Raw genomic sequence first — 115,343 nt, 5'->3', positions numbered from 1 at the left:
GGCAAGAAAGTCCGTGGTTCGGGCCGTATGACCACCAAGTTCCTGGAAGCACTGGGTGCGACCGGCGTGAACGTTGCCTTCTCGGAAGTTCCGGGCGGTCTTGAGCGTGGTGTTATCGATTGTGCCGTTACCGGTGCCGGTTCGGGCTATAGCGCAGGCTGGTGGGAAGTTTCCGATCACCTGATGACCATTCCGCTTGGCGGTTGGGATCCGGTTGTGACCGCGATGAACATGGACAAATGGAACAGCCTGAGTGCCGAACAGCAGGCCTTCATCATGGATGAAGTCAAAACCAAGTTCGAAGCACCGGCCTGGGCGTCGGCAGCAGATGCACTTAAAAACGATGTTGCCTGCCTGACCGGCAATGGCACCTGCCCGGCAGGTGATGCGGCAAGCATGAAACTGGTTGAAGTTTCCGAAGCCGATGTTGCCAAGGCCAAGGAAATCCTGACCACCACGGTTCTGCCGGAATGGGCAGAGCGCGCAGGTAACGATTGGGTCAAACGCTGGAACGATAGCGTTGGTGCGACCGTCGGTGTTACCGTACCGCTGAACTAATCAATAGTGCATGGCGGAGACCGAGATCGTGACCCAGAAACTGATTGCGGCCATCCGCCGCACAAACCGCATTATCGCGCTGCTCGTCGGACTTGTTCTGATGGGCAGCGTGGCCCTGATCATCGCCGAGATTTTGCTGCGTGAAGTTGGCATATCGCTTGGCGGATCAGAAGAAATTTCAGGTTACGTCATGGCAGGCGTTGCAAGCTGGGGCCTTTCATTTGCCCTGACCGAGCTTGCCCATGTCAGGATTGACCTTATTCGTCTGAAATTGCAGCAGCGCGGCAAGGCGTTCCTTGATCTGCTGGCAATTGTTGCGCTGGCCGCCGTGGCATCGATTGTTGCCATTCAATGTTGGCCGGTGCTGTCCAAGACGATCGAACGCGGATCAACCGCAAACACGCCGCTTGAAACGCCACTTTGGATTCCGCAGGCCATCTGGTTTTCCGGCTGGTTGTGGTTTGCGGTCTGTTCCTGTGCGCTGGTGATCCTTACCCTTATTCTTTTGATGCGACGCGATCTTGAACAGGCCGATACGCTTGTTGGTGCCCGCTCTGAACTGGAGCTGGAATCATGATTTTCGCTGTTACCGCATCCTTGCTGGGTCTTTTGGCCCTGTCGATCCCGGTGGGGATTGTTCTTTTCCTGTTGGGGATTGGTGTTGATCAGTTCTTTACCCCGTTCCCGCTGTTGCGCGGGTTGGGGCAGGTTGTCTGGTCGTCGTCCAATTCTTCGACCCTGATTGCCATTCCGTTCTTTGTGCTGCTGGGTGAAATCCTGGTGCGTGGCGGGATTGCCGCAAAAACCTATGAGGCACTTGATAAGTGGTTCTCATGGCTGCCCGGTGGTCTGATCCATGCCAATATCGGTACGGCAACCATGTTTTCGGCAACCTCGGGGTCATCGGTTGCGACCGCTGCCACCGTTGCCACCGTCGCCATGCCGCAGGCCGAGAAGCTTGGTTATGATCCCAAACTGTTTTCCGGGGCGATTGCCGCGGGCGGTACATTGGGCATCATGATCCCGCCATCGATCAACCTGATTGTTTACGGGTTCCTGACCGAAACATCGATCCCGCGCCTGTTCCTTGCCGGTCTGGTGCCGGGCCTTGTGATGGCGGTGGCCTTCATGCTGGTGACAGCGGCCCTTTGCAAAATCAAACCGTCGCTTGGCGGGCAAAGCCGGTCCTTTACATGGTCGGAACGCATTGTCAGCCTGAAGCATTTGCTGCCTATCCTTGTGCTGTTCTTTGTGGTGATCGGATCGATCTATGCCGGTTGGGCGACCCCCACGGAATCAGCCGCGGTTGGTGTTGCGATTGCACTTGGGATTGCCGCCTTCAACAAGGGTGTATCCAACCAGATGGTCAAAATGTGCCTTTTGGGCACGGTGCGGATTACCGCGATGATCATGCTGGTGATTATCGGCGCCTATTTCCTGAACTTCACCCTGACAGCGGCGGGTATGGGCCGCGAGCTCAAGGAGCTTCTGGTCGGTCTTAACCTGAGTCCGATGGGAACCCTTTTGGTGGTGATCGCGCTTTATATCGTGCTGGGCTTCTTTATCGAGACCCTGTCGCTGATGGTGGCGACCATTCCGATCATTGTGCCGATCATGGTCGGCATGGGGTTTGACAAGGTCTGGTTTGGCATTCTTCTGATCGTTCTGATCGAGATGGCGCTGATTACCCCGCCGGTCGGATTGAACCTTTATGTCGTGCAAGGCGCACGCAAGACCGGACGATTGTCCGAGGTCATGCTGGGTACCATCCCGTTTGTTCTGGTGATGGTGGCCATGATTATCGGTCTGATCTTCCTGCCTGATCTTGCACTGTTCCTGCCGGAATATCTCTGAGCCGGGAACGCGCAGACCCCATTTCCCTGAACGGGCCAATAAAGAATGCGGATCCACAACCGATCCGCATTCGGGCCCCGCGTCCGCCTGTTGCATCGCGTATCCGCACCGCGCAACAGGCCGGACGCCCCAAAAAACAAATTGAACGGGACTATAAAAATGCAGATGAAATTCAGCCTTTCTGGCAAAGAGATCGCCTTTGACATCAGCCATTGCACCGTTGCCGGTTGGACCGGACGCGATGCCAAGGCCATTCAGCATCACATCGACGAGTTGGCCGCAATCGGTGTCAAACCGCCATCAAGCGTTCCGCTTTATTACCGGACGGCATCGGGCATGGTAACCCAGCAGGACGTGATTGAAGTGGTTGGCAAAGGCACATCGGGCGAGATCGAACCGTTCCTGATTGCAAGTGATGGCGTGCTTTATATCGGTCTGGCATCGGATCATACCGACCGTGAACTTGAAGCGCATTCGGTTGCCCTGTCCAAACAGATCTGTGAAAAGCCGGTGGCACGCGACATCTGGCGTTTTGACGAAGTGGCCGACCATATCGAACAGATCGAAATGCGGTCGTGGATTTCGGAAAAGGACGGCGATGACTGGGTTCTGTATCAGGAAGGCACGATTGCCTCGATCCGTCCGTTGACTGACCTGATTGATGGTTCGGGTCTGATGTCATCGGCCCCGGCCGGCAAGGCATCGGTGATGCTGTGCGGGACCCTTGGTGCCAAGGGTGGCGTGCGTCCGGCAAAACGTTTCAAAATGGCGTTGCATGATCCGGTACTTGGTCGCACGATCGAGCATTCTTATGCAATTAATGAACTGCCGGAAATTGCCTGAGCCAGTTTCCGTCTGAACCATAACGATAAAACAAGGATGAGGCAGCCAGATGGGTGCGATGATCGACAAGGCACAAGCAGCAATCGACAAGGTCAATGAACTTGGTGATCTGAAGGGTAAAATCTTTACCGAATTTGACCCGGACCGAATTCTGGCTGCTGCGGCAAAGGCCGAAGAAATGGCTGCTGCCAATCCCGACCTGCCATTGGCCGGGATGCTGGTGTCGATCAAGGACCTGTATGACGAGGCCGGCATTGCCACCACGGCGGCATCCAAGCTTTTGCTTGATCGCGCACCGGCCGATCAGGATTGCGATGTTGTGGCCCAGGTCAAAAAAGCCGGTGCGATCCCGTTCGGGCGCACCAGCCTGAGCGAATTTGCCTATTCCGGTGTCGGGCTTAACCCGCATTACGGCACACCTGGCAATGTGTTCGACCCTGAAGGTATTCCGGGCGGTTCAACATCGGGTGGCGGTTTGACCGTTGCCCATGGTCTGGTTGATTTTGCACTTGGCACCGATACCGGCGGATCGATCCGGATCCCGTCGGCAATTAACGGGCTTTATGGTTTCAAACCCAGCCGGTTGTGCGTTTCGGGCAAGGGCATCCATCCGTTGGCAAAAAGCTTTGATACGCCAGGGCCGCTTGCGCGTGATCTGGAAACCGCGATCACGGTTTTCGAAGTCATGATCGGCAAGACCGTTGCGCAGACTGCTGCGAAATCCATCCGGATCGGTGTGCCGACCAGCGGGTTTGTCGACGGGCTGGATGACCGGGTCAAAGCCGACTTTGCCGCGATTTGTGACAAGCTGAAATCGGCGGGCCATGAGTTGGTCGAGATCGAGCTTGGCTTTGTTGCCGAGAATGCGATCCTGAATAAGATGCTGGTGGCGTTTGAAGCCCACGCGATCTATTCGGGGGATTTGGAGGCACTGGAAACCGTCGGTGATCCACGTGTTCTGGCACGGATCAAATTTGCCGAAACCCTGTCCAAGGACGAAATGATCGCAGCCTATGCCAAGCGGGCCGACATTGTTTCGATGTTTAATGCCGCGATGGCCGATGTCGATGTCATGATTGCGCCGACCTTGCCGATGATGGCACCGAAAATTGCCGAGGTCGAAGCCGATTTCGACCATTTGAATGCGCAGATGTTGCGCAATACCAGTTATCTTAATCTGGTTGATGCCTGTGCCATTTCGATCCCGGTCCATGTTGAAGGCGAAACCGTTCCGGCGGCCTTGATGATCGCAGCACCGCACGGGGCGGATAAAGTAGTCCTGAATGCAGCCCGCCAGATCGATCCGCTGTTTGGCTAAGATCACCTGTCTGACAGATTAAAAAAACGGCCCGGGATTTCCGGGCCGTTTTCTGTTTGGGAAAGATTGATCTGGTGATCAGCTTTCAAGCAGGGAACGCAGCATCCAGGCGGTTTTTTCATGAACCTGAATGCGGGCGGTCAGAAGGTCGGCAGTCGCGTCATCGTCCGAGCTGTCGCAAATCGGATAAAGCGAACGCGCGGTCTTGATCACGGTTTCATGGCCCGATACCAGCTGACGGATCATGTCCTTGGCAGCGGGGACGCCTTTTTCTTCCTCGATCGAAGACAATTCGGCATAGGCCGAGAAACTGGCCGGTGCAAACGCACCCAGCGAACGGATACGTTCGGCGATTTCATCAATCGCGGTGGCCAGTTCGGTATATTGTTCTTCGAACATGGTGTGCAGGGTCTGGAACATCGGACCCGTCACGTTCCAGTGGAAGTTGTGAGTCTTGAGATACAGCGCATAGGAATCAGCCAGAACGCGGCCAAGGCCGTCGGCGATTGCAGTGCGGTTGGTTTCATTGATGCCAATATCAATCTGCATGGTCGATCTCCTTTCGTCGAGGGCGCAACCCACGAAGGTTCTTTGTGTTTCTGTCTTGAGAAGGAGTATGAAACACGCAGAAACGTTACGCCAATCAATAGTTTATTGATTTGCAATAGATCAATTCTATTACAAAAAGTGTGGTTATAGATTGTGTCATGCCAAGGGCTATTTCCCGGCTTTCTGTTGCTGGGTGACGATGGTGTCGGCCTGTTTCCCGGTCAGTTCCTGCATGTGGGAATAGCTGCGTGTGAAAAAGCCGGTTCCCTGTGTCAAAGAACGTAATTCCGTCACCATGTCGGCGGTTTCCGATGTCGGCATCTGAACGTCGATTTCGTCCCATCCCTGCCAGCCATCCTTGGCATTGAAGCCAAGAATTTGACCTCGCCGGGTGCTGACCAGCCGCTGGGCCTTGGATGTGAAATCTGACGGGATCGAAATGGTACAGCGATCAACCGGTTCAAGAAGCACCGGACCGGCATTGCCAAGTGCCTCCCCGATGGCGATGCGGCCAGCCATCTGAAAGGCTTGATCGGAACTGTCGACAGTGTGATAGGACCCGTCGACCAGCTTGACGGCGACATCAATCACCGGAAAACCAAGTGGCCCGCATCGCAAGCCGTCACGAATGCCTTTTTCGACTGCCGAGATATATTGCCGCGGGATGGCGCCACCAACGATATGGTCGCTGAACTCAAATCCTTCGCCGCGGCCAAGCGGGCGCAGTTCGATTGCCGCATCCCCGAATTGGCCATGTCCGCCGGTCTGTTTTTTATATCGTCCGCGGGCCGAGGACGGCTTGCGGATGGTTTCCTGATAACCGGTCAGAACCGCCGTCGTGGTGATTTCCAGATGATAGTGATCGCGCAGATGTGCCAGCGCGCATTGCAGATGAATGTCCCCCTGACCGGCCAGAACCAGTTGTCCGGTGCTGTCATTGTGGGTGAAGCTCAGGGAACGGTCCTGTTCGCATAAATGTCGCAAAGCTTCGGTCAGTTTGACATCATCACCCGGTTTGGTGACTTCAAGCCCGGTTTCATAAAGCGGGGGCAGGGGATCGGGCCATAAACTGTCGATCGGGCCATCGGTTGCAACCAGACTTCCGGTGCGCAAATGTTCAACGCGCGGCAGGCCGACAATTGCCCCGGTTCGGGCAGCATCAAGCTTTTCATGCTTGTCGGCAAAGATGGTGCAAAGTCCTGACGGTTTGTCCGCACCAAGCGCATCACCGTTTTTAAGAACCCCCGACAGAACGCGCCCAAAGCAGAACCGCCCGGCATGGGACAGATGCAGGGTTTTGAAAATCTGAACGATGGTTTTCTGATCATCGGGATCAACACCAAGACGATGGGCACAGACATCCGCCGCAGGGGCTTCGTGGCGCAATGCCTTAAGCAGCCGGATGATCCCGTGATCCTGTTCGGCCGATCCGAAAAACACCGGCACGATCAGATCGCGGCCAAGATCCTGTTTAAGATTGTCATAGATCGTGGCAGGGGCGGGTGTTTGATCTTCGAGAATCTGTTCAAGAAGATCATCATCAAAATCAGCCAGTGTTTCGAGCAGGCCTTCGCGTGCTTCGTCTTCGCGGCTTGCCAGCGTGGAGGGCATGGTAATCAGTTTGGAAGGCTGACCTTCGAGATACTGGTAAGCCCGTTCAGAGACGATATCGACAAAGCCGGTGATGGCATCGTCATGACCATCGCCATCGCGGATCGGTATTTCACGCAGGATCAGGGGGCGTTCGGAAATGGATTGCAAGGCGTCGATATTATCGCGCAATCGCACGCCGCCATGATCGGTCTTGTTGATGAAAATCAGATGGGGGATGCGGTTGCGATCAAGAAATTTCAGGATCGGGGCAACCGTCATCACCCGGGCGGGATCACAATCAACCACGACAATGGCGACATCGCAGATCATCGCGACTTCGCGGGCATCCTGGGCAAAGTCAACCGATCCCGGACAGTCGATAAAATGCCATTCCTCGTCGAGATAGGTGGTCTGGGCGCAGGTGAGTTCGGTGCTCATTTCGCGGGTGCGCGATTGGGGATTGTTGTCGCCGACGGTATTGTGGTCGCGGATGGTTCCCTTGCGGTGGATGCGCCCGGTTGCACACAGCAAACTTTCAAACAGGGAAGTCTTGCCGCTGGAATAGGGGCCGATCAGGGCCGCAACGCGCGGGGGATGTGTGCCGGGTGAAGTGGTCGAACGGGCGGTGCTGGGCATTGGCATCTCCTTGAACAGGAAGACCGATATCCCATGGTGCCGGGCGTGTGTTGCGATCTGTTCCACGCTGCAGCAATCCTGGCAGCCGGTCTGGACGTTTCGAATGCCCGGTTTTGTCCGGGGTGTCTTTTTAAGGCAGGGTGGGGACAATGGGCATCAGGCAAAAGCCGTTTGGTGAATATTGCAGTTCTGTTTGCATGTTTTGTGCTGTCCGATACACCCCCTTAAGTAGATCATGGCTTGGGGCAGTGGTATCAAGTGGTTGGTGGAAATGTGCCCAGATTTGAACATAATTCGCCCCGAAATGGCCCAATCAGGCCTGTTTTCCTGCCTTGTTCTTTGGTCAAATTCGTTCTTGTCAGTCGAGGACATGGCCAGCCAAATCTGTCCCCCCTCACAAGGCTGGGCCGGTTGTTTTCAGGTTAGTTCCCCCACCTGGAATGCCGCGACTGACAAGGTCTCCCCAAGACCGTAATGACCCCGAATATGTTGGGGCGGGTTTATCCCGCCCCATTTTTTTATGTCCTGATCCGGGGCGGGACCGGGTGCCGTATTTGCCCCATTTCGCCCGCAAATGGTCATCAAGCGTAGATTTTTAAGCCCCAATTACATGGCAAATTCCTAATTATCGGAAGCGCAAACACCGATGCAGTGCCCTCCCTCACGACGCATCGGGGCCCGAATGAACGTTTTCTCCCCCGAAACGTTCACACCCCACGGGCAAGGCAACGCTTCCGATCGGTCTCCCCAAGACCATCTGTCCCCAAAGCCCGGGCGAGCCCCAAGCTCCCCGGGCCTTTTTTTGTCTGTGGCATGGCGCGCAAACAGAGCCGCGATCAGGCCTGTTGCGGGGTTGTTTGTGTAGTGCCGGCGTGACGTAGCTGCGGCGGGGCAATCCCGAATATTCTTGTCGGGGTTTCACGCCCGCGCATGGTGACCTCACCGCGTGAAATCCAGTTCGGGATATCGGCATGATCGCCACAGGCCCTGACGGTGCTTTCTGTGGCCAGGATGTAGCTTCCATATTGTTTGTTCATGCCTTCAAGGCGGGCGGCGATATTGACGTTGTCACCATGGACGGTAAAGGTCAGGCGGTTTTCCGATCCGATGGCACCGATCACGATATCACCGGTATTGATCCCGCATCGTGTTTTCAGCTTTCCACCGAAACTGTAGACCCGGTTTTCGGACAGTTCCTGAATGGCAAGTGCGGTGCGCACCGCATTCAGCGCATGATCGGCATCCGGGGTGACCGCGTTAAAGGTGATCAGCATGGCATCGCCTTCGAACTGCGTGATCACACCCCCGAAACGCGAAATGATGGCATTGGTCTGGGTGAAATACTCATTGAGCATCGTCGCCAATGCCTGGGGGCTCAGTTTTTCAGAGATGGATGAAAACCCTTCGATATCGGTGAACATCACGGTTGCGCTAACCGCTTCGCCATCGCCGGGCTTGATCTGTTGGTCGGCATGGGTGATGCGATCGGCAATTTCGGGCGATACAAACCGTGACAGATCGCGGGCGGCAATTTCATCGGTGACCGCACGGATAAAGGACCGTTTGGCACGCATCACCGCAATTGTCAGAACAAGGGTGACCAGAACAATTGCGATGATCTTGTCAATTTCCGCACCGATCAGGATAGAGTTCGAGGTCAGATAGGTGACATAGTCACGGGTGATCATGCTTTGGCCGCCCTCGCTCCAGATCACGTAACCGGCAAGGATCAGCCAGCCCAGGGCGGCCGTGCCGCCGGCAATCAGGATATAGCGCGGATCAAAGCGCAGGCTGCGCAACGCGATAAAGATAAAGACATACATCACCGTCGGCGCTTTGAGATAGAAGCTGGCCGGTTGCATATACTGGATATGGAAGCTCCAGATCAGGACCATCAGAAGCCCGATATCGGCAATCACCGACAAGGTCAGAAAACCGTCGGTCAGGGCATTGCGATAGGCCAGCATCAACCGTTTCAGCGTGAACAGGTAATAAAGCCCCAGCGCCCATGGCACCGGCTGAATGCCATTGGACATGGTGGCACTTGGCGAGATCGCATACAGGCTGGCGAAAATGGTCACCAGCAACAATTGCACCCAGCCAATCAGCTTTTCGCTGTCATGTTGTTGCTTGTCGATCGCGGCCTGAACCCGTTCGGGCAGGTGGGACTGGGCTTTGTTGCCAAACAGGAATGCACCAAGTGTGCTTTTCATTGTGACCGGAAACCCGATTGCTGTGGCCGAAACCATCAGACAATAGCACAGGATTGCTTAACAGACCCGGCAATGGCGCACACGACCGGCGGGCATTGTTAATCATCGCCCATTTGCCAAACAGGCCGTGCCGGTGCCGGTTAAAGAAGCCAGCGTGCGGATGGGGAGGGGAGGATGCGGGCAAAAAAAAAGCCGGGCAACAAATGTGCCCGGCAAGTTTATCAGGGAGGCTTCACGTCTGGGAGACGTAGGACCCTTCGCAGGGCCCTGGGTAAGCCGGACAGGGCGTCCGGCTAAGACCGAAATTCGGTCAGGGAGAAAACTCTTTACCGCGGTGCGGTGTTTGCCGCTGCGGTTCGAGAGGGAAGATAGCGTTTTTGCCGGGAAACACCACTGCCAAATTGCTTTTTCAGCCATGCAAAATCTGCATAAATGTTGGGCTGCGAAGATTTGTGGTTTAACTATTTGAAATTGCGCGATTTTATTTGGGTGATCTGTGTCACTTGCTTGTGAAATGGGCATTTGACCGCGAAATCAATTGTGCAACAGCACAAAAAAAATGCCGGTAGCAGGGGGGCGCTACCGGCAAAGATCAACAGGGAGGCTTACGTCTGGGAGACGTAGGGAATCTTGGGGAAGATTCCGGTGCCGGATTTCGTTCCGACGGACGGATCATGCGGAGATCAGGGAAGCTGAAGCGATCACGATTTCGCGTCTGCTCACAACTTATGATGCAAATGTAAGTATGCTTACTTCCGATTTAAAGTAGAATAAGTTCAGACCAACCATGCAGGGAATGCATGGCAGAAAAATGTCAATAATTTTAAGAAATTATGACCAGCCCCGCGTCTGGAGCATTCCAAAACACTTATATTATCCCCTGATCTGGATGGCTTGTCCGCGCGATTTTGCATGTAACGGACCGTTCTGCGACCCAAAAAACAGCATATGGCGATTCTGTCGACCAGATATCGGCGGGGATCAACGCCGATCAGGTCGCCTTTTCAAGGGACAGGGATGAATTTGGATGCCGCATTTGGCGGGTTCGCAAAGCTTGGTCCGGCTGGTGTGTGTTCCGCGTGTATTCCCGTGGTCCGGGCATCCGGATCATCCCGTTGGTGGCAGGGGCATGCAGGCAGGGGGCAGGCAGGGGGCAGGCAGTGGGGCTGGCCGGGGCCATGATCACTGACCATGGGGATGAGGCGAAATTATCCATGTGTTGTGCGCAATGCAAAACGGCCCGGCGGAACTGCCGGGCCGTTTCAAACGGGATTTGGGTAAGCCTTGCGCTATTTGTCGGCGCTGGCACTGCTGGCGGCAGCCGCGGCCTTGGCTTTTACCTTGGAGATTTCTTCGATCAGGAAGTCGCGGAATACGGCAATGCGTTTTGAATGGCGCAATTCTTCCGGATAGACGAAATAGGCATCAAAGCTTGGCCCTTCGAGCTCGGGCAGGATGCGGACCAGATTGCTGTTGGTCGGCAGCAGATAATCAGGCAGGGCCGAAATCCCCAGACCGGATTCGGTCGCGCGGAAAATGCCGTAAATATTGTTCAGCTTCAGAATCGGGCGCATGTCCGGTTTGAACTGCTGGGCGGTGGCCATCATCCAGTTGACGTTCGAAACCGGCGGGCGGGCATCCGCACCGTAAATGATCAGCCGGTGATCTTTCAGATCTTCGGGTGTCTTGGGCATGCCGTACTGTTTGATATATTCCGGCGACGCAAAGACGTGATAGCGCAATGTCATCAACTGCCGCTGTACCAGATCGGCCTGACGCGGTGGCTGCATGCGGATGGCGACATCGGCCTCACGCATGGCAAGATCAAGTTCCTCGTCATTGAGGACCAGCGACAGTTCGATTTCCGGATAGCGTTCCAGGAATTCATTGATGCGCGGGGTCAGCCAGGTCGAGCCAAAGGCCACCGTGGTGGTGACTTTCAGCGGGCCGCTCGGGCGTTCCTTGGATTCACGAATGCGGGCTTCGGCCATGGAAAGCTTGGCAAAGACGTCATGGGCGGTGCGATACAGCAACTCGCCCTGTTCGGTCAAAATCAGGCCACGGGCATGGCGGTGAAAAAGCGGAACCTTGACGCTTTCTTCAAGCGCGCTGATCTGTCGGCTGACAGCCGACTGGCTCAGATTAAGGTTTTCCCCTGCGTGAGTGAAGCTTCCGGCTTCCGCAACAGCGTGAAATACACGCAGCTTGTCCCAGTCCATAGACCCGCTCCTAGATGTCACTGCCGCACGGCTCTGCGCCAGTCCCCTGATAATACTTCTCTTCTTTTATGGGTAATTTGGTTTCAACACTGTTAAGCGCGTCACACAAACGACCCAAGCCCGTAATTGGGTTCAGACCCTTTACCAATATGAGGCCTGTAGCATTTTCTGCAAGCAGGCATTTTCCGCAATGTTGATTTCGCAGATGCGTGATTCTTTTGAAATGTCAGACGATTGGCGGGATCTGGTAATTTGTAAGCATGAAAAAAGGGGATGCATGTTGCATCCCCTTACAGGTGTTTCTGACCACTTCGCGTGATCGGGCAATCATCCTGTTTGGCCCGGCGATTGACGTGTTGTCAAAGCACGGTCAATGCCCTGTCAGATCAGGCTTCGTGTTCGGCGATGAACTTTTCAGCCTCAAGCGCGGCCATGCAGCCCATGCCAGCCGCGGTCACGGCCTGACGGTAAATCTTGTCGGTGACATCGCCAGCCGCAAACACACCCGGGACATTGGTCACGGTGCTGCCCGGCTTGACCAGAACATAGTTCTCGTCATCCATATCGACCTGGCCCTTGAAGATGGCGGTCGCCGGATCATGGCCGATAGCAACAAAGAAGCCGTCAGCCGGAATGTCGGTGACTTCGTCGGTTTTGACATTGCGGACGCGAACCGCCTCGACGCCATCCATCGGGCCGTCACCGCCCAGAATGTCTTCGACAACGCTGTCCCAGACCACGTCGATTTTTTCATGCTTGAGAAGGCGTTCCTGAAGCATCTTTTCGGCACGCAATTCATCGCGACGATGGATCAGGGTAACTTTCGAGCAGATACCGGCAAGATACAGGGCTTCTTCAACGGCGGTATTGCCGCCACCAACAACCGTGACCGGTTTGTTGCGATAGAAGAATCCGTCACAGGTCGCGCATGCCGAAACGCCGCGGCCATTGAACTTTTCTTCGCCCGGAAGGCCAAGCCAGCGTGCCTGCGCACCGGTCGAAATGATCACGGTTTCAGCGATATAGGTATCGCCGGAGTCGCCTTTGCAGACGAACGGACGTTTAGAAAAATCGACCTCGGTGATCAGGTCATGCACCATTTTGGTGCCGACATGTTCAGCCTGTGCCTTCATCTGGTCCATCAGCCACGGGCCCTGAATGACATCGGCAAAGCCCGGGAAGTTTTCGACATCGGTGGTGATCGTCAACTGACCACCCGGCTGAAGGCCCATCACCATCATGGGTTCAAGGTTGGCGCGTGCCGCATAGATTGCCGCAGTGTAACCGGCAGGGCCGGAGCCGATGATGAGGACTTTGGTCTGATGTTCCTGGGCCATGTTCTTTGTATATGTCCGAGATTGATAAAAGCTGACGTCGAACATATGGGCAGTCCGGACAAGACGCAACCGCTTCACGCAAAGTTTGACCGGCGGATATCGCGTTTTTTGGATGGTGAAATTTTACGCAACAAACCGGTAGTTTCGCCAGACTGTTGAAGGCCGGGGACAATGCCGGAATTTTGCATCGTCAGCGATGCCAAAAAGCGGATTTTACTGCATTTTCAGTTACGGCATCCAAGCGCAAGATTGCATTCTTGTTCGGAATATATTATTGCCAGCAACTTGCCTCGCTGTAATATTGTTTCAATCGGGGTAACTTTCGCGCACAGAATCGAGGAATAAATGCAACGGGTCAAACTCGACAAGATCGACCGCAGAATCCTGCGCGATCTACAGGAAGATGGCCGCATGACCAATGTGGAACTTGCCAGACGTGCAGGTATCTCGGCCCCGCCCTGTTTGCGTCGTGTGCGCGCACTCGAAGAAACCGGATTTATCCAGGGCTATCATGCCGATGTCGATGCGCAGGCGCTTGGCTATAACGTGACGGTGTTTGCGATGGTCGGTCTTGCCAGCCAGGCCGAACATGATTTGCGTGCCTTTGAAGCCCGTGCGGCGCAATGGCCGGAAGTTCGCGAATGCCACATGGTGGCCGGTGAAATGGACTTCCTGCTGAAAATCGTTTCGCACAGCTGGGACGAATATCAGAAATTCCTGACCACCGAACTGACGGTTGCCGAAAACGTCAATCACGTCAAATCGGCATTGTCGATTCGAACCGCAAAGAACATGCCCGGCGTTCCGATTGATATCGACGCCGAAGACTGATCGCTTCGGACATTTGCTGCGTAATGTAAACCGGTGCCAATTTGGCGCCGGTTTTGTTTTTGCGTCCTGTTTCCGTGCAACCCGCCATGGGCATCGCATGCCGCCCGGGCTTGGGTGCCGTCGTGCGGCGATGTCGCGGGCTGGGTGTGGCTAGCGGACTGATATCATGATGGAAAAACGTGATCGAGCAATACGCTCAAATACACGTGCAGATGAATAACCTTACTAAACGTAGGGATGAAAATCCTTGTAAAGGATGTGGTTTAGGCATACATACCAAGTACCTATACCAATGGGATAAGTTTTATATCAAAGGTTAGTCATTGGAAGCGTTCAGATCACAGCAGCAAGTCCGCGAGAATGAACCGGTCGTCGATCAGGGATGGTCGGGGATCGTGCCGGCAGGTTTATTTGCCCTGTGCGGTGTGGTGTTGTTGGTGCTTTTGACCTATCGCCCGGCCGATGACATGACCGGTGTCGGTATGGTGTTTCCACTTTCACTGTCTGAAGATGACATTCTTGCGCAAGTCGGTGCGTCTGGCGGGCGCGTTGTGCGGTTTGGCGGCTTTGGCCATATGGCGGTCGTTGTTCGCGACGATGGTGCCGTCCCGCAGGCCGAAGATTTCGGCGCGATGTTTACCCTGTCTCCGCTGATTGCTTCAGCATGTTTTGAGTCCGGCGATACCAATAACGCCTTTTGACGTCTGGGTGTAAGTCCATGGAAAAGTTACTAGAAATTCGGGCCAACGCGATAAAGACACTGTTTGTGATCCTGGCGCTGCACATCCCGCTTAGCGGGATTGCCGGATATGTCGCCAGCAGTGATGCATGGTCGCCATTGATTGCCAGTGCAGTTTTTGCCGCAGTTGCCTTTGTGATTTATCGCCTGGCGGGAACGCAGGCACAGGTCACGCGGTTTGTTGTGGCCTCGGCGATGATTTTGCAGGTTGGTGTGCTGGTTTATGCGTTTCGCGGGCATCACTGGCAGATTGACGTGCATATGTATTTCTTTGCTGCCCTTGCGGTTCTTGGCGCACTGGTATGCTGGAAAACGATTGTCGTTGTGACCGGCGTGATCGCGCTGCATCACCTGATCCTGAATTTCGCGGTGCCTTACTGGGTGTTCCCCGAAGGCGGCCAGTTCTGGCGTGTGGTTTTGCATGCAGTGGTGGTGATTGTAGAAGCGGGCGTTCTGATCTGGTCGTGCAAAAGCCTTTATACCACGCTTGCCAATGCCGAAACCGCACGCAACGAAGCGGTCAAAGCCGCGACCGCGGCCGAAGATCTGTTGGCGCAGAATGAACAATTGCGCAAACAGCGTCAGGTCGAACGCGAACAGTTCAAACGTGAACTGGCCGACCAGATCAGTGCGATGATTGGTAAATCGGCCGGGGCGGTTGATGATGAATCTGTTCAGTTGCAGAAACGTGCACAGCATATGAATGACCGTGCACGGGTTGCAAAGGAAGCATCCAAAGGGGCGGTGCACGCGTCTGAAGAAACGTCGCAGAACGTGGAATCAGCGGCGTCGGCAGTCGATGAAATCAACGCATCGGCCGAAGAAATCGCCCGCCAGATCGGACGTGCCCGCGAGATTACCGACAATGCGGTGGAGCGGTCAAAAACCGCCAGTGATCGGATCGAATGGTTGTCAAATGCGGCCGAAAAGATTGGCGAAGTCGTCAATCTGATTACCGATATCGCATCCCAGACCAATCTTCTGGCGCTCAACGCGACGATCGAGGCCGCCCGTGCCGGAGAAGCCGGCAAGGGCTTTGCCGTTGTTGCCAACGAGGTCAAAAACCTGGCCAACCAGACGGCACGGGCAACGGACGAGATCGCCCAGCAGATTTCCGAAATCCAAGCCGCAACCGGGGATTCGGTGTCGGCGGTAAACGGGGTTTCCGAAACCATCGGCGACATGGTCGAAGTGGCGGCAACCATTTCGGCCACCATGGAACAGCAGCAAAGTGCAACCCGCGAGATCGCGCACAGTCTGGGCAGCACGGTTGAGGCAACCCGCGATCTGTCGGACCTGATCCATCAATTGTCACAGATTTCGGCCGAAACCGGCGAGATGGCAACCGAACTTCTGGGCAGTGCCGATCATCTGGGATCGGAGGCAACCGATCTTAATCGCAATGTGGAGGCCGTTCTCGAACGGTTGGCCAAAAGCGGTTAAAGCCAGCAGATCCGTTGCCAAAATGGCAGACAGCAGAAAGCCGGGCATACGCGCCCGGCTTTTTTGTTTGCTGTGACGGGGGCTGGAGCGGGGATATCTGGCACGCGGGCATAAAAAAACGGCCCGATAATCATCGGACCGTTTTGATCACTGGGACATTTCCCGATTTACGAGAAATCGACCTTCAGAATTTCATAGCTTTTGGTGCCGCCCGGGACGGTTACTTCGACGGAATCACCGACAGACTTGCCGATCAACGCACGCCCGATCGGCGAGGTGGTTGAAATGCGGCCAGCATTGATGTCAGCCTCGATCGGGCCGACAACCTGATAGGTGGTTTCCTCGTCGGTATCTTCGTCGACAAGATCAACCTTAGCACCGAACTTCACAACGTTGCCGGCCAGAGACGGCACGTCGATCACTTCGGAACGGCTCAGGACATCTTCGAGCTCGGCAATACGACCTTCGCAGAAACTTTGGCGTTCGCGTGCGGCATGGTATTCGGCGTTTTCCGAAAGATCACCATGTTCGCGTGCTTCCGCGATGGCCTTGATGATTTCAAGACGTTCGACGGACTTGCGATGCTTCAGTTCTTCTTCGAGGCGCTGATGCCCTTGCGGGGTCATTGGTACTTTTTCCATCGCGCTCACAGCCTATTCTTATTAGCGGTCGATACTACAAAATCAACCGCCCGGCATTTTACCGCCGGGCGGTCTGAATTCTTCCGTCAGGTTCGGTAAGGAACCTTAGTACTTGTCCCCAAGATATTCCTGAACCGGACGAACTGCAAGTGCGCCGCGTTTCAGGTTGTCGATGGCGCGCAATGTTGCGCGGGCACCGGCGACAGTGGTGTAGTACGGAATATCATCGGTAAGGGCAGTACGACGGATCGAGAAACTGTCGACCACGGCCTGTTTGCTTTCCGTGGTATTGAATACCAGGTTGATATCGCCGTTCTTCATCATGTCCACGATATGGGGACGTCCTTCCTGTACCTTATTGACCGGGGTGACGTCCAGCCCTTCTTTTTCAAGAGCTTCTGCCGTGCCGTGCGTCGCAACCACGCTAAAGCCAAGGGCAATTGCGTCGCGTGCGAGTTGAACAGCAGCCGGTTTGTCATGATTTTTGACCGAGATGAAGACCTTGCCACCTTGCGGCAGAGTGTGGCCTGCGGCCATCTGTGCCTTGGCAAAGGCGCGACCGAAATCGGTATCAAGGCCCATGACTTCGCCGGTTGAACGCATTTCCGGGCCAAGCAGGGTATCGACACCCGGGAAGCGGTTGAACGGAAGGACTGCTTCCTTGACGGCGATATGTTTGAACGGACCGTGATCAATGTCAAAGTCGCCCAGTTTTTCGCCGGCCATGATACGTGCGCCGATTTTTGCAATCGGGTTGCCGGTTGCCTTGGCAACAAACGGAACGGTACGCGAAGCGCGCGGGTTAACCTCGATCAGATAGATCGTGTCATCCTTGATCGCGAACTGAACGTTCATCAGACCAACAACGTTGAGTGCCTTGGCCAGCTGGACAGTCTGTGCCTTGAGGCGTTCAATCATGGCCTCGTCAAGCGAGTAGGGCGGCAGCGAGCAGGCAGAGTCACCGGAATGGATACCGGCTTCTTCGATATGCTGCATGATGCCCGCGACAAAGACGTTTTCACCATCGGAAACTGCATCGGCGTCGATTTCGATCGCATCCTGAAGGAAGCTGTCGATCAGAACCGGGCTTTTGCCGGAAACCTGAACGGCTTCGTGCATGTAGCGCAGCAGGTCTTCGGTGGTGTGCACGATTTCCATCGCACGACCGCCAAGCACGTAAGACGGGCGGATCACAATCGGGTAACCGATGCTTTCGGCAATCTTGACGGCTTCGTCAACCGAACGGGCAATGCCGTTGGCCGGCTGTTTGAGGCCGAGCTTGTTGATCAGCGCCTGGAAGCGGTCGCGGTCTTCGGCAAGGTCGATGCTGTCCGGGCTGGTACCAAGGATCGGAATGCCGGCCTTTTCAAGGGCAGCGGACAGTTTCAGCGGGGTTTGGCCACCATACTGAACAATCACGCCCATCAGTTCGCCCTTGGACTGTTCAAGCTGGCAAAGCTCGATCACGTCTTCGGCGGTCAGCGGCTCGAAATACAGGCGATCGGAGGTGTCATAGTCGGTTGAAACCGTTTCCGGGTTGCAGTTGACCATAATGGCTTCGATGCCGGCTTCGCGCAGCGCATAGGCCGCGTGCACACAGCAATAGTCAAACTCGATGCCCTGACCGATACGGTTCGGACCACCACCAAGAATGATGACTTTCTTGCGGTCGGTGACTTCGGCTTCGTTTTCCGGCTCGAAGAAACCATCACCTTCATACATGGAATACATATACGAGGTGCGCGACGGGAATTCGGCAGCACAGGTATCGATGCGTTTGTAAACCGGACGCAGGCCAAGGGCCTGACGGTCGGCGCGGACGGTGTCTTCGTCCTTGCCGGCCAGTTCGGCCAGACGGGCATCAGAGAAGCCGAGCTTTTTAAGGCGCAGCAATTCCTGCTTGTCGGTCGGAATGCCGTTGGCGCGGACTTTTTCTTCTTCGGCGACCAGCATTTCAAGCTGTTTGAGATACCAGCGGTCAAACTTGGTGGCCGACTGGATTTCTTCGAGCGTCATGCCATGGCGGAAGGCCTGGGCCGCGTAAAGAATACGGAACGGGATCGGCTGGGTCAGCTGGGCGCGGATTGCGGCCTTGTCCGGGGCGCCTTCGATTTTGACTTCGTTCAAACCGGTAAGGCCGGTTTCCATCGAACGCAGGCCTTTCTGAAGGCTTTCGGCAAAGCTTCCGCCAATCGACATGGCTTCGCCGACCGACTTCATGGCCGTACCCAGAAGCGGTTTGGCGCCCGGGAATTTTTCAAAGGTGAAGCGCGGGATCTTGGTGACGACATAGTCGATGGTCGGCTCGAACGAAGCCGGGGTCACACCGGTAATGTCGTTATCAAGTTCATCAAGGGTGTAACCAACCGCAAGCTTGGCAGCGATTTTGGCAATCGGGAAGCCGGTTGCCTTGGATGCCAGGGCAGAAGAACGCGACACGCGCGGGTTCATTTCAATAACGATCAGACGACCGTCGTCCGGGTTGACCGCGAACTGAACGTTGGAACCGCCGGTATCAACACCGATCTCGCGGAGCACGGCAAGCGATGCGTCGCGCATGATCTGGTATTCTTTGTCGGTCAGGGTCAGGGCCGGGGCAACCGTGATCGAATCCCCGGTATGGATGCCCATCGGATCGACGTTTTCAATCGAACAGATGATGATGCAGTTATCCGCGCTGTCGCGGACGACTTCCATTTCATATTCTTTCCAGCCGAGAATGGATTCTTCGATCAGGACCGTATGGGTCGGGGAGATCGCCAGACCGTTGCGCACGATCTGTTCGAATTCTTCACGGTTATAGGCAATGCCGCCGCCTTCGCCGCCAAGGGTGAAGCTCGGACGGATGATTGCCGGCAGACCGGTGATTTCAAGTGCCTTGACCGCATCTTCGAAGGTGCTGACCATCGCAGAACGCGCACTTTCCAGACCGATCTTGTCCATGGCGTCACGGAACAGCTGGCGGTCTTCGGCCTTTTCGATGACGTGCTTTTTCGCACCGATCATTTCCACGCCGTATTTTTCAAGGGTGCCGTCATTGAACAGGGCCAGTGCCGTGTTCAGCGCGGTCTGGCCACCCATGGTCGGCAGAAGCGCGTCCGGGCGTTCCTTTTCGATGATCTTGGCGACCATTGCCGGTTTGATCGGCTCGATATAGGTGGCATCGGCCAGGTTCGGGTCGGTCATGATGGTCGCCGGGTTCGAGTTGACCAGAATGACGCGGTAACCTTCTTCCTTGAGCGCCTTACAGGCCTGGGCGCCGGAATAGTCGAATTCGCAAGCCTGACCAATGACAATCGGGCCAGCACCGATGATGAGGATTGATTTGATATCTGTACGTTTCGGCATGTCGTTTTCCGCTTTTCGCAGGGCGGGCGCACGTGCTGCACCGCCTCGTTTAAGTCCGTTAATCGCGTATCTTCGGAGCGTGTCCTGATCGGGTGATCAGGATTTTGCTTCTTCGATCAGACCAACGAAACGTTTGAACAGGTAGTGGCTGTCATGCGGCCCCGGCGATGCTTCCGGGTGGTACTGAACCGCAAAGGCCGGTTTGTCTTTGGCGCGCAGCCCGGCAAGGGAGCCGTCAAACAGCGAGAAATGCGTTGCCTCGACATTGTCGGGCAGGCTGTCCTTGTCGACGACAAAGCCGTGGTTCTGCGAGGTGATCTCGACGACCCCGGTGGTGGCGTCCTTGACCGGGTGGTTTGCACCGCGATGGCCGACATCCATTTTCTTGGTCTTAGCACCAAGCGCCAGCGCCATCATCTGATGACCAAGGCAAATGCCAAAGACCGGCTTGCCGCTATCGATCAGTTTCTTGATGGTCGGAACGGCATATTCGCCGGTTGCCGCAGGGTCACCGGGACCGTTTGACAGGAAGATGCCATCGGGGTTCATCGCCAGGACTTCCTCGGCCGTGGTGGTGGCCGGGACGACCGAGACCTTGCAGTCGAGGCTTGCGAGGTTGCGCAGGATGTTGCGTTTCACGCCATAATCAATGGCAACCACATGGTGTTTTGCATTGCCAAGTTTGCCGTAGCCGCCTTCGCGTGACCACAGGGCTTCATCCCAGTCGTAACCGGTGGTGCAGCTGTTGTCCTTGGCAAGGTCCATGCCCTCAAGACCCGGCCATTCATTGGCCTTGGCGATCAGGGCGGGGATGTCAAAGGTGCCGTCGGGGTTATGGCAGATCACACCGTTCGGTGCGCCTTCGGTACGGATGCGTTTGGTCAGGCGGCGGGTGTCTACACCGGCGATCCCGATGCGGCCATGCTCGGCAAGCCAGTCATTGAAATGTTTGCGCGCACGGTAGTTGGAAGGTTCGGTAATGTCCTGGCGCAGGATGCAGCCAAGGGCGACCGGTTTGGCATTTTCGATATCTTCGTCATTGGTGCCGACGTTACCGATATGCGGGAAGGTAAAGGTGATCATCTGACCGGCATAGGACGGGTCGGTCATGATTTCCTGGTAGCCCGTAATGGAGGTGTTGAAGCAGACTTCACCGACGACCTCTCCTCGGGCCCCGACGCCGCGTCCCCAAAAAACTGAACCATCTGCGAGAACCAGTACGGCAGAAGCACCAGGAGGCGGGGTGTGCGTGGGCGCTGACATTGGCAAATGTCCTTTCGATCTTTCCACGGTGAGACACGGAGTCTTTTTATATATAATAAATGCGGGCAAGCCGATAAAAACGACTGCAATTTGCCTGCATACCGGACATGCGGACGTGCCAAGTCGTTCCCAGCATGTTGAACTGTGCACCGTTGATGCGACAGCGGACCGTGCTGGAAGCGGGGCAAATCGTGATCCCGGTAGGCAAATTGGCGGATGTCTACGGGAGTCGCGGACCCATGTCAAGGACGCATCGAAACTTTTATTTCCCAAGGAAAATCAACGGTTTGCGGGGGAAGGTTTTCTTTGCGTCTTATGCTGTAATGCGGTATGTTCGCTCCTTTCTTCCACAGAATCAGAGATGAGCCATGCTGCGATCGCAGCTTAATGACGCTTTGAAAAAGGCTGTCCTTGCCAAGGATGCCTGCTCCGTTACCACCGTGCGCCTTATTCTGGCAGCACTGAAAGAACGCGATATCGCCGCACGGGGCGAAGGCAACACCGATGGCATTTCGGATGACGAAATCATCAATCTGCTTCAGGCGATGGTGAAACAGCGTCGCGAAAGCATCGAGATGTATACCAAGGGCAACCGTCCCGAGCTTGCCGAACAGGAAGCCGCAGAAATCGCGGTGATCGAGAAATTCCTGCCAGCACAGCTTTCCGATGAGGAAATCGAAGAAGCTGTTCGCGGTACGGTAAGCGAAATCGGTGCGACCTGTCTTAAGGATATGGGGCGCACGATGGCGGCCCTTCGCGAAAAATACAGCGGCACCATGGATTTCGGCAAAGCCGGTGGTGTTGCCAAAAAACTTTTGGGCTAGTCCCGGAAGACCTATCTTTATTTAGAAAGCCGGGCGTGTAAAATCGTCCGGCTTTCGTCGTCCCAGAGCCGGCACTTCGCACAGACGAATTGATAATGCCGCGCCGGGACAAGGACCAACAACAGGGTTGCGCATTTGCGCAACAGCATCATCACGGGATCGGGACATCATGAGCTTTCCCCAGTCGTTTCTGGACGACCTGCGGGCACGGGTCGGACTGGCAGATATTGTCGGTTCATCGGTGAAGCTGATCAAACGCGGCCGGGAATATTCCGGGCTGTGCCCATTCCATTCCGAAAAATCCCCGTCCTTTACGGTCAATGAGCAAAAGGGCTTCTATCACTGCTTTGGCTGTGGGGCGCATGGGGACGTCATCAGTTTTGTGATGAATACCCGCGGGCTGACCTTTGTCGAGGCGGTCGAGGTGCTGGCCAATCAGGTCGGCATGGATGTCCCCAAACCGTCACGCGAAGCCCAGGAACGCGAACAGAAGGCCAAAACCCTTTACGAGGTGATGGAAGCGGCTTGTGTGTTTTTTGAACGCATGTTGCGCATGCCCGAAGGCAAGGAAGGGCTGGATTATTTTCATCGTCGCGGCCTTGATGACAAAACCATTGCCGAATTCCGCCTGGGATTTGCGCCCGACAATCGCGGCGCGCTGAAGGCGGCACTCAAACGCGAAGATATCGACGAAAAGCTGATGATCGAGGCCGGGCTTCTGATCGAACCCGAAGATAGCGGCCGGCAAAGCTATGACCGGTTCCGTGGGCGGGTGATGTTCCCGATCCTTGACCGGCGCGGGCGGGTGGTGGCGTTTGGCGGCCGCGTGATGGGCGATGCCAAGCCGAAATACCTTAACAGTCCGGATACGCCGCTGTTTCACAAGGGGCGCCTTCTTTATGGCCTGCCCCAGGCGCGCGAAGCCGCCCGTCACGATGCACCGATCATTGTGACCGAGGGCTATATGGATGTCATTGCCCTGCACCGGGCCGGGTTCCGCGGGGCGGTGGCGCCACTTGGCACTGCGGTTACCGAAGAACAGATTGGCGAGCTTTGGAAAATGACCAACGAGCCGATCCTGTGTCTGGACGGGGATGCGGCGGGCAAACGTGCAGCTGTGCGGGCGGCGGAACGGGCACTTCCGATCCTGCGGCCGGGCAAGTCATTGCTGTTTTCCATCCTGCCCGAGGGCGAAGACCCCGACAGTCTGATGGGCGCGCCGGGCGGGTTTGAGAATTTCAAAAAGATCATTGAACAGGCCGTGCCACTGGCCGAGCTGGTCTGGCGCATGGATGTGGGGACGCACAAGATCGATACCCCGGAACGGCGGGCCGCCCTTGAGGCCGATATCAATCAGCGGATTTCGGTGATTGCCGACGAGGCAGTGCGCAGCCAGTACAAGTCGATGTTCAATGATCGCATCTGGAAATTGTTCAAGGGCGATCGCGGCGGTAACGCGGCCGGTCGCGGGGCATCTGGCGGCGGTTATCAAAATAAAAAGCCGGCACGGGGTGGCAAACGCGGAAAAAATGACCATTTCTGGGGTCCGGCCGGAAAAGCCGTACCGGGCATGTCGCGACCGCCAATGCAGAAGAAGCGCGATCTACAGGACTCCATTCTTTTGCTGACGCTGATCAATCATCCTGCCCTGCATGATGAGATCGGTGAACAGCTTGGAATCTATAGTTGTGCAGACTCCGCGCTTGACAATCTTCGTCGGGCCGTCTTAAAGCTGCTTGATGACGATCCTGGACTTGATTCCGATTCAATCCGGGCTCATTTGGAGCGCGACGGGCTGTCAGAGACAGTTTTGCGGGTGGTTAGTGCGGATGTAATCGCGCACGCTGCTTTCGCCAAGCCCGAAACGCCGCTGGAACGGGCCAGAACGGGTTGGAAACAGGTTTTTTCCATGGCTGTAAGCTCCCTGGAGGACGAAGAGGCAAAATACGCCGTCCGACAGTTGGCAGCAGATATCAGTCAGGAAGAATGGGAGAGGTTTTCTCACAGGCGTGAGGATCTCGCCCGTCGCCGGGAAAAAGTGTTTAAGCTCGACGACTGATCTTTGGGTGCCTTGCATTCAGGATCGGCGATCGGGCTATTTGTGATTTGCGCTGAAAAGACAGTGCGTGGGACAACAACGGTACGAACGTACCCAGCGGGAAACGGGGAATAGATGTCGTCTAAGACTTCGAACGCTGAAGAGAAAAAGAACTCTTCTGAAAACGCAGACGGACCTCTTCTCGATACATACAAAGCGGCCATCAAAAAGCTCATTGCCAAGGGCAAGGAGAAAGGCCACATCTCTGTCGATGAGTTGAACGCGGCACTGCCGTCAGAACATTTCTCCTCTGAGCAGATCGAAGACGTGATGAGCAATCTCAACGAGATGGGCATCAATGTCATCGATGGTGATGAGGCCGATGACAATGATGACGACAACGACGATTCCGACAACGATCCGAGTGGCAATATTTCTGCCGATGATGTTGGCCGTACCGATGACCCGGTACGTATGTATCTGCGCGAGATGGGCAGTGTCGAACTGCTGTCGCGTGAAGGCGAAATCGCCATTGCCAAGCGTATCGAGGCCGGCCGTGACATGATGATTGGCGGGATTTGCGAATCCCCGCTGACCATTCGTGCCATCGTGAACTGGCATGATCAGCTTCAGGCTGGTGAGCTTTTGCTCCGTGATGTCATTGACCTTGAAACCACCTATGGCGGTGGCCCGGATGCCGAAATCGGTGCCGAGGAAGGCGAGGACGAAGACGTTGATGCAGAGGCAGATGTCGAAAGCTTTGACTCTGCCAATGATGATGAGGACGAAGACGCCGAAACCGAAACCCCCGATGCGATCGGTGGCGAGGAAGCCGAAGAGGAAGAGGACGATGAGTCCGAAGACTCCGAAGGTGAAGAAGGCGGCGAAGGCGATGATGAGGACGAAGACGAGAACGAGCAGGTCAATGTTTCGCTTTCCAAGATGGAAGAGGAACTGACCGAGCAGGTTCTCGAGAAATTCGAACTGATCGCCAAGACCTATGAGAAGCTGCACAAGGCGCAGGAACAGCGTCTGGTGGCGCTGAACAAGGGTGAAACCGTTCCGGCGGCGACCGAGAAGCGCTATACCAAGCTCAAGAACGAGATGGTCGAGCTGATGGAAGATGTTCACCTGAACAATTTCCGCATCGAAGAGCTTCTTGACCATTTGACCGGCCTTAACAACCGTCTTCTGGGGCTTGAGGGCAAGCTTCTGCGCTTTGCCGATCGCTGCAAGATCAAGCGTCCGGACTTCGTCAAACAGTATCAGGGCAATGAACTTGACCCGAACTGGATGGAACGCGTTGCCGGTTTGCCGGGCAAAGGCTGGAAAACCTTTATCGAACGCTATCCCGAAGAAATCGCCAAGCTGCGCGAAGATATCGGTGGTGTTTCGGCCGAGGTCGGTCTTCCGATTTCCGAGTTCCGCCGTGTTTACGGTGTTGTAAACAAGGGCGAACGCGAAGCCGGTCGTGCGAAAAAGGAAATGATCGAGGCCAACCTGCGTCTCGTGATTTCGATCGCCAAGAAATATACCAACCGCGGTCTTCAGTTCCTTGACCTTATTCAGGAAGGCAATATCGGCCTGATGAAGGCAGTGGACAAATTCGAATACCGTCGCGGTTACAAATTCTCGACCTATGCGACCTGGTGGATCCGTCAGGCCATTACCCGCTCGATCGCGGACCAGGCCCGTACGATCCGTATTCCGGTTCACATGATCGAAACCATCAACAAGCTGGTACGTACCTCGCGCCAGATGCTGCATGAAATCGGTCGTGAACCGACCCCGGAAGAGCTGGCAGAAAAACTTCAGATGCCGCTTGAAAAGGTTCGCAAGGTTCTGAAAATCGCCAAGGAGCCGATCTCGCTCGAAACCCCGATCGGGGACGAGGAAGACAGCCATCTTGGCGATTTCATCGAAGACAAGAACGCCGTTCAGCCACTTGATGCAGCGATCCAGGCCAACCTGCGTGAAACCACCACGCGCGTTCTGGCATCGCTCACCCCGCGTGAAGAACGTGTTCTGCGTATGCGTTTCGGGATCGGCATGAATACCGACCACACCCTTGAGGAAGTTGGTCAGCAGTTCTCTGTTACCCGTGAACGTATCCGTCAGATCGAGGCAAAAGCACTGCGCAAGCTCAAACATCCGTCGCGCTCGCGCAAGCTGCGGTCGTTCCTCGATTATTAATAGGATTACAGGCGACGTTCGGGCTTGACCTTGGCCCGAAAATCGCTAGTTTTCGGGACCGCACCGGTAATCCGGTGCGGTCTTTTCTTTACCCTGACACATCTTGTCTTGGGGGCCCGTAGCTCAATTGGTTAGAGCCGACCGCTCATAACGGTCTGGTTGGGGGTTCAAGTCCCTCCGGGCCTACTATGGAGCAGTGACTACAACGCGTATTCACTGCTCCATTGCCGCTTGTTTCCCGTTTGAAGCCATTGTGAAGAGTAGCCACTCGAATTGTTGTGATGATTCGAGGTGTGATACAATTTGATGTGCTCTGGGAGACTGGAAATTTGTCCGGGTTGCAGAGGTCGGACCAAAAAGGGGACCGATCAAATTGATTGTGTGACCGGCCCTTGATTTGGGCGTTTCTACTGGTCCAAGAGTGTGTAGTTTTCAGCCTTGGTAACGTCGGCATGGCGGTTGTCGATCGCAGTAGGGTAGAGACCGATTACCTTGCCGCCTTGGATGAGGGCGGGAACATCATGGCCAACCAAGAGGAATTTGCTGTCTGAAAGCGCTTTTTTAATCGCGGTTTTTTCCTGTAGCGTTGTCATGGCCCTGTTCCCGGTGATGGTTGGTTCAAGCAGAGCCTGATCAAGTAGCGGCGAGATAAGTTGATCCTGAAGATTATAGGCAATGTCGCCCGCAATATTGACCATACCTTCCTCTGTCTCGACGAGAACCGAAATTGATCCAGGTGTATGCCCCCCGGAAAGACGCACAGCTACGCCGGGAATAACTTCTTCTTCGAAGCTTCCGTCCACGTCAAACAAGCGGATGGCGCCGGGGGTATAAAGCCGGTCAATCAGGTGCTTTGTATCCGCCGCCGCGTACATAGCCGGCCCCATAAGGCCGGACGCAGCAAATTCAAGTTCGCGTCGCGCTAGTGCTACCGTCGTTGTCATGGGAAATAGGTCATCACCGCCGACGTGATCAATATGCGCATGGGTATGAACAATATATTTGATGTCGGAACGCTTTAGTCCGTGCTGGCTTAGGTGATAGTCGATCGTCATGGAGTCTTCGAGGATTCCATGCATGTTAAATGGTTGAAACTGCTCCATGTTGCGAGGGCCCGTGTCGACGAGGACGGGGGCTTCTCCACCCAGGATCAGAAATCCCAGGAACGGAATGGTTACTTTGGTGCCCGGGTTGCGGAAAAGTACCAGTCCGCTGGCATCCATCGTCAGTTCGCCGATCGTAATGGGGTACACCTTTAGAGTCATTTTAGTCTCCGTGTGGATTGTTCGTAGTTGAGGAAATTGAATGTTTGAATGATATGTAAATAACTAAGAGTGACATTATCGATACAGATAACGTGATGAAGTAGATTGCAGAGGAGACATCGAAGTATTCGGATATTTTTCCGACCGCAATTGATGCAAATCCGGTGAATAGATAGGCAAATACAAGAATTGTGTTGATTGTCTTTGAGTTATTTTTTTCTGTTGATTTAAGATTTATTATAGATATTGATCCGGAAAATTTTAGCGCATAGCCAATTCCAGATGAAAAACTGGAGGCGCCATAAAGAAAAATGCTTTGCTGATTTGCCGCAGCCACAAGAAGAGCCATTCCGAAAATCGAAAAAACTGCGCCAATTCGGATGGCGGGAAAGCCGTCAAATTTTCTTGCGAAAAATGCACCCGCACCAATGGAAATGGCAAAGAAGCCAAGAACGAAACCGTTCAGTAAGCTGTTGGTTGACGCAAGCAACTGTTTGGCGACAGTGGCACCAAGTGCTGTGTAGGTGACGCCGTGCATATAAGCCGTTGTTACAGTAAGGATCAGCAATGCGAGCAATGGCTTGCTTATGTTCGACTCATCCTGGCCTGATTTTGCTTGAGGGTATTGAGGGGGGCTGTTCGTCGTGAGGATATACAAGGAAAAAACTGCAAGCAGGACGATGAACAAGAAAACAAATGGGTAATGCGCGGGCTGAGCGGTGAACTCCACAAAGGCGCCACCAGCAATAAAGGATGCAGAAAACCCGACTGATTGTGCTGCGATCGTGATTGTGCCAGCGCGTTGTTTGTTGGGGGACAACTCGATCAGTTCGGCCGCAGAGTAACCTGCAGACAAACCAACGCCGACACCCATGAAAACACGACCAACGAGTAGCCAGGCAAGGCTGTCTCCAATCGCAAACAGGAAAACACCAAGGGTCGATGCACCTAAGCCAATGCTGACGAGCTGTTCTCTTGAGAAGCGTTGCAGTGCGAAATTACTCAGTAACAGCAAAACACCGACGACAATCGGGTAGGTCCCGAAAACCAGCATCGTCTGCGTATAACTCAGATTCCATTGATCAATGTAGATCGGATAGACCATTGCCGGTGCTGCACTGGTCCAAAGCGTGTGTGCGACCACAGCTGCCGTGATCCATATGCGATATTTTGTGACGAGCCTGTCCATCTGTTTGTCCGTGGCTAGGAGGCGGCATTTATTTTGAACTGTTCGGTTCAAAATAAATGCATCGGAACCTTTTTTGTCAAGATCATTTTGAACTGATCAGTTTTTTAAAGGTTGTTTTTCGAGATGTTTTCGCGGAGTATACGCTTCCGTATCAGGCGCGAAAAAAAGCAGTGAGGACATTATTGTGGCACGTCCAAAGCAGTTCAATCGTACCAACGTGTTAGATAAAGCTATTCCGGTTTTTTGGATGTACGGCCTTGCGGGCGCAAGTCTCAGCCAACTTGAACAGGCCACAGGATTAAACCGGTCCAGCCTTTACGCAGAATTCTCAAGCAAGGAAGAATTGTTCAAAGAGGCGCTTAAACGATACGTAAGTTCTGGGCCTGCGCGCGAAATCCTGCTTGCAGAGCCGTTGGGCCTTAGCAATATCGAGCGCTTTTTGAACGTTGCTCAGTGGTTTTCGGAAGATGCGCGCGGATGCTTCTTCGTGAACTCTGTTCGTGATCTTGCCGAATTGCCCGGTTCAGTGGTGTCGCTGATCGCAGAGCAGGTAAAAGCTTACCAGTCTTTGATCGAACCAAACCTTCAGAATGTATCGACTTTTGTTTCGCCCAAGACATTGAGTGAAATTGTTTGGTCATACTTCGCAGGACTTATGCTTAAGGACAATTTTGCAAATACCGATCCGCAAACAAGGTCCGACGAAATACGGGCATTTGTTGATCTGCTCGCAGGGCATGAACGCAATCAATAGATATAGGGTTCTGGCTCTGTTTCATCAAAAGAGTAAAAATTGTGGTCGATGCCGATATCTTTCGTGAACTCTCGGAATTCCTTCGGGTTTGTCCCGTCCTGGATGATTACTGTCTTTTTGGCGGAGACTGGCGTGCATTTCACGAACATGATTTGGAAGGGTGCGCGTATTTCCACTTGGTATTGGCAGGAAATTGCTTTCTTGAACGCCGGAACTGCGATCCAATTGCCTTATCGAAAGGCGATATTGTTTTGCTGCCGCATGGATCTGAACATTCCCTGGGTAGCGGCACTGACACAAGCAACAGCACCGTCATTACAGATGTCCGCCAAGATATCCGCATCAAAACAATCGAGGGCAGTGACGTAACAACGAAACTTGTTTGCGGACGGCTTTTTTACAGCACCGGGGCAAGTGATTTTCTTGTCCGGCTATTGCCCGAAGTTGTTATTTCAAAAACAATTGCACTGGACACGGGGTGTCGGCACGAATGGATTGTCTCCAATATCGCGACAGAAATTCAGGAGGAGCGCCCGGGCTGGTCAATCGTTGCGGCCAATTTTGCATCGGCACTTTTCACCATGGTTTTGCGCGATCATTTTGAAAGACATCCAGTTGCTGAAGGCGTTTTTTCTCTCCTTGCCAACAATCAGACCCGCAAGGCGGTGATTGCTATGTTGCACAATCCAGCCCATCCGTGGTCGCTTGACGAACTGGCGGCTGTCTCTGTGACGTCAAGAGCCTCTCTTGTTCGTGCGTTTTCCAGAGCTGGCAACATAGCGCCGCTTGGTTTCCTGATGCGGCTCAGGCTCGGCATTGCACGTCAAAAGCTGTCATCTGGAAGTACTTCACTGGGCCAGATTGCCGAGGATGTCGGCTACCAGTCCGAAGCCGCATTCAGTCGGGCGTTTTTTCGGGAGTTCGGTGTTCGTCCCGGCCAATGGCGCGAATTTTCATCCAAAGCCTGATCTTTCCGTATAAACCGAAGGGCCGGTCATTCCAGAATGACCGGCCCTTACGAACGAAAACGGTTTTTCGTCAGTCCTGCGTTTCAGTAATCGCATCGAATGCGTCAAGAGTGCGTGTTGTGTAAACCAGTGCAGCACCAGCATTGACGCTGATCGCGACGCTTAATGCTTCGGCGATTTCTTCTTTGGAAACGCCGAGTTTGGCAGCTTCGGCGCTATGAACCGTAATACATCCGTCACACCGCAGGCTGATCGCAACGGCCAAGGCAATGAGTTCTCGTGTTTTGGCGTCAAGGTGACCTGTTTTGGCGCCGGCGCCGCCAATGGTGGCATATCCTTTCACGGTGTCCGGGCTCAGTTTGGCTACTTCTCCGACGCCAGACAACACTTGACCACGATATTCGTTCCAGTTGTGCATATGCATAATATTTCTCCAGATTTCGGGTGTTTAATCGTTTGATGGAGAAAAGATATCTGACGAAGTGCATCGGGAGAATGTCCGGGCGGATCATGTTTATGGCTGTGCGGATCAAAAAGAAGTCAGCAAGACCGATATGGAAAAAGGCCTTACTCCGGTGGAGTAAGGCCTTTGATGCGCAGGCTGCGTGCAAGTTTAACTGGCGCGTCTGGTTCCGAGGAATATTGCTAGTGCCACTATTTCCGATATGGCTGCGACTGCCCCGATTTGCCAGCTGTTTCCAGCGGCAATGACAATCGAGCCCATTGCACTCCCAAGCGAGAAGCCCGCATACATCACCGACGTGTTCAATGAAAGCGTCACAGAGGCTGTTTGTGGTCCGCCGGCATTGATCAGATTTGCCATTTGCGCAGGGAAAAACGACCAAACCGTAATACCCCACAACGAAATCGCGGCCAGAACAGGAATGAATGCGATGTCTGGTGTAAGGGCAAGGGCGCTAAATGCCATTATGGCAAATGCCAGGGCGAGTAAAAGCAACGATGGTACAATGACGCGTGGATAACCGATGCGATCTGTCAGTTTACCACCGATCAGGACACCCACTGCAGCAGAGGCTCCCCAAAGGCTGACCGTTGCACCAATACCGGTTTCTGCAAAATTCAGAGTTTGTGAGAGATATGGCGCGATAAAGGGGTAAGCAGTATATGCCCCCATTGCCCAGAATGCAGTGACGAGCAGCGGTTTCAGAACTGCGGGCGACGTTGCAACTTTCACTCTTTCGGCAAGGCCCGCAACGCGAATCTCGCGACCTGCATCCTTATTGACGCCCGCATATATCCCCGCAGCAGCAATCAGGGACATTCCGCCGACGGCAAAAAATGTTGCTCGCCATCCAAGAGCATGTCCGATCAGTGAACCGAGCGGCAGGCCGAGCGCAATCGCAATTGTCATCCCGCCACTGACGATTGCCAGTGCCTGTCCTCGTTTCTCGGGGCCGGCGATTGCGCCAGCCAATGCGTTCGCGTTGGGCACATAAAGCCCGGATGCGATTGCAAGCAATATTCTTGCGATCATCAGGCTCGAATAATCGCTGGAAAGCCACGCAAAGATATTACCGGCAGTGAAGAGTGCCATTGACCAGAGCAAAACATTCCGGCGGTTCAGGTTTGCTGTCAGCACCGTCATGACGGGTGAGCTAAGGGCAAGTGTGATTGTAAATACCGTAACCAACTGGGCAACCGTCGAAACGGAATGGCCAAAGTCGACAGCCATTTTGGGTAACAGCGGAGCGATCATGAAGCCTTCTGTGCCGATCGCGAATGTTCCCAATGCCATGCAGAGTATCGGCATCAATTCCTGGAGGGTGGCGGATCGCCTTTTCTTTTCGGAAAGATTTGAGACGCTTGCAGAGCTTGAATTTGCGGGGGCAAGTGATTCTGATGTGCAAACAGATTGATGTGTCATGGGGCGTATCCAACTAAAAAGTCCGGATTGGCCGACAAAGCCAACCCGGAACTGGAACATCAGACAGGGATCGGTTCGGCAATGAGTGCAGCATTGAAATTATGCACGAACTCATGCTCATCCGGTCCGACGTTGGCGCGGAAGGCTGCTGCGGCCTCGACCACCACTTCTGGTGTTTCTGTCGCCAGTCCCAGCATTGTTTGTTCGATGAAGCTTGTAATATCCATTGCGCGCGGATCGTCACTTTTCTTGATCAGATCGGTGTTCACCCAGGGCGGTGCAATTTCTTGTACACTCACCGATGTATCTCTGAGCATGAAGCGCAGCGACATCGAGTATGAGTGGATTGCAGCCTTTGAAGCCGAGTAAACCGCATTTCCTGCCAACGGCACGAAAGCGAGTACTGAGCTGTTATTGATGATTGTTGCGCGCTGCTGCGTTTTCAGATGTTTGACTAGTGCTGAGGTCATTCGCACAGGGCCGAGTACATTTGTCGTCAGAATCTGTTGGGAAACCGTGTCATCAACTGGTCCAGATACATCATCAAATGGCATGATACCGGCATTGTTGATGAGCACATTCAGGTTCGGATACTTGTTGATCAATTGCTTGGCAGCAGCATCGATACTGGCAATATCGTTGATATCGAGTTCGAGAGCATCCATGCCCGGGTTGGCTTTGGTGATTTCGTCTAAAAGACCTTTACGCCGACCTGCGATGATTACCTTGTTGCCCAATTTGTGAAACGCCTCTGCCAGTCCGCGCCCGATACCGGATGTTCCGCCAGTGATGAAAATCGTGTTGTCGGTCATATGCATTTGCTTATTCCTTCGGAGTTTGTGCCCGACTTGCGCTGTAAAGCCGGTATTGCGTGATTATCCTGATTGACCTGGGGTCAAATTGCCGGGGTCAGTGCTTTTTCGCGGTAACGAGCACCCGGAGTGCTATGGGCAAACTTTTGGGAGAGGCTCTTGCGAGACGCCTCGAAATTGTCCCAGTCAATGCCACTTTGCAGCGGGGGAATTGTTACGACTTCGCCTTGGTCAAGTCCGGCCAGGGCTGCATCGACCATCACATCCGCACGCATGACCATTTCGTCAGGCATATTTGAGTGATGCATACCGGAGATTTCCCAGAATTCTGTCGCCGTTGCACCTGGAAGAACAGCTTGTACGCGGACGCCTTTATCGGCGAGTTCGTGATGCAGGGACTGCGTCAAAGCCAGTACATAGGCTTTCGTCGCACCGTATACGCCGTTGAGAATCTCAGGGCCAATCGCAACAATTGAAGAGATGTTGATAATTGTCCCTTCATTGCGCGAAGCAAATGCCGGAGCAGCAGCATATGTCAGTCGTGTAAGTGCCGTGACATTCAGGCCAATCATTTCCTCCATGCGGTTGATGTCGGCCGACAGAAGGGGGGCTACCGATCCGAACCCTGCATTATTGACGAGTACGGAGATGCTGCTGTCTGTCTTCAGAATGTGCTCAACATGTGCTGTGTCGGATTTTTTGCTCAGGTCTGCAGGCAGAACGTGAACGTAACGGCCGGTTTCCTCAGAAATGCTTTTTGCAATTGCATTAAGGCGGTCTTCGTTACGAGCAACCAAAACAAGGTCATAACCACGCTTAGCCAAACGGTCAGCGTAAATCGCACCAATACCTGCCGATGCTCCGGTAATCAGTGCAGTTCCTGCGGCGGATGAGTCAGACATTTCAAATTCCTCTGCGAAGTTGGTTTCGATGAGGATGACGATAAGCTTGATTTTCGATGTCTTGAATGTCATATTAACGTCGTTTTAGGACATAGTTTGTCCGTTTTATCTATTTTACGTCTTTTTATGTCATCGGAGGATGCGATGCTCAGTTTGGGGTTTATTCTGCACAGTGATTTTTCACCGATGGGACTTGCGGCCCTCACTGCGTTCGAACTGGCCAATGCGCAATCGGAAGAAAAGCTTTATGACGTGTCAATTCTGTCCGCGAATGGCGGACCGGTAAAAGGGTCAATAGGGTTTTCGATAGATACTGAATCTGTATCCGATCGATACTTCGATTTGTTAATTGTCAGCGGCAGTATGCAGCCACCAGGCACCGAAGTTGTCGATTTTCTTAAGACGGCACCTCGCTTTAGTCGCAGGATTGCTTCAATTTGTACCGGCGCATTCGTGCTTGCGGCGGCCGGTCTGCTTGACGGCCGACGTGCTACGACCCACTGGGCATATGCACAGCAAATGAAAGAGAATTATCCCAAGATCAAAGTCGAGGAAGACCTGATATTTATCAAGGATGGGCCAATCTGGACGTCTGCTGGAATGACGGCAGGGATAGATTTGGCGCTTGCGCTTATCGAGGAAGATTTCGGAGCAGATCTTGCGCGCCTGATTGCCAAGAAGCTGGTCATTTATCATCGCCGTGCCGGAGGACAGACACAGCATTCTACGTTGCTGGAGCTGGAACCAAAGTCAGACCGCATCCAGAAAGTGCTCACTTATGCGCGGCGCAATCTGGAAAGCCGTCTTGACGTTGAAGAACTGGCCGGTGTTGCAAATCTGAGCCCAAGACAGTTCAGCCGTGCCTTTCGTACCGAAACCGGACAATCTCCTGCGAAAGCAATTGAAAATCTCAGGTTGGAGGTTGCACGCAGCTTGATGGAAGACACCAATCATTCAATCGATGAGGTGGCACGTCAAACTGGATTTTCAGATCGTGACCGCATGCGAAGGGCGTTCCTGCGAGCATTTGGTCAACCCCCGCAAACCATTCGCCGCGCGACCCGTACCGCAGCTGGCATATAAGGTTCCCTCCCTGATCTGCCAGGTTTCCGACGTCTGACGGACTGGCAATATAACGTGCAGATATGACCCGCATTCAAAAATGAATGCGGGTCATTCAGTGTTGGCTGTTTGCACGTTTGAACACTCGATCAATCATTGCCGAATTCACTTCGATCGTTTCGGGAATATGAGGAAGACATGAGTGATTCAATGCGGACTGTTATTTTTGGCGGCAGCACGGGCATCGGCAAGGCCATCGCCTCTGCACTCTCGCACCGGGGAGGCGATGTTTTTTCTCTTGGCAGGTCGAATGGTATAGACGTTGCAAGTGCGGAAAGCATCGAGGAGTGGTTTCTTGCCAATGGTGAGGTTGATCATGTGATTTTTACCGCGGGCTCACAGGCGCCAGCGGGTATGGTTACAGGGCTGGACATTGACGCTGCCAAAGCAGCTTTTGACGTAAAGTTCTGGGGGGTGGTACGGGTGGCGCAGACAGCTGCTAAATACATCCGCTCCGGTGGGACCCTTACTTTGACTTCTGGATTTCTGGCACGCAAAACGGTTCCGGGCACGTTTGTTAAGACGACGATGAATGCCGCATTGGAAGCAGGTGTGAAAATCCTGGCACGGGAACTTGCGCCTGTTCGGGTCAATATCGTTAGCCCCGGTCTGACAGACACCGAAGCCTATAGCGGAATGGCAGCAAGTGATCGCGAACAAATGTTTGCAAGTGCAGCGAAAGCGCTGCCGGTCGGCCGTGTCGCATCACCAAAGGACGTTGCCAAAGGGTATCTGTTTGTAATCGACTGTGATTCGGTTACCGGGGCCGTGATTGATATTGACGGTGGCGCGCTCGTTAGCTGAACGGAGCAATTCCCGAACCCCGGGTTCTAGATTTCAATTCAGAGAGAAGACTGTTCCTGTCCGACGTTCTTTTGGGTTTCGGCACTGTTTTCTCTCGCAGGATTCCAACTTGTCAGGATCGCCTTTGGTGGTGAGAAAGGAAGCCGCATGGCCAAGTCATTGACCGTCGGGCACATCGATTTGTCGTTTCACAAGGCCAGCTGCCTTGAAGTGGAGAAAGTTCTCAAAAGGCATGGCTTTGAGGTTCAGCGACGGGCTGCCCCTCATGAAGACATGTTTGAATTGTTGAAAAATGACGAGATAGATCTGCTTGTGTCGGCATGGTTACCGGCAAGTCATGATTTATATCTTCGTCCAATTGCAGACAAGGTTACCAAACTCACGGTGCTGTATGAGCCATACTGCATATGGGGTGTGCCGGACTATGTCAGTGAGCTTGAAGTTCGCTCGGTAGATGATCTCAAGAAACCTGCATCTCTCGACAGAATGGATAAGCTCATCCAGGGGATCAATCCGGGAGCCGGGATCAGCCGTTTTTCAGAAAAGATGATTGATAGCTATGGCCTGCGCCAATTTGGTTACCGCTTTAATGCGGGCTCGGAAGCCGATTGTTTCGACAGGTTTGAGCAGTTCTATGCAGCTCAACGATGGCTTGTCATTCCGCTCTGGCACCCACAATACCTTCACAACCGATACAAGATCCGCGCACTTGAGGAGCCACAAGGTCTGTTGGGCGGTTCAGATCAGGCAACATTAGTTGTCCGTAATGCCGCAAAGGACAAGATCGGGCATTCCGCGCTTAAGGCGCTTTCCGCGATGTATTTGGGAAATGCGAAAGTGAGCGCATTGGACGATCAATTGCAGCGAGCACACGCATAAAGCAACCGGCTGCTTCCGGTTTTACCCAAAATTCCAATGCGTCAGGACACAAGCCAGTCATGTCCCAAATCTCAAATGCAGCATCTTGTGACACACCATTTCCGCAGCAAAAAACCAACAGTACAATGTCTTATACGGGCCTCTTTGGTCTTGTTCTCGCGATCCTGATCTGGGGGGCGAATTGGCCCGTGATGAAAACCGGACTGGAACATATAACGCCGCTTTGGTTTTCCAGTTTGCGTTTTCTGACTGGTGGTCTTTGTTTGTTGGTCTATCAACTGGCCAAAGGGGATGTTCGTGTGCCACGAGCAGCTGATCTGCCCTTCCTGCTTTCCGTAGGCTTGCTGCAAATGATGTTGTTTACGGCGCTCGGTGCGATTGCAATGACCCAACTGAGTGCGGGGCGCTCTGCAATGCTGAGCTATACAACGGCTGTCTGGGTAGCACCTATTTCCTTCTTTGTTTTTGGCGAAAGAATCACCACGCGAAAGCTTGCTTCACTGCTGCTTGGTGCGCTGGGAGTCATCGTTCTCATGAGTCCTGCTGCGATTGACTGGTCAAATTCAGCAGTCCTGCATGCCAACATGATGCTCCTGGCCGGAGCCTTGTGCTGGGCAGTATGTATTATTCATCTGAGATACTTCAGAAGTCACACCTCCCCATATCATCTGGCACCTTGGCAGATGCTTTTGGCTGGCACCGCCTTATTGTTTGTCGCCTTGATGTTTGAAGGGCGATATTCGGGAGACGGCAGTAATACGCTGTGGCTTGCCTTGTTCTTCGTGGGGCCTTTGGCGACTGCTTTTTGCTTTTGTGCCGTAAACTTGGCGAGTACGCGTTTGGCCGCCAGCACCATGTCCACGGCAATGTTGGGAGTGCCTGTTACAGGTATTCTGGTATCGGCAATTGTTCTTGGTGAAGCAATCGGGAGCAGTCTTGTTTTTGGAGCTGCGGCGATCATTTCTGGCATCCTGATCAGCTCTGTGCCTCTGAGGCGGCGCAAAATCGTATAAATTCTATGCGCAATTATCCCGAGATATGATTGAATTGTTATTCCGCGTAAGAGTAGCACTAGGCAGGACGGAAGGTCGGATGACTGTGCCATCTTCTAGCATATCCGAATTCAGATGAGGCTGCGTGGCATATGGAAAAACTCGATCCAGCGCTCTTGGACTGGGATGACCTAAAGGTGTTTTATTACGTTGCCCGTGAAGGATCCCTCACGGCCGCAGCACCATTGTTGAAGCTCAGTCAGCCCACACTTGGTCGTCGGCTTAGGCATTTCGAGGACCGGTGCGGGTTTTCACTGTTTCAACGCAGTGCAAATCGCCTGACACTTACAGACGAAGGCGAAGTTGTTTTCCAGCATGCAAAAAGCATCGACGAGGAATACATGGCTTTGCTGCGGCAACTTGCCGGCACAGCCGAGGATTTGGAAGGCACGCTCCGGCTTTCAGCTTCCGACTGGTTTTCAAACTGCGTTTTATCCGAACCGGTCACCCGTTTTTCTATCGCGAACCCACTGATCACGGTGGAAATACTGACCGACTTCAGGCTGCTAAACCTTGATCGAAGGGAAGCCGATTTATTATTGAGGTTTGTTAAATTTACTTCCCCGGGCATCATTCAGCGCAAATTCACGCATGTCCGTTACGGGTTGTTTGCCAGTCAGCATTACATTGACCGTGTTGGTTTTCCGAACCTCAAGGATGGTGGTGCCGGGCACCAACTGATTACGATGGATAGCCAGTTTGACGAAATCGCGGACCTCAAATGGCTTCGCCATCATCTGCCGAACGCGCATCTAGGTGTGAGAAGCAACAGCCGGGAACTTCAGGCGCTTGCATCAAAGCAAGGTGCCGGACTAAGCGTTTTGCCGGTGGTTTTGGGGAATTCCTCAGGCCTTGTGGAAATAGAGCTTTTCGGAAGGCCTCCGGGGAAGGATATCTGGATGGGGTACCATGCAGACCTGAAACGTCTTGGGCGCCTTCGCCTATTGATTGATCATCTGATAGAAGCCGTGCCTGCCACTATTTGACAGGGTCAAACTGTCATTGTTTGCACGCTGACGCATGTTGGCCTTCCTGATGCTCGACAGCATTCAAAAATGTATGACGCGTATACAAGCTTGGTTCTGTTAGGGGCCACCAAGACGGGCAATCATCTCTCCATCAAGTTTTGTTTTGTGGAGATGCATGATGAAAGCCGTTGGTTATTATACTGCTGGTGATATTGCGCGAGACGATGCGCTTGTGGATATCGAGCTTCCTGTACCATCGCCCGGTCCAAAAGACCTTTTGGTTCGCGTCAAGGCGGTTTCGGTAAACCCGGTTGATGTGAAAGTGCGTGTGCGTTCACAGCCGGCCGAAGGTAAAGCCGCAGTTCTTGGCTGGGATGTTGCAGGGGTTGTAGAATCCGTAGGCTCGGACGTCACAATGTTCAAACCGGGTGACGAGGTCTATTACGCAGGTGATATCACGCGCCCTGGCGCCAATTCGGAATATCACATTGTTGATGAGCGTATTGTTGCTCTGAAACCCAAAACCCTCAACTGGTCAGAAGCGGCAGCCGTGCCGCTTACCGCCATTACGGCCTGGGAACTGTTGTTTGACCGTCTTGGCGTGCCATACGGGCAAAAGACCGGTTCAGGTGCCATTCTGATCATCAATGGTGCGGGCGGTGTCGGATCAATTCTGACGCAGATCGCCCGCCGTCTCACCGGGCTGACTGTGATTGCAACAGCATCTCGTCCCGAAACCATTGAGTGGGTTAAGGCAATGGGAGCGCATCATGTCATTAATCACCACAATCCTCTTGATCAAGAGCTAAAGGCGATTGGTTTTGATGAGGTGGAATATGTCGCCGGTCTGACTTCAACCGAAAAGCAGCTTCCTTACTTCCCGCAGATTATTGCCCCGCAGGGTAAACTTGCGCTTATTGACGATCCGGAAAGCTTCGACATCGTCTCGCTAAAACGCAAAGCGATCACTGTGGTCTGGGAGCTCATGTTCACCCGTCCCATGTTTGCAACGAAAGATATGATTGCTCAGCATCAATTGCTGACAGAAGTTGCGCATCTTATTGATGTGGGTGTTCTCAAAACAACGAAACGGGAAGAACTGGCGCCGATAAACGCGACCAGCCTTAAAGTTGCACATGCGCGCCTTGAAAGTGGTAGCGCAATCGGCAAGACCGTTATCACAGGTTTTGAGGGTTGATCCGATGCATTTCAAACCCCTGTTTTTGGCCGCAGTGATTTCACTGTCGAGCAGTTTTCCGAACGTTGCATATGCACGTCAACAATCCGAAGTCGTTGCGGAACTCTATGGTGCGATGCCCACAGGTATCACAGTCGCACCCAATGGCCGCATTTTCATAAATTACCCGCAATGGGGAGATGGGAGCGAATTCACCGTTGCAGAGCTGATTGATGGCAAGGCTGTTGCCTATCCATCACAGGAAATGAACACGTTCAATGCTGCAATTCCTACCGAGCGGTTCTCCAGTGTTCAGAGTGTTGTGGCCGACGGCGAAAATCGTTTGTGGGTTCTCGATACCGGGTCTCCAGGTTTTCAGTCACCAATCATGGGTGCTGCAAAACTTGTTGCAATCGACCTGACAACGGATCGGGTCATCAAAACAATCGTGTTCTCGCCAGAGGTTGTTTTGCCGACCAGTTATGTGAATGACCTGCGACTGGATCTTCGGAAAGGTGCAGAAGGTGTTGCCTATATCACGGATAGTTCTCTGAGTGGTCCGGGTGGGATCATCGTCGTTGATCTTGCCAGTGGCCAGGCGTCACGGCGCTTGAACGGTGCCAGCTCGACGATGCCAGACCCTTCTTTCGTGCCGGTAATTGAAGGGGAAGAGCTGAAAGTCCGTCTTCCCGATCAGGAACCTCAACCCTGGCTCGTTGCAAGTGACGGCATCGCCATTTCAGCTGATGGAGAAACTCTTTACTACTGTGCATTGTCGAGCCGCCATCTCTACAGCATTCCGACTGCTGCGCTTCTAAACTCCAGTCTGAGCGACGCCGATCTTGAGGGGCTTGTAACAGATTTGGGGATCAAAGGCCCGTCTGACGGTCTCAGTGAAGACACTGACGGTAACATCTATGCCGGTGATTATGAGAAAAACGCAATCTTGCGTCTGGGGCGTGATGGAAAATGGGAAACCGTTGTAGAAGGCCCGGAGGTACTTTGGCCTGATACTTTGTCGATGGGGACTGACGGATACCTGTATTTCACTGCGAACCAGCTTCACCGACAGGCAGCTTTTCATCAAGGGGTCGACTTGCGTGAACAACCTTATCAGGTCTTGCGCGTTAAAGTGGATGCCCGTCCGGTCTATCTGAAATGAGCAGTGGCGGGGTTGTCATGACCAAAGACCAGAATCACGAAATCCGTTTGCTTGCTTATCTTGTTCCCAAACCTGGCAAACGGGAAAAGTTGCTTGCCGAGATTCAGGCGATTGTTGAGCAAACGAAGTCCGAGGAAGGGTGTCTTGAGTATGCCCCTCACGAGTTGATCGGTTCGTTCGGTACCATTGTTATGGACGAAAGATGGCTGAACCAGTCTTGTCTGGATGCCCATGCAAAAAGCCGCCATTTCAAAAATCTGGCCGAACAATTTGACGAGCTGTTGGCAGAGCCGCTGAAGCTTCATTTCCTGGAGCCGCTGGCTTCATGATCACGAGGTGCGGAGAGCCGGATTGTTGAGTGTTTTCCGCACCTCATCATCAGTTTGCTCAGTTTCGAAATACTCTTTTCGCCGGGCGATGAGGGTTTCATCCGTAGGTATTAAACATCCACCGGGATGTCTTATGGAAAACGCACCGCGGTTTTCTGAAAATGCCGGAGACCAAAAAATTGAAACGCCAGACCGTTCAAAAGGCGGCCTTGCTGGCGCAGTTATTTCAGGAGAGATTGATGGTGCGTGCATCCCTGTGGCTCGCGATGGCCGCGACGATGACTATGATTGGCGTATTGCTTTCGTCCTCGATCGCCTTTGCATCGGATGATGTGCAAAGAGGCGAAAAGTTGTTCACGCGCTGCCAAGCTTGTCATTCCCTGGTGCAAGGCGTCAACAAGTCTGGTCCTTCCCTGTTTGGGATCGCCGACCGCCCATCTGCTGCTGTCGAAGGGTATCGATATTCAAAAGCAATGGAAGGTGCTGGTGTTGTGTGGAATGACGAGAACCTGAAATCGTTCTTGGCGTCCCCTCGAAAATTCATACCTGGTGTGAAGATGTCATTTGCCATCAGGAAGCAGCAAGAACTTGATGATCTGGTTGCCTTCTTGCGGGCCCAATCACACGAGTAGCCATTGTCCGCCATTGTGCAGCCAATTGTCTCGAAAAGACGGTTTTGTGACATTCGGGTCTCGATCTGAAGGTCCTATTCTATCAAAGCACACAGACTGAACGAGAAGCGGGACCACTACCCGCATTGGGGATCCAGGGGATATGGCGTGCCGTCTCGCTAAGGTGCTGCCGTGCGAAACCCGCATCCCTTCCAGCGACTGGGATTGTCAGACAGAGAGAGCCGAACAAATGAAATATCAACTTAAGATCAATGGTGAAATCCGCAGTGTCGATGTTGAGCCCGGCACGCCGTTGCTTTGGGTGCTGCGTGACGAGCTCGAGCTGACCGGCACCAAGTTTGGCTGCGGTGTCGCCTATTGTGGCGCCTGTACGGTTCATATCGATGGCTATCCCTCGCGCTCATGTCAGACCTTCATTGAAGATGCGGTAGACAGTGAGATCACCACAATAGAAGGGGCCACAGACCGCGTTGCGAAAGCAGTCCAGGCAGCGTGGCGAGAAAAAGATGTTGTCCAGTGCGGCTGGTGTCAGTCAGGGCAGGTGATGTCGGCGATCGGTCTTTTGACCGAAAACCCAAAACCGTCTGATGAGGAAATCAAGGAATACATGTATGGCAACGCCTGCCGTTGCGTGACCTATCTTCGGATCAATGAGGCCGTCAAACTGGCGTCCCGAAAGCTGGAGGCCTAATTCATGACGGTTCAGATTTCTCGCAGAGGGTTTTTGATCGGCTCAGCGGCAGGAAGTACTGCGCTTCTTGTAGGGTTAGGTTCCAACGGAGTTCTGGCGGCAGCGGGCGAAGCAAAACTGGCGGCTGCTCTCAATCCCTTTGTCCGTATTGATGCCAGTGGTGTTGTAACGGTTATTCTGAAGCATTTTGAAATGGGCCAAGGAACCAGCACGGGTTTAACGACTCTGGTCGCCGAGGAGCTCGATGCGGACTGGGAGAAGGTGGATACCGAGTTTGCTCCTTCGGATGGCAGTCGGTACGCAAATCTGATGTTTGGCCTTCAAGGAACCGGTGGGTCGACCGCGACAGCTAATTCTTACATGCAGTATCGTGAAGCGGGTGCTGTTGCACGTGATTTGCTGGTGCGTGCTGCCGCGCAAACCTGGGGGGTCGACCCGGACAGCATTACGATTGAACGCAGCATCCTGACATCGGGGCCGCATTTCGGGCATTTTGGTGAATTTGTTGGATTGGCATCAACGCTCGAAGTTTTCGCGGATCCGGTTGTTAAAACGCCTGATCAGTTCAGATTGATCGGCAATCAGCGTCTTCATCGAAAAGACAACTCGAACAAGACGGATGGCACCGCCGTCTTTGCCATGGACATCAAGTTGCCCGGGATGATTTACGCGGCAATTGTACGCAGTCCAAAGTTTGGCGGCTCCGTGATCTCCTTTGATGATCGTGATGCCAAACAGGTCGGCGGGTTCATTGCTGCCCAAGTCTTGCCAAACAAGGCAGGGGTTGTTGCCTTTGCCAAAAACACATGGTCGGCATTTCAGGCACGGGACGCTTTGTCTGTTGAGTGGGATTTTGCGAATGCCGAATGCCGCAGCACATCCGAAATTGTTTCTGCTCAGAAGGCTTTGCTTGATCATCCCCAGTTTGACGTCAACCATGACGTTTCTCTGTCTTCGGTTGCCTCAACGATTGCTTCGGCACCCCGCAAGATAGAGGCAGAATTTACGTTTCCATTTTTGGCTCATGCGCCACTTGAACCGTTAAATTGTACGATCGCACCCACCAAGAGCGGTGTGATTATGTATGACGGCTGCCAATTCCCGGGGCTGTCACATCCGACAGTAGCTGCAATTCTTGATCTCGATCCGTCTCAGGTTGAGATCAAAACCCTATATGCAGGTGGTTCGTTTGGTCGACGTGCAAACCCGACGTCGGATTACAATGCAGAGGCTGCGATGGCCTTTGCCGTCTCCGGACGCAAGTTGCCGGTAAAACTGGTATGGAGCCGCGAAGACGATCTGCGAGGCGGGCACTACCGATCTCAGACAGCACATCGCGCAACAATTGCGCTTGGTGCTGAAGGTAACATCACAGCCTGGGATCACCGGATTGTCACAAAATCGATTATGAAAGGCACGGCGTTTGAGCCGGTTCTTGTTCGCGAAGGTATTGATAGTACGTCCGTGGAGGGGATAGCTGAAGGTCTGTACGATATCCCAAATCATGCGGTCGGACTAAGCGATTTTGAAACCGCAGTGCCTGTCCTGTGGTGGCGTTCTGTCGGTCATACCCACACCGGTTTTGTGATGGAAACCCTGCTTGATATGGTTGCAAGCGAGACCCGACAGGATCCGATTGAAATGCGCCTTGCAATGTTGGACCCCAAGGGCACAAACCAGGCTCGCATGATCTCGGCAATCAATCTGGTACGCAGGATGTCGGGGTGGGAAGAAGGGGATAAGCGCGGATTTGCTTGTCACTATTCATTTAATACATGCGTTGCGGTCGTCGCAGACGTGTCGGTTAACGGCAAAGACGTTCACGTAAACAAGTTGTATATGGCCGTTGACTGTGGGGTTGCCGTCAACCCGGATATTATCCGTGCACAAATGGAAGGCGGGGCAGGCTTTGCTTTGGCCGCTATTTACCGAGGCGAGATTACGCTGACTGACGGTGAAGTCGATCAATTCAACTTTCCGGACTATGAGCTGCTGCGCAACGGTGAAATGCCCGAAATCGAAGTAGGGATCGTGTCTTCGAATGCCGCGCCGTCGGGTGTTGGCGAGCCGGGCGTTCCGCCAACGGGGCCCGCTGTTGCCAATGCCATTTTTGCGCAAACCGGCACACGGATACTCAATCTTCCAATGACCAAGGCTGGCTTCAATTTTGTTTAAGCCGTCGCATGCGGGAAGCGATACCCGGTGTGTCGCTTTCCCGCAATTTATACTGCGAAGCGCGGATTGCCGGCGACCAGAACGGGGCGTCTGACCAATGAACAACCACCTGTCATCCATGCTGTCAGATTGGCAGAAATTCAGGACCGGCACCCAATGGGTGTTGGGGACTGTGTATCTTACCGAAGGGTCGGCTTACCGAAAAGCAGGAGCAATGATGCTGGTAAATGGTAACGGTCAGCAATTCGGTCTGCTGAGTGGAGGCTGTCTCGAAGCGGATATCATGCGCAACGCGCGCAAGGCCATGGTCACAGGCAAAGCTGTGATGCTGGTATATGACGCGAGTGACGAAGACGACCTGTCATTCAGGCTGGGAATAGGATGTGGTGGTCGCGTACACATCATGTTGCAACCGCTTTTACCGGGCAACGATCTTGGTCTGGCGGACTTGCACGCTTCGTTGCAACGGCGTCAGAAGGGAAAGTATTTTCAGAAGATTGGCGATGTTTGCGCCTATTTCGAACCTGACAATACAGTTTCTTTAGAGCACGCCTCTATTGAAAAGCGCCCGGATGGTGATTGGCTGGTCACCCCGATTTTTCCCGAACCCCACTTATTGATCATTGGCGGTGGCATGGATGCGCGTCCTGTCATCAGTTTGTCGCATCAACTGGGGTGGAAAACGACACTTGTCGATCCCAGAAGCGCCAATGCCCGGCGTGAGCATTTTCCAAATGCGAATGTGATCCTGCGTCACCTGGATGACAGCCTCATTGCGTACATCCATGAAAACAGTGTGGATGCCTCTGTCCTTATGGCTCACAGCATTTCCCTGGATGCGAAGGCGCTGGAATTACTGGCACGTAGTTCTGTTCGACATGTATCGGCCTTGGGGCCTAGGCACCGGTTTGCCGAGCTGTTGATGCAGGTGGGCCTCAAAGAGGCGGATCTGCCATTTGATGTTGCCAGCCCAGCTGGCCTGGACATTGGAGGGCAGCTGCCCGAAAGCATTGCCTTGTCAATTTTGTCAGGGATTCATGCGGTGCTTTTCAGGAAACATGGTGCTGCTGTAGCCCGGCTACAGGCCGCGGAATAATGGAGGATCAAATGATGATTGCTGCAATTATTCTGGCTGCGGGACAAAGCAAACGGTTTGGACGCTGCAAGCAGCTTGCAAACTTTAACGGAAAGTCGCTTCTCAATCATGCAATTGACGAGGTGCGCCAAGCGGTTAGTGGACCGATCTACGTCGTTTTAGGTGCGTCACGAGATGAAATTGCCCCAACAATTACAACGGATGTTGAAGTTGTTGTGAATAGCAACTGGACATCGGGAATGGGCAGTTCTATCGCGGTTGGTGTTGCCTGTGCCGCGCGGCAAAATGACCTGGATGGCATATTGATAGCTGTTTGTGACCAAGTCAGGGTGACGCAGCAAGACTATCGACATTTGACCGACCGTTTTGACGGCCGTTCTGTGATCTCGGCGCAATATGGCTCTGCGAATGGTGTGCCAGCCATTTTTCCTCGATCAATGTTTTCCGCACTTGAGAAACTGGATGGGGAAATTGGTGCGCGGCGAATTCTGAATAAAGAATCCTCGCCTGTCACAAAAATACCTATGGATCATGCGGGGTTTGATGTCGATACGCCATTTGATCTTTGCGTGGCGACATAGCGACGCGGTCAAGAAGTCGTCCTGATGAATTTCGATAGAACATATGTATTAAACGGTGAACTGAAGGTGTGATTGAATTAAATCGGTGGTGGAGTAGGTTGTTTGGGTGGCCGACTGATGATCTATTTATAGTAGATATCATCGGTTTCATCAAAGTACTTGAATGATTTTTTGAAGATTCTGGAAAACATGGTGATGAAATTGACTTTTATCTTGATTTTCAGTTTCTGCTTTAAATTTCTTCAAGTAATCCGGCGTTGACGTGGTGAGGATTTTCGCCTCGCCCTAACCCCCTCCGCCCCCGAGCGCCTCCCGCGTCAACGTCTGCTGCATCGACAAACCGCGTGCTCAATACCGTCGTTTATCGACTGCCCGATCATGGTTGGGCCTTACTCAGAGGGGGATGAGTTGCACTTGGAACTGGGGCTCGGAAAACATAGGTTTTTAACGTGTTTCCTGATCTTTCTATATGTGGCGTTTGTCTTTTACTTGGACAATCTGAGCGATTCCGGAATGGCGGTCGCTGTCATGTATGTGATTGCAGTGTTGCTCGCTTCGGGCTTTGCCTCCGCAAATGTAATTCGGGCAACAGGTACCGTTTGCGTCGTGCTGACCGTATCGGCGTTTGTCTGGGGACATTACGATGATTTGTTCGATGACAGCCTGGCGCGCTGCATATTCAGTGTTGCAGCAATTGCGATTACCACAGTGCTCGCCGTTCGGAACCAGCGCGGAACAGATGTTCTGGCGCAACGTGCAGGTTTGTTGAACCTGAGCAACGATGCCATTTTTGTTCGAGACTTGGAAGGCGCCATCCAGTTCTGGAATCGTGGCGCGGAAAAGCTCTACGGATACCAATCTTACGAGGCCATCAATGCCGTAAGTGCGGAGCTTCTCAATACCAAGTTTGACGTTCGGCATGCCGAGGCGATGGCGTGCCTTGTCGAAACCGGCCGATGGGAAGGTGAACTTGTCCAAACGAAAAGAGATGGTTCACAACTCACCGTCGCAAGCAGATGGTCGCTAAGCCGGGATGAACGTGGACGGCCGCGGGCAATTCTCGAAACAAACACCGACATTTCAGAACGAAAACGCACCGAAGTAAAACTGCAGGAGCAGGAGCGGGAGCGGCGGGTCATTCTCAACACTGTTCCGGCATTCGTCTGGACGAACCTGACAGATGGAACGGTCGATTATCTCAATGAGCGCTGGACCGAACTTGGAATTGATCTGTCGGGGATCTCGCGCCGGCTCGAAAACCTGATCCATCCGAGTGATTTGCCGCGTTGGCGGGACCTTTGGGCGCAGGCCGAACAATCGGCAGAGATGATTGAAACAGAATGTCGCCTGAAAACCGGCAGTGGCGTCTATCGGTGGATGCTGATGCGGGGTTCTCCGCTTATGAGCAACGCTGACGAGGTTGTTCGATGGTACGGGGTTATGAACGATATTGATGCCCTGCGACAAACGGAAGAGGCCTTGCAACAGGCACATGCCGATTTGGCGCATGCGACCCGCGTAGCAACGCTCGGAGAACTTGTGGCATCCATTGCCCATGAGGTGAACCAGCCGTTAGGGGCCGTTGTTACCAATGGTGAAGCCGCGTTGAGATGGTTGCATCGTACGCCGCCCGAAATCGCAGAAGTGCGGGATGGGCTTGACCGTGTGATCGCCGAGGGCCAGCGAGCAAGTGAAGTTGTCCGACGCCTGTTGTCACTTTCCAAAAAGGGCGTCCCGCTCAACAAATCTGTTCTCAACTGTGCGGAGCTGATTACCGAAAGTCTTGCACTTGTTCAGCGAGAATTGATGCGTCACGACATTGCTGTTGATGTTGATATCTCCGCGCCGGATGTGAAGGTTCGCGGCGACAAGATCCAGCTCCAGCAAGTGTTGATAAATCTTTTGATGAATGCACATCACGCTGTTTTGGAAGTTCAAAACGGCGCGCGCAATATCCGGATCAGTTTGAAGTTATCTGTAACTTCGGATGTGCTCATTGTGGTGCAGGACAGCGGTCATGGCATTTGCCGAAAGCATCAAGAACGCCTTTTTACAACCTTCTTTACGACCAAGCGCAATGGTTTGGGGATGGGGCTGTCTATTTGCAGATCAATCATCTCCGCGCATGGCGGAAGAATTTCATTGCAATCTGAAGAGGGAGAGGGGGCGATTTTCACGATTGAACTGCCCGCTTGTAGCACGTGATGAAAAAAGTAGAGTTATCAGATATTGCGCTGAATGGATCGGTGTATGTGATCGACGATGATGCTGCCATCCGAGATGCCGTCAGCAGTTTGTTGCGTTCAATCGGCTTTGCTGTATCGGTCTTTGAAACAGTACCGGCCTTTTTGGAAGAGACGTTGCCGGACAATCCGGCGTGCCTGGTACTTGATGTTCGTCTGCCGGGAATTGGTGGACTGGATTTTCAGGGTAAACTGAAAGAGCTTGGCGTTTCGATGCCAGTGATCTTTATGACGGGCTTCGGTGATGTGCCGATGAGCGTTAAGGCAATGAAAGCCGGCGCAATCGATTTCCTTTCCAAACCGTTCCGTGATCAGGACCTAATTGATGCGGTTATCGTTGCTTTGGACCTAGACCGAAAAAGACGTATTGATTTGGCCAGCTTTGAGGATCTGGTTCAAAAGTTCAACTCGCTGACCCATCGTGAGCGCCAGGCAATGATGCTTGTTTCGGCAGGGCTGATGAACAAGCAGATCGCCGGAGAACTCAACCTGAGCGAAGTAACCGTCAAAATCCACCGTGGCACAATGATGAAAAAACTGGAAATGCGGTCGGTTGCGGACCTGGTTCGAACTGTCGAGCTTCTCAAGAAGCATGGTGTCATCGAAGATGATTAATCCTTTGATATGATTTTGTTTACTGCTCGGTAGGTTCATATTGGTTGGGTCACACCAGTGCAGAAATCCTGCGCTGAACAAAAGGGACCCTGAAATTGAAAAAATTGCCGATGGTTTCAATCATCGATGATGACGAGTCCGTTAGGTCGGCAACTGCCAGCTTGTTGCGTTCACTTGGCTACAATGTGCGTACATTCAGCGAGGCAAGATCATTTCTTGACCATCCGGAACGTGACAATACCACCTGCATCATCACGGACATTCAGATGCCTTCCATGACGGGATTGGAGTTGCAGCAGGTTCTTCTGGCTGAACATTCACAAATTCCGATGATCTTCGTTACAGGTTTTCCAAACGAACAATCAGAAAAAGTGGTTCGCAGGAATGGGGCAAAGGGTTTCTTTGCAAAACCGTTTCAGGCGCAGGAACTCATTGATTGTTTGGAAGATATTCTTTCCCGATCAGATTGACCGACCTTAAGCGCTCATACTTTGGTATTGCGCGATCATTTCCATGTGCAATGGAAGGATAGGCCCCTGTCAGTCATGCTTCCGGACATGCTGCTACTGTGACCCCGACCAGCAAGCAGCGACCGCCGGAGTGGCCCCTCCGGCTGAAAAAGTAATTTGCTTGTTCCACGTCTGGCAACAGATCTCTCTCCTCCCTGGAGATCATGTAACAGAGACGGATCCGCAAACATTGCAAATTACCCTTCCTGGCTGCCGGCGCGAGACATCAAGTTCGTTTTCAACAGCGAAATCCTCGTGTCGGCAGCCAGCTTTTTTAGTGTCGGTGTTTTTGGAATACAAAGGATTCAAGATGTCGACGTTGCACTTTCGCGACTTGAAAATTCAAACCAAGATCATGTTGCTCATGGGACTGATTGTGGCCGGTTTGGTCTTGCCAACGGTTTTCGAACTGAAATCTCTCAAAACGGCTTTAATTGATGAGAGAAAGGGAGAGTTGCAGCAAGCAACTGAGATCCTTGAAGGGATGTTCGCAAACTTACAGGTTCAGGTCTCCCAGGGTGAGAAATCTCTGACAGAGGCACAGACGGATGCGCTGGGACTGATCCAGCATCTTCAATACGGCAAGCACGGTTACTTCGTTATTCTCAATGCAAGTGGCAAAGTCTTGTTTCATCCTTTTCAGGCCGATCTGGTTGGTAAGGAGACAGATCAGGTCGTCGATGCAAACGGTCGGCATTTTCTCAGTGAACAGGCGGCAGTCGCCCGCAATAGCCAAGGCGGGTTTGTGACCTATCTCTGGCGAAAGCCCGAAGATGCCAGCATATCTTCAAAACTCACATATTCCCGGCTTTTCGAGCCTTGGGGCTGGGTTCTGACCACCGGGGCATATATTGACGATATTGATCAAAGGTTTTGGAATAGGGCGCTGCGAGATATCTTCTTCGCAGTTGGCGTACTCGTCATCATCGCCAGTTTCGGATGGCTGGTTGGGCGCGGTATTTCGGACCCCATTCGTCAGGTGACGTTCGCAGTGAATAAGTTGGTCGCCGGTGATACAGCGGACAATCTATATATTCGCGACAGGAAAGACGAGATTGGTGAACTCTGCAAAGCACTGAATGTTTTTCGACGCAATAAACTTGAGGCCGACCGGTTGCATCTGGAACAAACGGCCACTCAGCGAGCTCAATTGGCGCAGTCAGCCCGGATCGAAGGATTGGTTCAAGAGTTTCAAAGCACGGTGGAAGAGAACCTGACGGTCGTACAGGCCGCCATTACCCAGTTGCGCAGTGCTGCCGGTGATATGGCAGACCAGTCAGACCAAACGACCAGTCAGACTGAACTGGTCGCGGGTGAGACGCAGAAGTCAGTTGGCAATGTTGGAACGGTTGCATCGGCGTCAACTCAACTGACATCTGCAATCAAGGAAATTGCCCAACAAGTCCATCGTGGGTCAGAAATCGCTCAGGCCGGGGCAGAAGAAGCGGTTATCGCTAATCGTGTGTTTGCTGATCTTGAAGGCGCTGTTGACGCAATCGGATGTGTTGTTCAGTTGATTCAGGGGATTGCAGAGAAAACCAATTTGCTGGCGTTGAACGCAACCATCGAGGCTGCACGCGCAGGAGGGGCCGGCAAGGGGTTTTCTGTTGTAGCAGCTGAAGTCAAAACCCTGTCGACGCAAACCACACGTGCTACGGAAGATATTTCAAACCAGATCGCACATATTCAGGCTTCAACACGATCGGCAACTTCGGCGGTGACAATGCTTTCGAAGCGCATGAGCGAAATTAGCGCAATTTCAAGCGTGATCTCGGCCGCGGTTCATGAGCAGGATAGTGCGACCAGTGAAATCTCGCGCAATATGTCAGAAGTGGAAGTTGGTACCCAGAAAATACTTTCGAGCTTGGAGGGTTTGAGAAAAGCCGCGCATCTTGGGCGTGTTGATGCGAGCGAGGTCTGGCAGGCCGCGGAAAATCTCAATGAAAAATCGACCAGTTTATTGACGAATATCGAAGAGTTTCTGACTGATGTCAGGACGGCTCAACAGTTAAAGCTTGCCGACTATGCCTTTCGGTCATGACCAAGTATCGTTGGGTGGATCCGCGCGCGATGTCCGCATCAAATGATCACCTTGCCTTGCACTGTTATTGATCGCGCAAGTGCAGTCATAAACGCCAAATTTCATGAGCGACGGTTGGTGAAATTTTTGCTGAAAGAAGACGCATATAGGAGACGTGATCACCCCTTGTTGGGCGCCGAGCACTTTTAGAATAGCCCGGGATATCCTCCTGCGATGACTTCTTTGAGAGTGAGCTGCAGTTCTTTGTCGTGGCCGTCCTATAGAGCTCCCTTGTCTCTTGGCGATCATGATCGTGTCTTTTGTGACTCGATCCGTTGGGGGGGGGCTGTGCGTGGCAGTGTAAGTTCTGCCGATGTCGCCGCTGATTAAGTGAGGGTGCTGCGGAAACCGCGCTTGCGCAATTTTACCAATTATGTACAAGTTTACATATTAATCGATATTGGTAATTTTGGAGCATTCCAAATTTGTCCGTTATAATCAATCCCGATGATTTATCCGGCGCATTGGGCGGTACAGTTTTCTGGGCAGGGCGTGGTCTGACAGCAAGGGCCGTTGCCTCCTTGGGTGTGTTTGAGGAGGTAATGGCGTGACGCGCCGTCAACCAAAGAGATTTGGGATCAGGGTCAGTCCCTTCCGCCGGCTGCAATCCTCGCAACAGGGGCGTGCGATAAAAGTTGTTACCATGTCTGCCGGATTTGGCAGAGAGGACGCGTGGCGCCATTTTTTATCGTTGCTTGATTGACAGCTGAATTTACGTAAGTTGCTTATGATGAAAGAAAAAACGGGAAGCTCCGACGTGAAAGAGCAAACAAAGAAACCGCGTATGTCATTGGCGGACAGGGTTTATCATTCACTTTACAGCCGGATTACGAATGGTGAGTATGAACCAAATAGCAAGCTCCCACCGGAAACGACCCTTGCGACCGAGCTTGATGTTTCCCGACCTGTCCTGCGCACTGCGCTTGAGAAGCTGCGTGAAGAGGGTTTGATTTATTCGCGCCAGGGTGCGGGAAGTTATGTCCGTGCTGCCACGCAGGCGCCGTTGGGCTTTGCCAAGGTCGAAACTCTTGCGGACATTCAACGTTGCTACGAGTTTCGCATGACGATTGAGCCGGAAGCAGCCGCACTTGCAGCTACACGGCACAATGCGGAGGCGTTAAAGGAAGTTGAGCATGCTCTTGATTTGCTCAAGGTCGCAACGGGATCGCATCAACATCGTGAAGATGCCGACTTTGCATTTCATCTGTCGATCACGCGCGCTGCCAACAACCATTATTATGAAGCATCAATGCGCGCACTTCGTGAACATATCAATGTGGGCATGAAGCTTCATGGGCAGTCATTGATGTCCGATGGGCTGAAGCGCCTCGAAGAAGTGTTTGAAGAACATTCAGCGATTTACGCGGCCATTCGGGATGGCAAACCCGATGAGGCTCGAACGCTTATGTATAAGCATATTGAGCATTCGCGTGATCGCTTGTTTGGGGGAAGTTTGTTGAGCTTGAAGATGTGAAGACATAAGCCCGGTTTTGACGCCAGGTTTGTGGCGCTGGATACGCAGGCTGATTGGTGGTAGCCAGCTTGCCCTGCCGCAGTGTCAGACAGGCGATGCCAAATTTGTCGAGCAAACCGTCAATCAAGCATGTTATGCCGAAATCCGATGGGATCGATCATCCACGATGATCCCATCGGGAATTTTGGGGAATTATATTTGCTCTCCTGCCTTCGGCCGCGTACCCGTTTGCATTTATGATCTGTGTGCAAGAACCGGCGCAATGCCATAATAGTCTGCTTCGGCATTCAGACTGGAAGCGATGCCGGGATATAGCCGAACACCTTCCCTGATGGCCTGTTCTTTGCGTTGAAGGGCTGCTTGTCCGGGCAAACGCACCGGATTGCCGGGATCACGGGGGCGGTTGTTCAGGCAGGCATCACGAAGCCAACTGCTTTGGGCGATAAAGTTATCAACACCGCCAAAGGCATCCGGGTCGTAGACGCTGACGGTTACCGCGGCATTTGTGCCTTTTGGAGCGTCGGCACGACCATATCCGGCAAGCCCCTGCGTCAAAGCTTCGACCGACAGAGCCATGCCGTAGCCTTTTTGGCCATGATCCAGGCCACCGGTTGGCAGCAATGTAGCACCGTCGTCAAGCAAAGCAGGATCGCTTGTTAGGTTGCCTTCACGATCCATCAGCCAGTCATGATCATATTTCCGGCCTTCTCGTTGAAGGCGCTTGCCCATATTCACCGTCGTAATTGATGCCGAGATATCAATCAGAACAGGTTGGTCATTTGTTGGAATACCCCAAGCCACGGGGTTGGGCGTGAAAACGCCGTCAAGTCCGCCAAACGGTGCAACCTGTGCGCCGGACGGTGAAGATGACGCGATCGAAACCAGCATCGACTGATCGGTCGCAAGCGCTAGATAGGCAGCAAGTGCACCGATATGGTGACTGTTGGCAATGGCAATGGTCGCCGTACCGAATTCGCGCGCCCGCTTTATTGCGGACCTAACAGCTTCGCTGGTAAGCCAGGCACCGGGAAGTCTGTGACCATTCCAGCACTGGGCCGCACCGCGGTCCGACACAACTTCAAAGCTGCCGGTGGTTTTCATCACACCGTCGCGTACCGATTGCAAATACCAGGATGTCAGTGCCAGCCCGTGGGTGGTATGTCCCATCAGGTCGGCTTCGATCAGGTATCTGGACACAGCGGCGGCCTTGTCTTCGTCCAGACCGGCTTTGGTAAACAGGTCTGTTGTGAAGCGTGTCAGCTCGGCAACGTCAAAACGTTCAGTCATGCTATCCCCCGAATACTTGCGGATTTAAAACCCGTTTGGGATGTTCGCCGCGCATCAGGCTTTCAATATCAGCGATATTCATCAGGCCGACATTTGCCAAGGCTTCGCTGGTATCAGCCCCGGTATGCGGGGTGAAAACGACGCGTGGATGGGCAAAGATCGGATGGCTGATTTCTGGCGGTTCGACGACATAGGCATCAATTCCCGCACCGCCCAGTCGATTATTGGCAAGTGCGTCGGCCAGTGCATCAAGATCAACAACCTCGCCACGTGCAAGATTAAGCAGGCAGGCGTTAGGTTTCATCCTGGCGAGTTTGGCAGCATCCATGAATGCAGTGTTCTCCGCGCCGCCAAAGATGTGCAGTGATACATAATCAGAACGGGCCAGAAGGCTGTCAATATCGACAAATTCAATGCCGTTGGCATCGGCAAAGGCTGTGTCAGGATAAGCATCCTGGGCGATGACATTCATGCCAAGAGAGCGGGCCTTAAGCGCAAGGGACTTGCCAATGTTGCCCAGTCCGACAATACCAAGCGTCTTGCCGCCGATCTGTGTACCAACAGTTCGGTTCCATCCACCGGAAACCACAGAATTGTGTCCGACGATGATGTTGCGAGCCAGCGCAAACATCATGCCGATGGCGAGCTCTGCCACGGCATCTGCATTCGCACCCGGAGTGTTCAGAACCGGAAGTCCGGCCTTCGAACAGGCGGGAATATCGATATTATCAACCCCGACGCCGTGTTTGAGAACAGCCTTGAGGTTCTTACCCTGTTTCAAGGTTTCGGGCGTTACCGGAACAAGACCGACTACAATGTAATCCGCGCGTTCGATATGTTCGCTAACGCCGCCGTCGGCTTTGGTTGTATCGACACAGCGGATCAATTCCCAACCAAGTTCGGACAGTTTACTGGCTACGTCATTGTGTTTTCCGAAACCGGGGGATGTCGTCAAAACAACAGTCATGATCAGATCCGCCCGTACTTTTTAAGGATTTCGAGGATTTTTTTGTCCTGTTCGGCATCCGGAAGCAGGGCGGGTTGACGTGATGCGCCAACCGTTTCATCCATCAGGTACAAGGCGCGCTTTACCAAGGCGGGCGGGTAGCCCAGGCCGTAAAGGTCTTTGCGGAAATTACCAAAGATTTCCTGGTTCTGTTCGGCTTTGGCGGTGTCGCCGGAATTAAAACCGTCGATGATCCCGGCAAGAATGTCAGGCAGGACGTTACCAAGGCCCGAAATTGCACCTGCAGCACCGTTTTGAAGCGACCAGAGAACCAGATGGTCCGGGCCGGAATAGACATCGAAGTCCGATCTGGAACGTGCGATCCCAAGATAGGCATTCAGGCTTGCATCCGTGCCGCCGGAATCCTTGATCCCGGCAATATTGCCATGTGCGGCAAGTGTTTCGGCTGTTGCAGGCTCAATATGGTTCTGAGTTCGTGGCGGAATGTCATAAAGATAGGTCGGTGTATTCACACTGTCAGCGACAGCGGTGAAGTGGCGAATTAATCCATCCTGGGTGCAGGCGATGAAGAATGGTGTGATGACTGCGATGCCGTCGACACCGATGCGATCAAATTCTTTTGCAAGTTTGATCGTTTCAAAGGTTGCAGGCATTCCGGCATTGACGATGACCTTGGCCTTGCCGCCAACTTCGTCCACCACTTCCTCTGTCAGGCGTACTTTTTCTTCGAATGTAAGTGCAGTGAAATCACCGTTGGTGCCTGCGCACATGATGTTGTTGCCGGCTGCGACCTGACGTTTCACCTGATTGCGCGTTGCCTGGTAATTGATGGTCTCGTCATCATTAAAGCAGGTGACAAGGGCGACATATGCCGATTTGGTCATGGTACTTCCTGTTAGTCAGAGGCTTTGGACTGGCGGCGGTTCTGCTGCATACGCGTGATCAGCGGCCAGAGAAGGGAAAGAACGGTAAGTCCGAGGAAAAGCAGCGTGATCGGGCCTGAGGCAAATTCGATCAGGTTGTCACCCGATTGCAAAAGACCACGGCGAAGATTGGCTTCCATCATCGGCCCAAGGATCAAGGCGATGCAAAGAGCTGCCTGACTGAAGCCGAACTTATGCATGCCCCAGCCCAACACGCCAAAACCGACCATGGTGTATAGATCAACGGGGTTCAGGTTGATGGCAAAGGAACCGATGAAGCAGAAAACGACGATGGTCATGGCAAGCAATTGTCGCGGGATCAGCAATATCCGGGAAAACAGCGGAATAAGCGCCATCCCGAAGATGAACATGAAGATCGTTGCGATAAAGGTGCCGCCGAAAATGCCGATGATGACATCCGGGTTTGTCTGGAACAGCATTGGTCCGGGGGCCAGTCCCTGAATCATCAGGCCGCCCATCAGAACCGCTGTTACAACGTCACCGGGGATACCGAGTGCCAGCAACGGGATCAGTGCGGCGGCACAAACCGCATTGTTCGCACTTTCCGTCGCAGCAATGCCTGGTGCGTAACCGGTTCCGAATTTTTCCGGATGTGGCGAAGAGCGGCGGGCTTCGTTATAGGAAATCCATGAAGCTGTGCCCGAACCGGTGCCGGGAATAATCCCGATAATGGTGCCGATAATCGAGCCGCGAACCAGAGCGTTTTTGCTTTGGCGCATTTCAGAACGTGACGGCCATCTTCCGGTGACATTGCGCACTGGTGCTTCCGAACTTCCCAAGCGTTCCATTTGGGTGAAAACTTCCGAGAGTGCAAAAAGCCCGATCAGTGCAGGCGTGAATGAAAATCCCGACGCAAAGCCGGAAACGCCGAAAGTATAGCGCAAAACACCGGTAATCGGATCCGCGCCAACGCAGGAAATCAGAATGCCAAGAAGTCCGGAAATCGCACCTTTAAGCAAATCGCCCGAAAGGGAGGCAATAATAGTCAGTCCGAACAGGGCCAGAGCAAAATATTCGGCAGCACCAAATTTAAGTGCGATGGACGCCAGTTGCGGGGCAAGGGTGGCAAGGATGACGGCCGCAAACAATCCACCAACAGTCGATGCAATTGTTGCCATGCCCAGCGCTTTGCCGGCCTCGCCACGCTGTGCCATCGGATAGCCGTCAAGAACGGTTGCCGCAGATGCCGGGGTGCCGGGGGTACGCAAAAGAATGGACGACACGCACCCGCCATAGATCCCGCCAATATAGATGCCAATCAACATATTGAGGCCAACAACAGGCGCCATGCCAAAAGTCATAGGGATAAGCAGGGCGACACCCATGGTTGCCGTCAGGCCGGGCAGTGCGCCGATAATAAGTCCCCCCAACGTCCCAAGGGCAATTGTCCAAAGGGTGCTGAATTCAAACAGTTGGGAAAGAGAAGAAAGAACATCCATACAGGCTACTCGTTCGAACCGAAAAGGGACGGGCTTCAGAAAATCTGAAGCCCGTAGTTCGCAGGCTTGATCAGTTATTCATCCCATACATGCCAAGTTCACGCAGGACGGCTTCTGCCACCTTGCTGTCAGAACGGGCACGGGCTTCATATTGTTCGGCATTTTCGTAGATGACGAACTCGCCCATCTCGGCCATTTTGGCTTTGAACTCTTCGTCTTCGACCGTCGTTTTCAGTGCATCACGCAGGAATTTAAGGTCCTCTGCAGGAATGCCTTTCGGGCCAATCAGCCCTTTCCAGGACGACCAGGTGAAGTCGATGCCTTTTTCAACGGCGGTCGGGGTGTCCGGGAAAAGGTCAATGCGTTCCGGCTCCATCACAAAGAGTGGTGAAACGTTGCCGGCCTCGACCTGGGCAAGGGCTTCTGCCGGGGAGGCAACCATTGCATCAATGTGGCCGCCAACGCATGCGGTACGGGCCTCGGACGAGCCACCAAACGGAACAGATTCAATTTTGATGTTGGCTGCTTTGGCGAAGGCTTCGGCAGAGACGTGGTTTGCGCCACCTGCGCCGGAATTGCCGATCTGCGGGGCCTTGGTCTTGGCATATTCAAGGAAGTCGTCAAAGTTATCGAACGGTGCATCTTTGCAGGCAACCATCACCTGGAGGTTGCGGCCGAACAAACCAATGAATTCAACGTTATCGATCTGGTAGGTGGTGCCGCCAAGATGCGGCAGAATTGCAAGAGGTCCCTGTGCCCCTGCGCCGAGCGTGTAGCCGTCGGGGCGCGCTTCAACTGCACCAGACGTTCCGATTGAGCCGCCGCCACCCGGCTGGTTGCGAACAACCATGGTCGCGCCGTCAACGTTACGCTCAAAGCTTTCGGCAAGTACGCGCAAGGACAGGTCTGTGCCGCCACCTGCGGAATAGGGAACAATTACCTGGATCGGACGATCCGGGAAGGCGAGCGCCTGTGTCGAGAACGTCGCTGTTATCAATGCTGCGGCGAGTGCCAATTTCGTTTTCATGTCTTCCTCCGTGATAGAAATTTTGTTTTTTGTTCAGGGCAACCAGACCTTTAGCAGGTGCGTGAAGCCGAGATAGATTGCGCCGGTGGTGATAAGGGGAAAGGCGATCAGAACAACGGGGCGTTTTTCGCCAACCAGATACAGGCCGATACAGAAGGTGATCAGGGTAGATGGCAAATACCCGAGCGGCATGAACGCGGCGGCATAACCAACAAGCAAAATTGTAAACATTCCCATCCGCACAAGCAGTTTACGGCCGGGCAGGTGAATGAGGCGCTCTTCCTTGCTGCTGTTCAGCGATCGAATAATCATTGCAACAGACAGGGCGGCAATCAGGCCGATCATCAACCAGGGCAGAAATGTTGGTCCGGCCACGGTGTTGGTGGCTTGTGCCTTGACCATGGCGGTGCGCCATGCAGCAAAACCACAAAAAGCAAGCAGACCGCTGCCGATATAGATGCTGCTGCGTGATTCGCGAATTGTGTTCACGCTTTCCTCCCTATGTGGGCGTGACAATCAGGCGTGGCATTTTCTGCTTCTTGTTGGAGCCAAGGTTATGGTGCTCTGAAAATATGTCAACTTGTTTTGTTGTTTTTCACGGATTCTTTTTTCTACAAGGTGTTGTTCAAGGGGAAGAGGCGCACGTGCGTTTTAAGTGATAACTTTTAATAAAATTAAATATACCAATAACTTAAATGTATTTCTCCAAATGTTTATGTCGATTTTTCAGGTCGGTGGAATTATCTCAATCAATGAATTTTCCTTAACATTACAAATTGACAAATTTTTCAAATCGCTTTTAAGGTGGGCATCTCGTTCCGTTGGGATATTGCCTGGAATGGCTGAAAATTGCGGTTTTCCAGTGCTGTAGCGGATTGAGGAAATTTTACTTAACAAGTTATGTTCAATTCAAAGGATTCGAAGATGCTTAACCTCTCGCGTCAGATCGAAATACAACGTCCCTCCATGCTTCAGTTTGGTGAAGGTGCCGTGTCGGTGTTGGCGGGCTGGGTCGAAGCATCGGGCTTTAAAAAGCCGTTTGTTGTTGCAGACAGGTTCAATGCCGCGCGTCTCGATATGCTCGGACTGGGGCGGGTATCGGTATTTGGCGATGTCGAGCCGGAGCCGGATGAGCATAATCTGGATGCCGCGATCAAGGCGGCCGGGGATTGCGATCTGGTCATCGGGTTTGGTGGTGGATCAGCCATGGATCTGGCAAAGCTGGTTTCTGTTTTGGTCGGGCGGGAGCTGGAGTTGTCCGATATTTCCGGCCCTGGACGTGCGCCTGTGCGTAAGGTCGGTCTTGTCCAGATTCCTACCACGGCAGGGACCGGGTCGGAGGTGGGGACGCGTGCACTTGTTACGGACCCGGCCAGTTTGAACAAAGTTGCAACCGAAAGCATCCATATGCTTGCCGATCTTGCGATTATTGATCCGCTTTTGACGGTTTCTGTTCCGGCTGCGGTTACGGCAGCAACCGGTGTTGATGCGCTTGCGCATTGCGTGGAGGCCTATACGTCGAAACGTGCGCATCCACTGATTGATGGTTATGCCCTGCAGGGTATCGAGCTTGTTGGTAAATATCTTGCCCGTGCGGTTGCGGATGGTTCGGATATTGAGGCGCGCTCTGGTATGGCGTTGGCGTCATTTTATGGTGGAGTCTGTCTTGGTCCGGTCAATACGACGGCAGGCCATGCCGTTGCTTATCCGTTGGGAACGCGTCACAAACTGCCCCATGGTTTGGCAAATGCCTTGATGTTCCCGCACGTGCTTGCGGTGAATGCGCCTGCGGTTCCGGAGAAAACCCAAAAGATTGCGGCCGCCCTTGGTGTTGCCGGATATGGCAGCGTTGACGCATTGCGTGACGCAGTTTGTGATTATTGTGCGTCGCTGGAGATCAATATGGCAATCGGTAGTCACGGTGTGCCGGAGGATGACCTGCCTCGTATGGCCGAAGAGGCGCATGCTATTCGCCGTCTTTTGGACTGGAATCCGGTTGATTTGTCCAAAGATGATATTCTTCAGCTTTACCGGGTTGCTTATTGAACGCGACGGGGAGGCTTAATAATCATGCCTCCCTTGGGTGCTGCCTGCGCTGTTACTGTTTAAGTCGTGATAGTGCAGTTGCGCCTAGGACGACCATCGCAATGCGACTGATATGGCACAAGACGACGAAGGAAACTTCGATATTCAGCGCGAGGGCGACCAGACTCAATTCGGGTAATCCGCCCGGAGAAAATGCAAGGAAAATACCCTCGATCGGGATGCCGATTTCAAACCAAATTCACTTTCTCGCTCTTACATATTCAACCTGCTTTAATTCTATCGACCTTCAATTCAATGGCTTAACTAGTTTGTCGAAAATCGGGGTAATGGGATTTTTTGTTCAGCGTGGATAAGCGGTGCAGAAGCCTTTCTTGTCATCTGAACTAAATCAGTTGCCAAACGTCTTTCCAATAAGAGTTCCAATCAAGAGGAAAGACGTAAGATGCTTCAGCAACGCGAGTCATCAATTGACGCCCTTCGCGCGTTTGCCCTGTTCGGGATACTTGTGGTCAATTTGCCCTTCTTTGCGATTACGTTCGGTTTTGCTGGTGGGGCATGGCAGGACGGGGATCCGCTTTGGTTGAATGTGCTTGCCGCGAGCGTGATCCAGGGATTGTTTGAAAGTAAATTCATCCTGATTTTCTCGGCCCTGTTCGGGTTTGCTGCGTTACAGCAGTTCAAACGATATGGGGTCGGTTTTTATGTTCGGCGGCTTTGTGTGCTGGCAATGTTCGGCGTTGTGAATCTGGTATTCCTTTTCGAAGCAGACATTTTGCTGCCCTATGCGGTGATCGGGCTGCTTTTGTTGAGTGTTCGGCATATGTCTGTTCGTGGGCTTTTGGTTTGTGGTGTTGCTCTGTGGGCGATGGCTGTGCTTGGCAATGCGCTTTTCGGGGTGAACCTGACAGTGAACCCGTCGCCTTATGTCGTGCCGGAAATACCGGTTTCGGTAGTTCTGGCCACAGGCAGTTTCGCCGATGTAATGGCGGTACGTCTTGAGAGTTGGGCCGGTTTCCAGCTTTATTGTCTTTGGAGCAACTATCTGCTTGTTGCGGCTGCCATGGTCTCGGGCCTTGCTGCCGCGCGGTTTTGTGATGAAAACGGCTTTGATGCTCTTGTTGGCAAATTACGCACCATTGCGGCGTTTGCCGCCTTTCCGGGAATTGCTGGAAGCCTTTTTTATGGGGCGCTTGCATCGCTGCCCGCAGTATTTGAGCCAGAACGATTCTTTATGATGACACTGGTTATGCGTCCGCTGTTTGCGGTGCCATTGTCCATTATTCTTGTCGCATATGGTCTTTTGGCTTTTCGTGCAACGGCTTGTCGCAGTTTGGTTGCATTCATTGCCCCGGCCGGTCGCATGTCGCTGACAATCTATTTGGGGATGTCTTTGGCCATGGGATTGGTGTTCCTTGGTTACGGTGCCGGTATGCACAATCAGGTTCGTCTGGCTGATTGTTTGTGGATTTCAGTCGTGATGTATCTGGGCTGGATCGTTTTTGCCAAGTTTTGGTTCCGCTTTGCATCACGCGGACCGCTTGAATTGATTTTGGCCGCTCTGACAAGGCCGAATTCGCGACAGGGAGTTGTGTCGGTTGGCAGTTAAGCGGCAAAAGTCAGAAATGCAAAAGGGCGCCAGTTTGGCGCCCTTTATTATTAGGAGCGTGGCACAAGCCTTGGCCTTAACTGGTTACCCCGGCATCGATTGCCTGTTTTAAATCTGCGAGAAGGTCAGACGGGTTTTCCAGCCCGCAGTAAATGCGCACAAGTTGCGGATCCAGCTGGAAATGACGAAACGCACTGATTTCATATTTCTGGTGCAGTACAGCCGCCGCGGGAACGACCAGACTTTCAGGTCCCCCCCAACTTACGCCTAACCTGAATGTTCGAAGGGCGTTGCTGAAATTCCGAATGTCGACCGTCTTATCAAGAATGATGGAAAACAGGCTCGAATGGCCATGTAATGTGCGTTTCCCGGAATGGTCACTGAACCCGGTATAGAGCACTTGGGAAACCTTAGGGTGCTGGGTCAGGCTTGTGGCCAAATACTCGCCGGTTTGAGCGTGTCGTTGCATGCGCAGCTCAAGTGTGTCGAGGCCGCGGAGCAAAAGCCATGCTTCAAACGGACCGAGTTTTCCGCCGAGATAGGGGAAGGTTGAACCGTTGATTTTATTGATCAGGTCCTTTCGCCCGGTGACGACGCCGGCTACCGTGTCGCTGTGACCAGACAGGAATTTCGATGCGGCATGGATGACAAGATCGATACCGTGGTCTGCCGGGCGCTGAAAAACCGGTGTGGCCCACGAGTTGTCGATAACGGTGATCGCGTTTTTCTGCTTTGCAGCTTGGGCCAGGTTTTCCAGGTCCTGGAGCTCAAATGTCAGAGACGTCGGGCTTTCAAGGAACAATAGTTTTGCACCTGAAATGGCGTCAATTACGGCATCTGTCTTGGTGCCATCGACATAATCGATGGCGACCCCCATTGGTCTGAGCATGGTTTCAAAAAGTCGATATGCATCGGAATAGACATTGTGAACGGTAACGATCCGGTCTCCCGGTTCGACAAGTGCCATGACAGTTGCACTGATTGCCCCCATCCCGCTTGCAAAGGCGCGGGATGCTTCGGTGTTTTCCAATCTTGCAATTTCCCGTTCAAATGCCATTACGGTGGGGTTGTCACCACGCGCATAGATGGGACCACCAGGATTTCCGGCATAGGCATTCGCCATGTCGTCAAAGTCGCGAAATGCAAATAATGACGTTTGATAGATCGGCTGGGAAACCGCCCGGAAGTGGCGCTCGTAGTTGGGATCAAATGCGCCGTGATGCCGGGGCTCGTGGTCTTGCAGCGAAAGTGGCTTTGAAGGTAGCTCGTTCATTATGAAAGCTCCTTGATCAAGATTGTTTTGCGATCAGAAAACGTCAGAGAAACAGCAAGGAGTGCCGTCAGGCCGGCCGCAAGCGCAGGTGCCATGACAATTCCGTCCAAGCCAAATGCCATGGGCAAAAATAGAGCTAGCGGTATTTGAATGTAGCCCTGTGGTGCCATGCTGACGATGGCTGCGCGCCGCGCATTGTGAGCAGCCTGAAACCGCGATACCATTGGTTGATAAATGCCAACGAACGCGATTTGTATGGCAAGGATATCGAGCAGATGCGCACCAAAGGTGATCAATTCCGCTTTGCTGACGAAGGCCGCAATCAACCAGTCCCCGAACAGGAAGGCAATAACTGCGCAGGTCATCGAAAAGCCCGCGCAATAGAGAAGGATGCCCTTAAACACGGCTTCAAACCGTGCCTGATTACCTGCACCCGCAGCGTAGCTCAGGATCGGTTGCGCACCCAGGCAAAAGCCGATGATCGGAAGAATGGCAAGAAGCACAATACGTAACGAGATGGCCAATCCAGCCAGTTCTTCTTCGTTGCCATGCGTGGTGGCGGCCTGCATCAGAACGGCAAAGCATATTGATGCCAGAATGGTGGTTGTACTGGCTGGAATGCCAAGCTTGCCAAATGGTATTAGGGCTTTGCGCCAAGAAAGTGTGCGAAGGGCCCCGGCATCGGGATGTATTCGGCCAAGGCGTCTTTTGAAGTAATAGACATACGCACAAAGGGCCGCGATCTGCGAGATGATCGTTGCCCAAGCCGCCCCTGCCACCCCCAAATCCAATCCGAAGATAAGGATCGGGTCCAGCACCATGTTCAGACCAAACGATCCGAGCAAGGTATACATCGAAAACCGACTGTTACCTTCGCCGATTGCAATGAAATCGCAAACGATCTGCAACAGCACCAACACAGAGCAAGCCCCGAGAATTCGCATGTAAATGGAAGCTTCGGTGAAAACCTCGTTGCGCGCACCGAGCAGATGCAGAATTGGGCCGTTAAACAATGTGATCAGGATGGCAACGGCAACACCAAAGCCAATGGCCAAAGCCAAGGCAAGGGACGCGCTTCTTGCGGCATCATGGACATTGTCCCTGCCAAGAGCGCGACCGATTTCGGTTGAGGCCGTCAAACCCAATCCGTGCCCGATTGCACCGACCAGCATGAAACAAGGAATGGATAAAGTTACCCCCGCCATCGCACTAAGTGCATATTGGGAAACAAAAAAGGCGTCGACGACCTGATTGATAGCATTGATCGAAAGCCCTGCCACAGATGGCAGGGCCAGTCGCAGGATCAATCGCATGATCGCCGGATCATTCAGGTTCGGAAGAGCACGCTTTCGCATCAGGAAGCATCCTCATCGCGGACAAAGTCCGGAACATACAGCCGGTCATCAAAGAAGCGTTCGCGCAGCAACATGACAAGAAGGGACGTCTTGTGTGGGAAACGAACCTGTTTAATGCCGGCAAAGCCCGAACGCAGAAGGTTGCGGATTTGCTGATTGTGGCCGGCATCAGGTTCGCCAACAATGCGCTGCGTTCTTGGGTCATCAAGGAACATGTAATGCATCAGAGACGGCAGCCATGCGGTCAGATATTCCTTGCCGCGAAATGCTTCTTCACCAATTGCAACATGCCAGCCGCGATCAAAGTCATCTGCATCATAATGTTCGCCAAGGCGATCTTCTTGTGCCCAGTAAAGCTCGAAATACCCGAACGGGATATCGTTGAAATAACCAATAAGCGGTTCGGTTCTGGGGTCATCCAGTCGGCTTTGGATGAAGGCTTTGTGCTTTTCCTCTGAGCCGGATTCTTCCCAGAAGACATCGACGCGCGGGTCGTTCATCCATTTATGGAAGCACCCGAGATGACGCCGGATATCCGCGCGTTCGAACCGGATTGTTTTGTCAATCCAGGGGATGTGACGCGCATAAAGTGTGTGCGAGGCACTTGGACGACGGACTGGATGACGACGTCCGTTGGTTGACGTGTAACTCAAAGGGAGAGGGTCGCGTTCAGGATGAGCCAACCAGTTCAGCGTCAATTGATAGAGATTGCGTGAACTGACAACAAGGCCGTTATTGGAATGAGAGATCAAACCGCTGCGAACCATGTTCGCTGTCCATTCCGGATCCAGTTGCGGGGGAAGTTTGATTTCAGACCGGGAAGGATGCGCAATCAGAAGCGCCTCACCCAAGGCAGCTAAACCCTGGGCATCCAGAACGTTCAATGTCAGGCTTGCGACATCATCAAGGATGATCTGGTTTGGTGACAGGGTGAAATAGAAGTCGTGATTTTCACTTTCACCACATAGCTGAATATGTCCGTTCTCGATGGATGAGCGCCATTTTCCCGCGTTCTGAAAGTGCGGAATTTCCAGTTTTCGGGATGAGTTTTGAGTTGGCGTTTCTAATGCAATGACATTCATGTCCGGATCTCCTGATGTCGAAGTTTCCAACCCGGTTGGGTTCGTTAAGTCGCTGTAGTCCGGACGGATGAGGGGATGCGAAGTTCAGGTGCATTTTTTCGGTTCGAGATGCAGAAACTTCTGAACTTGGCGCGCGACGGTTCGTCTTCGGTGCAAATGCTTGAAACTTGCTTTGCCAACGTGGAGACGACCATGAATGGTTCTCAGGCGGTAAATGCCGCGTCCTTAAACCCATCAAACGAACCGATGTCAAAGCCCGGATTTCGTTCAATTTCAGACGATGCTGTTGGTTTGCCATGGGCGGTGGAACCCTGGGGAATGACGGGATATCCGCATCAAGTCATTGACCGTTTTTGTAGTGACGATCCCGACCGCCCGGTCATCCTGACAACAGATGAGGTTTGGTCACGAAAGCGCCTGAAACAAACGTCAGATGCGATTGCATGCGCCTTGATTGCCAAAGGTGTCGGGCGTGGTGATGTTGTTGTTGTGGCGCTTCCGAAATCGGCAACGGCGATTGCCGCCATTCTGGGTGTCTGGAAGGCGGGCGGGGCCTTTGTTCCCGTGGACCCACAGCACCCCGAGACCAGAAATCAGCACGTATTGAAAGATTGCGGTGCACGTTATGCTGTTACCACCGGCAGGGATTTGACGGTTCTTGGTCAGCAGGTGCTTGACGTTGTTCTTGTCGATGAGCTTGACATGTCGGAAGCCGATTTCCTTGCCGTCGCCCCGCTTGCCGATCAGCTTGCCTATATTATCTACACGTCCGGTTCGACTGGTAAGCCCAAAGGGGTCATGGTGGATCATGGCCCGTTGATTGACCATCTGAATGCTACCGGGCCGATCTATCTGATGGATGAAGATTCGCGAGAATTGCCGTTTCTTCCATTTTCATCGGATGGCGGTCATGAACGCTGGATCGTGCCGTTGATGGCAGGTGGCAGTATTTTGTTGCCTGACCAATTGCTTTGGACGCCGGAAGACACGGTTAACGCCATTCGCAAACATGGGGTGACCCATGCTTCATTTCCGACCAGCTATGTCCACGAGTTGGCAGGATGGCTTCGCGAGAAAGGTCAGACTCTTGATCTGACACTTTGTTCCTTTGGCGGTGAAGCGATGCCAAAGGAAACCTTCAACCGGATTGCGCGGGCCATCAATTCTCGTTATCTGATCAACGGTTACGGTCCGACGGAAACCGTGATGACACCCATGTTGTGGCGTGTCGATCAGGACCGGCTTTGTGAAACCGTTACAGCCCCGATCGGAAGACCGGTCGGAGATCGTTGGGCCTATATCCTGGATGCGGATGGCAACGCGGTCGCACCCGGCGAAATCGGTGAGATACATCTTGGCGGCTATTGTGTTGCGCGTGGCTATAACAACTTGCCTGAAAAGACCGCCGATCTGTTCATTCACGATAATTTTGCGCTCAATGATCATGCACGAATGTATCGCACCGGTGACTTGGGCCGCTTCCTTCCCGATCGCATGATCCAGTTTGCCGGACGGGTCGATGATCAGGTTAAAATTCGTGGACATCGTATCGAACCGGCAGAAATTGAAACAGTTTTGCGCGGCTTTGATGATGTTGCCAACTGTGTCGTCATCGCGGCTGAAATTGCTTCGCGGTTGGAACTGATTGCCTATGTCGTGCCGCGTTCCGGAGCATCGGTTGATACGCGGTCAGTTCGTGCGCGTTTGCAGGACCTGCTGCCAAGCGCCATGGTGCCTGGTTACATCATCGAAATGACGATGTTGCCGCTTAATGCCAATCATAAGGTCGACAAATCACAATTGCCGCTGCCGCGTCGCGAGGGGGCCATAACCAAGCCAGCCAATGACGACGAGTCCGCTTTGCTGGAAATTTGGAAATCCGCGCTGGGTCTTGATGAAATCGGCGTGACCGATAATTTCTTTGAGATCGGCGGGAATTCGATAACTGCCCTGCGTGTATTGGCAAAAGTTCGTGATCGGTTTCCTGAACGTACCGCTGAAATTACAGACTTTTTTAACTTTCCGACCATTCGAAGCTTTTTGTTGGCGCTGTCTGAACCCGACTGCAAGCCGGGCGCGGATATCGTGCATTTGCAGCAAGGCAAGCCCGATCAGCCGGTTCTTTATTGCTTCCCCGGGCTGCTTGTCAGCACGCGCGAATATATGAAGCTGGTGAAAAGCCTGGGCGAGGATCAGTCCGCTGTGGGCTTCATGTGCCACTCGCTTACAGACAATCAGGAACTTGATGTTTCGGTCACCGATATCAGTTCGCGTTATGCAGAGCTGGTTTATCGGGAAGCGAAGGGACGCACCTGCGCCTTTCTGGGGTGGTCCTGGGGTGGTTTGCTTGCATACGAAGCTGCGCGAATGCTGGGCAACGACATCGATTTGCGCGTGATCGGGATGGTCGATGTCTGTGACATGGACGATGATTTTGATCTGAACGCACGGCCAAAATTCCAGCCGGGGCAGCGGGCCGAGATTGAAGGGCGCATTCGGGCCTGGTTACAGAAAACCAGGATGCGCGAAGAATGGGAACGGCTTTTGGCGCTGATGGATGACCTTGCCTATGCGCAGTTTGTTCATTTTGTGGGGAAAAGCGAATTCGGGCTGCCCACGGACGGGCCGGGGATTGGCACGCGCGAACATACGTTCTGGGTGTTAATCGATAATGCCCTTGTTTTCCGCCGTCACGAACTTCGGCCCTATGACGTGCCGATTGCTTCTTGGCTTGCCGGCGATACGGTCAGTCGAAAACTTGATCTGATTGATTGGCAGTCACTTTCACGTCTTGCCGAGGCCCCTGAACATATTCCCGGAACGGATCATCTGACCATCATCGGTGATCCAGCATTCCACAAGCGGTTTGGCAAACGTTTGACGAACGCTTTCGCACAACCAGCCGATATTAAGTTTTCAGGCAAATAGAAGGACTTGAACGATGGATAAATTGGATCTTGTCGGGATCGGAATTGGTCCTTTCAATCTTAGTCTTGCTGCGCAGCTCGACGGGGTTACGGATGTGTCTTCAGTCTTTCTCGAGCAACGTTCAGAATTTGCCTGGCATCCGGATATGATGCTGCCCGGTGTCGAGCTTCAGACGTCGTTTCTGAAAGATTTGGTGACGCTGACCAATCCGACCAGCAAATGGTCGTTCCTGTCTTACATGGTCGCCCAGAAACGCATGCTTGATTTCATGAACGCCGATTTCGCTGCTGTGCCAAGGCGGGAATTCGCAGCTTATCTGAAATGGGTTGCAGACCATCTGGGTGGTTTGGCCTTTGACAGTTCAGTTCGCGAAGTCACGTTCGATGGCCAGGACTTTAAGGTTCGCACGGATCATACAAGTTACGTCGCGAACAATCTTGCCATTGGTGTCGGCAAGCCAGCATTTGTTCCGGCCTGGGCGCGCCAGTTGCCCAAGCATAAATGCTTCCACACAAGTCAGGCAAAGTCGAATTTGCCAAAGCTGCGCGGCAAGAGAATTGCCGTCATTGGCGGGGGGCAGAGTGGTGCTGAACTTGTGGAGTATCTGCTTGGTGGCAACATCAAAGATGTTGAAGAAGTTCTCTGGTTGTCGCGGCGCGACAATTTCGAACCTCTTGATGATACTCCTTTTGTGAATGAATATTTCACCCCCGGATATGCCGATGTGTTCGCAGGTTTGCCGGATGCCTGCAAACAGGATCTGATGTCTCGACAAAAGCTTGCCAGTGATGGTGCATCGCTTTCGACGCTCAAGTCGATTTATCAACTGCTATACCGGCAGCGTTACCTGCAGGAGGGCAATGTTGCCGGCCGGCTCCTGCCGCAACGTGAAGTCTTTCAGGTTCAGCAAGATGGCGAAGCAATGAGGATTGCTGCCCGGAACGGGCTCAATCAGGATGTCGAGTTCTTTGATGCGGATGCGCTGATTCTGGCAACCGGTTATGAAACGACATTGCCGGAATTCATGGCGCCACTGCGTTCACGTCTGGAAGTGGGGGCATCTGGTGCGTACCGTCTGGATGCGGATTTCCGTGCCCAATGGGATGGACCTTCGGACCGCAACATCTTTGTTCAAAATGCCGGCAGGATCGACTTGGGGATATTTGAGCCTCAATTAAGCTTGATGGCTTGGCGAAGTGCCAAGATTGTAAATGCACTGACAGGCAAGAACGTCTTTAATCTCGATCAAAATCCGCCGATTGTTGACTGGGTTGCCGGAAGTGGTGACCTGGCTGGTGGTGCCGTCGTGCAAGCGTGGGGCTAGGGATTGCAAACTGAAATCTGCGGCCTGTTCGACGTGGGGAACAGGCCGCAGATCGCTAAACCTTATGCCGGACGTGTCAGTTCTACATTATGAAGAGCCTGACGGCATCGCTGATCGGCCTGATGGATATATGCGCAAACAGATGCTTTGGAGACGCCGATATCCTTTGCTATGACGTTTTGTGCGAAACCATCCACGCGGTGACGGTAAAATGCAGTGCGTACGTGCGATGGAAGTTCCTTCAACGCGTTTTCAATGATGCGTAGGGCTTGGCAACCACTTAGGCGTGCCTCCGGGCAGTTGGCGTTTCCAGCCGGACAAAATTCGGTTTGGTCACTGTCAGCGAAAAGAGTGCGTTCGAACGTAATTTGGCGGACCTTGTCGATTGCCATGTTTCGTGTAATTCGCGTAATGAAGGCACTTGGTGTGGTGACCTCGTCATCGATCTTTGCTGTAAGCAGTTTGGCATAGGTATCTTGAACAATGTCATCCGCCAGATGGGGGCATTTTACGATAGATCGCGCCACGCGTCGCAATTTCCCTTCTTGATTTTTGGCGATGGTTAGCAAGGCTAGTCGTTGAAGTTGGCCTTTGGGAAGTGGATCAGTTTGGTTCGCTTGATGCATTTCCAGGTGTCTCCGTTGGTTTGCTCGTTAGTGAAAATAATAGTCACTTGCAAATCTGGGACGTGGTTTGCACTCTCCACTGGGTCGATCACCATTTGTCATTCGGACGGATCTGACGCACATCAGATCCGTCCGTTGTTCATATGACGGGATTTTCGCAGAGACTCAGTAAGGAATTCTGCAGTGCGGATTTATGCCGCAGGAAAGCAGGATACCTAATGGACATCTAAAGTTTTGCCAGCGGGCAGGTAGGGCAAATGTCGACGGATGTCAGCAGGTAGCGAAGGCAACAGACGCGTCTTGAGGGACTGCCATCCTCGGATTGTTTGGTGCTATATGGATTTGCCATCGGGTTTCGATTGCCATCAGGTCGCTTGGCATCGCTGATCAATGGCAAAAGCGATATCCGGGTGTTTTTCAGGACATGTTTCTCAACGTAAGAAACAACAACACCGATATTTGACCAGAACACTTTTGGTGAGACCTTTGACGATGCAGCCAGTGACGCAACCATCGGTTCGAGATGGCCGTCAATCAGGCTTTCAAGATGTGTCCAAGGATCAGGTGCAACTGACTGGTCTTTCATTTCAGATAATTGCCAATCTCGAATGTCGAAGCCTGTAGGGCATTGATTATCATCTGTTTTCAGGCTGACGAAACCGGGCTGAAATGGGAGTACGACTTCGCCCGCCGCGGCCATAACCAGCAGCGGGGATAAAAATATTCCGAAATACCATTGTGACCACATCGAAATGGCAGCCCGGCGATCATCATTCGGATATTTTGCCTGGCAATAGTGATCAAGAATTGGTGCGAGACATTGAGGATCGTGAAGTGCGAAGCAGTCAATTCCGTTGCTTGGCGCGGCCAGAATATGATGTCGGTCACCGAGCCCCTGATAGGGACCCTGAAACAGGTCGGTCTTGATATTCGACAGTACGCGGGTGATAGATGCATCGCCGACGGAAGAAGAAGCGTTGTTTTCAGAACCGTTCTGGAGGGGAAGCGAGTTCATCATGGTGCACCTCTTCCGATGCGTAAAAGCAGCCAGACCATGATTGGTCCTGCGATGATGGCCGCCATCAGTCCGGCCGGGATTTCCCAGGGGAAGAATAACATCCGCCCAAGCCAGTCAGCAGCGATCATCAAGGCAGCCCCGATCAGTGCTGCCCCGATCATATGCGACAATGCATGACGCAATCCGGCCAGTTTTGCCAGATGTGGTGCAATCAGACCCGCAAAGCTTAGGGGGCCGACCAATAAAGTTGCCGCCGCTGTAAGGATTGATGCAAACAGCAACATCACCCCGCGCGAGAGTGAAAGATCGACACCAAGGGACTTTGTTGTCACCGGCCCCAATGGAAACAGGTTAAGCCAACGGGCAAAGGCTGGCAGGACGGGCAAGGAGGCAACCGCGATGCCTGCCAGTATCGTTGCACGGTCAAATCCAAGGCCGTAAGTAGACCCGGAACTCCATGCCAACAGGCGTGTTGCACGGGGATCACCACCGGCCATCAGAAATGCGATAAATCCGTCAAACAATGCGCTAATCGCTATACCTGCGATCAAAATTCGTTCCGGTGCATAGCCGGACTTGCGGGTGAGCGCAAAGATCGCCCCCAAGGTGATAAAGGCGCCAATCGTTGCGCCCGCGATTTGCAGCCAGGCCGTTGGGGCATCCATCGAAAACACAACCGCGATCATCCCGATTGCCGCGCCTGCACTGACGCCAAGGCTTTCGGGACTTGCCATCGGGTTTGCCGTCATGCGTTGTAGCACGGTACCCGCAATCGCCAGCATGGTCCCGGCTGCCATCGCACCGAGAATACGCGGACCGCGCCAAGGCCAAACGGTTTCAAGCGCGCCATTCCATTGAAGTTCCCAGTCACCGTGAACGTCACGACCGATCAAGATCGCACCCGTCACCACCACGAACACACCAGTCAGAACAAGCAAATGGTTTCGAAGGTGACCCCGGTCAGCTGTGCTGACGGCGATCGTGTTTTGTGGCGGTTGTGCGTCACTTCGAAGTTGCCGGATCAGGATGATCAAAAGCGGGCCACCCAGAATACCCGTCAGGGCACCGGCTGGTACCAGTGTCCCGATATATCCCGATAAAACCTGCACACCCTGGTCTGCGGCACATAAAAGCAAGGCGCCAAAAACCGCAGACATCATAAGTTTTGTTCGTAATCGCCTGATGCCAAGCATACGTGTGATGGCCGGACCGGCCAGCCCGACAAATCCGATGATGCCAACTGCGGCAACAATTGTCGCCGTTAGCCAACACCCGATCAAAAGACATAGCAGTCGCAGTCGCGCTGGCGATGCGCCAAGGACGGTTGCCTGATGATCACTGAGATTAAGCATCTCAAGCGGGCGGGCCAGGGTAACTGCAATTGCGGCGCCCACCATGACCTTTACGGTCAGTGGTTCAAGGATATACCAACCGTCTTGGGTAAGGTCGCCACTTCCCCATATAAAAAGACTTTTGAGCCATTCATGGTGGATGATTGCCAGCGCAGTTGTCACTGCCCCGCAATAGAGCGCGATGATCATGCCCGTCAGGATGACGATCAACGGCGAAAAGCCACTGCGACGCGCCAAGGCAAAAACCAGAAATCCGACACAGAGGGCGCCCAACAGTGCGATCGTATCCTGACCAATGACGAGTGCGCCTGGCACATAAAGGGTCACCAGTGTCAGCGCCAGCTTTGCGCCGCCCGCAAGCCCCAATGTAGACGGCGATGCCAAGGGGTTCTTTAACGTGTGCTGAAACAGTCCACCGGCAATCGCAAGCCCGGCACCCGCGACAAGCGCAATCAAAAAGCGGGGGACCCAGCCCTGAGTGAGCAACAATGATCGCGTATCGGATCCGCTGGCAAGGTCGATTATTTCGGTCGGATTCAAGCTGCCGACCTCAATGTCGAGCGACAGCAGGGTTAACACAGCTGAAAGGATGCACAGCACAGCCGGAACCGCATTTAGTTGGATGGGGTGTCTTCGCATGGCTTGGCTTGTCATGATGCGAATTCCCCATGATCTGCACTTTGCGCTGTCAGACTGCTGGCAAGAAGGTCCGCAAACCGCCCGGCGGCATAGAGCCCGCCGAATGTTGCAACTGGTGGCATCGTGATCAGTCCAAAGCGCTTGATGGAGGGGAGCTCCGAAAGGATCGGGCTATATTGAATGGCACGGTCAACAGTGTCGGGAACCGGTTCGATCGCGATGAGAGCTGCGCCTGAATATTGCGCGATCTGATCAATTGTTACGGTGGCAAAACCCCAGTGATTGGTGGGACCTGTCCAGGCATTTTTGATGGGAAGTCGATCAATTACATCCTGCATCAGGCTGTTTTGCCCATAGACGCGCATATGGCGCGGCGAAAGCATGCTGGTGACAAGCACCGAGCCGGCCCGCGACGTGGTCAGCCTGCTGGCCGCCTGATCTATCTGACTTTGGGTATTGGAAATCAGTGTATCGGCAGCATGTGGGTGCCCCGTAACGTCAGCAATTTTTCGTGCCGCTGCCATCGCATTCAGGAAGGGTGTTTTCTTCCTGTCATAAATGTCGATTTTCTCAATCGGGGCCAGATCGGAAAGACTGGCATACTGGTTTGCATAGAAACTGCTGGTCAATATCAGGTCAGGCTCAAGTTGCGCCAATCTTTCCAGACTTGGTTGAAAGCGTGCCCCAAGATTGATGACGCTTTCCGGAACTTCCGGCTTCTGAACCCAGGCGCGATAGCCAGGCACATCGGCCATGGCCAGTGGAACAATCCCCATGGCAAGTGCGGTTTCAGCAATTGCCCCATCGGCAATGACCAACCGTTTGACAATGTTCGCCATAGCAGGATGTGCGAAGGTTGCAGGCAGAATTGGCGCGAGCGTTGCGAAGGTGTAGGCACCTGTAATGCCCTTGAGAAAAAGCCGCCTGGAGTATGCGCGATGGTTTTCATGCATTGAAATTGTCCCCATCACACATTGGCAAGGGCAATCGGGTGCCCGTGGGCAGGGTGGGGATGCACCAGCATATCCATACCAAAGATGGTGCGAAGCATGTCTGACTGCATGATTGTTGAAGGCGGCGCATCTGCAATCAAATGACCGCCTTTAAGAGCGACGATCTGATCGGCAAATCGGGATGCCAGATTGATGTCATGCAAGACCGCAATAATGCAAAGGCCATCCTGTTTGCAAAGCTGTTCGAGTAAAAGCAGGATTTCGTATTGATGCGAAAGGTCCAATGCGGAAATCGGCTCATCAAGCAAAAGACAGGGGGCTTGCTGTGCAAGTGTAACCGCGATCCAGGCCCTTTGGCGTTCGCCACCTGAAAGGGTGTTGACCGCGCGTTTGCGAAGCGGGCCTAGTCCAGTCAAAAGGATAGCGCGTTCAATAGCTTGTTTGTCATGTTCGCGCAGGCGGCCAAACGGTCCATGCCATGGGTAACGTCCAAGCGCAATCAACTCTTCGACGGTATAATCCGCGCCGTGCCCCGGGTCCTGTGCAAGATAGGCAACGCTTTTGGCAAATTCGCGCGCACTAAACTGTTCCACGTCATTCCCGTCAAGCGTGACAGACCCGCTTGTTGGTTTGTTCAATCCGGCGAGCATTTTAAGTGCGGTGGATTTTCCGGACCCGTTATGTCCGACAATCGCCGTCAGGCAGCCTGCGCGAAAAGTCACGGATATGTTGTTAAGGAGTGTCACACCCTGGGCCGTTTCAAAGCAGGCCTTTTGCATTCCAAGGACAGCGGGACGATCAGATATATCCATGGCCATAATTTGCTCTCGATAAACGCAGAAAATCCGCGGTGAACGCGGATTGCGAGATTGGGTCCGGGGCGCAATCGAGCGCCCCGGAATATTCGGTTACCAGTCGTATTTCAGAGTTGCGGCGATGGTCTGTCCTTCGATCTGGTAGCAGTAACCGTTGTTACAGATACTGGCATCGTTATCGGCAAGGTTGGTGCCGTTAATCGCAAGGGTCAGGCCTTCAAGCTTGTTACTAAGTGCTGCAAAGTCATAGCGGATTGCAGCATCAAGCAGCGTATAGGGCTTGTTCTTGCTCGTGTTGGTATAGTTGGCATAGCTTGAGTCGGTGTAGCGAACACCGGCACCAAAGCCCCATCCATCAAGCGGGCCTTCATTGAAGGTGTAGTTTGCCCAAGTGGATGCTGTTTTTTCCGGTGTTACGAGCGGGGTATTGCCGCGATAGGAACCTTTGACGATTTTGGCATTGTTGTAGGAAAGGTTCCCGACCAGGCTAAGGTTCTCGGTTACATTGGCGCTGCCTTCGACCTCAAGGCCACGCGTTTCCAGTTTGCCGATTGAATCATAGTACGAACCGATAGACCCGCTATAGCCAGCATAGCGTGCGACATTGTCCTCGGTCAGGCGATAGGCGGAAACCGTGAAGAAGCCATCAAACCCGACTGGCTCGAATTTGATTCCGGCCTCATACTGCTCGCCCTCGGTCGGGGTGAGCATTTTGCCTTCGGAATTCTGACTGGTACTTGGCAAAAAGGACGTACCCCAACTGACATAAGGCGATATGCCGTTATCAAAGGCATAGAGCGCACTGAGGTTAAAGGTCGTTGCCGTGTTGTAGTCGGTCGAACCTTTATTGGTCAGTCGGCTGATACGTTTGCGTTCAGCATAGTCAAGCCGCACACCACCATTCAAATGCCAGTTGCCAAGTTCAATCTGGTCCTGAACATAGATGCCGGATTGATTGTAGGTTACGTCATCAAATGTTGTGTAGGCTGGTGTCGTGCCGGAAATCGACCGGTTGGGATCATTGAGATAGAAGATGTAGTCACTGAGTACACCGCTTGAACCGAAACGGTAATCCGACTTGGAATACATCAGATCAAGACCGGTCAGGACTTCGTGTTTGGCATCGGCGGTCTCGAAAGTTGTGATGACCTGGTTGTCGACCTGCGCGCTCCAGAGGGTTTCCTCAACTGCCTGTGCTGCGCGATGGTATTCCGTATTGGAGTTCTTCCAGCCGCCGCCGGTCACGCCGCCGGTCAGGTAGCGTGCCTCAAGATCGAAATACCCGAAGCGCGCTTTCTGCGCCAAAGTGACAGGCGCGTTGTTTAGGTCATGGGCCAAGTCATAGCCGACTTGGAACTGATCCTGCTTCTGGTAGTCGTAATCCGCGTCACTGGTCCGGTAATCAAGGATCGCGCCATTAAGGTTCAGAAGGGTTGCCGAGGCATCCGTTTCGTCATGCTGGAAAAGGGTATAGATGGTCAGATCGGTATCCGCGTTGGGTTGCCAACGAATTGTTGGCGCGAACATTTGCCGATCATCCTGAATTTCGTTGCTGGTTTCGCCAAAGCGCGCCATGCCAACAAAGCGTGATGCCCAGGTCCCGTTTTCTGTCAGGCCAAGATTGTAATCAAATCCGCCTTCGTATGAGTCGGTGTTGGTGACGCGGCCATAGACATTGTTTTTTGCACCAAGGTGGGGGCGTTTGGTAACACTGTTGAGCAAGCCACCCGGTGTTGATTGCCCGTAAAGAGCCGCGGTGGGACCCTTAACGATTTCAAGCTGTTCAAGGCTGTAGGGTTCGGTGCGAAACGTCGCATAGACGCCTGTCATCTGGCGCAGGCCGTCACGGTAATCGCCATAAATATGCACAGGGTAGCCACGAACATAAACCTGATCAAAGCGCGGATCATATCCGTAATTGTTGGTTGCTACCCCGGCGGTATAAGCAACTGCATCTTCGATGCTGGCAACGGCGCGGTCTTCGATTTCCTGGCCTGATACGACGGAAATACTTTTTGCTGTTTCAATCAGGGCTTTGCTGGTTTTTGTACCTGCACTGCTTCGCGTGGCGACATAGCCATGTGCGAGGTCCTCTGAGTCCTGGGCGTTTGCTTCGACATAGACCGGGTCAATGACGTTTGCTCCGCTGCTGTCTGATGTTTCCAGCTTGGTAAGGGAAACCGTATTCTTGCCAGTAAAGCGATAGCTGACGCCACTGCCGGAAAGAAGGATTCTCAATGCCTCGGCAGGGGAGTGTGTGCCGTTAAGGGCCGTGCTTTGCAATCCGGCAACCCGATCGACATCATAAAAGAGTTGCAGATTGGTCTGATTGGCGAAGGTCAAAAGCGCCTGATTAAGGTCCTGAGCCGGGATGGAAAAATCGATTGCGGATGATGTGTCACTTTGCGTTTCTGTATTTTGCTGCGCGGTTGCAGGCGTCGATACCCCGGCAACAACAATACCCGCAGCCAATGCGACCAAGCTGACGCTATGTGCCAGACGATGGCCAAACCCGTTTACCAATCCGGCTTTGCCGGTTTTTATTACCTGCATTACGCAGACCCCCATTCTCGAAAGTTTTTCCGTAACGCAAATGATTGTCATTTGCTTGTATTGGATGAGACGGGATTTGCGTTCAGACTCAGTAAGATAAATTTCAGTTTTTTTGATTTTTGTGTCGATAAAGACCAGAAGCCCAAGAAAAACGGGCCTCTCAGAATGCAGAAATCCTTAGTAAAGAACGGTCATTAACGGGGTTATCGAGATATTCTGGACCCCAAGTTCCAGTGCAATCAGTTCCAGTCCGGCCTGGGGATCGGTCATGTCAAAGACACCGCTGACAAGCTTGCGTGCCGCAGTCTCGTTCGCAATCATGATTTTGCCGCGCTGATACCGCGAGAATTCCGAGACAACTTCGCGCAGTGTGACGCGATCAAATATCAGTTTGCCTTTTTGCCAACTAAGCGCACGGTCGGGTTTGATTGTGGACACCGGGCTGATTGAATGGCGGTTATAACGGACGGCCTGATTTTCCGCCAGAATTGCTATTTGTTCTGATGTTGCCGAGTTGGGCTTGACTTCAACCTGATGTTCCAACACGGCAACATTGGTGTGGTCATCAAAGCTGTTGACGATAAACCGTGTGCCCAACGCCTGCACCTGGCCATGCGGCGAGGTGACGGTGAAAACACGCTTGTTCGCACGTTCCATCGGAACAGCTTGAAAATCGGCAAGCCCGCTAATCAATGCGATGTTTCGGATTTGATCGGTAAACTGAACCGCGATTGCACTATCGGGGCCCAAGGTGACGGTACTGCCATCCTCAAGTGTAATGGCCCGCACTTCCCCGACAGCAGTGTGATAATCAGCGCTGAGGAAAATGGTCGGGTCACCAAACATAATGCGCGTAGAAGCAACCGCCAGCAGCAAGCTTGCGGCAAGAGCGACGTAGCTCCAGCGGCGTTTCTTTGCCGAGGGGACCTTGGATGACGGTTTTGCCGGATGTTTAAGCTCGACAACCCTTGATGAAGGGCTTTCGGTTGTGCGTTCTTTTGATCGGATTGCTTCATCCATTACAGCAAGCGCGTTGTTGGCCTCAATGAAAGCTTGCTGGTTTTCCGGTGCGGCATTCAGCCAAATATGGAGCTCTTCATGTTCAGATGTGCTGAGGTCGCCATTGACCATTTTCGCAACCCAATCGGCCGCGGCCAGATCAATGTTTTTCTGTGTTTCTTGCATCTGGCTCACGTTACCAACCCGCACTTGCCGACAACCCGGACAAAGCGTCCTTATCTGTTGGACGATAAAACTGCAAGAAATGCGTAAAAACTTTGTGCAATTTCATGACCGGCTTTCCCGCATGCGCTTCATCACATGGGCAATAGCGCGCGCGACATGTTTCTGCACGGAGCTGTCAGAAATGCCGAGCTGTTCAGCCGTTTCGCGATAGGTCAGCCCTTCAACGCGCACAAGAGTAAAGATTTCGCGCGTTTTTTCAGGCAGCTCATCAAGCGCGCGGCGTACATATTCAAGCTCAGACTGCCCTCCGACGATCTGTTCTGGCGAGGGTGAATTATTGGGAATGACATCAAGGGGAATGTCATCGGCACCGGCAACCGGGTTTCGCTTTTGCGCCCGAACGTGATCAATCGCAAGATTATGGGCGACGCGGTACAGGTAGGAACGGACATGGGTGACTTCGTTTGCCTTATCGGGGCTGGCATGTTCCGACACACGCAAAAATGTCTCCTGTGTCAGATCCATTGCTGTATCTGCATCACGCAAAAGGCGTGTCAGATAAATCTGCAATTCCCTTTGGTGAGACTGAAAGAGTTTTTTGAGGTCCGTTATTGCCAAGTCACATACCTGACTAAGGTGATGGGTTTTTATGGAGTTATCAAAAATAATACTCATTCGCAATTAATTAGTTGTGCAGGGTGTATGAAATTTGCATCCTGCACGTGTGTAAGGTGAATGTGTGTGGTTGCCTGAATACAGCTTGGGAAAGCAGCCATCTTCGTCGGGCCATACAGAAGCAGTCTGAAAAGTATGAGGTTAACCGTCATGTTTCCGGAAAGCTGCGCCGTGCAAAAGCTGGCATTAACCCGTGATGGATCCTTCGGAGGCTTTGGTGCCCCGGATATTTTGAAAGCGACCATTGCAATAATTGACAGGCAACGCCTTGGTCCGCAGGAAATCGAAAGTCTGGCGAGCAGATATTTACATACACACGAACAGCAAAGACGGCTGTCTTTCGAGTTTCCTCAGCGACGTGACAGTTTCACAATCGGACGGTTGGCTGCGAAGCTTGCTTTGAAATGTCATCTCGATGATGTGTCGCCACATGATATCGCCATTGGTAGCGGTGTTTTTCACCAGCCTATTATTATGGGTACATCTGACGGGTGTTGTGAACTTGGTGTGTCGATTTCTCACTCCGACGAGATTTGTGTTGCCGTTATTCACCATAAAGGTCACCCGATCGGCGTCGATGTTGAGCAATTGGCAGAGGCCGACATTGTGCCCGTTCTGAGTGATGTTGACGTGAGTTTGCGGCAACAGTTCTTCGAGCTTTCTCTGAATGAGTATGAGGCTGCATCCATACTTTGGTGTGCACGCGAAAGCTTGGGCAAGGTGCTGACAACAGGTATGACTGTGCCGCCCAAACTGTATGAGCCGACCTTAGTATCGGAAGTCGGGGCAGGGGTCAGATTGAACTACAAGACCTTCACACAATACCAGACACAAGTTATGCCAATTGACAAAGCATGGTTGGCGATAACGCTTCCTGCGCAGACAAAAATTGATTTCGGGTGGCTGGAGGCACTCAGCAGTTGACGTGCCTCAACTATTTGTTCCCGGAGTGCGACGCGGTTCTAGGGTGGAGGAGAAATCTCAGAATTTATGGAACGTAACATTGGTTCTTCCAACACATTCTCACCGCTCTATTGCTGCTTTCGTCCGGCTGCATCCACCTAGTATAGGCACTGTTTTATTTTTCATTGTGTGTGATCGTAGGGTTTGTTGGGACTTAAGGCACCTTGCAGAGTTTTTCGATACGCCCGGAACTGTGCGCTTCTTTCAGGTATGTTTCGATAAAGCGTGCACCGTCTTGGTTTTGTACCGGGGTTCCGATGGCTTGTTCGATGAACATGAAGGGTTCTGACAGCAAGCGTAAGGCCGGGTTGCGGGTGACATATTTTGCCATTGCCGGGCGTATGCCGGCAGCAACATCGATCGTATTGTTCATCAACATTTCATCTACTGGTTTTGAGCCAACAGTTCGAACAATTTTGGCATTTTTTAGATTTCGCGACAGATACAGGTCATAGGCTGCACCCTTTCCTACGGCAACAGTCACGCCGGTTTGGTCAACTTCCTTGTTTGAGTTGATTGGGGAGTCCTTGCGCACAAGGTAGCTGCCTTCGATCAGGAAGTAGGGATTGCTAAAGGTAATGCTTTCGGAACGTTTTGGATCCCGAGCGACGAAAGCGAAGTCCCATGCGTCTTGCGAGGCTGTTTCGACGACAGCGCGGGCAGAGTTGAAAATCTCAAGCGTGTAAGGCAGGTCAAGTTCACGTGCGATGTCACGGGCGAGATTGACCGTTATTCCCCCGACTTCGCCGCTTTTGGGATCGACACGGGTCAAAACGCTGTTGCCGATATTGATTGCAAATCGAATTGTTCCCGACGGAGCAATCCTGCTTTGAAGTGACATTCAGATTTCCTCCCTTGAGCTCGGAAAAGTGGTTTATTCGGGTTGTATGCTGTTGAGTCCAAATGTATCTAGTTGTGAGTTGTTTTGAATGTCCACCACAATGCGAAGGCGGAAAGATGCGAAAGAAACAGGGAAAGCCGAGCGGATCGAGTGCATATGACATGCTGCTTGATGCGATTGACTGTGGTGATCTTTCGCCGGGCAGTCGTTTGCGCGAAGTGGAAATTGCCGAACGCTTCGGGATTAGCCGCACACCGGTGCGTGAAGCCCTTAAACGGCTTGAACAGCAGGGGTTGGTTACGCATGAACCCCATCACGGTGCTGTTGTTACAGTGCTTGATTACCGCGAGGTCGGGGAACTTTACCTTGTCCGAGAGGTGATGGAGGGAACAGCAGCCCGTCTGGCTGCCCTTCATGCCACGGATGTGGAAATCAATGTCCTGCGCGAAATGGTTGAGGCCGACCGGGAGTTTGCCGACAATCCCGGTGAGCTGATGCGTCGCAACAAGCTGTTTCACCGACAAATTCATCTTTTGGCGCGTAACCGGTTCCTTGATGATCTGCTTGAAAATATGCGGGTTTCGCTGGTGCTGCTGGCGGGGACGACGCTTGCCATCCCGAACCGCGGTGCCCAGTCGCTTGATGAACATCAGGAAATTGTCGATGCGATCGCCCGGCGAGATCCGGATGCGGCGGAAAAGGCGGCACGTGCGCATATTAACAACGCCTATCGTGCCCGCATCAGGTTGCAGGCAGACCTCGAACAGTAAGATATCCTGGCGGTATTGCATCATAGATATCGCTGGGCAATCGGCGCCCCGATCACAACAATGAACACCCGGCAAACGTGATGAAGCGATACAAAGGCGGCATCGGCACCAACAATGATGGCCAAAAGCGTCATTTCTGCCTGACCGCCAGGTGCGTAGGCCAAAATGGTGTCGAGGAAATCGATATTGCCAAAGACTGAAATCATCCCGGCAAAGGTTGCGGCGAGCATGAAGATCAAAATGCAAAAACCGACAGCAGCCCCTGCCGCAATCATGATGGTCCGCCTGTCCGCACCGGCGTAACGGCATCCGATTGAAATTCCGACGATAAGCTGCGCAATGATCATGATTTCGACCGGTGGGCGGTGGGAAATTAGCCCGGTCATACTCATGACAGCAGCGGCCAACATCGGGCCGATGATCGTTGCACCCTTTATCCGCAGTTTGCCTGCGATAAACCAGCCACCAAATGCGCATGTCAGGATCAGAAGTTCCTCCCGTAACGGTATGTCTGCCCAGTGGCTGCCAACCGATTGTCCGCGGGAAAATTCGATCCCGAGTGCAAGGCTCAGAAATAGCGGCAAGATGACGACAACCGCAAAGGCACGGGTGGCCTGGACGATTGATAGAACACGGACATCTGCGCCGGCAGCAGCCCCGAAGGCAATCATATCGGGAAGGCCGCCGGGCATGGTGGAGTAATAGGCCGTTGGCTTGTCAAACTTGCAGATACGATGAAAAAACGGAAAGCCGATCAGCGCCAGCACAGCGAGATAGATTGGAATGAAGGCAAGGCTGAAGGCCATTTCATCAATCCGTTCCAGCAAGGCGGGTGTGAAGGATGCCCCGATGGCAACGCCCAGAAACGTGCGGGCAGGGGCGAGAACGTGCTTGCTGCTTGATGTCTTGATACCAGCAACACTGGTAATGGCAGTGGTCGCGAGTGGGCCAAGCAACCATGGCAGAGGCACAGCAAGTTGTTCGGCGCCAATACCACCAACAATTCCGATCAGTAATGTCAGAAGAAGATTGGGTAGTTTGCTGGGCAATTTGATCATCGGGCACCTGTGACAAAGAAAAAAGGGTCTTTGACGGTCATCGCGGATAAAAAATGCCCCGCTACTTGTGCTGCGTAGCGGGGCAGGTGTTCCCGGAATATCGCTATGCTAGCGGGAACGGGAGATCCCAGATTTCCTGAATCAAGCCGCGTGGAAAATAAAGATGCAGCAAATAGGACATCAGTGACACAGCGGCGAGAACGCCACCGGCAACCAGCGCTGCCCGCTTCCAGCTAAGCCCGGAGCGCAGCGCAAGGAAGGCGAGCAGGAAAACGCCGATTGCCAGCCAGTATCCCAACAAGGCTGCGGCAAGAAGCAATCCTGTAATCCAGCCCAGATGCAGCCAGATCCCGGACTTGTATTCAGAAACGCCGTCATCGGTCGGGAGGTCGATATCTTCCATATCGGGATTGCGCAGGCCGCCACGCGATATCCGCCAGATCAGGATCATCGACAGCAACAGCATGGGAACCGCGATAACCTGGGTAAAGATATTGCCCTGCCAGGTCAGGTCCTTGGTGAAGAACAGGGCAAAGGCCGCCATTCCTGCCATTGTCAATGCCATCAGATATTGGGCCGGGTTTGCCTTGGTTATCGGGTTGTCGGGGGCTGCGAGATTCTGTTTTTTCAACAAACGCAATCCACCAAACAGGGTAACGGCACAGATCGCCAGCAAGATCAGGAAGATCGGACGTTCAAAGACCGCCCAGCCATAGAATTGCGAAGTTTGGTAGAAGTTGGTTTCAACCCCGTTTGACAATACAAAGCCGATCATGAGAGCGGGGCGTGGATATCCGAAACGCCGCATATAGATGGCAAAGATACCAATGGCCATCGCAAAAATCAGATCGCCCCAGCTGCGGGAGGACTGATATGTCGCGAAGATCAGTAATACGATCAGGAACGGTGCAAGAAGACGTACATTGACCCGGGTGAGCTGGGAAATCGGTTGGGCCAGCATGACACACAAGGCCGCCCCGATCAGGTTGGCAATCGCAAGCGACCAGATGATCACGTAAACCGTATCGATTTCGTACTTGATCATGTTCAGACCGGGCTCAACACCGAGCAGGATCATACCACCCAAGAGCACGGCTGTTGCCCCGGATCCAGGAATACCAAAAATAAGGGTCGGAACAAGTGATCCGCCTTCTTTGGCATTATTGGCGGATTCCGGTGCCAGAACGCCGCGAATATCGCCCTTCCCGAAGTTCTCTTTGTCCTTGGAACTCTGCACCGCATGACCGTAGGCGATCCAGTCAACAACTGATGCGCCAAGGCCAGGTAACATACCGACAAGCGATCCGATGCCAGCACAGCGCAAGATCAGGAATTTGTTGCGTAGGGCATCTTTTACCCCGGTAAGCCAACTGCCCGACAGCTTGGTTTCCTGTGACACGGATGTGTCTCGGCGCAAAAGATCGACAATTTCCGGGATGGCAAAGATGGAAATCGCAATCACCATCAACGGGATGCCGTTAGACAAATACAGAACGTCGAAATCCATTCGGTATTCATTGGATGTCGGCGTCATGCCGACCATGCCCAGGAGGAGGCCGAGCATTGACGCAATCAACCCCTTGATAAAGGAGCGACCTGCCAGCAATCCAACCATCGAAAGTCCAAGGGCTGCGAGCATCAGCATCTCGCCGGTGCCAAATGACAGTACAACCGGGCGGGCAATTTGAATGATTGCGGTCAGAATGACAGCCCCGATTAATCCGCCGAACAGGGATGCGGTAAAGGCCGCCGCGAGTGCACGTCCGGCTTGTCCCTGTTTGGCAAGTTCATAGCCGTCCAGAACTGTGGCCTGTGACCCGACAGATCCCGGTATGCCGATCAGGACGGCCGGGAATGTATCGGCCGTACAGATAACAGCCATCACACCGATCATCAGGGCCAGACCGGAAACCGGATCAAGCCCGTAGACAAAGGGCAAAAGAATTGCGAGGCCGACGGTGCCGCCAAAGCCGGGAAGAACCCCGACCACAAGCCCCATAATTACGCCGCCAACGAGATAAAGTATCGACGCTCCGCTGAAAATTTGCAGAAACGCGCCGCCAAGTGCCTCGACCATAAGTGTCGTCCGCCCCCAAGGTTTATTCTATACGGGAAGCCCGGCGCCACATGGTGGCACCGGGTAGAGAGCTGCTTTGAATTGGCTTAGTTAGAGAAATTGTATTTCTCTTTGAGCCAGTTGGTGATCCACGCCTGGGCTTCTTCAGGAACCTCGGTGGCGTCTTTCATTGCTTGGACGACCTGATCGCCAACAATGATTTCATAGTTGCCAAGCTCGTCTTTCAGAACCTTTTGCGCACGCGGATCTGCGGCAACTTCTTTCATTGCGGCACGATAGGTATCAATCACGTCCTGATCGCTTGATTTGGGAAGGACGATAAATTTTTGGGTGCCATATCCGGCGGTAAAGAATGCTTTCCAGCTATCCCATGCCGGGCCGGACGGTTTTTTACCGTGAACCTTTTCATAAACTTCCGGGAAGCTTGGCACGTCAGGGAAAGTTGGATCACGACCGATGGAGCCATCTGCCTGAAGGGCGCCAAGAGACATGAAGGGGACCATTTCGCCTTCTTCTACCAGCGGCACAACGTGCTTAAGGTAGGTCGGGGTCGTTTGGTAGTCGATATTGACTTCGTTGCGCTGGATCGCCTGACGGGTCAGAGCACGGCTTTTCATGCCGAATACGGCCTGTACATCAAGACCAAGCATTTCAAACGCAAGCAGCGGTACCAGATCAAGTGTCGAAATGGCCTGAGAGCCAAAGACCAGTTTCATATCCTTAAGCGTGGCAAAATCGTCAACGCCTTTAACGCCGCTGTCTGCGCGCAGATAAACCATCCCCCCAATCGGTGAGGCCAGCACAGGGGCCCAGTCAGCATAGTCATAACGGACACGCTTGTCGCCAAGCAGGAATGGGAATTGCACAGATCCGGTGGTGCCAAAAATCATTTCGCCGCCCGGTTTCATGCGTCGATGGAATTCGTTCGAGCCACCGATAGCACCGCCTGTTGTTTCATTGACAATAATTACATCCGGATTACCCGGCAGTTTTTCAGCGATGAAGGGCTGCAATGCGCGCGCCCAAGTATCTGTTCCGCCACCTTCTTTGAAGGGCACCCAGAATTCGATTGTCTTGCCGGTATAGTCAGCAGCAGATGCCACTGTTGGAAGCAAAAGTGCGCAGGCAAATGCTGCGGACATCAGCTTTTTCATGTTCGTTCCTCCGTGACCATTTTTCTTGATGCCAAATGGCGGATGCATGTGCATCCCGACCATTGGCATTGCTGGTCTGTTAAATCCGACGCTGGTTGGTTTTGTTTTTGGCGTCGGAAACCTGATTGCTGTTTTCCATGCGATTGACGCACCGCTGGCTTAGAGACCTGAACGGATTACTCTGGAAGTTCCTGATCACAGATAGCGGTAAGACAGGTTTGGGTCGTGCTGTCGACAACAAGGTTTCCAGATGCGTATTGGCGGTGTGTCAATCTTCAACCCAAGGCTATGGACAGGCTGGATGGATAGGAAATTGAACAAGCAATCATATCTATTGATTTTTTCTATAGCGGTTGTTGATTTTCAGTGATTAAGGCCTGGATGGTGTTATGGTTTTCCCGTATGGGTTGTGTGGTTATAATGATAAATATCTGTAAATAAACAATATTTTTTTTAGACTTGAAGAAGAATATCTTAAAATGAGCGGTTTGGCGAAAACCATTTTGATCTCGTTGCTATTTGAAATTCGAAAGAAATATCTTGATTTATAATTGCATGCAAATGTATGCAATTCGAAGCTTTAGAAATTGAAAACCGGGAGGATCAATCCATGAATATGTCCGAAGTTATGGCCCGCTATCTTCGTGCGGCCGGTGTTGACGTCATGTTCGGCTATCCGGGAGACCCGAGTGTGGAGCTCCTTGAAGGATGCCGGAACGTTGGCATGGATTTCATCCTTGGTCGTCGTGAAGGCACCGCGGGTCTTATGGCCCAGGCATACGGGATGCTGACCGGCAAGCCCGGTGTTGCATTGTCGACCTTGGGCCCGGGATCAACCAATCTGGTGAACGCGGTTGCCAACGCCTATCTTGATCGCACGCCAATGATTGCGATTTCCGGTCAGATTGATACCAAACGGTTGCCGACTTTTACCCATCAGGTGGTTGATCAGCACAGTCTTTTTACCCCGGTATCAAAATGGGCGACTGAAATCGCGCCTCATACTGTCGGTCATGTCATGCGAAAGGCTCACCGTATTGCCATGGCCCCGCGCAAAGGTCCTGTTCATTTGACGACACCGGCCGATTATGTCGGTGCAGCGGCACTTGATGACGAAATCAAGCTGCCGCCGGTTGATGGTATTGGTCATGGCGTGGTGGTTTACGGCGAGGATGCTGATCCGGTTGGTTTGATCAACGGGGCCAAGCGCCCGGTTGTTCTTTATGGCATTTCCGCAATGCAGGGGAACGCGGGGGCCGAGATCGCGGCACTGTCCGAAAAAATCGGTGCAGCATTGGTGTCGTCGCCGATGGCAAAGGGCACGGTTGCTGAAACACACCCGTTGTTTGCCGGCGTGCTTGACATGGCATGCAATGCCCAGATGTGGGATTTGGTGCGGTCAGCGGATTTGATTATTGCGGCCGGGTTTGATGGTGTTGAATTAATCAAGGCATGGGATGTGCCCGCACCGGTATTGCATATCGATAATGTCCCCAATACGGATCAGATCTATGAAAGCCCGGTCGAAATGGTGGGGTCGATCAGTCATATTCTGGCATCACTGGTCGAAGATGTTAAAAGTGCCGACGGATTTGGTGCCAAGGCAATCAAGGCGCATCGGGATGAACTTATGGCAGCATATGAGGATGGTCGCGTCTCGGGTGTTCTTAACCCGTCCGATGTGATCCGCGTTGCCAAGGCCGATGCGCCGGCCGATACGATTGTGACGGCCGATGTCGGATCGCATAAGCTTTTGGTCGGGCAGGGCTGGACCACGCACAATCCGCGCAGTTGCCTGAATTCCAATGGCCTGTCGTCGATGGGCTTTTCATTGCCGGCGGCGATGGTTGCCAAATACCTTAATCCGGATCGCAATGTCATCTGTTTTACCGGCGATGGCGGGCTTGCAATGGTGCAAAGTGAACTGCGCCTTGCCGCATCTCTTGGCTTGGGACTTAAGGTCGTGGTGTTCTGCGACAACTCTCTCAACCGGATCGAGCTTAAGCAAATGGCACGTCAGTATCCGTCAACCGGCACGGTTATTGAAGATACCGATGTCGTCAAAATGGCAGAATCAATGGCGTGCGACGGCATCATGGTCGAGACAGAACAGGCTCTGGCAGATGCATTGTCTCGACCGGTCTCAAACACACCGCTTGTGATCGGTGCACGAATTGATCCGAAACAATACTGGACGCAGTTCTGATGGTTGAAGCCAGACCACATCATACGGTTTCACCGATTTCTGAATTTGCGACCTATCTGGCGAATATCGGGCAAATGGACATTGACGAACCTGTTTTGCATCAAGCAAGAAGGGTTCTGATTGACTACATAGCTGCCCTTTTGGCCGGAGCGGACAAGGAGCCTGCGACCAACCTGATCCAGGCGCTGGACGAGGAAGTCGGGATCGGACGGTGCAGTGTGACAGGCCATTCCGTGTTAGCTTTGCCGCGTGCAGCAGCTCTTATTAACGGAACTGCGTCACATATCGTCGAATTTGACGATATTTTTCGCGATGGCATTTATCATCCTGGGTGTCCGGTGATTGCTGCCGCGATTGCTGCGTGCGAACAGGTCGGGGCAAGTCAGGATACATTGCTTCGATCCATTATTGCTGGATACGAAGTTTCCACGCGGATTGCCGCCGCCATACAGCCATCCCACTACCGGTACTGGCATACGACCGGAACTGTTGGAACGTTCGGGGCAGCTGCCGCCGTAGCAGTTGCATTTGATCTGAATGCAAACCAGGCTGCTCACGCTCTTGCCACTGCCGGGACGTTTGCCGCCGGACTGCAACAGGCGTTTCGATCCGATGCCATGAGCAAGCCCTTGCATGCCGGACGGGCTGCCGAGGGTGGCTATCTTGCCGCTGTTTCGGCAAGGTTCGGTGTGACGGGTGCTTTGGATGTGCTTGAAGGCGATGCCGGATTTGGCGCAGCTATGAGTACGGATGTTGATTGGCAACGTGCGCCCGATGGTTTGGGCGACCAATACAACATCGCACAGATGACAGTAAAAAATCATGGATGCTGTGGTCACACCTTTGCGGCAATCGACGGAGCATTGTATCTGCGTGATCTGCATGGATTTTCGGTTGATGATATTGATTCCATTCGTGTCGGCACATATCAGGTCGCATTGAATGTTACCGGAAACCCGCGCCATACCACGCCGTTCGAAGGAAAATTCAACTTACGTTATGTCGTCGCGCATGCTCTGGTTTTCGGGTCGGTTCGTCTGAATGCGTTCGATGCGAATCATTTGTCAGATCCGGTGATCAAGCGGTTGGTCGACAGTACCGAGCTGTTTTGTGACCCGAAGGCGGAAGAAGCGTTCCCCGAAGCACGCGGAGCCCGTGTTGCCATCAGTCTTAAGAATCGACAGATGGTTGAGCATTACCAGCCCACCAGAATTGGCGATCCGGATGCTGCGTTAAGCGATCAGCAACTTGAGTCCAAGTTCGGCGAGCTTGCCGAAGAGTGTTTGACGCTTGGTCAGGCGCGCGGCTTGCTTGATTTGCTTTGGCAGGTTGGTGGGGGGCGTCCATCTGCGGAAATCGGCACTTTTATTCGGGCTTGTCAGGCATCCGGATAGGGAGGTGTCGGGGGCGATACACCCGTCAGACGACCGACATCGAGAAAAAAGTAATTTGATCAGTTGATCGCTTTGAGTTGACAGGCGAGCGACTGGAGTACAATTTTGCTAAAAAAATTGTATGCAAAAGTATGCAATTTAAGAGCTGAGAGGGAAGCGTCGACGTGAAAACTCATCATGACCACTACGACGTGCTTGTTGCCGGTGGCGGACAGGCCGGGCTGATCGCGGCAATCGTTGCGGCGGAAAAGGGGGCTCGTGTTTGTGTTCTGGAAGGTGCGCCGCGCACGCACCGGGGCGGTAATACGCGCCACACACGTAACTTGCGCCCGATGCATCTTGGACCGTTGTCAGTACTTAGCGGTACATATGACGAAGAAGAATATTGGGAAGATCTTTTGCGTGTAACCAAGGGCAAGACCAATGAAAAGCTTGCCCGCATGACACTTCGCAAATCAACAGAAGCTGTCGACTGGCTCGAAAGCCGGGGGGTGCAGTTCCAGCCGCCTTTGGGTGGGACCCTGCATCTGGGGCGGACCAACGCCTTCTTTATGGGGGGCGGAAAGCAGCTTTTGAATGCCCTTTATCGCCACGCCGAGGGACTGGGCGTTGAAATCCATTATGATGCAATGGTCACCGGGATCACGCTTGAAAACGGCGCGTTCAAGAGCCTGAATGTCGGTGATCAAACCATCACGGCAACGGCCTTTGTCGCGGCTGCTGGCGGGTTTGAGGCCAATATCGAATGGCTGAAAGAAGCCTGGGGCGAAGTTGCCGAGAATTTCCTGATCCGCGGGACCCCGTATAATCGCGGAACGTTGCTGCGCATGTTGCTTGATGCTGGTGTGCAGCAGATCGGGGAGCCTGATCAGTGCCATGCAGTGGCAATTGATGGTCGTGCACCGAAATTTGATGGCGGCATTTGTACCCGTGTCGACTGTGTGTCTCTGGGGGTCGTGGTAAATGAAAATGCCGAACGTTTTTATGACGAAGGCGAAGACTTCTGGCCGAAACGCTACGCGATTTGGGGGCGTCTTGTTGCCGATCAACCCAATCAGGTTGCCCATGTGATCATCGATCAAAAGGCAAAGGGCGGCTTCATGCCGCCGGTTTTTCCGGCCGTCGTCGCGGACACAATCCCGGAACTGGCCGAGAAGGTGGGCATTGATCCGGTTCAGCTTGAAAAAACCATCAAGGAATATAATGCCGCGGCCCAGCCGGGCAGCTTTGATCATACCGAACTCGATGGTCTGCATACCAAGGGCCTTGCCGTAAACAAAACCAACTGGGCACGGACAATCGATCAGCCGCCCTACAGCGCCTATTCGCTGCGTCCGGGGATCACGTTCACCTATCTCGGTGTGGAAGTCAGTGAAAAGGCCCAGGTCCAGATGGCATCGGGCCAGGAATGCCCGAATGTCTTTGCTGCTGGTGAAATCATGGCAGGCAACGTTCTGGGGCAGGGATATCTGGCCGGGATCGGCATGACCATCGGAAATGTATTTGGACGAATTGCAGGAAGCGAGGCTGCGGATTATGCGCTCAACCGATAAAACAACAGAAGCTGCACGGGTGATGTCGATCTGCAATGCCTGTCGCTATTGCGAGGGACATTGTGCGGTGTTTCAGGCCATGGAGCTTCGGCTTGAATTCAACGCCGATACGGTCGATTACCTGTCGAACCTGTGTCACAACTGCGGTGCTTGCTATCACAATTGCCAGTATGCGCCGCCCCATGAATTTGCGCTCAATGTGCCAGCTGCCATGGCGGAACTGCGTCAGGAAAATTATGGCGTTTATGCATGGCCGGGTTTTATGGGAAAGCTGTTTGCCAATAACGGTCTTTGGGTAAGTGCGCTTTCGGTTGTTCTTATTACCGCGTTCTTTGCTCTTACCGCGATCCTGACTGGTGCGGACTTCTTTGCTGTGCATGAAAACGCGTTTTACGGCGTGATTTCCCACAATGTCCTTGCCGGAACTTTTGGCGCGGTCGGGTTGTTTGTCCTGATCGCACTTGGGGCATCTGTTACCAGATTCTGGAAAACCATGCGCCTGCCCGGTCCGTTCAGCCTTGATTACGGGCGGGTTCTGCAAGGGGTCAAGGACGCGCTTAGTCTTAAATACCTTGATGGCGGCAATGGGCAGGGATGTTCATATCCCGACGACAAGCCGTCAATGGCGCGTCGCTGGTTCCATCAGATGACCTTCTGGGGATTCATGCTGTGTTTTGCGGCAACTTCGGTTGGCACTGTCATGCATTACGGTTTCAATCTTCCGGCACCTTATGGATATGTCAGCTTGCCCAAGCTGTTTGGTATTATCGGCGGTATCGGACTGATTGTCGGGCCGGTTGGTCTTTTGATTCTTAAAGCCAAGGCCGACCCGGCGCCCAAGGGGAAAACCAACAAGGGCATGGATGTCAGCTTCCTGTTCCTGCTTTTGATGACCAGCGTGACGGGCCTTGCATTGATGCTGGTAAAGGAAACAGCTTTTGTCGGTATGGCGCTTAGCATTCATCTGGGCGTTGTCATGACCCTGTTCCTGTCCATGCCCTATGGCAAATTTGTTCATGGTTTCTATCGCCTTGTCGCGTTGATGGTCTTTGCGGTCGAAAAGAACGATCACAAGGCCATTGTCGGGGTTTGCGAGAAAAAGAAAGCCGCCTGATTGATGTCTTGAGAATCAGGGCTGTAGTGGCATGTGGCCGCGCCAATTCCCGACTTTCGGCTACTGTCGTCACTTTCTACATGGTTTCACGTCTGGCGCCTCATCCATCAATGGCAAAGTTTCCGGGGAAATTGAGGCCTGCCAGCTTGAAAAGTATCCATACTTAATTTGACATTGTGAAAATAGATTTCATAATTACAAGAAAATAGAGGAGGATTCGGTGTCGATGCCCAATCCCGGAAGTGCTTTACCAACAAAAACAGATCTGATCGTTCTGGGAAGTGGTGCCGCTGGGCTTACTGCAGCGCTGACGGCGTCGCATGCGGGATTGCGCTGTGTCGTGCTGGAACATGCATCTGCGATTGGTGGCACAAGTGCTCGGTCATCCGGCACAGTATGGGTGCCGGGGAATATGTATATGCGTGAAGCCGGGATTGATGACGCCGAACTGGCAGCACGTTACGTCGGGACACTGGTGGGGAACCGTGGGGCGGAACAGATGTGCCGACGGTTTCTGAAAATCGCGCCGCGTATGCAGCAAGATCTTGCAGAACGCGCGAATATCGAATTTCGTCCGTTCACAACTGCCCCGGATTACCGACAGGACATCGAAGGTGCTGCACCGGGATGGCGGCCGCTTGAACCGTTGCCATATGACGGACGCAAGCTTGGTTCGATGTTTGAAAAGCTTGCATTGCCGATCCCCGAATTGATGCTGTTTGGCAAATTGATGGTGACGCGGGCAGAGGCGCAAAGCCTTCTGAAGGTGGATCGATCAATTGCCAGTGCCTGGCTTGGGCTGCGTCTGCTCGGACGTTATGCAACTGACAGGATGAAATATCGACGCGGTACGCGGCTTGTCCTTGGCAATGCACTGGTTGCACGTTTGCTTGCGGCTTGTCTTGAAAATGGTGTGTCGTTTTTTTGCGATGTATCTGTCTCGGGATTGCTCAAGGAAAATGGCCGGGTGACGGGCGTTGCCATCGGCAATTCCGGTCACTCCATCATTGCCGATAAAGGTGTGGTGATGGCCGGTGGCGGTTATCCGTCCAGTGCGGACTGGCGCAAGCGTGAGCTTCCAGAACCTGTTGCCGAATATAGCCCGGCTGCGCCAGGTTGTGTCGGCAGCACGATAGAACTGGCCCAAAAGGTCGGTGCCGTGTTGGGAACAATTGGCGTTGATAACGCCCTTTGGTTCCCGAGTTCGGTCATGCCCCGCAAAGATGGCAGCCAAGCCGTTTATCCGCATATCGTTCTGGATCGCGCCAAACCGGGAAGCATCATTGTCAATCAAAGCGGCAATCGATTTGTGAACGAGGCCGTTTCCTATCACGAATTTGTCCGCGGCATGTATCGGGCCAACGCGACGGAAACCTGCATTCCGGCATGGATGATTTGTAGTCGCGGTTTCATTGCCAAATACGGGCTTGGCCTTATCCGGCCGCGTACGCCGTTTCTCGGGAAATACATCAAGTCCGGCTATTTGATCGAAGGCCGGTCACTGTTCGAACTTGCCGATAAAACCGGGATGCCGGTGGAAGGGCTTGAACAGACAGTCGTGCGTTTTAATGCCATGGCAAAGAACGGCAAAGACCACGATTTTGGCCGTGGTGAAACAATTTATGATCGCAGCAACGGCGATGCATTGCATGCCCCCAACCCGTGTCTGGGTGTGATTGAAAGCGGTCCGTTCTATGCGGTGAAACTTTACCCAACCCCATTGGGAACCAGTCGCGGACTGGCGACCGACACACAATCCCGGGTGCTTGATGAAACAGGCAACCCGATTGATGGCCTGTACGCGTGTGGCAACGATATGCAATCCGTCTTTGGCGGGGAGTATCCCGGTGCCGGGGCGCAACTGGGTCAGGCAATGACATTTGGCTGGATTGCGGCACATCACGCGGCAGGACAGGAAGTTTGACGAAATTTGCGAAAACCCACGAAGGACTTAAAGAACATGGTTAAGAAAAAGGGTGGCGAGATTATTGCTGAATCGCTGATCAAAGAGGGAATTGATCACGTCTTCGGAATTTGCGGGCATGGCAATATCGGTTTGCTTGATTGCCTTTATGATGTGCGTGACGAAGTACGCCTTGTATCCCCGCGTCACGAACAGACTGCGGTGCATATGGCAGATGGTTATTTCCGCGTTTCGCACAAGCCAGCCGCAACGCTGACTTCGACCGGTCCGGGATCTGCCAACCAGATCATGGCACTTGCCGTTGCCCAGACTGACAGCTCTGCGATCTATTCGATCACAGCCAATGTCCCGACATCGCAATTCAACCGTGGTCCGTTTCAGGAACTAAACCAGCACCATCAGGCCGACTTCAATAATGTGATCAAGCCGGTCGTCAAGCGCAGCTTCCAACCAAGTCGGGTTGAAATGTTGCCATTGGCCATGCGTCAGGCGGCCATGACCATGACCACGGGCCGCCCCGGACCGGTCAATCTCGATATTCCCTATAACCTGTTTCAGGAAGAGGCCGAGGTCACCGAAGAAGTCGCCGGATCCAGTTTTGGCAAACGCCGCAGTGGAGCAAGCAACGAGGATGTCGCCAGGGTTGTCGATACCTTGCTGGCCGCAGAACGCCCGGTGATTTTCATTGGTCACGGTGTGACCCTGTCCGAGGCGTCTGCGGAACTTGCAGCCCTTGCCAAGCGTCTGAACATTCCTGTCATCAGCTCGCCGAACGGCATGGGCTGCATGAATATGTCCGATCCGCTTTCCCTTGGCTTTATTGGCCGAAATGGTGCGTATCAGGCAAACCAGGCGGGTCGTCATTCCGATGTGGTTCTGGCGATCGGGGTTCGTTTTGATGACCGTTCGGCATCGTCCTGGCGAGAAGGCTATTCGTGGAATTTCCCGAAAACCAAACTGATCCATGTTGATGTTGATCACGCCGAAATCGGTCGCAACTATCTTCCCGATATGGCGATCCTGGCCGATGCAAAGGCCGTCATTACGCAGATCCTGTCAGAGCTTGATCGTCGTTCTGTTGGCGAAGGTGACCGGCTGGCAGGATGGCATGCCGACATTGCAGGCTGGAAAGCACAGTGGGACAAGTTTATCGCCCCGGGATTTGAGACCCACTCCAGCCCGATCCGTCCGGAACGCATTGTGGCGGATTGTCGAAAAGTCCTTCCTGATGATGCGATCATTTCGCTTGATTCCGGTATTCACCACAACTGGTTCATGCAGTTCTGGGAAGCCCGCCAGCCGCAGACGATGTTGAATACCTGGGGCTATTCGGGGATGGGCTTTGGACCGAGCTCGATCCTCGGTGCGAAATTGGCGGCACCGGACAAGGTCTGCGTCTCGGTATCGGGTGATGGCGGCTTTACGATGGTTCCGCATGTCCTGTGTACTGCTGTTGAATACAACATTCCGGTCGTCTGGGTGGTTTGGAACAACTTTGCATGGGGTGCCATCCGCGATCTGCAATATGCCTATTTTGATGGCCGGGAATATGGCACCGGCTTTTATGAGGGCGAAAACAAAACGCCCTACAACCCGGACTTTGCCGCATGGGCGCGCGCATCGGGTGTTGCGGGCTATACCGTGACCCGTTCACAGGATTTTGCAGCAACCCTTGAAGACGCCGTGAAGCTGAATAAGCCGGCTCTGATCGATGTGCATGTGGATGCCAATATTCGTCCGCCATCAACCGGTTCGTGGGAACTGCCACCACTGAAACCGAAAGAACCGGTATTTGGTGAACCATGGAAGCCGTGATCAGACACAAACAACCTGGGAGGAAGTCATGACAAAGGAACGCAAAACCTGTATTCGCAACATTGCCGAAGAACCCTGGCAACAATATCCCGGACATTTCGGTTCCGCATTGTCAAAGGCGCTGGTAGCACCCGAGACAACCGGATCACAATTGATGGATTACCGCATTTCGACCTATCAGCCGATGGGCTATGTCGAACGCCATGTCCATAAGGTTCAGGAACAGGTTTATCATATCCTTGATGGTGAAGGCTTGATCGAGATTGATGATGAAAAGCGCGTTGTGCGCAAAAATGACGTGATCTTCATTGCGCCAGGCACCTGGCATTCGATCGTCAACAGCGGTCTAGGCGATCTGACATTCATCGTGGTAACAACACCGGTCAAAGACGAATAACCGATCAAGGCGGATCAGGAATGGCGGTTTCGACGAAAACCAAAAAGAATGCCGATGATAGACCGGCAGAAAAAGGCGGCATCCAGTCACTTGAACGTGCCACAATGCTACTTGATCTGGTGGCCTCAGCCGGGCCGGACGGAATGCCACTAACGGAACTAAGCGAGCGTTCCGGTCTGCATAGCAGTACGGCCTTTCACCTGATCCGCACCCTTGAGAATGTAGGTTTTCTGACCAAAAAAGGTGATAGCAAACGTTATCTGATCGGCAGCAAGATATTCATGCTTGCTGCCGGTGCGATGAATGAAAACGCGTTGTTGCTTGAAGGCACACCTGTTCTTGCTGCTCTCAGCGCCAAGACAGGCGAGGCTTCCCACCTTGCAGTCCGATCAAACAGCGAAATTGTTCTGGTTGCACGCATGGCGGCCAAAGGGATGCTTCAAATGTCGGAACGTACAGGTGTTGTACGTCCGGCCCATGCGACAGCAATAGGTAAAATGTTGCTCAGCAAATGCAATGATGCCGAAATCGAACGTCTTTTGGCGGATATTGATTTTCGGGCCTATACCGAAAATACGCTGACAACTGCGACCAAGCTTCGACGTGAACTAAGTGATATAAGAAAAACCAATGTCGCCCATGACCGGTGCGAATTTGACCCCGATGTGCGCTGTATCGCGGTTCCGGTTTATGATTTCGCCGGGAGATGTGTGGCGGCAATGGGGGTTTCCGGCCCGGTATGGCGCATGTCAGAAGACATCATTCCCCAACGGATCGAAGAATTGAAAGCCGCGGCGGTAACGCTTTCAAATGCGCTTGGTGCGGCATCCTGAATTCGTCAGTTATTTTCAGAGTTTCCGCTTCGTCATGCTGATGCTGACGAACATTTTCCATTCAATTTGTTGCGCGGTCATTGCCGAGTTTGGCCTGTTTCGGAAAGGGCTCGAACCCCTTGATTGCCGGATTATCAATCAGGTCCTGAACGGCACCTTTGAGCTCGGCAGCGACAATGTTTGTTGCCGGTGTCATGGACTCCGGGGGCAAGGAATAGAGGAAGTTGCTGCGTCTTAGATGTGCATCAGAAAAGGCAAGGCAGCGCCACTGTCGGCCACCGTCGGCTTCTTGCATGATGGCTCCTCGTGGCTTGATGGTTGCTGCAATATCCTGATGGACGCAGTTCATCAACAGGGCCAGTGAATCAATTTCTGCGACAACATTCACACCCAATCCGTATTTGGAAAACTCGGTTTCGATACGGCGGCGCAGGCCGTGACTGCTGGTGGGGACAATCAAGGGCAATGCTGCGGCCTCGGCCACGGTGACAGTTGTTTGATCGGGGGGCAGCAACTTGCTGTCTTCGGACAGGAATAAAAACAATTCTTCGACCATCAGCGGTTCAATGATCAACTCATCATCATGTTCGTCATTGAAAAGAACGGCCAGATCAAGCTGGTTTTGATGAATAAGCTGGGCGATATGGCCGCTCATGGCTTCGACCACATTGATCAGGATTCCCGGGTATTTTTCGCGCAAACGTTTGATCAGATCCAGACCGACGGCGGCGACTGTGGTTGCCGGGAGGCCGATGGAAACCATTCCCTGAACGGTTTCGTTTTCAGCCTTGGCAATCGAGATCGCCTGATCGAACTGACGCAACACCAAGCGGGCATGATGATAAAGCGCCTGGCCGTTCTGGTTGGGTTTTACCCCCTTTGATGAACGGATCAAAAGCGGTTTTCCGACATATTCCTCAAGCTTGGAAATCTGTTGGCTAAGAGCCGGTTGTGCCACAAACAATTGCCTGGAAGCCTTTGATAAGCTTCCGGTTTCGACGATCTTGACGAAGTATCGGAGTTGGCGAATATCCATAGAAATCCCTGGCCGGGCTACTTGGTTATAAGGTGAACTTATACATGGTTCACTAATCGGTATTTTTCCCGGTTCCTCTCAGTGGGTAAGAATTTACATGGGCGAAAGATTTGTCAATCGCGGGATGTGAATTGACGGCAAACAAGATTGTGCCCGCATTAGGGAGGAAACCATGAATAACGATGACGTGAAGACGAAGTCGGGCTTTGGAGCGGTATCACGCCGTTCAGCTCTGAAGATGGGGGTTGGTCTTGCCGCTGTTTCTGCGATTGGCATGCCGGCCATTTTGCGTGCGCAGGAAGGTCCGATCCGTATCGGGCATCTGACCCCGATGACGGGCTTTCTGGGGACACTTGGCCAATGGGCGGTCGAGGGTATCCAAATGGCAGCCGAAGAAATCAACGCGGCTGGCGGCATCAAAGGCCGCATGCTCGAAGTAAGCTCTGAAGACTCAATCAACCCGGAAACCGCAGCGACCAAGGCACAGCGCCTTCTTGAACGGGACAAGGTTGACTTCCTGATGGGGGAAATCAGCTCTGCTTCGGCACTGGCCATTTCCGAAGTCGCCACGCGCAACAAAAAGCTGTTTATGGCACTGGGGCCGCGTTCGGATGTTTTGCGCGGCGAACGGTGCAGCCCCTACATGTTCTGCACGGACATTCCCAATACCGTAATGGTCAATGCGGTGGGCAGTGCACTTAAACGTGATGGCATGGTTGATGGCAAAAAGTTCTTTACCATCACCTCGGATTACGTTTTTGGCCATGACCTTCTGGCTGCGGCAAAGAACTTCCTGAGTGCCAATGGCGGTGAACTGATCGGTGATGAACTGGTTGCAACCGATGTGACTGATTTCAGTGCCTTCATTCTGAAAATCCGTCAGGCCCGCCCGGATGTCGTTTGCTTGAACCTTGCCGGTAACCAGGTGACCAACTTCGTTAAGCAATATGCGGAATTTGGTCTGCCATTCCCGACCGTTGGCTTCAACTTGAATACTGCTGATGCTTGGGCCGCCGGTGTTGGCAACCTTGCCGGAACCTGGCCGACCGTCTGGTATGACACCCTTCAAACCCCGGGTTCGCAGGCTTTCGTCAAGGCGTTTCAGACCAAATACGGCAAGACGCCGGAAAACCATGCATGGATCGAATATATCGCGCTCAAGATTGCGGCACAGGCCATGACTGAAACCGGTGGTGCCAACACAGCCGACATGGTCAGCTATTTTGAATCAGGTGCGAAATTCGACATTCTGAAAGATCGCCCGGCTTACTTCCGCGCTGCTGATCATCAGCTGATTCAGGAAGCCTATCCGTTCGCGGTCAAGCCGTCGGGTTCCTATAGCGACGTCCATGACATGATGCAGCTTGGTGCTGCTGTTCCGGGCCCGAATGAACGACTTGAGGCGATCTATCCGTCGACTGATATGGCGACCTGTAAAGCCTGACGACGTTTGGTCGACCCTGCGATTTGCGGGGTCGACCAACTTTCGAATTGCTCCTGCTGTGCGTGCACAGCCCTTAACCCTGGAAAACCGATGGAATACGTTTTCTTACTTGAACAGGTCGTAAACGGCCTGGTTCAAGGCGGTTACTACTTGCTTATTGCTTTGGGTCTATCGCTGATTTTCAGCGTTGGCGGAATTGTGAACCTGTCGCATGGCGCGTTCTATGCGCTTGGTGCCTATTTTTCGGTGACGCTGGTCAACATGTTCGGGTTTGGGCCGGCTGTTGTCATTTCACCGATCCTTGTGGCGTTTCTCGGGATTGCGTTTGAACGTTTTATCCTGCGCCGCTTTTACCGTGAAGACCCGATCCTGAGCCTTTTGGTTACCTTTGGTCTGGCGATGGTCGCCGAACAGGCGATCCGCATGATCTGGGGGGCAGCACCGCTGTCGGCGGTGTTGCCGCAATGGGTCAAGGGTTCGGTGATTGTCGGTGATTTCCTGTTCTCGAAATATCGTCTTCTGATGTTGCTGGTTGTGGCTCTGATTCTGACCGGGTTGTGGTTCCTGATGCACCGGACATCATTCGGTCGTGTGGTTCGTGCCGGGATCGAGCAGCCCGATATGGTCGCGGCACTTGGTATCCGATTGCAGCCTTACATGACCGCGGTGGTGATGCTTGGCGTAGGTTTGGCTGCCCTTGGTGGCGCCCTGTTTGCACCGATCACCATGGTGCATCCGGCCATGGGCGCGGAAATCATCACGATTGCCTTTGTTGTGGTTGTTATTGGGGGGCTTGGCAGCTTTTGGGGCGTAATTGTTGCGGCCCTATTGGTCGGTGTTTTGCGCGGAGTGACCGTGCACTTCCTCCCCGCCGCATCCGAAGCATCAATGTATGTGCTGATGCTGCTTGTCTTGCTGTTGCGCCCGCGTGGGCTGCTTGGCGAAGCCATCCAGAAGTTTGAGCGGTAATAAGAAAATGATCCTGAAATCACGTACATTAATTGTCGGATTGGCAGCCCTCGTTATTCTGCCGGTCATACTGCCGATGATTGGCCTGACGCTGAGTGCTGCAACCATGGTTGTGATATTCGCGATTGCCGCACTCGGCCTGAATATGATGATGGGCTATACCGGTCTGGTGTCATTTGGGCATGCCGCATGGTTTGGTATTGGGGCTTATGCTGCGGCCCTTTCGCAGCGTCACTGGTTTGATGGGCAGATCATCCTTCCCCTGATATTTGGCATGCTGTTTGTCGGTGTTATGGCAACCGTTCTTGGTGCATTGATGCTACGCCGTCGCGGTGTTTATTTCGCCTTGATGACGCTGGCTCTGTCTGCTTTGACATTTTCGATTGCGTTTCGCTGGACCGAGGTTACCGGGGGCGAGGATGGTCTTGGTGGTATCGAGCGTGGATCGATCGGCCCGATCGATCTAGCCGATAACCTGAACTATTATGTGTTCGTTGCGGTTATCGGGTTTGCCGCCCTTTATTTCCTGCTGCGTGTTGTCCAGTCGCCATTCGGCCATGTTCTGGTGGCGATCCGCGAAAATCAGCAACGGGCATCTTTCCAGGGATATGACGTCCAGAAATACAAACTTGCGGTGTTTGTGCTGTCTTCAATGGTCACGGCGCTTGCCGGCGGATTGTCCGGGTTCCAGCATTACATTGTGACCGCTGAGTCAACCTCGATCGAGATGTCTGGCGAGTTGTTGGCGATGGTGGTGATTGGCGGCATGCATGCCAACATCCTTGGCCCGGCTGTCGGTGTTGTTTTCTATGTCCTGTTCCGCGAACTGTTTTCGGAATGGTCGTCTGACTGGCTGTTCTGGTTCGGGCTGACATTCGTTGCCTTTGTGATGTATCTGCCTGGTGGTCTGGTCGGGCTTGGTGAAAAGCTTCTGCGCATCTGGAAGCCACTGCCTGAAGAAACCGCGGCAATGAGCCGACGCAAGATTTACGAAGGTTTGTCTTTGCCGGAATATCTGCGCCCGAAACCGGCCAGCGACACGGTTCTTGACGTTGACGGGATTTCGAAGAATTTTGGCGGGATCAAAGCGGTTCAGAATGTCAGCCTGAAGGTCCGTCCGCGCGAGATCCACGCGTTGATTGGCCCGAACGGAGCCGGCAAAACCACCCTGTTTAACCTTGTTTCAGGGCAACATACCCAGACCGAAGGCAAGGTCACCTTGCTTGGTCAGGAAATTCAGGGCAAAGACCCAGCCGAAATCTGCCATTCAGGCCTTGCGCGATCTTTCCAGATTACCAACCTGTTCGAAGGTTTGACGATTGAAGAAAACCTGCGCCTATCGGCACAGGCCAAACATGGTGCGCGGTTCAATTTCTGGCGCAACATCGATGAATTTGAAGACATCAACAAGGACACGGCAGAACTTCTGAAGTTCCTTGGCCTTGAAGGCATCGAGGACATCCGTGCCGGTGATCTGTCCTATGGCGGACAACGTCTTGTCGATCTTGGGATTGCGCTGGCAAGTCGTCCGCAAATCCTTCTGCTTGACGAACCGCTTGCGGGGCTTTCGGCGGCTGAGCGTGAACGTGTCGGTCGTCTGATCCAGACGATGGCCGAAAACATTCCGATCCTGATTGTGGAACATGACATTGATCGTATTCTCGGCTTTGCCAATGAAGTTACGGTGATGAATGACGGCCAGCATCTTGTGACAGCACAGCCGGCCGAAATTCGTGCAAATGAACATGTTCAGGAAATCTATACCGGATCGGGAGCCGCTGCGATTGCAGCGATGAAATCAACCTTCCCGGCAAAACCGGGCACGGTTTTGAAGGTTGAAAACCTCAATACGTTCTATGGCAAAAGTCACATCCTTAATGATGCCTGCCTTGAAATAGGACACAGCGAAATCGTTGCTTTGCTGGGCCGAAATGGTGCCGGCAAGTCAACCTTCCTGAAAACCATTTGCGGCCTTGTTCGGGCAAAGTCCGGTTCAATTGATTTCGAGGGGCAGGAACTGGTCGGGGTGGAAGCCCACATGGTTGCCCGCATGGGCGTCGGATATGTGCCGCAAGGGCGGGGGCTTTTTGCAGGCATGACCGTTGAGGAAAACCTCGCACTTGGTCGACTGGCCCGGGACACCGATGGCAGCAACGGGACGGTTTGGACGCTTGAAAAAATCTACGAGATTTTCCCGCGTTTGAAGGAACGCCGCACCAGCCATGCAGATTATCTCTCGGGGGGGGAGCAACAGATGCTGGCGATTGCGCGCGCGCTTTCAGGCAATGTCCGTTTGCTCCTGCTTGATGAACCGTTCGAAGGATTGGCACCGGCTGTCGTCGAGGAGCTTTTCCTCGTTCTCGATAAGCTGCGCGAGCATCTGCCGATCCTGATTGTCGAACATAACCTTGATCTTGTTCTTGCATTGGCCGACCGGGTTTTCGCACTCGAAAACGGCTCGGTCTTCCACGAATGCAAAGCGGAAAAACTTTTGAATGATCTTGAATACCGAAAAGAAGTTCTGTGGTTGTAGAGATGAGGAAGGATAAGAAATTGAGCACAGTAAGCGTAAATAATACTGCGGCCAGCTCATCGGTAACGTGCCACTTGTTGATCAATGGCGAATGGGTGGAAGGTGCGGCAGATACCGTCACGGTTCTGGACAAATATTCCCAAAACCCGATTGCTGTGGCCAATTCGGCCTCGGATGCACAGATTGTCGAGACGATTGATGCTGCTTACGCGGCCTTCAAACGTGGTGCCCCGGACAATTACGAGCGTGGTGCAACCCTTGACCGTGCGGCGGTTCTGATCGAGCAAAATCGCGATGACCTTGCGAAAACCATTCAGGCCGAAGCCGGCTTTACCCGTTCTGACGCCAATGGCGAGGTATCGCGTTGTTTGCAAACTCTTCGTTTGTCTGCCGAGGAAGCCCGTCGTCTGAGCGGTGATGTTGTGCCGATCCAGGGCGCGCCAGGTCAGGCTCATCGCATCGCCTTTACCATGCGGGTACCGCTGGGCGTGGTTCTGGCCGTGACGCCCTTTAACTCACCGCTAAACACTGTCATGCACAAGGTTGCACCGGCATTGGCAGCGGGCAACGCGGTTATCCTCAAACCGTCAAGCAACACGCCAATCACCGCATGCAAAATGGCAAAAATCCTGATGCAGGCGGGGGTTCCGCAAGGGTTCCTTTCGGTTCTGCACGGCGGGGCACGGGTTGTGTCCAAGGCCCTTGAAGATCAGCGTATCCGGTTCATTGCCTTTACCGGTAGTACCGAGGTCGGCCGTGCCATTCAGTCAAAGGCGGATTTGCGCCGCACCCAAATGGAACTGGGGTCGATTGCCTTTACCATCATCAATGATGATGCCGATCTTGATGTTGCCCTGCCCAAGGTCGTTTCGGCAGGTTTCCGCAAAGCCGGTCAGGTTTGCACATCCGTGCAGATGTTGATGGTTCAGCGATCTGTCTATGACGAGGTTGTCGCGCGTATGACCGATCTGGTCAAGGCAGTCCCGTACGGGGACCCGGCTGATGACCAAACGGTTACCGGGCCTTTGATCACGGTTGACGCTGCGATCCGTGTTGAAGAATGGATCAAGGAAGCGGTTGCAAAAGGTGCCCGTCAGCTTGTCGGTGGTGCACGCGAAGGGGCGGTGGTGCCGCCAACCCTGCTTGTTGATGTGTCGCGTGATATGCGCGTTGGATGTCAGGAAGTGTTTGGTCCGGTTGTGTCAATCATCCCGTTTGATGATCTCAATGAAGCTATCGAGCGTGTGAACTCAACGCCTTATGGTTTGGCCAGCGGCATCTTTACCAACCGGATGTCAGATGCATTCGAGGCGGTTCGCCGTCTGGATGTTGGTGGTGTCCATATCAACGAAACTTCCAGTTCGCGCGTCGATCTGATGCCGTATGGCGGCACGAAGGAAAGCGGATTTGGTCGTGAAGGGCCACATTATGCCGTGCACGAACTGACTGAGGAACGGGTTGTCTCGATCACGGCCTGAAAGGTCTGATCACACAATAAATCAAACGCAAACGGATGATTATCATGTCAAAGAAAACAGCAATCGTATTCGGCGGTTCCCGCGGTATCGGCGCAGCAATCGTCGAAGCATTGGCCAAAGACGGCTATAATGTCGCGCTGACCTATGTCAGCAGTCAGCCTAACCCGATGCCAGAAATCGCAGATGCAACCATCAAGGCCTATCAGGTGGATATTCGTGACCCGAAATCGGTCTCGGGTATCTTTGAAGCGGTGGCGGCAGATTTTGGCAGTGCACCGGATTGTGTTGTTGCAAATGCCGGTATCAACGTGCCTCCGGGACCGTTGGGGCAATTCAGTGACGAAAAGTTCCGCGACCTTGTCGAAGTCAATATTGTTGGCGCCTACAACATCCTCAAAGCCGCGTCAGCCAATATCGCCGATGGCGGTACGATCATTGGTTTGACCACATCCTTGGTCCGCTTTGCTGCACCGGGCCTTGGTCCTTATAGTGCCACCAAGGCCGCGGTCGAATGTCTGCTGCGCTCGATGCAAAAGGAGCTGGCAGGTCGTGGTGTACGGGTTAATGGCGTGGCACCGGGGCCGGTGGATACCGATCTGTTCCGTTCGGGCAAAGACGAAGCAGCTGTTCAGCGCTCTGCTGCGATGAGCCCGTTCAACCGCGTTGGTGATCCAAAGGAGATTGGCGAGGTTGTTGCTTTCCTTGCTTCTGACAAATCATCGTGGATCGCGGGTCAGATTGTTCAGCCCAATGGTGGTTTGGTATAATCTTCATCCCGGTCTATTAGGGAAATACCACCCGGAAATGGGCGGCCAGACAAGGTTTCTGGTCGTCCATTTTTAAAGGGCAAGGTCATCTTATGTGATACTCGGTTTCCTCTTTCCCCCCTCCAGCTCCCCTGAAAGCTTTTGATTTGACTCTGATATCGGGCGTTCCTAAATAAGAACAAACAGAGAACATTTGTTGTGTTTGGGTAAGATGCTTGCTGAACGGATCAGGGATGCTCGGGCTGTCTTGGCACGGGCCGAAAAAAGTTGGAGGGGAAATGTATCCTGTTTCCCCGGCAAGGCAGGCGGTGTGGTCGACTGCCTGTTTGGCGGTATGTCCTTGTCGCGCAATATCAGCATCGGCGGTTTTGTGCCGGTTGGTATGCATGAGGTGATCTGTGCCCATGATGGTGGGGCGGCGTCGATTTTGGCCTGGTATCTGGCCCGGATTGCTCCGCAAGAGCAGAGGGCAGGATACGGAAGGTTACAAGGCTGCGAGCAAGACAGATCGCAAGGAAAACCGCAAAACAGCGCACAGGACCATGCCTCGTCAAACCGGTCTGTTTTCTGGGTTCGGCAAAGACGGGCGATTGATCAGGGCGGTGTTTATCATCTGGCCTTGCCGGTCGGTCAGGCAACGGATCCGCCGCCCTTGATGATGACAGTCGATCAGCAGGATATCGCCTTATGGAGCTGTGAGGAGGCCGCCAAATCCGGGCAGGTCGCATCGATTATTCTGGAAACCACCGATTACGACCTGACATCGGCAAGGCGTCTGCAACTGGCCTGTGAGGCGGGAGGAACCCGGATGATTGTTTTGCGCCGGGCATCGCATGGCGGGCGGCTGATGCCATCAAGTGCACTGACACGCTGGAAGATCGAACCGGCCCCAAGCACGTCAGATACCAAGACAGGGAATATTCATCATCTCAGCCTGATCGGGGGACGCGGGGTCCGACCGGGAAGCTGGAAAGTCAAAACCGATGCATCAACGTTTTCTTTATCTGTGGTTGACCCACTGGAAGACGGATTGTCAGAAAATCAGCAGGACCACGGCCGATACCCGCCACAAGGCGGACCAGGACGTGTCATCTGAAAAAAGCGGCCCCACCGAACCGGCAGATGATGCTGACGGGCCACATGTTATTACGCGCGCCGACCACAAAGGGGTTCTGGTATGCGGGCTGAATGCCCGGGCCCGGGACGCGGGATTATACGGGGGCATGCGTCTGTCCGATGCGCGCAGCATCCTTCCCGGTTTGCACGACAGCCCCGAGGATGAGGCGCTTTATGACATGCATCTGGCGGGATTGATCCGTTTGATGGATCGATACAGCCCCTGGGTCGCGCCGGATCGGGAATTGCATGCGCACGGCCTGCAAGGCGATGGCGGATTATGGCTGGAAATCACCGGCGGCAGTCATTTGTTTGGCGGGGAAGCCGCCATGATCGGTCACATCCTGCGTGATGTGAAATCCCGGGGCTATGGCGCCAGAATTGCCATTGCCGATACGGCCGGGGCCGCCTGGGCCGCTGCGCGTCATCATCCCGGTGCGCCGACCGAGCATATCCTGTCCTTGCCTGCCGATCATGAAATCGCGGCAGGATTTCCGGTTTCGGCCCTGCGTCTGTCGGATGACATCATCGCCCTGTTGTCGCGGCTTGGCCTTAAGCAACTGGGCGATATTACACCCTTGCCACGCGCCAATATCACCACCCGGCTGGGACCCGATGTGTTGCGCCGTGTTGATCAGTTTTATGGGCGCTTGCCCGAACATCTGAACTTCAAATTGCCCGATACCCCCTGGCTGATCAAACAAAGCTTTGGCGAACCGCTTGGCGATGCGACCAATCTGGCGCTGGCGATCGAAGACATGACCGGCAAGCTGTGCGAGATGCTTGCGGCTGAAAATCTGGGCCTGCGGCGGATATGTGTCCGTTCGATCCGGGTGGATGGTCATGCCCATACCATCACCACGACAACCGGGACCCCGTGTCAGTCTGCACCGCATATTTTGCGATTGCTGGGTGAAAAGATGCCCGGTGTCGATACCGGTTTCGGTATCGAGAAGATCATTGTCCATGCGCCGTGGGTCGAACATGTCGCCTTTCGCCAGGCCCGCCTTGACCATCAGCAGGATGACAGCAGTGACGGGCTTGCACTGGGGCAGCTGATTGACCGGATCTGTCATCATCTTGGACCAAATGACATTCTTTATCGTCCGGCCCATCACGCAAGCTACATGCCCGAACGGGCCGCCATTCGCCAGTCCCCGGTTGGCGGGGCAAGGCCGGCACGGCTGCCAGATGCCCCCTTGCCAAAACGTCCTGTCAGATTGCTGGAGCCCCCCGAACCGGTGGAAGTCATCGCACGTAGTGCCAATGGCGCGCCAACGCGACTGCGCTGGCGCAAAATGATTGTGGATATCGCCTGCGCCGAGGGGCCTGAACGCATCTGTCCGGAATGGTGGGGGCATCTTGATGACGATCATTACGCCCTGTCGCGAATGACACGAGACTATTTCCGGATCCGTGATCAGAAAGGCCGGATGTTATGGCTGTTGCGCACCGGACATGCGGGGCAGGATATCTGGTCAATCCACGGGATTTTCGGGGGATGATGCCATGACACAGCAAGCCATTCGCACCGATGAGCCGGTCTATGCCGAACTTCAGGTCAGCAGCAATTTTTCCTTTTTGCGCGGGGCATCCCATGCCGAGGAACTGGTTTTGACCGCGGCGACCAAGGGATTGCATGCCATTGCGCTGACGGATCGCAACACATTGGCCGGTGTCGTGCGCGGACATAGCGCACATCGCAATTATGCCGACCGGTTAAATTACATTGTTGGTTGTCGGCTTGATCCGATGGATGGCCCATCCTTGCTGTGTTATCCGACCGATCGGGTATCCTATGCGCGATTGTGCCGGTTGCTTACCCTTGGCAAGCGCCGTGCGCCCAAGGGAGCGTGCGAGATTTATCTTGCCGATATTGTCGATCACAAGGACGGGTTGCTGTTTATTGCCGTGCCACCACAGGTGCCGGACGATGTATTTCGCTGCGATCTGGTGCGGTTCAAATCATGGTTCGGGGGGCGATTGTGGCTGTCTGTCGGGCGGTTCATGGACGGGTTCGACAGCGAACGCCGTGCCTTTACTGAGGAAATCGAAACCCGTCTTGGCATTCCTGCGGTCGTGACCAATGATGTTCATATGCATCTTCGGTCGCGCAAACCCCTGCAGGATGTGCTGACCTGTATCCGCCATCATTGCCGGATCGAGGATGCGGGCTATCGGTTATTCCCCAATGGGGAACGCCATATCAAGTCGCCGCGTGAAATGGCGCGCCTGTTTCCCGATCATCCCCATTGGCTTGCCCGCACGGTCGAGATTGCCGATCAATGCACTTTCAGCCTTGATGAATTGCGCTATGAATATCCCGATGAAAATGACGGATCGGGCGAAGGCACACAGGAACGTCTGATCCGTTTGACCTGGGAAGGGGCGGCAAAACGCTATCCCGAAGGGGTGCCCGACAAGGTCAGAAACCTGATCGAGACCGAGCTTAAACTGATCGACGAGCTGGGCTATGCCCCCTATTTCCTGACGGTGCATGATATTGTTGCCTTTGCCCGGTCCAGGGGGATTTTGTGCCAGGGGCGTGGATCGGCGGCCAATTCATCGGTTTGTTTTTGCCTGCATGTCACATCGGTTGACCCCAACAAGGTGGAGTTGCTGTTTTCGCGCTTCATCAGCAATGCCCGCAACGAACCGCCCGATATCGATGTTGATTTTGAACATGAACGCCGCGAAGAAGTCATTCAGTTCATCTACGAACGATATGGCCGTGAACGTGCCGGATTGACCGCGACGGTGATTTCATACCGGTCGCGCAGCGCCATTCGTGATGTCGGCAAGGTGTTCGGCCTGTCCGAAGACACCATTGTCAAACTGACCAAAACCATCTGGGGGTCAAGCAGCAAGGGCGCGCATGACACCATGATGCGCCAATCGGGCATTCATCCCGATGAGCCAAGGCTTAAGGCCGTGCTTGATCTGGCGGGCGAACTCACCGGATTTCCCCGCCATTTGTCGCAACATGTCGGTGGGTTTGTCATTACGCGCGGGCCGCTTTGTGAACTTTCGCCGATTGCCAATGCGGCGATGGCCGATCGCACGACGATTGAATGGGACAAGGACGATATTGATGCGCTGGGCATTCTCAAGGTCGATATCCTCGCCCTTGGGATGTTGACCTGCATTCGTAAGGCACTGGATGATTTGCGCACGCACAAGAATATTGATTATGACCTTGCGACCCTGCCCAAGGAAGACCGGGCAACCTACCGGATGCTTGAAAAGGCCGACAGTATCGGGACTTTCCAGGTGGAATCGCGTGCACAAATGAGCATGCTGCCCCGTCTTAAACCCAAAAGCATCTATGATCTGACCATTCAGGTGGCGATTGTGCGCCCCGGTCCGATTCAGGGCGGCATGGTTCATCCCTTCTTGCAGCGGCGCATGGGACGGGAAAAGGTCGAATATCCGTCCAAGCAGCTTGAAGCCGTTTTGAAGCGAACCTGCGGCGTGCCGCTGTTCCAGGAACAGGCGATGCAGATCGCCATTGTTGCCGCCGGCTATTCCGGCGGAGAAGCCGATAACCTGCGCCGGGCCATGGCGACCTTCAAACGCACCGGTACGATCGGCGAACATCGCACCAAATTCATCAATGGCATGCTCAAAAACGGCTATAATATCGAGTTTGCCGAACGCTGTTTCAAACAGATCGAAGGCTTTGCCGATTACGGATTTCCCGAAAGCCATGCCGCAAGCTTTGCCATTCTGGCCTATGCGTCATCCTGGCTGAAATGCCATCATCCGGATGTGTTTTTATGTGCGCTTTTGAACGCGCAGCCGATGGGGTTTTATGCCCCGGCGCAACTGGTCAATGATGCGCGCAATCACGGGGTGCGCGTGCTTGAAATCGATATCAATCACAGTTTCTGGGACAACCGGCTTGAACGTGAAATGGGCCGGGCCAGCGGCTATCACGCGGTGCGGCTCGGCTTTCGCCAGATCAAGGGATTTGGCGAACTTGATGCCCTTGCCCTGATGGCCAACCGTCCGGCTGGCAGCTTTCAGGATATCTATCTGATGGCGCGTCAGACCGGTCTGTCACCTGCGGCTCTTGAAAAACTGGCCGAGGCCGATGCGTTTGGATCTCTTGGTCTGTCGCGGCGCGAAGCGCTTTGGGCCGTCCGGCGCTTTGGCAAGGGGCGCAAACCACCCGCTGCCTTGCCCTTGTTTGAAGCAGCCCAGAATTTCAACCACAATATGGGGGTATCAGCCGAATTCGGGCCGGAAGCCCCGGTGGATTTGCCGGTTATGGGGCCGGGCGAAGAAATCATCGAGGATTATGCAAGCCTGCGCTTGTCGCTTAAGGGGCACCCGATCAGCATGTTGCGTGATGCCCTTGGCGGGGCGGGTATCAGCAAGGCGACGGATCTGGCCCGGGTTCGCGACGGCGACCGGATCAGTCATGCCGGTCTTGCCATTGTGCGTCAACGTCCGGGTACGGCATCGGGGGTGGTGTTCATCACGCTTGAGGATGAAACAGGCATCACCAATCTGGTGGTCTGGAACAAGGTGATGGAAAAATACCGACGCGAAGTCATGACCGCCACGGTGATGGGGGTAACCGGCAAGCTTCAGCGTGAAGACGGTGTGACCCATATCATCGCCGACAAGCTGGTTGATCTGACCCCCATGTTGCAAGGATTGACCGAAAACAACAGAATTGCGCGCAGCAACAATACCCATCCGCGCAATCTGCGTTGGGCAAGCGGGCTTGATGGTTTGGGCTCGTCACCTGCATCAAAGGCGCAAACTGCCCCGACCCTGAAAATCGACAGTCATGATTTCCATTGAATGCCCAACAGATGCGGCGATTTTCTGTGCCGCAGTTATCGGGATTGGGGCAGCAATGCCTATGCTTCGAACCCTTCGTCTTCGTCGGCGGAATAGTCTTTTAGCTGATCAATGATCGACAGGGCCTTGGCAGACGGGTTTGCCACGCCCTCGTCAATCAGCAGCTTTTCAAGGTCACATGCCATTTCCCCCAGTCTGGGGAAACCATATGTTTTTGCTGTTCCGGAAATGCGGTGGACTTCCATCAGAAGAACTTCGAAATCATCCCGGTTCGGAGTTTCGCAGTAACGCGACCAGGTGCTTACGATAAAGTCGATTTTCTCAGAAGTTTGCTCGGCATAACGTTCACGCAACGCAGCAATTTTCGACTGAAAGCTGTTCATGTTTATCGAAGCGTTCATGACTATAAAATCTCCAGAACACGATTGAGGTGTATTCTACTGTTGATGGATATCCATTCCTTGGACGGTGCGGCTTGCGGGCTTCGTCCTTCTTCCCCTAGGAAGCAGAACTGGCCGCCCGAGAAAACGTTTTCCGGATGCAGCAGATACTCGTCAGACACGCCGGGAAGTGCGATGGTCACAGGCAGATATCCCGACTTTACCAGTGTCGTGATCAGATTGTCTTTCGCATCTAGAAGTGCGAGTGGACGGAACCGGCAACTCCCGCGTTCACCAATCACCCCGAATCTGGACTGTTCGTTCATGATATAGGTGACACCGGTTTCCAAACCAAGTCCGTCCTCGACCGGCATAAGCGGCCGGATCGACTTCCTCTTGAGAAAAGTCTCAAGAGATTCAATGCACGAGCGCGGCACATTGGCCGAAATCAGGACCGGCAAACAGCCGGTGGAAAAGGTTTCCACAATATCCTTGAGAATGGGCACGCTGCCCGCCCCAGCCTTGAGCAAAAGCAGTTTGGGTTCTTTGCGTTTGACCAGGATTTCGATTTTCGGACTGTCGCCGATTTCATCCTGTTCCGATCCGAATGAATTGCGCCCCCAGAAAATGATCTTTTCAAGCATGGTTGCGGCAATACCATCGAGATCGATATCAAGCATCGATGCAGACTTCCAGATCACATCGACCGCACCAAGATTAAGCAATTCATTGGCTAGTGTATGGCGTTGCTCGCTTAATGAACTCAGAACGATGATCGATGTATCGGCCTCGGACAGAATTTCGCGGGTGGCAGAAATACCATCCTGATGGGGCATCGCGATATCCATCGTGATGACATCGGGCTGTAATCTTCGGGCGGCTTCAACGGCTTCAAGTCCGTTTTCGGCTTCCCCGACAATTTCGATTTCCGGATGATCCTCGCAAAGGGCAACCAAAGCCATTCGCATAAAGACGGAATCATCACAGATAAGCAGGCGTACCGGGCGTTGACCGCCTCGTTCTTGGGCAGCAAATTTTGTTATTGTCGCTGTCATTTTATCCACTCCTCTCCAGACGGGATCAGATCAACGGATCCAACGGATTTGGCAGCACATCGATATCCAGCGTTGCCGTCGTTGTCGCCACAGTATTGCTCGAAGAATCTTCAACCGTCGCCGTGATCGACAATTGCAGATCGTCTTCGGTGTCCGGCGTGATCGCCAGACCCACCAGATCCAGAAGCTCAAGCGTATAGGTGCCATCCGGGTTAAGTGTTCCGGCATTAAGGGTCGCACCGTTATCCACCCCGTCAATTGTCAGGGTGACATCCTCGGTAAGGGCAAGATCACTTACCGTAATCAAAAGCGGCGTGGGCGAGTCCTCGATCACAGCAGCAGAAAGCGACAGATCAAGTGTCGGTGCATCTGCGATATTGAGAACTTCCAGATTGATGTTGGCAATGGTGCTGTCACTGGTGCCACTGATCGGGTCACTGACAGTGGCGGTCACGGTCAGAAGCGAATCCCCCGGTTCCAGCGCGGTAACGGTCAGCCCGACCAGATCGGTCTGGGTCAGGGTCCAGCTACCATCGGGGTTTTCGATTCCGGCGGACAGGGTCGCATCATTGGGCAGCCCTTCGATGGTGACTTCAAGTACTTCGGTCGGGGATAGCACACCAACATCGATGGTCAGACCACAAGCGGTGTCTTCGAGGCACAGTGCCGGCAGACCCAAATTCAGGGTCGGGCCTTCTGCGACATTGAGGACCTCAAGATTGATATTGGCAATGGTGCTGTCGCTGGTGCCACTGA

General features: G+C 53.3%; 93 protein-coding genes and 1 tRNA gene (1 of these 94 running past the window's edge). 54 read left to right on the top strand and 40 right to left on the bottom strand.

What is annotated here, in order from left to right; genetic code table 11:
* The 5 genes from AUQ42_RS09545 to AUQ42_RS09525 form a co-directional block, all read left to right on the top strand.
* Positions 1–558, top strand: the 3' portion of a protein-coding gene (locus AUQ42_RS09545) for a TRAP transporter substrate-binding protein (protein WP_068518852.1). The gene continues 495 nt to the left of window position 1, outside the view; only the last 558 of its 1,053 coding nucleotides appear in the window; its start codon lies beyond the left edge, outside the window; the stop codon is at positions 556–558.
* Positions 559–586: 28 nt separating this feature from the next.
* Positions 587–1,135 carry a TRAP transporter small permease subunit gene (locus AUQ42_RS09540; RefSeq protein ID WP_082817813.1) on the top strand — a complete coding sequence of 183 codons (549 nt, stop codon included), beginning with the start codon at positions 587–589 and terminating at the stop codon, positions 1,133–1,135.
* Positions 1,132–2,412 carry a TRAP transporter large permease gene (locus AUQ42_RS09535; protein ID WP_068518850.1) on the top strand — a complete coding sequence of 427 codons (1,281 nt, stop codon included), beginning with the start codon at positions 1,132–1,134 and terminating at the stop codon, positions 2,410–2,412. Before AUQ42_RS09540 ends, AUQ42_RS09535 begins: the two co-directional genes overlap by 4 nt.
* Positions 2,413–2,571: 159 nt before the next feature.
* Positions 2,572–3,255, top strand: coding sequence for a DUF2848 domain-containing protein (locus tag AUQ42_RS09530; RefSeq protein ID WP_068518849.1), 684 nt, complete (start codon positions 2,572–2,574; stop codon positions 3,253–3,255).
* Between the two features lie 49 nt (positions 3,256–3,304).
* Positions 3,305–4,573: an amidase family protein gene (locus AUQ42_RS09525; protein WP_068518848.1), complete on the top strand. Its 1,269-nt coding sequence runs from the start codon at positions 3,305–3,307 to the stop codon at positions 4,571–4,573.
* A gap of 78 nt (positions 4,574–4,651) precedes the next feature.
* Here AUQ42_RS09525 and AUQ42_RS09520 read toward each other — a convergent pair whose 3' ends face one another.
* From AUQ42_RS09520 to trxB, 5 genes are all read right to left on the bottom strand, one after another.
* On the bottom strand, positions 4,652–5,122 hold the full coding sequence (locus AUQ42_RS09520; RefSeq protein ID WP_068518847.1) for a Dps family protein: 471 nt from the start codon (positions 5,120–5,122) through the stop codon (positions 4,652–4,654).
* A gap of 168 nt (positions 5,123–5,290) precedes the next feature.
* Positions 5,291–7,351 carry an elongation factor G gene (locus tag AUQ42_RS09515; RefSeq protein WP_197460829.1) on the bottom strand — a complete coding sequence of 687 codons (2,061 nt, stop codon included), beginning with the start codon at positions 7,349–7,351 and terminating at the stop codon, positions 5,291–5,293.
* Positions 7,352–8,187: 836 nt separating this feature from the next.
* Entirely contained in the window at positions 8,188–9,564 is a 1,377-nt protein-coding gene (locus AUQ42_RS09505) for an adenylate/guanylate cyclase domain-containing protein (RefSeq protein ID WP_068518884.1), read from the bottom strand.
* Between the two features lie 1,289 nt (positions 9,565–10,853).
* A complete protein-coding gene (locus AUQ42_RS09500; RefSeq protein WP_068518844.1) occupies positions 10,854–11,783 on the bottom strand; it encodes a LysR family transcriptional regulator in 930 nt (309 codons plus the stop codon).
* Positions 11,784–12,169: 386 nt separating this feature from the next.
* A complete protein-coding gene (trxB, locus tag AUQ42_RS09495) occupies positions 12,170–13,120 on the bottom strand; it encodes a thioredoxin-disulfide reductase (protein ID WP_068518883.1) in 951 nt (316 codons plus the stop codon).
* Positions 13,121–13,465: 345 nt separating this feature from the next.
* On the opposite strand from trxB, the gene AUQ42_RS09490 reads away from it, so the two are divergent.
* The 3 genes from AUQ42_RS09490 to AUQ42_RS09480 all read left to right on the top strand — a co-directional run bounded on the left by AUQ42_RS09490 (position 13,466) and on the right by AUQ42_RS09480 (position 16,133).
* Positions 13,466–13,951: an Lrp/AsnC family transcriptional regulator gene (locus AUQ42_RS09490; protein ID WP_068518843.1), complete on the top strand. Its 486-nt coding sequence runs from the start codon at positions 13,466–13,468 to the stop codon at positions 13,949–13,951.
* A 323-nt stretch (positions 13,952–14,274) separates the two neighbouring features.
* Positions 14,275–14,652, top strand: coding sequence for a hypothetical protein (locus AUQ42_RS09485; RefSeq protein WP_068518842.1), 378 nt, complete (start codon positions 14,275–14,277; stop codon positions 14,650–14,652).
* 17 nt (positions 14,653–14,669) lie between these two features.
* A complete protein-coding gene (locus tag AUQ42_RS09480) occupies positions 14,670–16,133 on the top strand; it encodes a methyl-accepting chemotaxis protein (RefSeq protein WP_068518841.1) in 1,464 nt (487 codons plus the stop codon).
* 167 nt (positions 16,134–16,300) lie between these two features.
* Here the strand turns inward: AUQ42_RS09480 and greA are convergent, their stop codons facing one another.
* From greA to carA, 3 genes are all read right to left on the bottom strand, one after another.
* Positions 16,301–16,774 carry a transcription elongation factor GreA gene (gene greA, locus AUQ42_RS09475; RefSeq protein ID WP_068518840.1) on the bottom strand — a complete coding sequence of 158 codons (474 nt, stop codon included), beginning with the start codon at positions 16,772–16,774 and terminating at the stop codon, positions 16,301–16,303.
* Between the two features lie 105 nt (positions 16,775–16,879).
* Positions 16,880–20,122 carry a carbamoyl-phosphate synthase large subunit gene (gene carB, locus AUQ42_RS09470; protein ID WP_068518839.1) on the bottom strand — a complete coding sequence of 1,081 codons (3,243 nt, stop codon included), beginning with the start codon at positions 20,120–20,122 and terminating at the stop codon, positions 16,880–16,882.
* A gap of 96 nt (positions 20,123–20,218) precedes the next feature.
* A complete protein-coding gene (carA, locus tag AUQ42_RS09465; protein ID WP_068518838.1) occupies positions 20,219–21,385 on the bottom strand; it encodes a glutamine-hydrolyzing carbamoyl-phosphate synthase small subunit in 1,167 nt (388 codons plus the stop codon).
* Between the two features lie 368 nt (positions 21,386–21,753).
* Here carA and AUQ42_RS09460 point away from each other — a divergent pair, with 368 nt between their 5' ends.
* The 4 genes from AUQ42_RS09460 to AUQ42_RS09445 all read left to right on the top strand — a co-directional run bounded on the left by AUQ42_RS09460 (position 21,754) and on the right by AUQ42_RS09445 (position 26,626).
* The gene (locus AUQ42_RS09460; protein WP_068518837.1) at positions 21,754–22,209 is read left to right on the top strand and encodes a GatB/YqeY domain-containing protein; all 456 of its coding nucleotides are present in this window, start codon (positions 21,754–21,756) and stop codon (positions 22,207–22,209) included.
* 169 nt (positions 22,210–22,378) lie between these two features.
* Positions 22,379–24,268, top strand: a complete 1,890-nt coding sequence (dnaG, locus tag AUQ42_RS09455) for a DNA primase (RefSeq protein WP_068518836.1) — start codon at positions 22,379–22,381, stop codon at positions 24,266–24,268.
* A gap of 114 nt (positions 24,269–24,382) precedes the next feature.
* Positions 24,383–26,440: an RNA polymerase sigma factor RpoD gene (gene rpoD, locus AUQ42_RS09450; RefSeq protein ID WP_068518835.1), complete on the top strand. Its 2,058-nt coding sequence runs from the start codon at positions 24,383–24,385 to the stop codon at positions 26,438–26,440.
* Between the two features lie 112 nt (positions 26,441–26,552).
* A tRNA-Ile gene (locus AUQ42_RS09445) sits at positions 26,553–26,626 on the top strand.
* Between the two features lie 221 nt (positions 26,627–26,847).
* Here the strand turns inward: AUQ42_RS09445 and AUQ42_RS09440 are convergent.
* Entirely contained in the window at positions 26,848–27,705 is an 858-nt protein-coding gene (locus AUQ42_RS09440; RefSeq protein ID WP_068518834.1) for an N-acyl homoserine lactonase family protein, read from the bottom strand.
* Position 27,706: 1 nt separating this feature from the next.
* Positions 27,707–28,894, bottom strand: a complete 1,188-nt coding sequence (locus tag AUQ42_RS09435) for an MFS transporter (protein WP_068518833.1) — start codon at positions 28,892–28,894, stop codon at positions 27,707–27,709.
* A gap of 184 nt (positions 28,895–29,078) precedes the next feature.
* Between AUQ42_RS09435 and AUQ42_RS09430 the strand changes: the two genes are divergently transcribed.
* Together AUQ42_RS09430 and AUQ42_RS09425 are read left to right on the top strand one after the other, a co-directional pair.
* Entirely contained in the window at positions 29,079–29,648 is a 570-nt protein-coding gene (locus AUQ42_RS09430; RefSeq protein WP_156480866.1) for a TetR/AcrR family transcriptional regulator, read from the top strand.
* Positions 29,649–29,689: 41 nt separating this feature from the next.
* Complete coding sequence (locus AUQ42_RS09425; RefSeq protein ID WP_068518831.1) at positions 29,690–30,616, top strand: AraC family transcriptional regulator; 927 nt, start codon at positions 29,690–29,692, stop codon at positions 30,614–30,616.
* 70 nt (positions 30,617–30,686) lie between these two features.
* Here AUQ42_RS09425 and AUQ42_RS09420 read toward each other — a convergent pair whose 3' ends face one another.
* The 4 genes from AUQ42_RS09420 to AUQ42_RS09405 all read right to left on the bottom strand — a co-directional run bounded on the left by AUQ42_RS09420 (position 30,687) and on the right by AUQ42_RS09405 (position 34,287).
* Entirely contained in the window at positions 30,687–31,034 is a 348-nt protein-coding gene (locus AUQ42_RS09420) for a carboxymuconolactone decarboxylase family protein (protein ID WP_068518882.1), read from the bottom strand.
* 195 nt (positions 31,035–31,229) lie between these two features.
* Complete coding sequence (locus AUQ42_RS09415; RefSeq protein ID WP_197460828.1) at positions 31,230–32,501, bottom strand: MFS transporter; 1,272 nt, start codon at positions 32,499–32,501, stop codon at positions 31,230–31,232.
* Between the two features lie 59 nt (positions 32,502–32,560).
* On the bottom strand, positions 32,561–33,313 hold the full coding sequence (locus AUQ42_RS09410; protein ID WP_231856729.1) for an SDR family oxidoreductase: 753 nt from the start codon (positions 33,311–33,313) through the stop codon (positions 32,561–32,563).
* An 83-nt stretch (positions 33,314–33,396) separates the two neighbouring features.
* Entirely contained in the window at positions 33,397–34,287 is an 891-nt protein-coding gene (locus AUQ42_RS09405) for an SDR family oxidoreductase (RefSeq protein WP_231856728.1), read from the bottom strand.
* A 24-nt stretch (positions 34,288–34,311) separates the two neighbouring features.
* Between AUQ42_RS09405 and AUQ42_RS09400 the strand changes: the two genes are divergently transcribed.
* From AUQ42_RS09400 to AUQ42_RS09315, 18 genes are all read left to right on the top strand, one after another.
* A complete protein-coding gene (locus AUQ42_RS09400; protein ID WP_231856727.1) occupies positions 34,312–35,298 on the top strand; it encodes a GlxA family transcriptional regulator in 987 nt (328 codons plus the stop codon).
* 177 nt (positions 35,299–35,475) lie between these two features.
* Positions 35,476–36,141 carry an SDR family oxidoreductase gene (locus AUQ42_RS09395; RefSeq protein WP_068518828.1) on the top strand — a complete coding sequence of 222 codons (666 nt, stop codon included), beginning with the start codon at positions 35,476–35,478 and terminating at the stop codon, positions 36,139–36,141.
* A 147-nt stretch (positions 36,142–36,288) separates the two neighbouring features.
* Entirely contained in the window at positions 36,289–37,020 is a 732-nt protein-coding gene (locus AUQ42_RS09390) for a glycine betaine ABC transporter substrate-binding protein (RefSeq protein ID WP_068518827.1), read from the top strand.
* A gap of 59 nt (positions 37,021–37,079) precedes the next feature.
* A complete protein-coding gene (locus AUQ42_RS09385) occupies positions 37,080–38,033 on the top strand; it encodes a DMT family transporter (protein ID WP_197460827.1) in 954 nt (317 codons plus the stop codon).
* Positions 38,034–38,164: 131 nt separating this feature from the next.
* The gene (locus AUQ42_RS09380) at positions 38,165–39,058 is read left to right on the top strand and encodes a LysR family transcriptional regulator (protein ID WP_068518825.1); all 894 of its coding nucleotides are present in this window, start codon (positions 38,165–38,167) and stop codon (positions 39,056–39,058) included.
* 160 nt (positions 39,059–39,218) lie between these two features.
* A complete protein-coding gene (locus tag AUQ42_RS09375; RefSeq protein WP_068518824.1) occupies positions 39,219–40,238 on the top strand; it encodes a zinc-binding alcohol dehydrogenase family protein in 1,020 nt (339 codons plus the stop codon).
* 4 nt (positions 40,239–40,242) lie between these two features.
* The gene (locus tag AUQ42_RS09370) at positions 40,243–41,379 is read left to right on the top strand and encodes an L-dopachrome tautomerase-related protein (protein ID WP_068518823.1); all 1,137 of its coding nucleotides are present in this window, start codon (positions 40,243–40,245) and stop codon (positions 41,377–41,379) included.
* 17 nt (positions 41,380–41,396) lie between these two features.
* A complete protein-coding gene (locus AUQ42_RS09365) occupies positions 41,397–41,708 on the top strand; it encodes a putative quinol monooxygenase (protein ID WP_197460826.1) in 312 nt (103 codons plus the stop codon).
* Positions 41,709–41,887: 179 nt separating this feature from the next.
* A complete protein-coding gene (locus AUQ42_RS09360; protein ID WP_197460825.1) occupies positions 41,888–42,340 on the top strand; it encodes a cytochrome c family protein in 453 nt (150 codons plus the stop codon).
* Between the two features lie 229 nt (positions 42,341–42,569).
* Positions 42,570–43,031: a (2Fe-2S)-binding protein gene (locus AUQ42_RS09355; RefSeq protein ID WP_068518820.1), complete on the top strand. Its 462-nt coding sequence runs from the start codon at positions 42,570–42,572 to the stop codon at positions 43,029–43,031.
* Between the two features lie 3 nt (positions 43,032–43,034).
* Entirely contained in the window at positions 43,035–45,206 is a 2,172-nt protein-coding gene (locus AUQ42_RS09350; RefSeq protein WP_068518819.1) for a xanthine dehydrogenase family protein molybdopterin-binding subunit, read from the top strand.
* Positions 45,207–45,303: 97 nt separating this feature from the next.
* Positions 45,304–46,302, top strand: a complete 999-nt coding sequence (locus tag AUQ42_RS09345) for an XdhC family protein (protein WP_068518818.1) — start codon at positions 45,304–45,306, stop codon at positions 46,300–46,302.
* An 11-nt stretch (positions 46,303–46,313) separates the two neighbouring features.
* On the top strand, positions 46,314–46,883 hold the full coding sequence (locus tag AUQ42_RS09340) for an NTP transferase domain-containing protein (RefSeq protein ID WP_197460824.1): 570 nt from the start codon (positions 46,314–46,316) through the stop codon (positions 46,881–46,883).
* 414 nt (positions 46,884–47,297) lie between these two features.
* Positions 47,298–49,088: a PAS domain-containing sensor histidine kinase gene (locus tag AUQ42_RS09335; protein ID WP_197460823.1), complete on the top strand. Its 1,791-nt coding sequence runs from the start codon at positions 47,298–47,300 to the stop codon at positions 49,086–49,088.
* Positions 49,088–49,741 (top strand): response regulator transcription factor, encoded by a 654-nt coding sequence (locus AUQ42_RS09330; RefSeq protein WP_068518815.1) that lies wholly within the window; start codon positions 49,088–49,090, stop codon positions 49,739–49,741. The genes AUQ42_RS09335 and AUQ42_RS09330 overlap by 1 nt, the downstream gene beginning before the upstream one ends.
* Before the next feature lie 95 nt (positions 49,742–49,836).
* The gene (locus AUQ42_RS09325; protein ID WP_197460822.1) at positions 49,837–50,211 is read left to right on the top strand and encodes a response regulator transcription factor; all 375 of its coding nucleotides are present in this window, start codon (positions 49,837–49,839) and stop codon (positions 50,209–50,211) included.
* Positions 50,212–50,560: 349 nt separating this feature from the next.
* A complete protein-coding gene (locus tag AUQ42_RS09320; protein ID WP_068518813.1) occupies positions 50,561–52,291 on the top strand; it encodes a cache domain-containing protein in 1,731 nt (576 codons plus the stop codon).
* Between the two features lie 796 nt (positions 52,292–53,087).
* Positions 53,088–53,804, top strand: a complete 717-nt coding sequence (locus AUQ42_RS09315; protein WP_231856726.1) for a FadR/GntR family transcriptional regulator — start codon at positions 53,088–53,090, stop codon at positions 53,802–53,804.
* A 234-nt stretch (positions 53,805–54,038) separates the two neighbouring features.
* On the opposite strand, the gene AUQ42_RS09310 is transcribed toward AUQ42_RS09315, so the two are convergent.
* The 6 genes from AUQ42_RS09310 to AUQ42_RS09285 form a co-directional block, all read right to left on the bottom strand.
* The gene (locus AUQ42_RS09310) at positions 54,039–55,091 is read right to left on the bottom strand and encodes an Ldh family oxidoreductase (RefSeq protein ID WP_068518811.1); all 1,053 of its coding nucleotides are present in this window, start codon (positions 55,089–55,091) and stop codon (positions 54,039–54,041) included.
* 1 nt (position 55,092) lies between these two features.
* A complete protein-coding gene (locus AUQ42_RS09305; protein ID WP_068518810.1) occupies positions 55,093–56,058 on the bottom strand; it encodes a phosphoglycerate dehydrogenase in 966 nt (321 codons plus the stop codon).
* Between the two features lie 2 nt (positions 56,059–56,060).
* Entirely contained in the window at positions 56,061–56,942 is an 882-nt protein-coding gene (locus AUQ42_RS09300) for a dihydrodipicolinate synthase family protein (protein ID WP_068518809.1), read from the bottom strand.
* An 11-nt stretch (positions 56,943–56,953) separates the two neighbouring features.
* Positions 56,954–58,441, bottom strand: a complete 1,488-nt coding sequence (locus AUQ42_RS09295) for a tripartite tricarboxylate transporter permease (protein ID WP_068518808.1) — start codon at positions 58,439–58,441, stop codon at positions 56,954–56,956.
* Positions 58,442–58,511: 70 nt separating this feature from the next.
* A complete protein-coding gene (locus tag AUQ42_RS09290) occupies positions 58,512–59,468 on the bottom strand; it encodes a tripartite tricarboxylate transporter substrate binding protein (RefSeq protein ID WP_068518807.1) in 957 nt (318 codons plus the stop codon).
* A 33-nt stretch (positions 59,469–59,501) separates the two neighbouring features.
* On the bottom strand, positions 59,502–59,957 hold the full coding sequence (locus tag AUQ42_RS09285; RefSeq protein WP_197460821.1) for a tripartite tricarboxylate transporter TctB family protein: 456 nt from the start codon (positions 59,955–59,957) through the stop codon (positions 59,502–59,504).
* A 435-nt stretch (positions 59,958–60,392) separates the two neighbouring features.
* Here AUQ42_RS09285 and AUQ42_RS09280 point away from each other — a divergent pair, with 435 nt between their 5' ends.
* Positions 60,393–61,514 carry an iron-containing alcohol dehydrogenase gene (locus AUQ42_RS09280; protein WP_068518878.1) on the top strand — a complete coding sequence of 374 codons (1,122 nt, stop codon included), beginning with the start codon at positions 60,393–60,395 and terminating at the stop codon, positions 61,512–61,514.
* 52 nt (positions 61,515–61,566) lie between these two features.
* Here AUQ42_RS09280 and AUQ42_RS16105 read toward each other — a convergent pair whose 3' ends face one another.
* Positions 61,567–61,728: an AbrB family transcriptional regulator gene (locus tag AUQ42_RS16105; RefSeq protein ID WP_369813521.1), complete on the bottom strand. Its 162-nt coding sequence runs from the start codon at positions 61,726–61,728 to the stop codon at positions 61,567–61,569.
* Between the two features lie 228 nt (positions 61,729–61,956).
* Here AUQ42_RS16105 and AUQ42_RS09275 point away from each other — a divergent pair, with 228 nt between their 5' ends.
* Positions 61,957–63,120 carry a DUF418 domain-containing protein gene (locus AUQ42_RS09275; protein ID WP_068518806.1) on the top strand — a complete coding sequence of 388 codons (1,164 nt, stop codon included), beginning with the start codon at positions 61,957–61,959 and terminating at the stop codon, positions 63,118–63,120.
* A 76-nt stretch (positions 63,121–63,196) separates the two neighbouring features.
* On the opposite strand, the gene AUQ42_RS09270 is transcribed toward AUQ42_RS09275, so the two are convergent.
* From AUQ42_RS09270 to AUQ42_RS09260, 3 genes are read right to left on the bottom strand one after another with little or no spacing between them, the layout of a single operon-like run.
* Positions 63,197–64,393 (bottom strand): aminotransferase class I/II-fold pyridoxal phosphate-dependent enzyme, encoded by a 1,197-nt coding sequence (locus AUQ42_RS09270; RefSeq protein WP_068518805.1) that lies wholly within the window; start codon positions 64,391–64,393, stop codon positions 63,197–63,199.
* Entirely contained in the window at positions 64,393–65,748 is a 1,356-nt protein-coding gene (locus AUQ42_RS09265) for an MATE family efflux transporter (RefSeq protein WP_068518804.1), read from the bottom strand. The genes AUQ42_RS09270 and AUQ42_RS09265 overlap by 1 nt, the downstream gene beginning before the upstream one ends.
* Positions 65,748–66,830, bottom strand: a complete 1,083-nt coding sequence (locus AUQ42_RS09260; RefSeq protein WP_068518803.1) for a GNAT family N-acetyltransferase — start codon at positions 66,828–66,830, stop codon at positions 65,748–65,750. Before AUQ42_RS09260 ends, AUQ42_RS09265 begins: the two co-directional genes overlap by 1 nt.
* A gap of 318 nt (positions 66,831–67,148) precedes the next feature.
* Here AUQ42_RS09260 and AUQ42_RS09255 point away from each other — a divergent pair, with 318 nt between their 5' ends.
* Positions 67,149–69,758 carry an amino acid adenylation domain-containing protein gene (locus AUQ42_RS09255; RefSeq protein ID WP_197460820.1) on the top strand — a complete coding sequence of 870 codons (2,610 nt, stop codon included), beginning with the start codon at positions 67,149–67,151 and terminating at the stop codon, positions 69,756–69,758.
* 13 nt (positions 69,759–69,771) lie between these two features.
* Positions 69,772–71,082: a lysine N(6)-hydroxylase/L-ornithine N(5)-oxygenase family protein gene (locus tag AUQ42_RS09250; protein WP_068518801.1), complete on the top strand. Its 1,311-nt coding sequence runs from the start codon at positions 69,772–69,774 to the stop codon at positions 71,080–71,082.
* 62 nt (positions 71,083–71,144) lie between these two features.
* On the opposite strand, the gene AUQ42_RS09245 is transcribed toward AUQ42_RS09250, so the two are convergent.
* The 8 genes from AUQ42_RS09245 to AUQ42_RS09210 all read right to left on the bottom strand — a co-directional run bounded on the left by AUQ42_RS09245 (position 71,145) and on the right by AUQ42_RS09210 (position 80,898).
* Positions 71,145–71,708 (bottom strand): sigma-70 family RNA polymerase sigma factor, encoded by a 564-nt coding sequence (locus AUQ42_RS09245; protein ID WP_068518800.1) that lies wholly within the window; start codon positions 71,706–71,708, stop codon positions 71,145–71,147.
* Between the two features lie 226 nt (positions 71,709–71,934).
* The gene (gene fhuF, locus AUQ42_RS09240) at positions 71,935–72,726 is read right to left on the bottom strand and encodes a siderophore-iron reductase FhuF (protein WP_068518799.1); all 792 of its coding nucleotides are present in this window, start codon (positions 72,724–72,726) and stop codon (positions 71,935–71,937) included.
* Positions 72,723–74,717 carry a Fe(3+)-hydroxamate ABC transporter permease FhuB gene (fhuB, locus tag AUQ42_RS09235; protein WP_231856730.1) on the bottom strand — a complete coding sequence of 665 codons (1,995 nt, stop codon included), beginning with the start codon at positions 74,715–74,717 and terminating at the stop codon, positions 72,723–72,725. Before fhuB ends, fhuF begins: the two co-directional genes overlap by 4 nt.
* Positions 74,718–74,728: 11 nt before the next feature.
* Positions 74,729–75,556, bottom strand: a complete 828-nt coding sequence (locus tag AUQ42_RS09230; protein WP_068518797.1) for an ABC transporter substrate-binding protein — start codon at positions 75,554–75,556, stop codon at positions 74,729–74,731.
* A gap of 128 nt (positions 75,557–75,684) precedes the next feature.
* A complete protein-coding gene (locus AUQ42_RS09225) occupies positions 75,685–76,482 on the bottom strand; it encodes an ABC transporter ATP-binding protein (RefSeq protein WP_068518877.1) in 798 nt (265 codons plus the stop codon).
* Between the two features lie 96 nt (positions 76,483–76,578).
* Positions 76,579–79,038, bottom strand: coding sequence for a TonB-dependent siderophore receptor (locus tag AUQ42_RS09220; RefSeq protein WP_068518796.1), 2,460 nt, complete (start codon positions 79,036–79,038; stop codon positions 76,579–76,581).
* 177 nt (positions 79,039–79,215) lie between these two features.
* Positions 79,216–80,223, bottom strand: a complete 1,008-nt coding sequence (locus AUQ42_RS09215) for a FecR domain-containing protein (RefSeq protein WP_068518795.1) — start codon at positions 80,221–80,223, stop codon at positions 79,216–79,218.
* Between the two features lie 102 nt (positions 80,224–80,325).
* Positions 80,326–80,898, bottom strand: a complete 573-nt coding sequence (locus AUQ42_RS09210) for an RNA polymerase sigma factor (RefSeq protein WP_082817801.1) — start codon at positions 80,896–80,898, stop codon at positions 80,326–80,328.
* 150 nt (positions 80,899–81,048) lie between these two features.
* On the opposite strand from AUQ42_RS09210, the gene AUQ42_RS09205 reads away from it, so the two are divergent.
* Positions 81,049–81,822 (top strand): 4'-phosphopantetheinyl transferase superfamily protein, encoded by a 774-nt coding sequence (locus AUQ42_RS09205; RefSeq protein ID WP_156480864.1) that lies wholly within the window; start codon positions 81,049–81,051, stop codon positions 81,820–81,822.
* A gap of 193 nt (positions 81,823–82,015) precedes the next feature.
* On the opposite strand, the gene AUQ42_RS09200 is transcribed toward AUQ42_RS09205, so the two are convergent.
* Positions 82,016–82,702, bottom strand: coding sequence for a transporter substrate-binding domain-containing protein (locus AUQ42_RS09200; protein ID WP_068518792.1), 687 nt, complete (start codon positions 82,700–82,702; stop codon positions 82,016–82,018).
* Positions 82,703–82,818: 116 nt separating this feature from the next.
* Between AUQ42_RS09200 and AUQ42_RS09195 the strand changes: the two genes are divergently transcribed.
* A complete protein-coding gene (locus AUQ42_RS09195; protein WP_068518791.1) occupies positions 82,819–83,472 on the top strand; it encodes a GntR family transcriptional regulator in 654 nt (217 codons plus the stop codon).
* Positions 83,473–83,492: 20 nt separating this feature from the next.
* Here the strand turns inward: AUQ42_RS09195 and AUQ42_RS09190 are convergent, their stop codons facing one another.
* From AUQ42_RS09190 to AUQ42_RS09180, 3 genes are all read right to left on the bottom strand, one after another.
* On the bottom strand, positions 83,493–84,521 hold the full coding sequence (locus AUQ42_RS09190; RefSeq protein ID WP_197460819.1) for an AbrB family transcriptional regulator: 1,029 nt from the start codon (positions 84,519–84,521) through the stop codon (positions 83,493–83,495).
* A 112-nt stretch (positions 84,522–84,633) separates the two neighbouring features.
* Positions 84,634–86,607 carry a tripartite tricarboxylate transporter permease gene (locus tag AUQ42_RS09185; protein WP_068518789.1) on the bottom strand — a complete coding sequence of 658 codons (1,974 nt, stop codon included), beginning with the start codon at positions 86,605–86,607 and terminating at the stop codon, positions 84,634–84,636.
* An 86-nt stretch (positions 86,608–86,693) separates the two neighbouring features.
* Entirely contained in the window at positions 86,694–87,761 is a 1,068-nt protein-coding gene (locus tag AUQ42_RS09180) for a tripartite tricarboxylate transporter substrate binding protein (protein ID WP_082817811.1), read from the bottom strand.
* Between the two features lie 610 nt (positions 87,762–88,371).
* On the opposite strand from AUQ42_RS09180, the gene AUQ42_RS09175 reads away from it, so the two are divergent.
* From AUQ42_RS09175 to AUQ42_RS09140, 8 genes are all read left to right on the top strand, one after another.
* The gene (locus tag AUQ42_RS09175; protein ID WP_197460818.1) at positions 88,372–89,967 is read left to right on the top strand and encodes a thiamine pyrophosphate-binding protein; all 1,596 of its coding nucleotides are present in this window, start codon (positions 88,372–88,374) and stop codon (positions 89,965–89,967) included.
* Positions 89,967–91,361: an MmgE/PrpD family protein gene (locus AUQ42_RS09170; protein ID WP_082817800.1), complete on the top strand. Its 1,395-nt coding sequence runs from the start codon at positions 89,967–89,969 to the stop codon at positions 91,359–91,361. The genes AUQ42_RS09175 and AUQ42_RS09170 overlap by 1 nt, the downstream gene beginning before the upstream one ends.
* Before the next feature lie 164 nt (positions 91,362–91,525).
* Positions 91,526–92,914, top strand: coding sequence for an FAD-dependent tricarballylate dehydrogenase TcuA (gene tcuA, locus AUQ42_RS09165; RefSeq protein WP_068518786.1), 1,389 nt, complete (start codon positions 91,526–91,528; stop codon positions 92,912–92,914).
* A complete protein-coding gene (gene tcuB / locus AUQ42_RS09160) occupies positions 92,898–94,028 on the top strand; it encodes a tricarballylate utilization 4Fe-4S protein TcuB (RefSeq protein ID WP_068518785.1) in 1,131 nt (376 codons plus the stop codon). The genes tcuA and tcuB overlap by 17 nt, the downstream gene beginning before the upstream one ends.
* Before the next feature lie 226 nt (positions 94,029–94,254).
* Entirely contained in the window at positions 94,255–95,952 is a 1,698-nt protein-coding gene (locus AUQ42_RS09155) for an FAD-dependent oxidoreductase (protein WP_068518784.1), read from the top strand.
* Positions 95,953–95,988: 36 nt separating this feature from the next.
* Complete coding sequence (locus AUQ42_RS09150) at positions 95,989–97,767, top strand: thiamine pyrophosphate-binding protein (protein WP_068518783.1); 1,779 nt, start codon at positions 95,989–95,991, stop codon at positions 97,765–97,767.
* A gap of 28 nt (positions 97,768–97,795) precedes the next feature.
* On the top strand, positions 97,796–98,164 hold the full coding sequence (locus tag AUQ42_RS09145; RefSeq protein ID WP_068518875.1) for a cupin domain-containing protein: 369 nt from the start codon (positions 97,796–97,798) through the stop codon (positions 98,162–98,164).
* Positions 98,165–98,184: 20 nt separating this feature from the next.
* On the top strand, positions 98,185–98,997 hold the full coding sequence (locus AUQ42_RS09140) for an IclR family transcriptional regulator (RefSeq protein ID WP_068518782.1): 813 nt from the start codon (positions 98,185–98,187) through the stop codon (positions 98,995–98,997).
* Between the two features lie 61 nt (positions 98,998–99,058).
* Here the strand turns inward: AUQ42_RS09140 and AUQ42_RS09135 are convergent, their stop codons facing one another.
* Positions 99,059–100,033 carry a LysR substrate-binding domain-containing protein gene (locus AUQ42_RS09135; RefSeq protein WP_068518781.1) on the bottom strand — a complete coding sequence of 325 codons (975 nt, stop codon included), beginning with the start codon at positions 100,031–100,033 and terminating at the stop codon, positions 99,059–99,061.
* A 172-nt stretch (positions 100,034–100,205) separates the two neighbouring features.
* On the opposite strand from AUQ42_RS09135, the gene AUQ42_RS09130 reads away from it, so the two are divergent.
* The 8 genes from AUQ42_RS09130 to AUQ42_RS09095 all read left to right on the top strand — a co-directional run bounded on the left by AUQ42_RS09130 (position 100,206) and on the right by AUQ42_RS09095 (position 113,152).
* Positions 100,206–101,477 (top strand): ABC transporter substrate-binding protein, encoded by a 1,272-nt coding sequence (locus AUQ42_RS09130; RefSeq protein ID WP_082817799.1) that lies wholly within the window; start codon positions 100,206–100,208, stop codon positions 101,475–101,477.
* A gap of 90 nt (positions 101,478–101,567) precedes the next feature.
* Positions 101,568–102,446, top strand: coding sequence for a branched-chain amino acid ABC transporter permease (locus AUQ42_RS09125; protein ID WP_068518780.1), 879 nt, complete (start codon positions 101,568–101,570; stop codon positions 102,444–102,446).
* A 7-nt stretch (positions 102,447–102,453) separates the two neighbouring features.
* The gene (locus AUQ42_RS09120; protein ID WP_068518779.1) at positions 102,454–104,979 is read left to right on the top strand and encodes a branched-chain amino acid ABC transporter ATP-binding protein/permease; all 2,526 of its coding nucleotides are present in this window, start codon (positions 102,454–102,456) and stop codon (positions 104,977–104,979) included.
* Between the two features lie 20 nt (positions 104,980–104,999).
* Positions 105,000–106,457: an aldehyde dehydrogenase family protein gene (locus tag AUQ42_RS09115; RefSeq protein WP_068518778.1), complete on the top strand. Its 1,458-nt coding sequence runs from the start codon at positions 105,000–105,002 to the stop codon at positions 106,455–106,457.
* A 44-nt stretch (positions 106,458–106,501) separates the two neighbouring features.
* Positions 106,502–107,224, top strand: coding sequence for an SDR family oxidoreductase (locus AUQ42_RS09110; RefSeq protein ID WP_068518873.1), 723 nt, complete (start codon positions 106,502–106,504; stop codon positions 107,222–107,224).
* Positions 107,225–107,534: 310 nt separating this feature from the next.
* A complete protein-coding gene (locus AUQ42_RS09105) occupies positions 107,535–108,320 on the top strand; it encodes an ImuA family protein (protein WP_231856725.1) in 786 nt (261 codons plus the stop codon).
* The gene (locus AUQ42_RS09100) at positions 108,310–109,845 is read left to right on the top strand and encodes a DNA polymerase Y family protein (RefSeq protein WP_068518776.1); all 1,536 of its coding nucleotides are present in this window, start codon (positions 108,310–108,312) and stop codon (positions 109,843–109,845) included. Before AUQ42_RS09105 ends, AUQ42_RS09100 begins: the two co-directional genes overlap by 11 nt.
* A gap of 4 nt (positions 109,846–109,849) precedes the next feature.
* Positions 109,850–113,152, top strand: coding sequence for an error-prone DNA polymerase (locus AUQ42_RS09095; RefSeq protein ID WP_068518775.1), 3,303 nt, complete (start codon positions 109,850–109,852; stop codon positions 113,150–113,152).
* Positions 113,153–113,211: 59 nt separating this feature from the next.
* Here the strand turns inward: AUQ42_RS09095 and AUQ42_RS09090 are convergent, their stop codons facing one another.
* The 3 genes from AUQ42_RS09090 to AUQ42_RS15925 all read right to left on the bottom strand — a co-directional run.
* Positions 113,212–113,553 (bottom strand): Hpt domain-containing protein, encoded by a 342-nt coding sequence (locus AUQ42_RS09090; protein WP_068518774.1) that lies wholly within the window; start codon positions 113,551–113,553, stop codon positions 113,212–113,214.
* Positions 113,554–113,555: 2 nt separating this feature from the next.
* Positions 113,556–114,587 carry a response regulator gene (locus AUQ42_RS09085; protein ID WP_082817797.1) on the bottom strand — a complete coding sequence of 344 codons (1,032 nt, stop codon included), beginning with the start codon at positions 114,585–114,587 and terminating at the stop codon, positions 113,556–113,558.
* A gap of 25 nt (positions 114,588–114,612) precedes the next feature.
* Positions 114,613–115,343, bottom strand: a 731-nt coding sequence (locus AUQ42_RS15925; protein ID WP_197460815.1) for a hypothetical protein, incomplete at its 5' end; no start/stop codon positions are given.

This window comes from Thalassospira sp. MCCC 1A02491 (genome assembly GCF_001613785.1).
Taxonomy (GTDB): domain Bacteria; phylum Pseudomonadota; class Alphaproteobacteria; order Rhodospirillales; family Thalassospiraceae; genus Thalassospira; species Thalassospira povalilytica.
This window is presented reverse-complemented; position numbering and strand designations above follow the sequence as displayed.

What these genes read in the sequence shown, in the direction of transcription:
- AUQ42_RS09535 (WP_068518850.1), top strand. Translation starts at nt 1,132, where the DNA reads ATGATTTTCGCTGTTACCGCATCCTTGCTGGGTCTTTTGGCCCTGTCG.
- AUQ42_RS09530 (WP_068518849.1), top strand. Translation starts at nt 2,572, where the DNA reads ATGCAGATGAAATTCAGCCTTTCTGGCAAAGAGATCGCCTTTGACATC.
- AUQ42_RS09525 (WP_068518848.1), top strand. Translation starts at nt 3,305, where the DNA reads ATGGGTGCGATGATCGACAAGGCACAAGCAGCAATCGACAAGGTCAAT.
- AUQ42_RS09520 (WP_068518847.1), bottom strand. Translation starts at nt 5,122, where the DNA reads ATGCAGATTGATATTGGCATCAATGAAACCAACCGCACTGCAATCGCC.
- AUQ42_RS09515 (WP_197460829.1), bottom strand. Translation starts at nt 7,351, where the DNA reads ATGCCCAGCACCGCCCGTTCGACCACTTCACCCGGCACACATCCCCCG.
- AUQ42_RS09505 (WP_068518884.1), bottom strand. Translation starts at nt 9,564, where the DNA reads ATGAAAAGCACACTTGGTGCATTCCTGTTTGGCAACAAAGCCCAGTCC.
- AUQ42_RS09500 (WP_068518844.1), bottom strand. Translation starts at nt 11,783, where the DNA reads ATGGACTGGGACAAGCTGCGTGTATTTCACGCTGTTGCGGAAGCCGGA.
- trxB (WP_068518883.1), bottom strand. Translation starts at nt 13,120, where the DNA reads ATGGCCCAGGAACATCAGACCAAAGTCCTCATCATCGGCTCCGGCCCT.
- AUQ42_RS09490 (WP_068518843.1), top strand. Translation starts at nt 13,466, where the DNA reads ATGCAACGGGTCAAACTCGACAAGATCGACCGCAGAATCCTGCGCGAT.
- AUQ42_RS09480 (WP_068518841.1), top strand. Translation starts at nt 14,670, where the DNA reads ATGGAAAAGTTACTAGAAATTCGGGCCAACGCGATAAAGACACTGTTT.
- greA (WP_068518840.1), bottom strand. Translation starts at nt 16,774, where the DNA reads ATGGAAAAAGTACCAATGACCCCGCAAGGGCATCAGCGCCTCGAAGAA.
- carB (WP_068518839.1), bottom strand. Translation starts at nt 20,122, where the DNA reads ATGCCGAAACGTACAGATATCAAATCAATCCTCATCATCGGTGCTGGC.
- carA (WP_068518838.1), bottom strand. Translation starts at nt 21,385, where the DNA reads ATGTCAGCGCCCACGCACACCCCGCCTCCTGGTGCTTCTGCCGTACTG.
- AUQ42_RS09460 (WP_068518837.1), top strand. Translation starts at nt 21,754, where the DNA reads ATGCTGCGATCGCAGCTTAATGACGCTTTGAAAAAGGCTGTCCTTGCC.
- dnaG (WP_068518836.1), top strand. Translation starts at nt 22,379, where the DNA reads ATGAGCTTTCCCCAGTCGTTTCTGGACGACCTGCGGGCACGGGTCGGA.
- rpoD (WP_068518835.1), top strand. Translation starts at nt 24,383, where the DNA reads ATGTCGTCTAAGACTTCGAACGCTGAAGAGAAAAAGAACTCTTCTGAA.
- AUQ42_RS09440 (WP_068518834.1), bottom strand. Translation starts at nt 27,705, where the DNA reads ATGACTCTAAAGGTGTACCCCATTACGATCGGCGAACTGACGATGGAT.
- AUQ42_RS09435 (WP_068518833.1), bottom strand. Translation starts at nt 28,894, where the DNA reads ATGGACAGGCTCGTCACAAAATATCGCATATGGATCACGGCAGCTGTG.
- AUQ42_RS09420 (WP_068518882.1), bottom strand. Translation starts at nt 31,034, where the DNA reads ATGCACAACTGGAACGAATATCGTGGTCAAGTGTTGTCTGGCGTCGGA.
- AUQ42_RS09415 (WP_197460828.1), bottom strand. Translation starts at nt 32,501, where the DNA reads ATGACACATCAATCTGTTTGCACATCAGAATCACTTGCCCCCGCAAAT.
- AUQ42_RS09410 (WP_231856729.1), bottom strand. Translation starts at nt 33,313, where the DNA reads ATGACCGACAACACGATTTTCATCACTGGCGGAACATCCGGTATCGGG.
- AUQ42_RS09405 (WP_231856728.1), bottom strand. Translation starts at nt 34,287, where the DNA reads ATGACATTCAAGACATCGAAAATCAAGCTTATCGTCATCCTCATCGAA.
- AUQ42_RS09395 (WP_068518828.1), top strand. Translation starts at nt 35,476, where the DNA reads ATGAGTGATTCAATGCGGACTGTTATTTTTGGCGGCAGCACGGGCATC.
- AUQ42_RS09390 (WP_068518827.1), top strand. Translation starts at nt 36,289, where the DNA reads ATGGCCAAGTCATTGACCGTCGGGCACATCGATTTGTCGTTTCACAAG.
- AUQ42_RS09385 (WP_197460827.1), top strand. Translation starts at nt 37,080, where the DNA reads ATGTCCCAAATCTCAAATGCAGCATCTTGTGACACACCATTTCCGCAG.
- AUQ42_RS09380 (WP_068518825.1), top strand. Translation starts at nt 38,165, where the DNA reads ATGGAAAAACTCGATCCAGCGCTCTTGGACTGGGATGACCTAAAGGTG.
- AUQ42_RS09375 (WP_068518824.1), top strand. Translation starts at nt 39,219, where the DNA reads ATGAAAGCCGTTGGTTATTATACTGCTGGTGATATTGCGCGAGACGAT.
- AUQ42_RS09370 (WP_068518823.1), top strand. Translation starts at nt 40,243, where the DNA reads ATGCATTTCAAACCCCTGTTTTTGGCCGCAGTGATTTCACTGTCGAGC.
- AUQ42_RS09365 (WP_197460826.1), top strand. Translation starts at nt 41,397, where the DNA reads ATGACCAAAGACCAGAATCACGAAATCCGTTTGCTTGCTTATCTTGTT.
- AUQ42_RS09355 (WP_068518820.1), top strand. Translation starts at nt 42,570, where the DNA reads ATGAAATATCAACTTAAGATCAATGGTGAAATCCGCAGTGTCGATGTT.
- AUQ42_RS09350 (WP_068518819.1), top strand. Translation starts at nt 43,035, where the DNA reads ATGACGGTTCAGATTTCTCGCAGAGGGTTTTTGATCGGCTCAGCGGCA.
- AUQ42_RS09345 (WP_068518818.1), top strand. Translation starts at nt 45,304, where the DNA reads ATGAACAACCACCTGTCATCCATGCTGTCAGATTGGCAGAAATTCAGG.
- AUQ42_RS09340 (WP_197460824.1), top strand. Translation starts at nt 46,314, where the DNA reads ATGATGATTGCTGCAATTATTCTGGCTGCGGGACAAAGCAAACGGTTT.
- AUQ42_RS09330 (WP_068518815.1), top strand. Translation starts at nt 49,088, where the DNA reads ATGAAAAAAGTAGAGTTATCAGATATTGCGCTGAATGGATCGGTGTAT.
- AUQ42_RS09320 (WP_068518813.1), top strand. Translation starts at nt 50,561, where the DNA reads ATGTCGACGTTGCACTTTCGCGACTTGAAAATTCAAACCAAGATCATG.
- AUQ42_RS09310 (WP_068518811.1), bottom strand. Translation starts at nt 55,091, where the DNA reads ATGACTGAACGTTTTGACGTTGCCGAGCTGACACGCTTCACAACAGAC.
- AUQ42_RS09305 (WP_068518810.1), bottom strand. Translation starts at nt 56,058, where the DNA reads ATGACTGTTGTTTTGACGACATCCCCCGGTTTCGGAAAACACAATGAC.
- AUQ42_RS09300 (WP_068518809.1), bottom strand. Translation starts at nt 56,942, where the DNA reads ATGACCAAATCGGCATATGTCGCCCTTGTCACCTGCTTTAATGATGAC.
- AUQ42_RS09295 (WP_068518808.1), bottom strand. Translation starts at nt 58,441, where the DNA reads ATGGATGTTCTTTCTTCTCTTTCCCAACTGTTTGAATTCAGCACCCTT.
- AUQ42_RS09290 (WP_068518807.1), bottom strand. Translation starts at nt 59,468, where the DNA reads ATGAAAACGAAATTGGCACTCGCCGCAGCATTGATAACAGCGACGTTC.
- AUQ42_RS09280 (WP_068518878.1), top strand. Translation starts at nt 60,393, where the DNA reads ATGCTTAACCTCTCGCGTCAGATCGAAATACAACGTCCCTCCATGCTT.
- AUQ42_RS09275 (WP_068518806.1), top strand. Translation starts at nt 61,957, where the DNA reads ATGCTTCAGCAACGCGAGTCATCAATTGACGCCCTTCGCGCGTTTGCC.
- AUQ42_RS09270 (WP_068518805.1), bottom strand. Translation starts at nt 64,393, where the DNA reads ATGAACGAGCTACCTTCAAAGCCACTTTCGCTGCAAGACCACGAGCCC.
- AUQ42_RS09265 (WP_068518804.1), bottom strand. Translation starts at nt 65,748, where the DNA reads ATGCGAAAGCGTGCTCTTCCGAACCTGAATGATCCGGCGATCATGCGA.
- AUQ42_RS09260 (WP_068518803.1), bottom strand. Translation starts at nt 66,830, where the DNA reads ATGAATGTCATTGCATTAGAAACGCCAACTCAAAACTCATCCCGAAAA.
- AUQ42_RS09255 (WP_197460820.1), top strand. Translation starts at nt 67,149, where the DNA reads ATGACGGGATATCCGCATCAAGTCATTGACCGTTTTTGTAGTGACGAT.
- AUQ42_RS09250 (WP_068518801.1), top strand. Translation starts at nt 69,772, where the DNA reads ATGGATAAATTGGATCTTGTCGGGATCGGAATTGGTCCTTTCAATCTT.
- AUQ42_RS09245 (WP_068518800.1), bottom strand. Translation starts at nt 71,708, where the DNA reads ATGCATCAAGCGAACCAAACTGATCCACTTCCCAAAGGCCAACTTCAA.
- fhuF (WP_068518799.1), bottom strand. Translation starts at nt 72,726, where the DNA reads ATGATGAACTCGCTTCCCCTCCAGAACGGTTCTGAAAACAACGCTTCT.
- fhuB (WP_231856730.1), bottom strand. Translation starts at nt 74,717, where the DNA reads ATGCGAAGACACCCCATCCAACTAAATGCGGTTCCGGCTGTGCTGTGC.
- AUQ42_RS09230 (WP_068518797.1), bottom strand. Translation starts at nt 75,556, where the DNA reads ATGGCGAACATTGTCAAACGGTTGGTCATTGCCGATGGGGCAATTGCT.
- AUQ42_RS09225 (WP_068518877.1), bottom strand. Translation starts at nt 76,482, where the DNA reads ATGGATATATCTGATCGTCCCGCTGTCCTTGGAATGCAAAAGGCCTGC.
- AUQ42_RS09220 (WP_068518796.1), bottom strand. Translation starts at nt 79,038, where the DNA reads ATGCAGGTAATAAAAACCGGCAAAGCCGGATTGGTAAACGGGTTTGGC.
- AUQ42_RS09215 (WP_068518795.1), bottom strand. Translation starts at nt 80,223, where the DNA reads ATGCAAGAAACACAGAAAAACATTGATCTGGCCGCGGCCGATTGGGTT.
- AUQ42_RS09210 (WP_082817801.1), bottom strand. Translation starts at nt 80,898, where the DNA reads ATGAGTATTATTTTTGATAACTCCATAAAAACCCATCACCTTAGTCAG.
- AUQ42_RS09205 (WP_156480864.1), top strand. Translation starts at nt 81,049, where the DNA reads ATGTTTCCGGAAAGCTGCGCCGTGCAAAAGCTGGCATTAACCCGTGAT.
- AUQ42_RS09200 (WP_068518792.1), bottom strand. Translation starts at nt 82,702, where the DNA reads ATGTCACTTCAAAGCAGGATTGCTCCGTCGGGAACAATTCGATTTGCA.
- AUQ42_RS09195 (WP_068518791.1), top strand. Translation starts at nt 82,819, where the DNA reads ATGCGAAAGAAACAGGGAAAGCCGAGCGGATCGAGTGCATATGACATG.
- AUQ42_RS09185 (WP_068518789.1), bottom strand. Translation starts at nt 86,607, where the DNA reads ATGGTCGAGGCACTTGGCGGCGCGTTTCTGCAAATTTTCAGCGGAGCG.
- AUQ42_RS09180 (WP_082817811.1), bottom strand. Translation starts at nt 87,761, where the DNA reads ATGAAAAAGCTGATGTCCGCAGCATTTGCCTGCGCACTTTTGCTTCCA.
- AUQ42_RS09175 (WP_197460818.1), top strand. Translation starts at nt 88,372, where the DNA reads ATGAATATGTCCGAAGTTATGGCCCGCTATCTTCGTGCGGCCGGTGTT.
- AUQ42_RS09170 (WP_082817800.1), top strand. Translation starts at nt 89,967, where the DNA reads ATGGTTGAAGCCAGACCACATCATACGGTTTCACCGATTTCTGAATTT.
- tcuB (WP_068518785.1), top strand. Translation starts at nt 92,898, where the DNA reads ATGCGCTCAACCGATAAAACAACAGAAGCTGCACGGGTGATGTCGATC.
- AUQ42_RS09155 (WP_068518784.1), top strand. Translation starts at nt 94,255, where the DNA reads ATGCCCAATCCCGGAAGTGCTTTACCAACAAAAACAGATCTGATCGTT.
- AUQ42_RS09150 (WP_068518783.1), top strand. Translation starts at nt 95,989, where the DNA reads ATGGTTAAGAAAAAGGGTGGCGAGATTATTGCTGAATCGCTGATCAAA.
- AUQ42_RS09145 (WP_068518875.1), top strand. Translation starts at nt 97,796, where the DNA reads ATGACAAAGGAACGCAAAACCTGTATTCGCAACATTGCCGAAGAACCC.
- AUQ42_RS09140 (WP_068518782.1), top strand. Translation starts at nt 98,185, where the DNA reads ATGGCGGTTTCGACGAAAACCAAAAAGAATGCCGATGATAGACCGGCA.
- AUQ42_RS09135 (WP_068518781.1), bottom strand. Translation starts at nt 100,033, where the DNA reads ATGGATATTCGCCAACTCCGATACTTCGTCAAGATCGTCGAAACCGGA.
- AUQ42_RS09130 (WP_082817799.1), top strand. Translation starts at nt 100,206, where the DNA reads ATGAATAACGATGACGTGAAGACGAAGTCGGGCTTTGGAGCGGTATCA.
- AUQ42_RS09125 (WP_068518780.1), top strand. Translation starts at nt 101,568, where the DNA reads ATGGAATACGTTTTCTTACTTGAACAGGTCGTAAACGGCCTGGTTCAA.
- AUQ42_RS09120 (WP_068518779.1), top strand. Translation starts at nt 102,454, where the DNA reads ATGATCCTGAAATCACGTACATTAATTGTCGGATTGGCAGCCCTCGTT.
- AUQ42_RS09110 (WP_068518873.1), top strand. Translation starts at nt 106,502, where the DNA reads ATGTCAAAGAAAACAGCAATCGTATTCGGCGGTTCCCGCGGTATCGGC.
- AUQ42_RS09095 (WP_068518775.1), top strand. Translation starts at nt 109,850, where the DNA reads ATGACACAGCAAGCCATTCGCACCGATGAGCCGGTCTATGCCGAACTT.
- AUQ42_RS09090 (WP_068518774.1), bottom strand. Translation starts at nt 113,553, where the DNA reads ATGAACGCTTCGATAAACATGAACAGCTTTCAGTCGAAAATTGCTGCG.
- AUQ42_RS09085 (WP_082817797.1), bottom strand. Translation starts at nt 114,587, where the DNA reads ATGACAGCGACAATAACAAAATTTGCTGCCCAAGAACGAGGCGGTCAA.